115 protein-coding genes and 2 pseudogenes (2 of these 117 only partly in view) are annotated in these 115,343 nt (G+C 45.0%); 29 read left to right on the top strand and 88 right to left on the bottom strand.

Annotation, left to right across the window (positions count from 1 at the left end; all coding sequences use genetic code 11):
• Together ACQCVE_RS03005 and ACQCVE_RS03000 are read left to right on the top strand one after the other, a co-directional pair.
• Positions 1 to 189, top strand: the 3' portion of a protein-coding gene (locus ACQCVE_RS03005; protein WP_426861563.1) for a sensor histidine kinase. 870 nt of this gene lie to the left of the window's left edge; 189 of the gene's 1,059 nt are visible here — the last part of the coding sequence; the start codon falls outside the window, past its left edge; the stop codon is at positions 187 to 189.
• Positions 186 to 818: a response regulator gene (locus tag ACQCVE_RS03000; protein WP_426861561.1), complete on the top strand. Its 633-nt coding sequence runs from the start codon at positions 186 to 188 to the stop codon at positions 816 to 818. The genes ACQCVE_RS03005 and ACQCVE_RS03000 overlap by 4 nt, the downstream gene beginning before the upstream one ends.
• A gap of 22 nt (positions 819 to 840) precedes the next feature.
• On the opposite strand, the gene ACQCVE_RS02995 is transcribed toward ACQCVE_RS03000, so the two are convergent.
• Together ACQCVE_RS02995 and plsY are read right to left on the bottom strand one after the other, a co-directional pair.
• A complete protein-coding gene (locus ACQCVE_RS02995) occupies positions 841 to 1,965 on the bottom strand; it encodes a CapA family protein (RefSeq protein WP_426861559.1) in 1,125 nt (374 codons plus the stop codon).
• Between the two features lie 140 nt (positions 1,966 to 2,105).
• The gene (plsY, locus tag ACQCVE_RS02990; RefSeq protein WP_426844306.1) at positions 2,106 to 2,699 is read right to left on the bottom strand and encodes a glycerol-3-phosphate 1-O-acyltransferase PlsY; all 594 of its coding nucleotides are present in this window, start codon (positions 2,697 to 2,699) and stop codon (positions 2,106 to 2,108) included.
• Between the two features lie 151 nt (positions 2,700 to 2,850).
• On the opposite strand from plsY, the gene ACQCVE_RS02985 reads away from it, so the two are divergent.
• From ACQCVE_RS02985 to ACQCVE_RS02970, 4 genes are all read left to right on the top strand, one after another.
• On the top strand, positions 2,851 to 3,261 hold the full coding sequence (locus ACQCVE_RS02985; RefSeq protein WP_426861558.1) for a CoA-binding protein: 411 nt from the start codon (positions 2,851 to 2,853) through the stop codon (positions 3,259 to 3,261).
• Between the two features lie 343 nt (positions 3,262 to 3,604).
• Positions 3,605 to 5,569 carry a DNA topoisomerase IV subunit B gene (gene parE / locus ACQCVE_RS02980; protein WP_426844304.1) on the top strand — a complete coding sequence of 655 codons (1,965 nt, stop codon included), beginning with the start codon at positions 3,605 to 3,607 and terminating at the stop codon, positions 5,567 to 5,569.
• Positions 5,570 to 5,572: 3 nt separating this feature from the next.
• Complete coding sequence (gene parC / locus ACQCVE_RS02975; protein ID WP_426844303.1) at positions 5,573 to 8,008, top strand: DNA topoisomerase IV subunit A; 2,436 nt, start codon at positions 5,573 to 5,575, stop codon at positions 8,006 to 8,008.
• A 198-nt stretch (positions 8,009 to 8,206) separates the two neighbouring features.
• Positions 8,207 to 8,596 carry a DUF1499 domain-containing protein gene (locus ACQCVE_RS02970; protein WP_426844302.1) on the top strand — a complete coding sequence of 130 codons (390 nt, stop codon included), beginning with the start codon at positions 8,207 to 8,209 and terminating at the stop codon, positions 8,594 to 8,596.
• A gap of 286 nt (positions 8,597 to 8,882) precedes the next feature.
• On the opposite strand, the gene ACQCVE_RS02965 is transcribed toward ACQCVE_RS02970, so the two are convergent.
• Positions 8,883 to 9,080 carry a hypothetical protein gene (locus ACQCVE_RS02965; protein ID WP_426844301.1) on the bottom strand — a complete coding sequence of 66 codons (198 nt, stop codon included), beginning with the start codon at positions 9,078 to 9,080 and terminating at the stop codon, positions 8,883 to 8,885.
• A 144-nt stretch (positions 9,081 to 9,224) separates the two neighbouring features.
• Here ACQCVE_RS02965 and ACQCVE_RS02960 point away from each other — a divergent pair, with 144 nt between their 5' ends.
• From ACQCVE_RS02960 to ACQCVE_RS02950, 3 genes are all read left to right on the top strand, one after another.
• Positions 9,225 to 10,643, top strand: coding sequence for an alanine/glycine:cation symporter family protein (locus tag ACQCVE_RS02960; RefSeq protein ID WP_426861556.1), 1,419 nt, complete (start codon positions 9,225 to 9,227; stop codon positions 10,641 to 10,643).
• Between the two features lie 115 nt (positions 10,644 to 10,758).
• The gene (locus ACQCVE_RS02955; protein WP_426861554.1) at positions 10,759 to 11,391 is read left to right on the top strand and encodes an ABC transporter ATP-binding protein; all 633 of its coding nucleotides are present in this window, start codon (positions 10,759 to 10,761) and stop codon (positions 11,389 to 11,391) included.
• On the top strand, positions 11,381 to 12,172 hold the full coding sequence (locus tag ACQCVE_RS02950) for an ABC transporter permease (RefSeq protein WP_426861552.1): 792 nt from the start codon (positions 11,381 to 11,383) through the stop codon (positions 12,170 to 12,172). The genes ACQCVE_RS02955 and ACQCVE_RS02950 overlap by 11 nt, the downstream gene beginning before the upstream one ends.
• Positions 12,173 to 12,939: 767 nt before the next feature.
• Here ACQCVE_RS02950 and ACQCVE_RS02945 read toward each other — a convergent pair.
• From ACQCVE_RS02945 to ACQCVE_RS02935, 3 genes are all read right to left on the bottom strand, one after another.
• Positions 12,940 to 13,320, bottom strand: a complete 381-nt coding sequence (locus ACQCVE_RS02945; RefSeq protein WP_426844289.1) for a VOC family protein — start codon at positions 13,318 to 13,320, stop codon at positions 12,940 to 12,942.
• A gap of 303 nt (positions 13,321 to 13,623) precedes the next feature.
• Complete coding sequence (locus tag ACQCVE_RS02940; RefSeq protein ID WP_426861550.1) at positions 13,624 to 14,001, bottom strand: VOC family protein; 378 nt, start codon at positions 13,999 to 14,001, stop codon at positions 13,624 to 13,626.
• Between the two features lie 27 nt (positions 14,002 to 14,028).
• Positions 14,029 to 14,619, bottom strand: coding sequence for a YqaA family protein (locus ACQCVE_RS02935; RefSeq protein ID WP_426861548.1), 591 nt, complete (start codon positions 14,617 to 14,619; stop codon positions 14,029 to 14,031).
• A 653-nt stretch (positions 14,620 to 15,272) separates the two neighbouring features.
• Here ACQCVE_RS02935 and ACQCVE_RS02930 point away from each other — a divergent pair.
• Positions 15,273 to 15,890, top strand: a complete 618-nt coding sequence (locus ACQCVE_RS02930; protein ID WP_426861547.1) for an acetate uptake transporter — start codon at positions 15,273 to 15,275, stop codon at positions 15,888 to 15,890.
• A 48-nt stretch (positions 15,891 to 15,938) separates the two neighbouring features.
• Here the strand turns inward: ACQCVE_RS02930 and ACQCVE_RS02925 are convergent, their stop codons facing one another.
• The 8 genes from ACQCVE_RS02925 to ACQCVE_RS02890 all read right to left on the bottom strand — a co-directional run bounded on the left by ACQCVE_RS02925 (position 15,939) and on the right by ACQCVE_RS02890 (position 21,076).
• Positions 15,939 to 16,364, bottom strand: a complete 426-nt coding sequence (locus tag ACQCVE_RS02925; protein ID WP_426861770.1) for an OsmC family protein — start codon at positions 16,362 to 16,364, stop codon at positions 15,939 to 15,941.
• A 50-nt stretch (positions 16,365 to 16,414) separates the two neighbouring features.
• Positions 16,415 to 17,197, bottom strand: a complete 783-nt coding sequence (locus ACQCVE_RS02920; protein ID WP_426861546.1) for a sulfite exporter TauE/SafE family protein — start codon at positions 17,195 to 17,197, stop codon at positions 16,415 to 16,417.
• Positions 17,198 to 17,248: 51 nt separating this feature from the next.
• Positions 17,249 to 17,476: a sulfurtransferase TusA family protein gene (locus ACQCVE_RS02915; RefSeq protein WP_426844284.1), complete on the bottom strand. Its 228-nt coding sequence runs from the start codon at positions 17,474 to 17,476 to the stop codon at positions 17,249 to 17,251.
• Positions 17,477 to 17,507: 31 nt separating this feature from the next.
• On the bottom strand, positions 17,508 to 18,635 hold the full coding sequence (locus ACQCVE_RS02910) for an MBL fold metallo-hydrolase (protein ID WP_426861544.1): 1,128 nt from the start codon (positions 18,633 to 18,635) through the stop codon (positions 17,508 to 17,510).
• Positions 18,636 to 18,675: 40 nt separating this feature from the next.
• Positions 18,676 to 19,248 carry a sulfurtransferase TusA family protein gene (locus ACQCVE_RS02905; RefSeq protein WP_426861543.1) on the bottom strand — a complete coding sequence of 191 codons (573 nt, stop codon included), beginning with the start codon at positions 19,246 to 19,248 and terminating at the stop codon, positions 18,676 to 18,678.
• Between the two features lie 20 nt (positions 19,249 to 19,268).
• Positions 19,269 to 19,751: a DsrE/DsrF/DrsH-like family protein gene (locus ACQCVE_RS02900; protein ID WP_426844281.1), complete on the bottom strand. Its 483-nt coding sequence runs from the start codon at positions 19,749 to 19,751 to the stop codon at positions 19,269 to 19,271.
• Between the two features lie 167 nt (positions 19,752 to 19,918).
• Positions 19,919 to 20,179 (bottom strand): metal-sensitive transcriptional regulator, encoded by a 261-nt coding sequence (locus ACQCVE_RS02895; protein WP_426844280.1) that lies wholly within the window; start codon positions 20,177 to 20,179, stop codon positions 19,919 to 19,921.
• Positions 20,180 to 20,296: 117 nt separating this feature from the next.
• Positions 20,297 to 21,076: a helix-turn-helix domain-containing protein gene (locus ACQCVE_RS02890; protein WP_426861541.1), complete on the bottom strand. Its 780-nt coding sequence runs from the start codon at positions 21,074 to 21,076 to the stop codon at positions 20,297 to 20,299.
• Between the two features lie 498 nt (positions 21,077 to 21,574).
• Between ACQCVE_RS02890 and ACQCVE_RS02885 the strand changes: the two genes are divergently transcribed.
• The 4 genes from ACQCVE_RS02885 (at position 21,575) to ACQCVE_RS02870 (ending at position 27,045) form a co-directional block, all read left to right on the top strand.
• Positions 21,575 to 22,717, top strand: coding sequence for a mandelate racemase/muconate lactonizing enzyme family protein (locus ACQCVE_RS02885; RefSeq protein WP_426844278.1), 1,143 nt, complete (start codon positions 21,575 to 21,577; stop codon positions 22,715 to 22,717).
• A gap of 17 nt (positions 22,718 to 22,734) precedes the next feature.
• On the top strand, positions 22,735 to 24,174 hold the full coding sequence (gene aldA, locus ACQCVE_RS02880; protein ID WP_426861540.1) for an aldehyde dehydrogenase: 1,440 nt from the start codon (positions 22,735 to 22,737) through the stop codon (positions 24,172 to 24,174).
• 62 nt (positions 24,175 to 24,236) lie between these two features.
• Positions 24,237 to 25,445: an iron-containing alcohol dehydrogenase gene (locus tag ACQCVE_RS02875; RefSeq protein WP_426861539.1), complete on the top strand. Its 1,209-nt coding sequence runs from the start codon at positions 24,237 to 24,239 to the stop codon at positions 25,443 to 25,445.
• Positions 25,446 to 25,713: 268 nt separating this feature from the next.
• Complete coding sequence (locus tag ACQCVE_RS02870; RefSeq protein ID WP_426861537.1) at positions 25,714 to 27,045, top strand: APC family permease; 1,332 nt, start codon at positions 25,714 to 25,716, stop codon at positions 27,043 to 27,045.
• Between the two features lie 30 nt (positions 27,046 to 27,075).
• Here the strand turns inward: ACQCVE_RS02870 and hutG are convergent, their stop codons facing one another.
• The 31 genes from hutG to ACQCVE_RS02715 form a co-directional block, all read right to left on the bottom strand.
• Positions 27,076 to 28,017, bottom strand: a complete 942-nt coding sequence (gene hutG / locus ACQCVE_RS02865) for a formimidoylglutamase (RefSeq protein WP_426844274.1) — start codon at positions 28,015 to 28,017, stop codon at positions 27,076 to 27,078.
• The gene (gene hutI, locus ACQCVE_RS02860) at positions 27,995 to 29,263 is read right to left on the bottom strand and encodes an imidazolonepropionase (RefSeq protein WP_426861768.1); all 1,269 of its coding nucleotides are present in this window, start codon (positions 29,261 to 29,263) and stop codon (positions 27,995 to 27,997) included. The genes hutG and hutI overlap by 23 nt, the downstream gene beginning before the upstream one ends.
• Positions 29,256 to 30,935, bottom strand: a complete 1,680-nt coding sequence (gene hutU, locus ACQCVE_RS02855) for a urocanate hydratase (RefSeq protein ID WP_426861535.1) — start codon at positions 30,933 to 30,935, stop codon at positions 29,256 to 29,258. Before hutU ends, hutI begins: the two co-directional genes overlap by 8 nt.
• On the bottom strand, positions 30,917 to 32,455 hold the full coding sequence (gene hutH / locus ACQCVE_RS02850; protein ID WP_426861533.1) for a histidine ammonia-lyase: 1,539 nt from the start codon (positions 32,453 to 32,455) through the stop codon (positions 30,917 to 30,919). Before hutH ends, hutU begins: the two co-directional genes overlap by 19 nt.
• A gap of 292 nt (positions 32,456 to 32,747) precedes the next feature.
• On the bottom strand, positions 32,748 to 33,185 hold the full coding sequence (gene hutP / locus ACQCVE_RS02845; RefSeq protein WP_426861531.1) for a hut operon transcriptional regulator HutP: 438 nt from the start codon (positions 33,183 to 33,185) through the stop codon (positions 32,748 to 32,750).
• Between the two features lie 783 nt (positions 33,186 to 33,968).
• The gene (locus ACQCVE_RS02840) at positions 33,969 to 35,204 is read right to left on the bottom strand and encodes an exo-beta-N-acetylmuramidase NamZ family protein (RefSeq protein WP_426861529.1); all 1,236 of its coding nucleotides are present in this window, start codon (positions 35,202 to 35,204) and stop codon (positions 33,969 to 33,971) included.
• 132 nt (positions 35,205 to 35,336) lie between these two features.
• Positions 35,337 to 37,289, bottom strand: a complete 1,953-nt coding sequence (locus ACQCVE_RS02835; RefSeq protein ID WP_426861527.1) for a glycoside hydrolase family 3 N-terminal domain-containing protein — start codon at positions 37,287 to 37,289, stop codon at positions 35,337 to 35,339.
• A 78-nt stretch (positions 37,290 to 37,367) separates the two neighbouring features.
• Positions 37,368 to 38,735 carry a penicillin binding protein PBP4B gene (pbp4b, locus tag ACQCVE_RS02830; RefSeq protein ID WP_426861525.1) on the bottom strand — a complete coding sequence of 456 codons (1,368 nt, stop codon included), beginning with the start codon at positions 38,733 to 38,735 and terminating at the stop codon, positions 37,368 to 37,370.
• A gap of 19 nt (positions 38,736 to 38,754) precedes the next feature.
• A complete protein-coding gene (locus ACQCVE_RS02825) occupies positions 38,755 to 39,777 on the bottom strand; it encodes a MupG family TIM beta-alpha barrel fold protein (protein WP_426861524.1) in 1,023 nt (340 codons plus the stop codon).
• On the bottom strand, positions 39,774 to 41,141 hold the full coding sequence (locus ACQCVE_RS02820; RefSeq protein WP_426861523.1) for a PTS transporter subunit EIIC: 1,368 nt from the start codon (positions 41,139 to 41,141) through the stop codon (positions 39,774 to 39,776). Before ACQCVE_RS02820 ends, ACQCVE_RS02825 begins: the two co-directional genes overlap by 4 nt.
• A gap of 28 nt (positions 41,142 to 41,169) precedes the next feature.
• Positions 41,170 to 42,027: a MurR/RpiR family transcriptional regulator gene (locus ACQCVE_RS02815; RefSeq protein WP_426844232.1), complete on the bottom strand. Its 858-nt coding sequence runs from the start codon at positions 42,025 to 42,027 to the stop codon at positions 41,170 to 41,172.
• Positions 42,024 to 42,947: an N-acetylmuramic acid 6-phosphate etherase gene (gene murQ / locus ACQCVE_RS02810; RefSeq protein WP_426861522.1), complete on the bottom strand. Its 924-nt coding sequence runs from the start codon at positions 42,945 to 42,947 to the stop codon at positions 42,024 to 42,026. The genes ACQCVE_RS02815 and murQ overlap by 4 nt, the downstream gene beginning before the upstream one ends.
• 215 nt (positions 42,948 to 43,162) lie before the next feature.
• Entirely contained in the window at positions 43,163 to 44,068 is a 906-nt protein-coding gene (locus ACQCVE_RS02805; RefSeq protein ID WP_426861520.1) for an NAD(P)/FAD-dependent oxidoreductase, read from the bottom strand.
• A 76-nt stretch (positions 44,069 to 44,144) separates the two neighbouring features.
• Positions 44,145 to 44,549, bottom strand: coding sequence for an RrF2 family transcriptional regulator (locus ACQCVE_RS02800; protein ID WP_426861518.1), 405 nt, complete (start codon positions 44,547 to 44,549; stop codon positions 44,145 to 44,147).
• A gap of 258 nt (positions 44,550 to 44,807) precedes the next feature.
• Positions 44,808 to 45,758: a TRM11 family SAM-dependent methyltransferase gene (locus ACQCVE_RS02795; RefSeq protein WP_426861516.1), complete on the bottom strand. Its 951-nt coding sequence runs from the start codon at positions 45,756 to 45,758 to the stop codon at positions 44,808 to 44,810.
• 102 nt (positions 45,759 to 45,860) lie between these two features.
• Positions 45,861 to 46,121 (bottom strand): DUF1292 domain-containing protein, encoded by a 261-nt coding sequence (locus ACQCVE_RS02790; protein ID WP_426844226.1) that lies wholly within the window; start codon positions 46,119 to 46,121, stop codon positions 45,861 to 45,863.
• A gap of 25 nt (positions 46,122 to 46,146) precedes the next feature.
• Entirely contained in the window at positions 46,147 to 46,521 is a 375-nt protein-coding gene (locus tag ACQCVE_RS02785) for a nucleotide excision repair endonuclease (protein WP_426844225.1), read from the bottom strand.
• Positions 46,522 to 46,626: 105 nt separating this feature from the next.
• Positions 46,627 to 47,289 carry a molybdate ABC transporter permease subunit gene (modB, locus tag ACQCVE_RS02780; RefSeq protein ID WP_426861515.1) on the bottom strand — a complete coding sequence of 221 codons (663 nt, stop codon included), beginning with the start codon at positions 47,287 to 47,289 and terminating at the stop codon, positions 46,627 to 46,629.
• On the bottom strand, positions 47,289 to 48,050 hold the full coding sequence (gene modA, locus ACQCVE_RS02775; RefSeq protein WP_426861514.1) for a molybdate ABC transporter substrate-binding protein: 762 nt from the start codon (positions 48,048 to 48,050) through the stop codon (positions 47,289 to 47,291). The genes modB and modA overlap by 1 nt, the downstream gene beginning before the upstream one ends.
• A gap of 36 nt (positions 48,051 to 48,086) precedes the next feature.
• Positions 48,087 to 48,320, bottom strand: a complete 234-nt coding sequence (gene moaD / locus ACQCVE_RS02770) for a molybdopterin converting factor subunit 1 (protein ID WP_426844222.1) — start codon at positions 48,318 to 48,320, stop codon at positions 48,087 to 48,089.
• Positions 48,317 to 48,790, bottom strand: a complete 474-nt coding sequence (locus ACQCVE_RS02765) for a molybdenum cofactor biosynthesis protein MoaE (RefSeq protein WP_426861512.1) — start codon at positions 48,788 to 48,790, stop codon at positions 48,317 to 48,319. The genes moaD and ACQCVE_RS02765 overlap by 4 nt, the downstream gene beginning before the upstream one ends.
• Positions 48,762 to 49,295 (bottom strand): molybdopterin-guanine dinucleotide biosynthesis protein B, encoded by a 534-nt coding sequence (gene mobB, locus ACQCVE_RS02760; protein WP_426861510.1) that lies wholly within the window; start codon positions 49,293 to 49,295, stop codon positions 48,762 to 48,764. Before mobB ends, ACQCVE_RS02765 begins: the two co-directional genes overlap by 29 nt.
• Entirely contained in the window at positions 49,262 to 50,557 is a 1,296-nt protein-coding gene (glp, locus tag ACQCVE_RS02755) for a gephyrin-like molybdotransferase Glp (protein WP_426844219.1), read from the bottom strand. Before glp ends, mobB begins: the two co-directional genes overlap by 34 nt.
• Positions 50,558 to 50,847: 290 nt before the next feature.
• Entirely contained in the window at positions 50,848 to 51,651 is an 804-nt protein-coding gene (locus tag ACQCVE_RS02750) for a formate/nitrite transporter family protein (protein WP_426844218.1), read from the bottom strand.
• Between the two features lie 231 nt (positions 51,652 to 51,882).
• Positions 51,883 to 52,893 (bottom strand): GTP 3',8-cyclase MoaA, encoded by a 1,011-nt coding sequence (moaA, locus tag ACQCVE_RS02745; protein ID WP_426844217.1) that lies wholly within the window; start codon positions 52,891 to 52,893, stop codon positions 51,883 to 51,885.
• Positions 52,894 to 52,914: 21 nt separating this feature from the next.
• On the bottom strand, positions 52,915 to 53,715 hold the full coding sequence (gene fdhD, locus ACQCVE_RS02740; RefSeq protein ID WP_426861508.1) for a formate dehydrogenase accessory sulfurtransferase FdhD: 801 nt from the start codon (positions 53,713 to 53,715) through the stop codon (positions 52,915 to 52,917).
• Between the two features lie 717 nt (positions 53,716 to 54,432).
• Positions 54,433 to 54,903: a hypothetical protein gene (locus ACQCVE_RS02735; RefSeq protein WP_426861506.1), complete on the bottom strand. Its 471-nt coding sequence runs from the start codon at positions 54,901 to 54,903 to the stop codon at positions 54,433 to 54,435.
• 118 nt (positions 54,904 to 55,021) lie between these two features.
• Complete coding sequence (locus ACQCVE_RS02730) at positions 55,022 to 55,174, bottom strand: hypothetical protein (RefSeq protein ID WP_426861504.1); 153 nt, start codon at positions 55,172 to 55,174, stop codon at positions 55,022 to 55,024.
• Positions 55,175 to 55,193: 19 nt separating this feature from the next.
• The gene (locus tag ACQCVE_RS02725) at positions 55,194 to 57,614 is read right to left on the bottom strand and encodes a heavy metal translocating P-type ATPase (protein WP_426844213.1); all 2,421 of its coding nucleotides are present in this window, start codon (positions 57,612 to 57,614) and stop codon (positions 55,194 to 55,196) included.
• An 80-nt stretch (positions 57,615 to 57,694) separates the two neighbouring features.
• Positions 57,695 to 57,901 (bottom strand): copper chaperone CopZ, encoded by a 207-nt coding sequence (gene copZ, locus ACQCVE_RS02720; protein ID WP_426861502.1) that lies wholly within the window; start codon positions 57,899 to 57,901, stop codon positions 57,695 to 57,697.
• Positions 57,902 to 57,913: 12 nt separating this feature from the next.
• Complete coding sequence (locus ACQCVE_RS02715; RefSeq protein ID WP_426861500.1) at positions 57,914 to 58,255, bottom strand: metal-sensitive transcriptional regulator; 342 nt, start codon at positions 58,253 to 58,255, stop codon at positions 57,914 to 57,916.
• Between the two features lie 153 nt (positions 58,256 to 58,408).
• On the opposite strand from ACQCVE_RS02715, the gene ACQCVE_RS02710 reads away from it, so the two are divergent.
• The 5 genes from ACQCVE_RS02710 (at position 58,409) to moaC (ending at position 61,548) form a co-directional block, all read left to right on the top strand.
• A complete protein-coding gene (locus ACQCVE_RS02710) occupies positions 58,409 to 59,530 on the top strand; it encodes an NAD(P)/FAD-dependent oxidoreductase (protein WP_426861498.1) in 1,122 nt (373 codons plus the stop codon).
• An 11-nt stretch (positions 59,531 to 59,541) separates the two neighbouring features.
• Positions 59,542 to 59,850, top strand: a complete 309-nt coding sequence (locus ACQCVE_RS02705) for a hypothetical protein (protein WP_426861497.1) — start codon at positions 59,542 to 59,544, stop codon at positions 59,848 to 59,850.
• 110 nt (positions 59,851 to 59,960) lie between these two features.
• Positions 59,961 to 60,455, top strand: coding sequence for a MogA/MoaB family molybdenum cofactor biosynthesis protein (locus ACQCVE_RS02700; protein WP_426861495.1), 495 nt, complete (start codon positions 59,961 to 59,963; stop codon positions 60,453 to 60,455).
• Positions 60,452 to 61,030: a molybdenum cofactor guanylyltransferase gene (locus ACQCVE_RS02695; protein ID WP_426844206.1), complete on the top strand. Its 579-nt coding sequence runs from the start codon at positions 60,452 to 60,454 to the stop codon at positions 61,028 to 61,030. Before ACQCVE_RS02700 ends, ACQCVE_RS02695 begins: the two co-directional genes overlap by 4 nt.
• 11 nt (positions 61,031 to 61,041) lie before the next feature.
• On the top strand, positions 61,042 to 61,548 hold the full coding sequence (moaC, locus tag ACQCVE_RS02690; RefSeq protein ID WP_426861493.1) for a cyclic pyranopterin monophosphate synthase MoaC: 507 nt from the start codon (positions 61,042 to 61,044) through the stop codon (positions 61,546 to 61,548).
• A gap of 38 nt (positions 61,549 to 61,586) precedes the next feature.
• On the opposite strand, the gene ACQCVE_RS02685 is transcribed toward moaC, so the two are convergent.
• Positions 61,587 to 62,324 carry a TIGR02206 family membrane protein gene (locus ACQCVE_RS02685; RefSeq protein WP_426861491.1) on the bottom strand — a complete coding sequence of 246 codons (738 nt, stop codon included), beginning with the start codon at positions 62,322 to 62,324 and terminating at the stop codon, positions 61,587 to 61,589.
• Between the two features lie 171 nt (positions 62,325 to 62,495).
• Here ACQCVE_RS02685 and ACQCVE_RS02680 point away from each other — a divergent pair, with 171 nt between their 5' ends.
• The gene (locus tag ACQCVE_RS02680) at positions 62,496 to 63,497 is read left to right on the top strand and encodes an LLM class flavin-dependent oxidoreductase (protein WP_426861489.1); all 1,002 of its coding nucleotides are present in this window, start codon (positions 62,496 to 62,498) and stop codon (positions 63,495 to 63,497) included.
• Between the two features lie 414 nt (positions 63,498 to 63,911).
• Here the strand turns inward: ACQCVE_RS02680 and ACQCVE_RS02675 are convergent, their stop codons facing one another.
• From ACQCVE_RS02675 to ACQCVE_RS02665, 3 genes are all read right to left on the bottom strand, one after another.
• The gene (locus ACQCVE_RS02675) at positions 63,912 to 64,199 is read right to left on the bottom strand and encodes a DUF3219 family protein (protein ID WP_426861487.1); all 288 of its coding nucleotides are present in this window, start codon (positions 64,197 to 64,199) and stop codon (positions 63,912 to 63,914) included.
• 95 nt (positions 64,200 to 64,294) lie between these two features.
• Positions 64,295 to 64,597, bottom strand: a complete 303-nt coding sequence (locus tag ACQCVE_RS02670) for an iron-sulfur cluster assembly accessory protein (RefSeq protein WP_426844201.1) — start codon at positions 64,595 to 64,597, stop codon at positions 64,295 to 64,297.
• Positions 64,598 to 64,610: 13 nt separating this feature from the next.
• Positions 64,611 to 65,639 carry an LLM class flavin-dependent oxidoreductase gene (locus tag ACQCVE_RS02665; RefSeq protein WP_426861485.1) on the bottom strand — a complete coding sequence of 343 codons (1,029 nt, stop codon included), beginning with the start codon at positions 65,637 to 65,639 and terminating at the stop codon, positions 64,611 to 64,613.
• Between the two features lie 181 nt (positions 65,640 to 65,820).
• Between ACQCVE_RS02665 and ACQCVE_RS02660 the strand changes: the two genes are divergently transcribed.
• On the top strand, positions 65,821 to 66,255 hold the full coding sequence (locus ACQCVE_RS02660; RefSeq protein ID WP_426844199.1) for a DUF2512 family protein: 435 nt from the start codon (positions 65,821 to 65,823) through the stop codon (positions 66,253 to 66,255).
• Between the two features lie 514 nt (positions 66,256 to 66,769).
• Here the strand turns inward: ACQCVE_RS02660 and ACQCVE_RS02655 are convergent.
• From ACQCVE_RS02655 to ACQCVE_RS02640, 4 genes are all read right to left on the bottom strand, one after another.
• Positions 66,770 to 67,840, bottom strand: coding sequence for a PQQ-dependent sugar dehydrogenase (locus ACQCVE_RS02655; RefSeq protein ID WP_426844198.1), 1,071 nt, complete (start codon positions 67,838 to 67,840; stop codon positions 66,770 to 66,772).
• A 66-nt stretch (positions 67,841 to 67,906) separates the two neighbouring features.
• A complete protein-coding gene (locus ACQCVE_RS02650; protein WP_426861483.1) occupies positions 67,907 to 69,430 on the bottom strand; it encodes a TerD family protein in 1,524 nt (507 codons plus the stop codon).
• 320 nt (positions 69,431 to 69,750) lie between these two features.
• Positions 69,751 to 71,361 carry a PQQ-binding-like beta-propeller repeat protein gene (locus ACQCVE_RS02645; RefSeq protein WP_426861481.1) on the bottom strand — a complete coding sequence of 537 codons (1,611 nt, stop codon included), beginning with the start codon at positions 71,359 to 71,361 and terminating at the stop codon, positions 69,751 to 69,753.
• Positions 71,362 to 71,639: 278 nt separating this feature from the next.
• Entirely contained in the window at positions 71,640 to 72,365 is a 726-nt protein-coding gene (locus ACQCVE_RS02640; protein ID WP_426844195.1) for a YqcI/YcgG family protein, read from the bottom strand.
• Between the two features lie 135 nt (positions 72,366 to 72,500).
• Between ACQCVE_RS02640 and ACQCVE_RS02635 the strand changes: the two genes are divergently transcribed.
• The 3 genes and pseudogenes from ACQCVE_RS02635 to tnpA all read left to right on the top strand — a co-directional run.
• Complete coding sequence (locus ACQCVE_RS02635; RefSeq protein ID WP_426861479.1) at positions 72,501 to 73,493, top strand: LLM class flavin-dependent oxidoreductase; 993 nt, start codon at positions 72,501 to 72,503, stop codon at positions 73,491 to 73,493.
• 68 nt (positions 73,494 to 73,561) lie between these two features.
• Positions 73,562 to 74,776 (top strand): cardiolipin synthase, encoded by a 1,215-nt coding sequence (cls, locus tag ACQCVE_RS02630; RefSeq protein ID WP_426844193.1) that lies wholly within the window; start codon positions 73,562 to 73,564, stop codon positions 74,774 to 74,776.
• Between the two features lie 139 nt (positions 74,777 to 74,915).
• Positions 74,916 to 75,201: pseudogene (gene tnpA / locus ACQCVE_RS02625) on the top strand (IS200/IS605 family transposase); the annotation flags it as partial.
• Positions 75,202 to 75,274: 73 nt separating this feature from the next.
• Here tnpA and rpiA read toward each other — a convergent pair.
• From rpiA to ACQCVE_RS02605, 4 genes are all read right to left on the bottom strand, one after another.
• A complete protein-coding gene (rpiA, locus tag ACQCVE_RS02620; RefSeq protein WP_426844192.1) occupies positions 75,275 to 75,964 on the bottom strand; it encodes a ribose-5-phosphate isomerase RpiA in 690 nt (229 codons plus the stop codon).
• A 58-nt stretch (positions 75,965 to 76,022) separates the two neighbouring features.
• Positions 76,023 to 76,679: a peroxiredoxin-like family protein gene (locus ACQCVE_RS02615; RefSeq protein WP_426844191.1), complete on the bottom strand. Its 657-nt coding sequence runs from the start codon at positions 76,677 to 76,679 to the stop codon at positions 76,023 to 76,025.
• A 77-nt stretch (positions 76,680 to 76,756) separates the two neighbouring features.
• A complete protein-coding gene (locus ACQCVE_RS02610) occupies positions 76,757 to 77,371 on the bottom strand; it encodes a TetR/AcrR family transcriptional regulator (protein WP_426861477.1) in 615 nt (204 codons plus the stop codon).
• Between the two features lie 97 nt (positions 77,372 to 77,468).
• Entirely contained in the window at positions 77,469 to 77,759 is a 291-nt protein-coding gene (locus ACQCVE_RS02605; protein WP_426844264.1) for a putative quinol monooxygenase, read from the bottom strand.
• Positions 77,760 to 78,122: 363 nt separating this feature from the next.
• Between ACQCVE_RS02605 and ACQCVE_RS02600 the strand changes: the two genes are divergently transcribed.
• Positions 78,123 to 78,512: a sporulation protein gene (locus ACQCVE_RS02600; protein ID WP_426844189.1), complete on the top strand. Its 390-nt coding sequence runs from the start codon at positions 78,123 to 78,125 to the stop codon at positions 78,510 to 78,512.
• A 43-nt stretch (positions 78,513 to 78,555) separates the two neighbouring features.
• On the opposite strand, the gene ACQCVE_RS02595 is transcribed toward ACQCVE_RS02600, so the two are convergent.
• Positions 78,556 to 79,197 (bottom strand): SGNH/GDSL hydrolase family protein, encoded by a 642-nt coding sequence (locus ACQCVE_RS02595; protein WP_426861475.1) that lies wholly within the window; start codon positions 79,195 to 79,197, stop codon positions 78,556 to 78,558.
• 81 nt (positions 79,198 to 79,278) lie between these two features.
• Here ACQCVE_RS02595 and ACQCVE_RS02590 point away from each other — a divergent pair, with 81 nt between their 5' ends.
• The gene (locus ACQCVE_RS02590) at positions 79,279 to 80,031 is read left to right on the top strand and encodes a (S)-benzoin forming benzil reductase (RefSeq protein WP_426861473.1); all 753 of its coding nucleotides are present in this window, start codon (positions 79,279 to 79,281) and stop codon (positions 80,029 to 80,031) included.
• A 76-nt stretch (positions 80,032 to 80,107) separates the two neighbouring features.
• On the opposite strand, the gene ACQCVE_RS02585 is transcribed toward ACQCVE_RS02590, so the two are convergent.
• The 5 genes and pseudogenes from ACQCVE_RS02585 to ACQCVE_RS02565 form a co-directional block, all read right to left on the bottom strand.
• Complete coding sequence (locus ACQCVE_RS02585) at positions 80,108 to 81,016, bottom strand: VanW family protein (RefSeq protein WP_426861471.1); 909 nt, start codon at positions 81,014 to 81,016, stop codon at positions 80,108 to 80,110.
• Between the two features lie 384 nt (positions 81,017 to 81,400).
• The gene (locus ACQCVE_RS02580; protein ID WP_426861469.1) at positions 81,401 to 81,766 is read right to left on the bottom strand and encodes a thiol-disulfide oxidoreductase DCC family protein; all 366 of its coding nucleotides are present in this window, start codon (positions 81,764 to 81,766) and stop codon (positions 81,401 to 81,403) included.
• Between the two features lie 47 nt (positions 81,767 to 81,813).
• Positions 81,814 to 82,738: pseudogene (locus tag ACQCVE_RS02575) on the bottom strand (ketopantoate reductase family protein).
• A 74-nt stretch (positions 82,739 to 82,812) separates the two neighbouring features.
• Positions 82,813 to 83,709 (bottom strand): DMT family transporter, encoded by an 897-nt coding sequence (locus ACQCVE_RS02570; RefSeq protein ID WP_426861467.1) that lies wholly within the window; start codon positions 83,707 to 83,709, stop codon positions 82,813 to 82,815.
• A gap of 82 nt (positions 83,710 to 83,791) precedes the next feature.
• Positions 83,792 to 85,102: an MFS transporter gene (locus ACQCVE_RS02565; RefSeq protein WP_426861465.1), complete on the bottom strand. Its 1,311-nt coding sequence runs from the start codon at positions 85,100 to 85,102 to the stop codon at positions 83,792 to 83,794.
• A gap of 236 nt (positions 85,103 to 85,338) precedes the next feature.
• On the opposite strand from ACQCVE_RS02565, the gene ACQCVE_RS02560 reads away from it, so the two are divergent.
• The gene (locus tag ACQCVE_RS02560) at positions 85,339 to 85,896 is read left to right on the top strand and encodes a DUF2179 domain-containing protein (RefSeq protein ID WP_426844263.1); all 558 of its coding nucleotides are present in this window, start codon (positions 85,339 to 85,341) and stop codon (positions 85,894 to 85,896) included.
• Positions 85,897 to 85,914: 18 nt separating this feature from the next.
• On the opposite strand, the gene ACQCVE_RS02555 is transcribed toward ACQCVE_RS02560, so the two are convergent.
• The 12 genes from ACQCVE_RS02555 to ACQCVE_RS02500 all read right to left on the bottom strand — a co-directional run bounded on the left by ACQCVE_RS02555 (position 85,915) and on the right by ACQCVE_RS02500 (position 97,675).
• Entirely contained in the window at positions 85,915 to 86,280 is a 366-nt protein-coding gene (locus tag ACQCVE_RS02555) for a Replication termination protein (RefSeq protein WP_426844181.1), read from the bottom strand.
• A gap of 623 nt (positions 86,281 to 86,903) precedes the next feature.
• Positions 86,904 to 87,941: a nicotinate-nucleotide--dimethylbenzimidazole phosphoribosyltransferase gene (gene cobT, locus ACQCVE_RS02550; protein ID WP_426861463.1), complete on the bottom strand. Its 1,038-nt coding sequence runs from the start codon at positions 87,939 to 87,941 to the stop codon at positions 86,904 to 86,906.
• A 12-nt stretch (positions 87,942 to 87,953) separates the two neighbouring features.
• Positions 87,954 to 88,802, bottom strand: a complete 849-nt coding sequence (locus tag ACQCVE_RS02545; RefSeq protein ID WP_426844179.1) for a Cof-type HAD-IIB family hydrolase — start codon at positions 88,800 to 88,802, stop codon at positions 87,954 to 87,956.
• A 146-nt stretch (positions 88,803 to 88,948) separates the two neighbouring features.
• Positions 88,949 to 90,211 carry a glutamate-5-semialdehyde dehydrogenase gene (locus ACQCVE_RS02540; RefSeq protein ID WP_426861461.1) on the bottom strand — a complete coding sequence of 421 codons (1,263 nt, stop codon included), beginning with the start codon at positions 90,209 to 90,211 and terminating at the stop codon, positions 88,949 to 88,951.
• A 16-nt stretch (positions 90,212 to 90,227) separates the two neighbouring features.
• Positions 90,228 to 91,349, bottom strand: a complete 1,122-nt coding sequence (gene proB, locus ACQCVE_RS02535) for a glutamate 5-kinase (RefSeq protein WP_426861459.1) — start codon at positions 91,347 to 91,349, stop codon at positions 90,228 to 90,230.
• 27 nt (positions 91,350 to 91,376) lie between these two features.
• Entirely contained in the window at positions 91,377 to 92,219 is an 843-nt protein-coding gene (proC, locus tag ACQCVE_RS02530) for a pyrroline-5-carboxylate reductase (protein ID WP_426844176.1), read from the bottom strand.
• 466 nt (positions 92,220 to 92,685) lie between these two features.
• On the bottom strand, positions 92,686 to 92,883 hold the full coding sequence (locus ACQCVE_RS02525) for a cold-inducible protein YdjO-related protein (RefSeq protein ID WP_426844175.1): 198 nt from the start codon (positions 92,881 to 92,883) through the stop codon (positions 92,686 to 92,688).
• A gap of 417 nt (positions 92,884 to 93,300) precedes the next feature.
• Entirely contained in the window at positions 93,301 to 94,113 is an 813-nt protein-coding gene (gene proC, locus ACQCVE_RS02520; RefSeq protein ID WP_426844174.1) for a pyrroline-5-carboxylate reductase, read from the bottom strand.
• Between the two features lie 316 nt (positions 94,114 to 94,429).
• Positions 94,430 to 95,425: a LacI family DNA-binding transcriptional regulator gene (locus tag ACQCVE_RS02515; protein ID WP_426844173.1), complete on the bottom strand. Its 996-nt coding sequence runs from the start codon at positions 95,423 to 95,425 to the stop codon at positions 94,430 to 94,432.
• A 139-nt stretch (positions 95,426 to 95,564) separates the two neighbouring features.
• Complete coding sequence (locus tag ACQCVE_RS02510) at positions 95,565 to 96,335, bottom strand: hypothetical protein (protein ID WP_426844172.1); 771 nt, start codon at positions 96,333 to 96,335, stop codon at positions 95,565 to 95,567.
• Positions 96,336 to 96,388: 53 nt separating this feature from the next.
• Positions 96,389 to 96,592 (bottom strand): DUF6501 family protein, encoded by a 204-nt coding sequence (locus ACQCVE_RS02505; protein WP_426844171.1) that lies wholly within the window; start codon positions 96,590 to 96,592, stop codon positions 96,389 to 96,391.
• 276 nt (positions 96,593 to 96,868) lie between these two features.
• Positions 96,869 to 97,675 carry a protein phosphatase 2C domain-containing protein gene (locus ACQCVE_RS02500; RefSeq protein ID WP_426844170.1) on the bottom strand — a complete coding sequence of 269 codons (807 nt, stop codon included), beginning with the start codon at positions 97,673 to 97,675 and terminating at the stop codon, positions 96,869 to 96,871.
• 133 nt (positions 97,676 to 97,808) lie between these two features.
• On the opposite strand from ACQCVE_RS02500, the gene ACQCVE_RS02495 reads away from it, so the two are divergent.
• A complete protein-coding gene (locus tag ACQCVE_RS02495; protein ID WP_426861457.1) occupies positions 97,809 to 98,726 on the top strand; it encodes a superoxide dismutase in 918 nt (305 codons plus the stop codon).
• A 14-nt stretch (positions 98,727 to 98,740) separates the two neighbouring features.
• On the opposite strand, the gene ACQCVE_RS02490 is transcribed toward ACQCVE_RS02495, so the two are convergent.
• The 9 genes from ACQCVE_RS02490 to cdaS all read right to left on the bottom strand — a co-directional run bounded on the left by ACQCVE_RS02490 (position 98,741) and on the right by cdaS (position 111,511).
• Positions 98,741 to 99,145: a hypothetical protein gene (locus ACQCVE_RS02490; RefSeq protein WP_426861455.1), complete on the bottom strand. Its 405-nt coding sequence runs from the start codon at positions 99,143 to 99,145 to the stop codon at positions 98,741 to 98,743.
• Positions 99,146 to 99,374: 229 nt separating this feature from the next.
• The gene (odhB, locus tag ACQCVE_RS02485) at positions 99,375 to 100,655 is read right to left on the bottom strand and encodes a 2-oxoglutarate dehydrogenase complex dihydrolipoyllysine-residue succinyltransferase (RefSeq protein WP_426844167.1); all 1,281 of its coding nucleotides are present in this window, start codon (positions 100,653 to 100,655) and stop codon (positions 99,375 to 99,377) included.
• A 13-nt stretch (positions 100,656 to 100,668) separates the two neighbouring features.
• On the bottom strand, positions 100,669 to 103,515 hold the full coding sequence (sucA, locus tag ACQCVE_RS02480; protein WP_426861453.1) for a 2-oxoglutarate dehydrogenase E1 component: 2,847 nt from the start codon (positions 103,513 to 103,515) through the stop codon (positions 100,669 to 100,671).
• 269 nt (positions 103,516 to 103,784) lie between these two features.
• A complete protein-coding gene (locus ACQCVE_RS02475; RefSeq protein ID WP_426861451.1) occupies positions 103,785 to 105,707 on the bottom strand; it encodes a vWA domain-containing protein in 1,923 nt (640 codons plus the stop codon).
• A gap of 6 nt (positions 105,708 to 105,713) precedes the next feature.
• A complete protein-coding gene (locus ACQCVE_RS02470; protein ID WP_426844262.1) occupies positions 105,714 to 106,547 on the bottom strand; it encodes an ATP-binding protein in 834 nt (277 codons plus the stop codon).
• Between the two features lie 261 nt (positions 106,548 to 106,808).
• Positions 106,809 to 107,828, bottom strand: a complete 1,020-nt coding sequence (locus ACQCVE_RS02465; RefSeq protein WP_426844164.1) for a LysM peptidoglycan-binding domain-containing protein — start codon at positions 107,826 to 107,828, stop codon at positions 106,809 to 106,811.
• A 337-nt stretch (positions 107,829 to 108,165) separates the two neighbouring features.
• Entirely contained in the window at positions 108,166 to 109,383 is a 1,218-nt protein-coding gene (locus ACQCVE_RS02460) for an MFS transporter (RefSeq protein ID WP_426844163.1), read from the bottom strand.
• A gap of 104 nt (positions 109,384 to 109,487) precedes the next feature.
• Positions 109,488 to 110,804, bottom strand: coding sequence for an NCS2 family permease (locus ACQCVE_RS02455; protein ID WP_426844162.1), 1,317 nt, complete (start codon positions 110,802 to 110,804; stop codon positions 109,488 to 109,490).
• Positions 110,805 to 110,887: 83 nt separating this feature from the next.
• Positions 110,888 to 111,511 (bottom strand): sporulation-specific diadenylate cyclase CdaS, encoded by a 624-nt coding sequence (gene cdaS / locus ACQCVE_RS02450; RefSeq protein WP_426844161.1) that lies wholly within the window; start codon positions 111,509 to 111,511, stop codon positions 110,888 to 110,890.
• Between the two features lie 296 nt (positions 111,512 to 111,807).
• Between cdaS and ACQCVE_RS02445 the strand changes: the two genes are divergently transcribed.
• Positions 111,808 to 113,172: an MATE family efflux transporter gene (locus ACQCVE_RS02445; RefSeq protein ID WP_426844261.1), complete on the top strand. Its 1,365-nt coding sequence runs from the start codon at positions 111,808 to 111,810 to the stop codon at positions 113,170 to 113,172.
• A 129-nt stretch (positions 113,173 to 113,301) separates the two neighbouring features.
• Here the strand turns inward: ACQCVE_RS02445 and bshB2 are convergent, their stop codons facing one another.
• The 4 genes from bshB2 to rarD all read right to left on the bottom strand — a co-directional run.
• Positions 113,302 to 113,973 carry a bacillithiol biosynthesis deacetylase BshB2 gene (gene bshB2, locus ACQCVE_RS02440; protein ID WP_426844160.1) on the bottom strand — a complete coding sequence of 224 codons (672 nt, stop codon included), beginning with the start codon at positions 113,971 to 113,973 and terminating at the stop codon, positions 113,302 to 113,304.
• A 17-nt stretch (positions 113,974 to 113,990) separates the two neighbouring features.
• The gene (locus ACQCVE_RS02435; RefSeq protein WP_426844159.1) at positions 113,991 to 114,341 is read right to left on the bottom strand and encodes a YojF family protein; all 351 of its coding nucleotides are present in this window, start codon (positions 114,339 to 114,341) and stop codon (positions 113,991 to 113,993) included.
• Positions 114,342 to 114,357: 16 nt separating this feature from the next.
• Positions 114,358 to 114,624 carry a hypothetical protein gene (locus ACQCVE_RS02430; protein ID WP_426861449.1) on the bottom strand — a complete coding sequence of 89 codons (267 nt, stop codon included), beginning with the start codon at positions 114,622 to 114,624 and terminating at the stop codon, positions 114,358 to 114,360.
• 80 nt (positions 114,625 to 114,704) lie between these two features.
• On the bottom strand, positions 114,705 to 115,343 hold the 3' portion of the coding sequence (rarD, locus tag ACQCVE_RS02425; protein ID WP_426861447.1) for an EamA family transporter RarD. The gene runs 303 nt beyond the window's last position; 639 of the gene's 942 nt are visible here — the last part of the coding sequence; the start codon falls outside the window, past its right edge; it ends in the stop codon at positions 114,705 to 114,707.

Here is a 115,343-nt window from a genome sequence, read left to right as displayed (position 1 = left end):
GATGGAGTCGGATTTAAGATCGATCAGACGAAAGCCGGCTCATACGGGCTGCAGAACATTAGAGAAAGGGCTGCAGAGCTTGGAGGACTTGTAAAGATCCTCAGTCTGCCTAACAGGGGGACCCGGCTTGAGGTAAGAATCCCTCTGCCTGAAATGCCTGAAGCAGAAACAGGAGGGGAAATGGAATGATACGGGTATTATTTGCAGATGATCACGAAATGGTAAGAATCGGTGTGTCATCCTATTTAAATGCACAGCCGGATATTGAAATCATCGGCGAAGCAGAGGATGGAGGCGAGGCCTGCAGCATGGCCTTGGAGTTAAAGCCTGACATCATCCTGATGGATCTTGTGATGAAGGAAATGGACGGAATTGAAGCAACACGGATGATTATTGAAAAATGGCCGGAAGCGAAAATCATTATTGTGACCAGCTTCCTTGATGACGAGAAAGTGTACCCGGCTCTTCAGGCCGGAGCATCAAGCTATATGCTGAAAACTTCAAAAGCAAGCGAAATTGCAAGAGCCATCCGGGAGACTCACAGGGGCCAGTCAGTCCTGGAACCGGAAGTGACCGGAAAAATGATGCAGAGAATGAGACAGCCTAAAGGTGTCAGACTTCACGATGAGCTGACAGCCAGAGAAATGGAAATATTGCTGTTAATGGCTCAGGGCAAATCCAATCAGGAAATGGCTGATGAGCTCTTCATTGCAATCAAGACGGTTAAAGTTCATGTCAGCAATATTTTAAGTAAGCTGGAAGTCCATGACAGAACTCAGGCTGTTATTTATGCCTTTAAAAACGAGCTGGTCCAATAAAAAATGAGCCTGGTTAAAGGGCTCATTTTTTATCTTCTGCCGGTGACAGAACATGCTCGCGGATTGATTGGTTCAGCTTCGGATCCACATCTTTCAGAATACGGACGCGGTAATCCTTTTTGTTGCGGTTTGTTACGAGAGTCGGAATAAAGTCCGGCTCTACGATGCTGACCTCTGCGGACCCGCCATCCGAATTTTTTGTAAAAGGGATCTGCACAATCCCTCCTATGTCTTTATAGTCCCTTTCCTGTCCGGAAAGAAAGTTTCCTAAAGAATAAATGACGAGGGTTTTTTCTCCTTTGCTGTTCGTGATCCACTCTATTGGCTGAAGGACATGCGGGTGATGGCCGATAATAACATCGGCTCCATCCTCTGCTAATTGAGCTGCAAGAAGTTTCTGCTCCTCATTAGGGTATCGCTGATATTCCGCTCCCCAATGCATGCTGACAATGACACAGTCAGATAAAGCCTTCATTTCCCGAATATCTTTTTGTATCTTCTCCTGTTCAATATAGTTAACTAAAAAGGGCTTTCCTTCAGGAATCTGAATGCCATTGGTCCCGTACGTGTAGGCGAGAAAGCCGAATCTGATTCCATTTTTGTTCAGAACCCGGTGGGTTTCTGAATCCTTTTCGTTCTTGTAGGCCCCCACGTAGGGCAAATTGTTTTCTTCATAGTAACCAATGGCGCTGTAAATGGCTTTTTCACCTCTGTCGAGTGTATGATTGTTGGCCATGCTCACAATATCAATTCCAGCTTCAATCAGTGCATCGCCTGCTTCCTGAGGTGTATTAAAAGAGGGATAGGAGGAGAGCCCGATTGACGAACCTCCTAAAATCGACTCCTGATTAATGAACGCCAGGTCTGCGCTTTCAAAATACGGGCGGACTTCCTCAAGCATCGGCCGGAAATCATATTGGTCTTTTCCGGTTTCGGCATCCTTATATACAGGTCCATGAATTAGAAAGTCTCCCGCTGCGGATAAGGTTACGGAGGATTGAAAGGGCTTATGAATGGGGGAATATCCGCTTAGCGGCATATCTTGGATGGAGTAATCAGGGTCCTGCTGATCAGGTCTAAGCACGATGGGGCTGACAGCAGCCAGAATAAGTAAAAGAATGATGCCGGTTATGATTGATTTTTTCATGATACCGATCCTTATCTAATGTCATATTTTGCATGTATGTATGCTTCTCTATCATATCGGAAAGCAGCGGAAATTAAAAGACAGAAAAAAGCTGCCTCCATAGTTGGCTAAGGCAGCATCTTTGACTTCTCATAACGGTGTTAAACGGCTTTTTTGCCAAAACGGACCTTAGGTTCTGTCCCGTTTTTAATCCTGCTGATATTGGCTCTGTGGCGGTAAATAACAAATCCGGTAAGCACACAGGTTACTGCTATAAGCCATACATCCCCCAGAATGACGGAAAATACTACCGCATACAATCCAGAGAGCATGGAAGAAAGAGATACATATTTGGTTACAAGCAGCAAAATAAAGAAAAACGCCAGCATGGTGATAAAAAGGACAGGTGCGTAAAACAGCAGGACACCGCCTGAGGTTGCTACAGCTTTTCCGCCTTTAAACCTGGCAAAGACTGGATACATATGTCCGATGACGGCAAAAATTCCGGCGAGGAGCGGGTGGAAATCACTTCCGAACCAGAGAGGGACGGAGGCGGCGGCGGTTCCTTTTAAAATATCAGAAATCGTGACAATCAATCCGGCCTTCACGCCAAGGGTCCTGAAGGTATTGGTTCCTCCCAGATTCCCGCTTCCATGTTCCCGTATATCAATTCCGTAGCCTGCTTTGCCGACAATGAGGCCGGAGGGAATGGAACCAAGCAAATATGCAATAATAATAATGGCAGCTATAATCATGAACGTCCGTACTCCTTTAAATGCAGCTAAGATTATGTATAGTTTATCATGATACGTCCTGTACCACTAGCTGACATGAAAAATCTTTTAGACTCTGAATTTGCTTTCATCCTCTGTTCGTCTATACAATAAAGAAAAGGGGTGAGGTTAAATGATTAAGAATCCTTCAAGAGATGAAATCGGACGTATACTAAAAGAGAACAAGAGAATCGCTGTAGTAGGATTATCAGCCGATCCTGACCGCACTTCCTATATGGTCAGCAAGGCTATGCAGGAAGCAGGGTATGAGATTATCCCTGTTAATCCAATGATTGAAGAGGCGCTGGGAGTGAAGGCAGTGCCAGATCTGATGAGCATACAAGGACCTGTGGATATCGTGAATGTTTTCAGAAGATCCGAGTTCCTGCCGGAAATTGCGGAAGACTTCCTTAAGACGGATGCCAAGATTTTTTGGTCGCAGCTGGGCGTTGTCCATGAAGACACATTCGAGATGCTAAAAGAAAAAGGCTGCACGGTCATAATGGACCGATGCATAAAAGTAGAGCATGCCATAACGAAGTAGAGAGGAGAGGGCTCTCTCCATTATGATGAGCGGGCCCTCTGCCATTTCTCCTCTTGAGTCCCCACCTGAAACCCTCAAATGAAAGGATTTAAGCCGCTTTTTATAGAAAATTCGAGCCTCCTTACAAATTTAGGTTTGCGAAATACAGCGGAAAAGATAAAATAGTGCTTGGACACATTCCTTTTCATGAAAAATTTTCTAGTTTGAAAAGGAGTGAAAGGAGCGTTTGTTCGCCTTCATTCAGGGTGCGCCTTGTATTTTGGTGAATTCATGCGGTACAATACAGAAACACACGTTCTCATTCGGGATATTGGAAGCGGATGGCTGAAAGGAGTACAAGTCTTTGGTAAAGCAGCAATTTGATTACAACGATGATGCCATACAAGTGCTGGAGGGACTGGAGGCAGTCAGAAAAAGACCGGGGATGTATATCGGCAGCACAGACAGCAGGGGACTGCATCATTTGGTCTATGAAATCGTAGATAACTCAGTGGATGAGGCATTGGCAGGTTTCGGTGATGAAATCATAGTGACCATTCACAAAGATAATAGCATTTCTGTTAAAGATAAGGGGCGTGGAATGCCTACAGGGATGCATAAAATGGGCAAACCAACGCCTGAGATAATATTGACGGTTCTTCACGCCGGAGGAAAATTCGGCCAGGGGGGATATAAGACGAGCGGAGGCCTTCATGGAGTTGGGGCGTCTGTTGTGAATGCCCTCTCAGAATGGCTCGTCGTATCCATCTGCCGGGATGGGACGATTTATGAGCAGCGCTTTGAAAATGGGGGAAAACCTGTCACGACACTTGAACGGAAGGGCAAAACGAACAGAACCGGAACGACCATTCATTTTAAGCCGGACCCGGTTATTTTCAGCGCCACCGTTTACAACTTTGAAACACTTAGTGAGAGGCTGAGGGAATCTGCATTCCTGCTCAAGGGCTTTAAAATCAGGCTAAAAGATGAGAGGGATCAGCTTGAAGAAACCTACTACTATGAAACCGGAATCGAGGCGTTTGTAGAATATCTGAATGAAGAGAAAGATTCCCTGAATCCGGTTGTTTCTTTTGAAGGCATACAGAATGGCATTCACGCCGAATTTGCTTTTCAGTTTAATGACGGCTATTCGGAAAACATTCTTTCTTTTGTAAACAATGTCCGTACAAAAGACGGCGGCACCCACGAGGCTGGAGCAAAAACAGCCATGACCAGAGCTTTCAATGAGTACGCGAGAAAAGCCGGACTTCTTAAGGAAAAGGATAAGAACCTTGAAGGCTCGGACATACGCGAAGGCCTATCTGCAATCGTTTCCGTACGCATCCCTGAGGAACTCCTTCAATTTGAAGGACAGACAAAAGGAAAGCTTGGAACGAGTGAAGCAAGATCTGCGGTAGATGCCATCATTTCTGAGAATCTTTCCTATTTCCTTGAAGAAAATCCGGACATCAGCACCTTGCTTGTGAGAAAGTCCATTAAGGCGTATCAGGCCAGGGAAGCAGCCCGGAAAGCACGTGAAGAGGCAAGGAGCGGCAAAAAAAGAAAGCGTTCGGAAACCTCTCTCAGCGGAAAACTGACCCCTGCCCAATCCCGGAACCCGCAGCGTAATGAGCTGTATTTGGTGGAGGGGGATTCTGCCGGCGGTTCTGCCAAACAGGGCCGGGACCGAAAATTCCAGGCTGTGCTTCCCTTGAGGGGAAAGGTCATTAATACGGAAAAGGCGAAGCTTCAGGATATTTTTAAAAATGAAGAAATCAATACCATCATCCACGCCATCGGGGGCGGAGTCGGGGCGGAGTTCCTCGTTGAAGATATCAACTATGATAAAGTCGTCATCATGACAGATGCCGATACGGATGGTGCCCATATCCAGGTGCTGATCCTTACCTTCTTTTACCGGTACATGAAGCCGCTAATAGAGGCGGGCAAGGTTTTTATCGCTCTTCCTCCACTCTATAAAGTGAGCAAAGGAACCGGCAAAAAAGAAGTGGCGGAATATGCCTGGTCAGATGAAGAGCTCAAAACGGTTCAGAAGCGGGTCGGAAGAGGGACCATTATTCAGCGCTATAAGGGACTTGGTGAAATGAATGCAGATCAGCTCTGGGAGACGACCATGAATCCGGAAACGCGCACGCTGATCCGGGTGAGGATTGATGATGCAGCGAGGGCTGAGCGCAGGGTTACCACCCTTATGGGAGATAAAGTAGAACCGCGGAGAAAATGGATTGAGCGGAATGTCGCATTTGGCCTTGACGATGAAAGCAACATTCTGGAAAACGAAAACTTGTCGGTCGCAGAGGAGGATTAATCTATGGCGCTTACAGAAAAATTTCATGATTTGCCATTAGAAGAAGTATTAGGCGACCGTTTCGGACGTTACAGCAAATACATTATACAGGACCGAGCGCTTCCTGATGTCAGGGACGGTTTGAAGCCGGTTCAAAGACGAATCCTTTATGCCATGTATGCAGAGGGAAACACCCAGGATAAAGGATTCAGAAAATCAGCCAAAACGGTCGGAAATGTCATCGGGAATTATCATCCTCACGGAGATTCGTCTGTGTATGAAGCGATGGTAAGGATGAGCCAGGACTGGAAGGTGCGGAATCTGCTGGTGGAAATGCACGGCAACAACGGCAGCGTAGACGGAGACCCCCCTGCTGCCATGCGGTATACAGAAGCCCGCCTTTCCGCAATCGCTTCAGAACTGCTTCGGGATATTGACAAAGAAACCGTAGAATTTATTCCAAACTTTGATGACACAAGTGCAGAACCGGTTGTACTGCCCGCCAAATACCCGAACCTGCTCGTTAATGGTTCCACCGGCATCTCAGCGGGGTATGCAACGGATATCCCGCCTCATCATCTTGGAGAGGTCATTGACGCTGTAATTAAACGCATCGATGATCCTGAATGTACTGTAGAGGATCTGATGGAGGTCATTAAAGGACCTGATTTTCCGACAGGCGGAATCATCCAAGGGTTAGAGGGCATTAAAAAAGCGTATGAAACAGGAAGAGGAAAAATCATTATCCGCGGAAAAGCCGGTATTGAAACCGTAAAAGGCGGAAGACAGCAAATTGTGATTACAGAAATCCCATTTGAAGTCAACAAAGCAAACCTTGTGAAAAAGATGGATGAGTTCAGGATTGAACGCAAGGTTGAAGGAATATCAGAGGTGCGGGATGAAACAGACCGTACCGGACTCCGCATCGTCATTGAATTGAAAAAAGACGCTAATGCGGAAGGCGTTCTGCATTACCTTTACAAAAACAGCGATCTTCAAATTCCATATAATTTTAACATGGTCGCAATCGCTGGCCGCAGACCTACCCTGATGACGCTCACTGGAATTTTGGATGCTTATATTACGCATCAGCGGGAAGTTATTACAAACCGTTCCATATATGAGCTTCGCAAGGCAAAAGAGCGCCAGCACATCGTTGAAGGCCTTATCAAGGCACTTTCGATCCTGGATGAGGTGATCGCCGTTATCCGCAGCTCATCGGATAAACGAAATGCGAAGGAAAACCTTATTTCATCCTTTGATTTTACAGAACCCCAGGCTGAAGCCATTGTTACGTTGCAGCTTTACCGGCTCACCAATACGGATATCACAGCGCTCAGGCAAGAGGCTGAAGAGCTGGATAAAAAAATAATGGAACTCGAAGCTATTTTGAATGACGAAAAGACGCTGTTTAGAGTCATTAAAACAGATTTGAAGAAATTAAAGAAAACCTACTTAGATGACCGGCGTTCTTTGATAGAGGCCGAGATTGAGGAAATAAAAATCAACCTTGAAGTAATGGTCGCTTCAGAAGATGTAATCGTCACCGTCACAAAGGATGGGTATATTAAGAGGACGAGCCAGCGGTCGTTTTCCGCTTCGAGCGGGCAGGAATTCGGCATGAAGGAAAAAGACCGCCTGATCACACAGCTTGAGATGAACACAAAGGATGTTTTGCTTCTGTTTACGAATAAAGGAAGCTACTTGTACTGTCCTGTTCACACACTTCCTGATATACGATGGAAGGATCTTGGACAGCATATTGCCAACATCATCCCAATTGAACGAGATGAAACCATTATTAAAGCCATTCCCGTGAAAGAGTTTACGGAGCACCATTATTTGCTGTTCATTACGAAAAACGGGATGGTGAAGCGGACTGAGCTTACCGCTTATAAAGCACAGCGGTATTCCAAGCCGCTTGTAGCCCTGAACCTGAAAAATGATGACGAATTAGTGGATCTGCATCTGACAGACGGCCAAGCCGACCTTTTTCTTACGACCCATCTCGGATACGGATTATGGTTCGGTGAAGAGGAAGCCGGGCTTGTTGGAGCGAGAGCAGCAGGAGTTAAGGGAATCGGCCTGAAACCTGGTGATCATGTCATCAGCGGCCAGGTATTTGCTAAAAACACTGCCCCGTCTCTGCTCATTGTTACCCATCGGGGAGCCGTTAAACGAATGGATTTAACTGCTGAGTTCGACCGCTCCTCCAGAGCAAAGCGGGGCCTGATCATGCTCAGGGAACTAAAGAAAAACCCTCACCGCCTGACTGCGGCGTTCGTAACAGCTAAGGATGTAATGGTGTGTATCAAGACAGCAAAAGGCCAGATCGAAATGGTCCGATCCAGTTCCTATCGAAATAATGACCGCTACAGCAATGGCTCCTTTGCAGTAGATGAGCAGGAAGCTGGCAGTGTATCAGAAGTCTGGACAAATGACTGGATTTCTGAGAATTGAGTAAAAAGCCTGGATTTTTCAGGCTTTTCTTTCTTTGTTAATGTTTTTACAAAAAGCTGGTGCCTAGAAAAGCAGACAGTTTGGATGAGGGGTAAGGAGCACTTTAGCCCGAAAACCGGATCGTTTTTTTAAAGTAAGCGTTTCCCTTCTTTCCGTATAGGGAATAAATGGGGAAAGGCTTTTGAGAGGAGGGAAACTGTGAATCGGATCCATGCCTGTGATAAAAACAAAAGAAATTGTGTTTCTACGTTTAACAAAGAAAAACCTCAGCACATTAAGCCAGTGAGCTATTCTGAAGAAGAGCAGACCGCCATGCACCTTATGAAGGAACTGCTGCAATCGATGAAAAGGGTTACTGTTAAGGAAGAAGATTCGGTCTTTATCCGCTGCGTTTTTGTTTCAAAATGGTTTAAGTTCAAAGACGATGTTGAAATCTGGTTTGATTCTGAAAATAAGAAGATTCATATAAAATCTTCTTCCCGGACCGGGTATTCGGATTTTGGAGTAAACAAACGAAGAGCGGAGCACATTCTGCAAAGCTATGTAAAAAAAGAAGAACAGCACAATTCGCGCGCTGTCCCTCAGTAGTTTCTATTTATCTGAGAAATAATCCACAAACGCATGGAAGATTTCGGTTCCATGATAATACATCAGGGTCACAGCTGAAAGTGAAAAACCGGAAATCATGATTGCTCTTAACCAGGACATACGGTACGCCCCCTTTGCATAAACTAAAGCCTAAATTTGAAGGGTTCGTGTTCGAATGCTCGAAAATAAGAGGAATGGTAAAAAACAGCCAAAAGGAAGACCTTCAGCAAACCTCTTCGTCTAAACTCAATCACACCTGCGCTTATAATGATTAGGATGAGGAATTTTACCGGGAGGTGTGCCAGGGTATGTACGGGTGCAGCTTCCAGTCATCCAGTCCGTTTGATGGATGCCATTCAGTTCCATGAACAGCCGGCTCTTCAATCATTTCGGACGAAGCAGGATCACAGTAATGGCCGTGATTGTTTGCAGTAAGAACCACGTAGAGGGAAAGCCAAAGAATTGCCGTTACATACCTGAACATATCCGACACCTCCTGTATCCTTAGTTTAGCAAGGGTACCAGGAGGTGAAAAGAAAATAATTTATACAAAAAGCATTCTTTTGGTATAATATATAAGTCTCATGATAGGTTTCCTTACATGGGGATTACATTTTGGAGGGTTACTATGGAGTTTATTAATACGTTATTTTATGGATATTATGATCTGCTTTGGGGAAATCTCCTAATCTACATGCTTATCGGGTTAGGTTTGTTTTTTACCATTCGTTCAAGGTTTATTCAGGTTCGTTTTTTTGGAGAAATGATCCGTTTGCTCGGAGATAAAAATATGCTTTCCGGTGAAGGGGGAAAAGGGGTTTCTTCTCTTCAGGCATTTTTTATCAGTGCCGCTTCCCGAGTCGGAACAGGTAATATTGCAGGTGTAGCCATCGCCATTGCAGCGGGAGGTCCCGGTGCGGTTTTTTGGATGTGGGTGATTGCCCTGATCGGAATGGCGACCGCTTTTGTAGAAAGTACACTTGCTCAAGTTTATAAAGTAAAGGACGGCGATCAATTCCGCGGCGGCCCGGCCTATTATATGGAAAAAGCACTCGGACAGCGCTGGATGGGAATCCTATTTGCCATTCTAATCACGCTATGCTTCGGTTTGATCTTCAATGCGGTTCAGGCTAACACCATCGCGCTCGCTTTTGAAGAAGCTTTTGCTTTTAACAAGTTCTTAATGGCCGGTATTTTGGTAATCCTTACCGCCCTCGTTATATTCGGCGGACTAAAGCGGATTGTCGCAGCAACACAGCTGATTGTACCTGTCATGGCCGGATTGTATATTTTAGTAGCCTTGTTTGTTGTCATTATGAACATTACGCAAATTCCTGCCATTTTCAGTTCAATTGTAGCCTCTGCGTTCGGTCTTCAGGCAGCTGCCGGAGGAGCTGTCGGGGCTGCTTTAATGAACGGGATCAAGCGGGGACTGTTTTCCAATGAGGCGGGAATGGGGAGTGCACCGAACGCGGCTGCTACGGCTCATGTTTCCCATCCTGCAAAACAGGGTTTTATCCAGTCACTCGGGGTGTTTTTTGATACGATCCTAGTATGCAGCGCAACAGCATTCTTGATTTTGCTGTATGATTTGACACCAAATGCTGAATTAGAAGGCATCCAGCTCACTCAGGCAGCTCTTAGTGAACACATTGGGAGCTGGGCTCAGGTTTTCCTTGCTGTATGTATCTTCCTATTTGCTTACAGCTCTATTATCGGGAATTATTATTATGGGGAAACGAACATTGAATTCCTTAACCGCGGCAAAGTATGGCTTTATGTGTACCGCTTTGCTGTTCTGATCATGGTTGTATTCGGCTCTGTCTCCGGTTTTCAGCTCGTATGGGATCTGGCGGATGTTTTCATGGGAACGATGGCGATCGTCAACCTCGTGGCCATTGCTCTGCTTTCAGGAATCGCCATGAAAGTATTGGCTGATTATAACAAGCAAAGGAAAGAAGGACTGGACCCTGTTTTTACAAAGCAATCGGTACCGGGCTTGAAAAATATTGAATCGTGGGATGAAACCGCATCTCCAAAAAAATAATGCAAAAAATGCGCTGTTTCTTTTATGAGACAGCGCATTTCTGTTTATAAAAGCCGGAATCGTGGAAAAATGCTTTAGAATAAATTGGTTTTACCTTTAGAAAGCAGGTTTTCGCATGTTTAAAATTACGAATCTCACATTTAAAGATATACTGCGTATTGAACAAATGGCAATTGAAAAAGGAAAGGTCACCAGCATTATTGGTGAGAGCGGAGCAGGTAAATCCACGCTGCTGAAAATGCTGAATCTCCTTCTTTCCCCTGATAGTGGCTCCATTACTTATGAAGGTCAGGAACTGACAGCGCGCAGCCCCATCACCCACAGAAGGGAAGTGGTTATGCTCGGCCAGCAGCCTGTCATTTTTGAGGGATCCATTAAAGACAACCTTGAAATTGGCAGAAAGTTTTCCGGAAAAGACCCGTCAGATGAGGATACACTGAAAGAGGCACTGGCCTTCGTGAAGCTTGATAAGGAGCTGGATCAGTCTGCAGAGGAATTGTCTGGCGGTGAAAAGCAAAGACTTGCTCTGGCAAGAGTTTATTTAATGGAGCCTGAATGCTTTTTGCTGGATGAACCGACATCCTCACTCGATGACGGGACTGAAGATGAAATCATTAACCGGTTTATAGAGATGGTTAAAGGCAAAACGGTCATTATGGTCACACATTCTAATGATATAGCTGAACGATACAGCGATCAGGTCATAACGTTAAGAAAACAAAAGAAGGGTACACACGATGAAGGATAACATGATCAACATTGACTTATGGAGGCTGATTGCTGCCTATTCATTTATTGTCCTGCTCCTTTTCATTGTAAAGCGAAGGGGGATTAGGCGGGAGTGGAAGATACTCTTTGCCACTGCAAGAATGACCGTTCAGCTCGTTTTAGTCGGTTATCTGTTAACATACATATTTGAACGGCCAAACCCTTTTATCTCCATTCTCATAGTCTTAATCATGGAGACGTTTGCGGTGATAAACATCTTTCGGCAGGTGGGAGAGAAGCTATCCAGCAAGCTGAAACTCTCGATTGCTGTCTCCATGCTGGCTGGATCGATCGCCAGTCTGCTTTTCTTCAACTTTATCGTCGTTCATTTTGAACCATGGTATGAACCGCGGTATTTTATTCCGATTGCCGGAATGATTATTGGCAATTCGATGACAGGATTGACGCTTGGCGTGAAAAACATGACCGAGGGAATGAAGAAACAGAAACACGTTGTAGAAGGGGCACTGATGCTTGGAGCAAAGCCTGAAGAAGCCTCCAGGACTATTGTAAATTCCGCCTTCGATTCTGCAATATTGCCTACATTAAACAATATGCTCGGGATGGGAATTGTCTTTCTTCCAGGCATGATGACAGGTCAGATTCTCGCAGGCGCAAGCCCCTTAGTAGCCATTGAGTATCAGATTGTCGTTTTGCTGAGCATTACGGGGAGTACAGCTTTATGTGTGCTGTTATTTATTCGTCTCGGTACGAAGCTTTTTTTCAATAAATGGGCACAGCTTGTTATTGATCAGGAATAGCTTATAACCCCCGGACTATGGTTCGGGGTTGTTATAAATAAGGAATAGCAAGGTTAATATCCATATCAAGAACCCTAAATTGAAACATAATTGAAACATAGCAGTATGAAAACGCGGAAAAAATCAAACGAGCTGTTGAAGGAAAGAAGAGAATGAAAAAACATCTCAAAGTTACTATAAATAAGAAGCATTACGATTAGTAACAAGGTAAGGTACTGCAGGTGCATAGTAAATTGTATATTGACTTATGAACATGAAAAACAAGAGAATAAATAACTGATGCACAGTGTTAAGACTCCAAGCCCGATTCGCGAACGTTCGGAAAGCTTGAGAATCCTGCTAAAAAAAGCTTAGAAACAATTTATAAGAAATATAAACAAATGAATAAAAGCAGAACCATTTATTCTGTCTCATTATCATAAGTATACTCAGATTGTGAGACTAATTTCATTTCATTTTAATTACTAACTAGAATATATATTATGTTAACTAATAAAAAGAGTAAACGGTCATTCCTATTCTGCACCCATGGTTTAGAGTCCCTCCGTGCCTGCCGGAAAAAACTCAATATTCTTTTCACATAGCCAATCCAATGCCTTTATTCATGAATACTTTGTATGTTCTAATAAAAGCTATCCTTGCTGGTGCTTAAAACAAGGATAGCCGCTATTTACTTCTATTTTCGCTAATTGCGAATGAGAGCCTGACTGTGAGCAGATCATCTATCTCAATTCCATCTGTCATGCTGCAATTTCAATGCACCTTGGTCAGTTCCCTTCCATCACCGCGAAATAATTATCTTCAAAATCTGCAAAGTTGAATACTTTAATCCCGCCCATGTCCATTATTTCGCCAGTTTTGATTCCTTTACTAATAAGTGTACGGTGAAGTTCTTCCAGATTATCAGTAAAAAACATTAGGGACGGTGTGCCTAAATTAAGCTCGGGGGACATTTCAGCAACCCACTTTTTGTTTTGAAGAATGATGCTTGTTTGAGCATTGGGTTCTGCTGCAAGCTGGATCCATCGCATTCCATTGTCATGGCTTTCTTCAGCCTTGACATGAAACCCGACCGCTTCTGTCCAAAATTCAACTGCCTTATCCTGGTCTTCAACATACAGCATTACTTCAGCAAGTTTCGTGATCATGATTTTTCAGCTCCTTTATTAAAATTCTAAACACTTAAGAATTCTCTATAAAACGCTGAGCTCCTCTTTCTTTTTAACGATTCGCTCTATTAAACTGTGCTGTTGATTGCAGCTGGCAGGCGGTCGCTTTCCGATCCAATCAAAAGGTGGTAACATCACCACCATAAAACTTTTTGCAACAGCTTTACGTGCCTTGCTTCACCGCTGCCATGTATGTTTACGCTAGCTTTCAAACTGCGTTAAATACAAAAAAACAGCAGTCCAGAATTGGGCTGCTGTTGTAATGCGATGCAAGATAACCGATCATGCAAATATACTGATAAGATTTCCGTCCGGATCCTCGACTACAGCATAGCGCTGTCCCCAGAACGCATCCCAAGGCTCCTTATGTCCACTGTAGCCTCGTTCCATTAACCGGCTGAACGTTTCATCTACACCTTGCCGGCTGGTACATAAAAAAGCAAGTTCGATCCGATGGCCGGCTGGCTTTTCCCAGCTCACGTATATGTCTCTTATCATCTCCTGAGTGTCGAAGGCGAGCCGGAAGCCATTTTGAGAAACCTCCACATGTGACTCCTGATTTGCCTGCTCTGGTATTGCCAGTCCAAGAACCCGGTAAAAATCCAGTGCTTTCTTCATGTCTTTTACTACAATGCCAACCATATCCAATTTTATTTTCATGATGAATTTACTCGCCTTCTTTTCTAATTATCCATCTAAACTTCTTTTTCTGCTTTTGTACCTTTGCCTGGCAGCAATGACAGCGGCAATAATAAATCCGATCGTCAGGATGGAAAAGAACCCGGTACCGGTGGAGGTAATTTCATTTATATAGGGCTTTACTTGGTCTCCAAGGAAAAATATCGCCGCAGCAAGCGGAAGAAACCGGATGATTCTCCCTATAATGGTGCCGATTAAAAACAACTTTAAAGGAACTTGCAAAATGCCGCCAAGAATGGCAAAAACCTTGAATGGGATCGGCGTTATCCCTACTACAACTAAAGCCATGATGCCGTATTTTTTATAGAGCTCTTCTGCCCTTGCGATCATTTTATCAGAAGCCATTCTCTTTAATATCGGAGGACCGATCTTTTTCCCGAGCCAGTAACCGAATAGCGCACCCAGAATGGAACTGAAAATCGTAACTGCTCCAAACCATAGAGCCAGATGCGGGCTGTTCGTTGACATGGGAAGTAAAAGAACATCAGGAGGGATAATGAATATAGAAGCCTCTGTGAACGAGACTGCAATTAACCCGAATATTCCCCAATCCTCGACTAATTGAAGTATTTTGTCCAAAATAATATATCCTTCCCTGTACTGAATTCTTAAAAACCTTTTGCTGAACGGCTCTTGCCATTCAAATCATCAAAATATGATTTAAACCGCCATTTTTCGATTTAATCTAATTATAAAGGGATGTCCATATTTTTGATACCCTGAGTATGGGAAAGATTCCAATTTGCAACCTAATGCCAGTAGGAGAAAGCAAAAAAACGGGATGAGAGTTTCATCCGGGCTGAACGTTTTATTCTGGGCAGTTTTTTTATCCCCTTCAAAAGGTTTACGTCATCATATCCTTCAGGATACATGTCCTTACCAAGAGAGCCGTCTGTCATTCACCTTCAGCATGGAGCCTTATGAAGAAAGCTGTCACTTTATTAGACGTATCCCATTCTTCACAGACATTTCCTGTTTCATTTTCAATCAATAATTTTACACGGTTCCCCCTTGCTGAAATCAATACGGCTAACCGTTTCTTCCAGATTTGGAGCAGCGATTTTATTTTTGTCCTTCCTTCCCCCTTTCATCCGGTATTCATATCTTTCATATATGCCTCAGCTCTTTGTAAAACTTAAAACTGCGTGATTTTGTCTGCCTCTTCCATTGACACCCCGGCTTTCTTCCTGTATTTTGTTCAAGTATGTATTTTAAAAACCAGGAGGTACATCTTGAATAATCAGAACGTACAGCATGTGAAAATTACGACAGCCGATCCTTCGGCAATCGGCCTTTTTGGTCTGGCGATGGTTACATTTGTCGCATCTTCCCAAAAACTTGGCTTAACAGAAGGTCTTGCCTTCATTCTTCCCTGGGCGATCTTCCTTGGCGGCTTCGCGCAATTGTTTGCGAGTATACAGGATGCAAAGCATAATAACACCTTTGGCTCCACAGCATTTGGCGCCTTCGGTCTATTTTGGCTGGGAGTAGGCGCTTCATGGCTGATCCAGCTTGGCGTTTTCGGTGAACAGCTCGCAGCAGACGCAGATTCAAGGCAGCTCGGCATTGCTTTCACTGGGTATTTAATCTTTAGTCTTTTTATGACGATTGGTGCGATGGAGACCCATAAAGTGCTTTTTGCTATTTTCGTCCTTATTGATTTCTTATTTATTGGTCTTTCATTAAGTTCATTCGGCATTATGCACGAAGCGACCCACATGCTGGCTGCTGTTTCAGAAATGCTGATTGCGCTTCTCTCCTTTTACGGATCCGCTGCAGCTGTGCTGAATGGCCACTTTGGACGCGAGTTTCTGCCGGTCGGAAAACCTTTTGGTGTATTTAAAAAGTAACTGAAAAAAATCCTTGTCTGCGCAGACAAGGATTTTTTTTGCTTTTTTTTATATTTCCTGCTGTCCTTCTTTACCGTTAATGGAGTAGCTCACGCTGAGGTCGGCATTGAGGGAATGGGAGACTGAACAATATTTATCCTTTGAAAGCTTAATGGCTTTCGCGACTTTTTCATCCGGGAGCTCCCCTTCCAGCACATAGTGAATATGAAGACGGGTGAACCGCTTCGGATGGTCCTCTGCTCTTTCCCCTTCTATTTCCATTCGGAAATCCTGTGGTTCCAAGCGCATTTTCTTTAAAATCAGAACGATATCAATCCCTGTGCATCCAGCTACAGCATGCAGCAGCAATTCTGTCGGCCGTGGACCGCTGTTGACGCCCCCGGCTTCCTGTCCTGCATCCATTTTGATTTCATGACCGGACGGGGACAATCCGTCAAAAGCCAGATTTCCTGCCCAGGTTACGGTGGACTTCATCATTCGTATAGCCTCCCTTTACGCGTTTACACGTATTATAGCTCTGTCCGTTAAAAATTAAAAATATCAAGCCAAATTTTTACCGCAGTTGCTGAGATGAGAAGCGCAAGGATAATCTGCAAATACTTTGTATTCATTTTCTTTCCGGCCACAGCGCCTAGCGGAGCAGCTATTAAGCTTGCAATCACCATGATGGCAGCAGGGTAATAATCAATCTGTCCTGTTGATATTTTTCCTGCCGTTGCTCCGATTGATGAAATAAAGGTAATCGCCAGGGAAGAAGCAATGGTCATTCGTGTCGGGATCTTTAGGACAACAAGCATAATCGGAACGAGCAGAAACGCTCCTGCCGCCCCGACAATCCCGCTCCCAATTCCTACAATAAAGGATAAAATCATGGCAATCCATTTATTGAACGTCACCTGGTCTAGCGGAATGTCATCGATTCCTTTTTTCGGGATAAACATCATAACCGCTGCCGTCAAAGCAAGCACCCCGTAAATAATGTTGATCCCTTCCTCTGACATTGCCCTGGAACCAAAACCTCCAATGAAGCTCCCGGCTAAAATGCTGACTCCCATATAAAGGATGAGCCCCTTGTTTAAATAATTTCCTTTCCGATAGGCCCATACACCGCCAATTGTTGCAAAGAATACCTGTATGGCACTTATTCCGGATACTTCATGCGCGCTGAATGCAGCGAGACCGAATAGCGGAGGAATATACAGCAGCATAGGATACTTGATGATCGAGCCGCCAATTCCAAGCATGCCGGAAATGTATGAGCCGACAAAACCGATTAAAAATATAACAAGGATAAATCCTATATCCATTTAAGCTGCCTCCTTTTAAAAAAGGGAACCACTACCGGTTCCCTATTATTATTATCCTTTTTTTATCCAGAACTTAAGGACGCCGCCCTCTTCTTCTGTTTGCAGCAATTCATGTCCTCCTGATTTTGACCAAGCGGCAATGTCCGCTTTAGCTCCCTTATCTGTCGCATGCATTTCCAGGATTTCACCTGTCTGCAACTCATTCATAGCTTTCTTTGTTTTTACGATAGGCATCGGGCAAGCAAGTCCTTTAGCGTCTAATACTTTTTGTACATTCATTTTTCCAGTCTCCTTTAATATAAGTTTTAATTTATCTGACAGCGCATCGGTTTGGACCGATTTCCATCTCACGCTGTTTTTCTGAATCCGGGCTGATTTTCCCCATATTTGTTTCACGGATTTCCTGATAAGCATTTGGCTGCGGAGGCAGATTGCCTGTTACTAACTCTCTAAATTCACTTTCGTCGGCAATGTTCATTCCATGGTTCTCTGCAATCAATGTTCCGAGCTTTTTACCCACTGTTCCATTGCTGTTCATTTCGCTCACCATCATAAAATGGGCTGGAAGAACAAACAAGTCCTCTGAAAGCTCTCTATAGCGGATGTAAAGGGATTCACGCAAATCGCCAACCCAATCTTCTGCAAGCCCTGCAAGGTCCGGTCTTCCAATTGAGTCAACAAACAGGATGTCACCGGATAGCAGGTAGCTCTCATCCACTATGAATGAAGTGGAGCCGATTGTGTGTCCAGGTGAATACAGAGCTTGAATATCAATGGACGTTCCCCCGATTTTCAGTTCTGTTCCATCTTCGAGTGGTTCGTAGGAAAACGTTACTTCTTCAGCATCCTTAGGAGGCAGCCAGTAGGAAGCCCCGGTTTGTTCAGCGATTGTTCTTCCGCCGGAAATGTGATCCGCATGCAAATGGGTATCGAATACATGTTTGATCACTGCGCCTTTTTGTTCAGCAAATTCAGTAAACACATCTGTCATCCTAGTAGCATCGATAACGGCTGCCTCACCGCCGGAGATGACCATATAGGAAAGGCACCCTTTTCCAATTCGGACAAACTGGTATAGCTCTCCTCCGTCTTTTAAATCTCCTGCTTTAACGGGCTCAAGATGCTCGCTCCAGCCTTTCATGCCTCCTGCAAGGTAATATACGTCCCTGCCTGCTTCGGAAAGCATTTCCGCCACCATTATGGACGAACCTTCCTTAGCACAGACGACCAGTATTTGGCGGTCTTCAGGAATGTCCGGAAGAATTTCCTCTACACCATCAAGGAGATCGAAGTATGGTACGTTTTTATGCTGAAATTCCAAGCCTTCTATTTTCCAATCTTCAACATCGCTTTGATTGCGTACATCCAGAATAAAAAGTGGTTCTTTATTAATGATTTTTTGAGTCACTTCTTTAGCTGTCATTGGTTGGTAAGACATCATTTTATACCCCCTATAGTATAAAGTTAATTAAAAAAATTTATTTGACGCTTGTTGTTTCACCAGTCCAGCTGCTCATGCCCGGAACTACATTGGTTACTTTCTCAAATCCTTCCGATTGCAGCTGCTGAGCGGCCAAATCGCTTCTGCTCCCAGTCCGGCAGACAACATGGATACCAGCGGATTTGTCCAGTTCTCCAAGGCGGTTCTTTAACTCGCCAAGCGGGATGGATACAGCTCCAGGTATATGGCTGAATGCGTATTCTGCTTCCTCTCGTACATCAAGGACAACAGTATTTGAATCCTCTTTAAGGATTTTTTCTAACTCCTCATTGGTTAAAACATGAGGAAACGACTTTTCTGCAGCTTCCTCACTTGAAGACTTTCTCAGATAATGTTTGAGGACTTCTCCCTCTTCAATCGTACCGATGTATTGATGCCCTGTACTCTCAGCCCATGCCTTTAAGTCAGCCTTTGATCCTTTATCCGTTGCCTGAACCTCGATTACCTGACCTGGCTCAAGCCCGTTAATCGCCTTTTTTGTTTTAACAATCGGCATTGGGCAAGCTAATCCTTTAGCGTCTAATGTTACATCAGATTTAATTTGGTTCATTTTCATTCCTCCTCGTTGGTTTAGATGAACAAGTTTACATTGCCGTTCTCTGCATCAGCTAAATACGCTGCAACACCACCATATTCAATCTTATCGAGCAGCTCTTTTTGCTGCAGTCCGAGAAGATCCATGGTCATCGTGCATGCAACTAGCTTAATATCTTGCTCCTGTGCCATATCGATTAGCTGCGGCAAGCTCATCACATTGTGCTTTTTCATGACGTTCTTGATCATTTTAGGCCCCATACCTGCAAAATTCATTTTAGAAAGTCCCATTCTATCCGCACCGCGCGGCATCATTTTCCCAAACATCTTTTCAATGAATCCTTTCTTCACAGTCAGCGGTTCATCTTTTCGAAGCGCGTTCAATCCCCAGAATGTATGAAAGATTGTTACCTCGTGATCGTATGCTGCAGCTCCGTTCGCGATGATGTATGCAGCGATTGCTTTATCGTAATCACCGCTGAATAAAATAATGTTGGTTGTTTTCTTCTGTTCTGACATGTATATTCCTCCAATTAATTACCCTGAGGGGTATAATTATTGACAAAAAATTTTGTTTCTCAGATTTTACCCTTAGGGGTATATAAAGTAACAAAAAAACTCAGGTAAATTACCCCTGTGGGTATAACAATACTAAATGGTTCCGATACTGTCAACCCAAAAGTTTTTTACCTGCTTTTTACAAGAAGCTCTACAGCCTGTTTTACTAAATGATCGGTTCCCTCGCCATTTGCAATGTTTTCTCTGACACACTCTTCAAGGTTTTGACTGACAATGACCCCCATTGTCCTGTCGATTGCGTTGCGTGCAGCAGAAAGCTGAGTCACAATTTCCCTGCAGTCCTTCCCCTGTTCCATCATTCCGATTACACCTTTAACTTGTCCTTCAATCCGCTTTAGACGGTTCACAATATTTTTATCGTACTCCATCCTGTTCACCTCATTTCATGTAACAATCATGCAGGCATGCCTGCAGAATCAGTATGATTATCATATACCCGCTCAGGTACTAAATTCAAGTATTTACTTTCAAACCTTTTGTCCCATTTAAATCCAGTGAGTTTTCCTGTATGCAGCCGGGGACATTTTCATTCTTTTCTTAAAAACCCTGCTCAAGTAGAAACCGTTGTTAAATCCGCATTCCTTAGCAATGGCATCTAACGTTTTATCCGTTTCAAGCAGCATTTCCCTAGCCTGTCTGATCCGTATTGATGTTACATAGTCGTTCGGAGTCATACCGGTGCTCCGTGAGAACCTCCTTGTAAATTGGACAGGACTGAGCCCGATTTCCTGAGCAACCTGATTTAACGCGATCTGCTCAAATGCATGCTCGCGTATATAGAGAAGGGCCTTATAGATCAGCCTGTCCTGAAATGGAACACTGGTCGGTTCCATCATTCCTTTTTCAGCTTCTATACTGTACAGAAAAAACAAGTCCAGCAGATAATGCTCTTTGATTCTGCGCGCATGGTCATCCTGCTCGAAGGCGTAACGCTTTAAATAGTTAAAATTGGATTGGAGCCTTTCTTTATCCTTGATTGTAAACTTCCCGGACAGCCATTCTCCATGCTCCTCCTCCCATTCAAACTGAAAAAAATGAAAATCCAATGAAGTTAAAGCCTCTCTTTTTAATGGAAGTCCAGGCGGACAAAGGAGGAAATCTCCTGGCTCCCCGGTACCGGATTCCTCAAGGACACGATATCCAAGTTTTCCTTTTTCAATAATAAAGATGCTCCAGTGCGGATAGGTATCCTGTTCGAGCAGAAACTGGTCCAGGGATTGCCAGTAGGTGTGCTGATGGATCTTAAGCTTTCCGATTGAACGCATGGTGGAATACCTGCCCCCTATATGAAAAAAAGTATATAAAAAAGAGAATATCATCCATGTTTTAATTTTCCTTATGTTCCTACAATAAGAGGTAAACTTTTATTTTTCAAGCTTAATTTGAAAATAGAGCACGCTGCATAAACGATTCGATAATGATGATCCGGAAATCTGCTTTTTGAAATTATGTGCATTATATGTTTTATTGAGCAGAAAGCGGGGAAAGAAAAAATGGTTTGTTCGTTCAGATTGGTTTAAACGCTTTTCTTCTATGCGCATGCTGCCCACTATACTATATCCCGGCACAAGGCTCTTTTATCACATATTTCCATTCGTCCGGGCAAAAGATATACAGATTGATTACAGATGAACTTAAGGTGTCCACCCATTATGGAGCTTAGAATACAGCCGGGATTCATAAAAGAGGCATAAGCGCTGAACAGCCATTATTGGACAGAGCTTGTTTTAGGCAAATAAAAAATAGTCATTGGAGGAATCATCGTGAAAATTACAGGAATTGAAATCAAACACTATTTACTCCCTCTCGACCCCCCTTTTAAGGCAGCGTGGGATCCGGCACCAAGAAAGCAGTTCGCTTCCACCCTTGTTTATGTACATACGGATGAAGGCATCACCGGGGTAGGCTCCGGCGACTTAATGACCGGATTTGAAGGCCATGAGCATTTGTTTATCGGCCAGGATCCGTTTGATGTGGAACGGCATGCCAAAGTGCTGGATAACATCGATTTTCACTACGGCCGCCCTTGGCCTCTCGACCTCGCTCTATGGGATATTATCGGAAAAGCATCCGGCCAGCCTGTATACAAGCTTCTTGGCGGCAAACAGGATAAAGTGCTTGCCTATGCCTCGACTGGCGAGCTTGTGACGAAGGAAGAACGTGCACAGCGTGCTCTGAAACTGGCTGATCAGGGGTTTAAAGCGATGAAAATCCGTTTTCACCACAGCAACATAAAAGATGATATAGCGGTTGTGGAAGAAGTAAGAAAAGCAATCGGCGATAAAATGGAAATTATGGTGGATGCCAACCAGGGCTGGAAAATGCCTTGGGATACAGATCGGACATGGGATTTGAAAACGGCTGCCAATGTAGCGAAGGAACTTGAGAAATATAACGTATTCTGGCTGGAGGAACCTCTTCCCCACGATGATGCCGAAAATATGGCACGGCTCCGTCAAATGACAAGCGTCCGGATCGCAGGAGGCGAAATGAACCGCCGTTTCCACGAGTTCAGAGATTTATCTGATAAGGGATCTCTCGACGTTTATCAGCCTGACGTTGCTTTATGCGGAGGAATCACGTACGGAAGGAAGATCGCGGACTATGTACAGGCTAAAGGCAGCATTTACAGCCCGCATACATGGACAAATGGAATTGGCGTCATCGCAAACCTCCATATTGTGCTCGGCATAAGCAACAGTCCCTTTATCGAATTTCCATATGATCCGCCAGCCTGGTCCATTGAGCGCCGCGATTATATACAGACTCCGGATACAATGCTCAAAGTCGACAGCGAAGGCTACTTGCGCGCTTCCGGCAAGCCGGGTCTCGGATTTGATCTAGATGAAGAAGCTCTTAAACAGTACGAAATTAACTATACGTACGTTGGCGAAAAAGAAGAGTAAAGGAGGAGGAGAAGAAAATGAACAGCTATCAGGCATTTATTAACGGAACATTTACAGACAGCTCTAACGGACAGACAATGGAAGCCCGAACGCCTTCTACAGATGAAGTATTTGCAGAGTTTCCGGCTTGCACCGAAGAGGATGTAGCCAAAGCCATCCAGGCAGCAAATGACGCTTACAGAGAGTGGAAAAAGCTCCCTTCCATCGAGAGAAGCGGGTATGTTCGAAAGCTTGCGGACCTATTAAAAGAAGAAAGCGCCCAGCAAAAGATCGGGGAAGCCATTTCAAAAGAAATGGGGAAACCGCTCTCGGCAGCCAAAGGAGAGGTCGGAGGTGCTGCTGAGCTTGCAGAGTACCATTCACAATGGGCCCGCCGCATCGAAGGCTCTGTCGTAGACGCAGATTCGAGCAATGAACGTATTTTAATTTACAAGGAATCTCTTGGTGTTGTCGTATGCATCGTGCCATGGAACTTTCCAATCTATGTGCTGATGAGAAAGCTTGCCCCTGCTCTGATTGCAGGAAATACAGTCATTGCTAAACCAAGCTATAAATCTGCTGTTTCCGCTTTGGAATTTGCGAAAATAGTGGAAAAGGCTGGTTTTCCGCCGGGTGTCATCAACGTTGTGACAGGTGAGGATGAAGTGGTTGGTGACTCCTTAACAGGGTCTCATCAAATTAATATGATCACCTTTACCGGCAGCACGAAGGTTGGGAAAAAAATTGCGGAGCGGGCATCTCAAAACATGGTTCGGACCTCCCTTGAGCTTGGCGGAAAAGCCCCCGCTATTGTGATGGAGGACGCTGATCTGGATGCAGCTGCAAAAGGAATCGCCGGAGGACGGCTGGCAAACAGCGGCCAGGTATGCAGCAACACCGAAAGAGTTTATGTTCATGAAAGTGTGAAAGATGCCCTGATCGAAAAGCTTAAATCCGAATTTGAATCATGCAGCATCGGGGATGGATATGAAAATCCGGATGTTCAAATGGGCTGTATGGTCCACCGCAACGAAGCAAAGCGCGTTCATCAGTTGGTTGAAGAGGCTAAAGCACAGGGAGCGGAAGTCATTACAGGCGGGCATTTTCTTGAAGGGTTCAGTGAAGCGTTCTACCCCCCTACCCTGCTGGACAATTGCATCCAGAACATGACGATTGTAAAAGAGGAAGTCTTTGGACCTGTTCTTCCGATTGTAACTTTTAGCACGATTGAAGAAGCCATCGGCTATGCGAATGATTCCATTTACGGGCTGACTTCAAATGTTTATACAAACAACTTCCAATATGTCATGAAGCTCACAACGGAAATTGAAGCGGGCGAAGTTTATGTCAATCGCCAGCAAGGAGAAGCCTTTCAAGGGTACCATGCCGGCTGGAAGCAATCCGGCATTGGAGGAGACGACGGGAAATACGGGTTTGAAGAATTTTTGCAGAAAAAAACGGTTTACCTTGACTTTTAATTTTCACATCTTCAGTAAAAGAGAAACAAACTTTTCCGTTACAAGAAGGAGAGTGATGAACGATGAATGAATTTCAATATTTTTTAAAAACACGTGTCCAGTACGGTGAAAACAAGTCACTGGAGCTTGCAGGACCCATTCAAGAGTTTTCCGGTAAAAACAAAGCCGTTATTATTACAGATCATGCACTCGTAAGCTTGGGATTCATTCAGCCAATTATTGATTCCCTCGCTGCAAGCGGCATAGAATGCAAAGTCTACAGCGAAGTAAAGAGCAATCCAACCTTTCAGAATATAGATGAGGCAGCTGCACTGATTCGGGAATTTGACAGTGATGCCGTCATTGCAGTCGGCGGCGGTTCCCCGCTCGATACCGCGAAAACAGCGGCCCTTGTTGCTGGAGGAGATCATGGCGCCGAGCATTACGCATTAATGGCGAACCCTTTTCCCCCTAAAAAGGTGCTGATGATTGCCGTTCCGACAACAGCTGGTACAGGAGCTGAGGTAACAAGCACAACTGTATACTCAGATGCTCATCACCGGAAGCTATGGGCTTGGGATCAGAACATGCAGCCGGATCTGGCTGTTCTTGACCCCGTGCTGACAATCAACCTGCCGGATTTTTTAACGGCTGCTACGGGGATTGATGCACTTGTTCATGCGCTCGAGGCTATTACCGGACAGTCCTCAAATCCGATCATTGAAGCTTCCGGCCTGCATGCTATCCGCCTCGTTTCGGAGAATCTTCCGCTTGTTATGAGGGAAAAAGAAAACCTGGATGCCCGAGGAAATCTCCTAATTGCTTCGATGCTCGCGGGAATCGCCATTGAATATGGCGGTACGGGGATCGCTCACAATATAGGCCACGCTTTGAGCACCACGGGAGGTCTACACCATGGAAGAGCTGTTGCGATCGCCCTTTATCATTCTTATGAGTGGAACCTGGATCGTTCCCAAATCGCTGTTTTCGCTAAAGCTGCACGTGCGTTTGGTGTTACGGATTCCTATGATTCAGACAGAGAACTCGCTCATGCCGGTGCAGTTCGCTGCAGGAAACTGATTGAGAGCTTGCCTATTGACCTTGAAGTAACTGCAGACGGGCTTACAGCTGAAGACCTTCCTCATCTGCTGGCAGCATGTCTGGCAGAGGAAAATCAGCCTATGAGACGAAACAACTGCCGCTATGCGGCAGATGAAGATCTCGAAAGATTTGCTAAGCAAATCATTGCATTTCAGCAAGGTGGAAAAACACAGCCGCTATCCCCTGCTTGACGAGCGGGATTGGGCCGTTTATCAGGAAAATCAGCAATAGATAAGTGAGTGGCTAAAACAGGGGCAGAAAAGCCTCTGTTTTAGTTTTTCAGAAACGTAACTTTCCATTGTATAACTGCAGTTTCCATGATAAAATTTTTTTCGTCTTCATTTTTTAAAATGGCTGCTGGATCAGCAGATACTATGTGGATTTGGTAAATTTTTTTTGGATATTTTTGTGATATTCTTCACAAAATAATTTATTGGAGATTGGATAGGGGGGTTTTTCGTGCAGAACCAATTGAAGAAAGAGATTGGGTTTTTTGCCGCTTTAACAACAGTAGTCGGAACAGTCATTGGAGCTGGAGTATTTTTTAAACCGACAGCTGTATATGATTCTACAGGTTCAGCGAGTCTCGGATTGCTCGCATGGCTGATTGGCGGGATTCTGACCATAATAGCCGGGTTAACCGCTGCCGAGCTTTCCGCTGCGATTCCGCAAACGGGCGGGATGATGGCTTACTTAAAAAGAACATACGGGAATCTGACTGCCTTTTTGCTCGGCTGGGCTCAGACAGTCATTTATTTCCCTGCCAACATTGCCGCCTTGGCCATCATTTTTGGAACACAAACCGCAAGTCTATTCGGCTACAGTGCAGATGATAACAAAATGCTGATCGTCGTGATTGCGGCAGCCACTGCAATTTTTTTAACACTGTTAAATTTCCTTGGGGCGAAAGCAGCTGGCGGGATCCAAACCATAGCCACAATCTGCAAACTCATTCCACTTGCCCTGATTATTCTTTTCGGCCTGCTTCACGACAGCAATGTCCCTTTTCAGCTGTTTCCTGTTGAGGCAGGACCGGAACGGACCTTCCTGACAGCACTGGGGTCAGGTTTGCTTGCTACGATGTTTGCTTATGACGGCTGGATACTGGTGGGAAATATCGCCGGCGAAATGAAAAACCCGAAAAAGGATTTGCCTAAAGCCATTATCCTTGGCCTTTCAGCTGTCATGGCCGTTTACTTACTAATCAATGTCGCTTTTTTAACCGTTATGACAGCAGGATCCCTTGCAGGCACGAACACTCCGGCCTCCGATGCAGCTGAGCTTATATTTGGTTCAATGGGAGGAAAGCTTGTAAGCATTGGAATTTTAATTTCTGTCTTTGGAAGCATCAACGGGTATGTGATGACAGGCATGAGAGTACCTTATGCAATGGCCATGGAGAATAAGCTTCCATACAGCCGCTGGTTTGCAAAATTGTCTCCCCGAAGCCGTGTTCCGTACAATTCAGGCCTCTTTATTTTAGCCATTGCGATCATTATGATGTTTATTGGCGGATTTAATACTTTAACAGATATGCTCGTTTTTGTTATTTGGATTTTCTACACGATGACGTTTGCAGCAGTCATGATTTTGCGGAAGAGAGAACCTGAACTGGTGCGTCCATATAAGGTTCCACTCTATCCGATTCTCCCGATTATCGCGATTGCAGGCGGTTTGTTTATCGTCATCAACACCCTCTTTACCCAGCCCGTCCTCGCGATGTGGGGTCTGGGTATGACAGCATTGGGTCTGCCAGTTTACTTCGGCATGAGAAAAAAACACATTCATTGATCAAAAGCGGATTCGTTCGGGAATCCGCTTTTATCGATAAATAAACCTCATAGCAGCATGCGCAGCGAGTCTGCTCGTCATGTCCCTGAAGTCTTTTGAAGGGTCAATTTCAACAATATCCAGCGCTATGACCTTTTCGCATGCAGACACTGCTGAAACAGCAGCCATCAGCTCCCTGTCTGTCAATCCCCCCGGTCCGATTGCCGGACAGCCTGGAGCAAAAGCCTGGTCTACTGCGTCCATATCCAGGGATACATAAATAAAGTCCGTTTCTTCCGCCAGCCGGTTCAGTTCACTCAAAAGAATCGGGACAATACCGGCTGTCTCTATGTTGGCCATTGTATATACAGCCGTGTTTTTTCCTTTCAAATAATTCGAGTATACCTCTGCATTGGAAAAATCCCGGATTCCAATCTGTACGAGATGGTGTCCGTGAATGATTCCCTCTTCCAGAAGGCTTCTAAATGGCGTTCCATTTGTTTTTCCTCCGTCCTCAAAGTTGCGCACATCATGATGGGCATCAAATTGAATGACTCCGGCCGTCCCAAAGCATTCTTTAAAAGCCCGGATTGAAGGATAAGAAACACCGTGATCGCCCCCCAAAATAAGAAACCGATCGCACGATCCCGTTAGAATCATTTCCTTTACACTGATATGCATCCTGTCCAGAGACTCTGTGACATCGGTTGGATGAACCCGGACATCGCCGAAATCAAGGATGGTCTGATTCCGGTAATCCTTGTTTCGTTCACTTGAAAAAGTAGTATATGCGTTAAGGCAGGTGCGGATTGTCTGAGGAGCTTCAGCGGCCTCGGAATAGGAAATCGATGATTTTGAATAGGGAAGTCCGATAAGTGCTGTGGAACCCTTTCTCCCTTTTTCGTAGGGGATGACGGTCTCAGCCGCTTTTACCGTATACCGGTCTTTAAACTCTGCCCTGCAGCCCGGCTTAAGGAAGCTGAATGGTTCCATACTTTCCCCTCTCCCATCTTTTAATCCCCGCACTGTAAACACTCTCAGCATGGTTGACACCAAAATGATAGGGCACGTAATGATAATTTGGAGCATCCCAGACGACAAAGTCTGCCCGGCACCCATTTTCAAGTGTTCCCGCCTCATCCCCCATCCCGATGGCATGAGCCGCATTTACCGTCACTGCATTCCAGATCTCTTCTGCTGTCATTTTAAGCTTCAGGGCAGCTAAAGACATGATGAGCTGAAGATTTTCAGTAACCGAGCTTCCCGGATTAAAATCCGTTGCTAAAGCTACGGCGGCACCTGAATCGATCATCACTCGGGCCTTTGCATACATGTCTTTTCCTAAATAAAAGGTCGTGCCCGGAAGAAGAACAGCGACTGTATCACTCTCAGAAAGCCTTTTTATTCCTTCTTCAGTCGCCGCTACGAGGTGATCTGCGCTTACAGCTCCGAGAGAAACCGCAAGCTCGGCGCCTCCAAGCGGGTCAATTTCGTCTGCATGAATCTTTATTCCGAACCCTTTCTCTTGAGCTTTTTTTAAAAAATGCCGAGATTGAGCGATTGAAAATACCCCTGTTTCGCAAAAAATATCTGCAAACTGTGCTAAGTTTTGCTGCTTAATTTCTTCAAGCAGCAAAATCATTCCCTCTAAGAATTCCAGCTCCATGCCCTTATGTGAAGGAGGAATGGCATGGGGACCGAGAAAAGTCGCAGCCATGCGGACCGGGTATTGGTCCTGAAGCCTCTTAACCGCTGTCAGCTGTTTAAGCTCAGTTTCCCGGTCCAGTCCATACCCGCTTTTAACTTCCAAAGACGTCACACCATGTGAGATCATCCGTTCCAGGTGAAAGGAAGCTTTCTGGACCAATTCTCTCAGGGAAGTTTGACGGGTTGCCTCAACCGTTGACAGGATGCCTCCTCCGCCCGCTAATATTTCCAAATATGGGATTCCGGCTTGTTTCAGTGCCATTTCGTTTTCTCTGCTTCCTCCGAATACAAGATGGGTATGCGGGTCGACAAGTCCCGGAGTAACCAGCCTGCCCTTTGCATTCCGCTTTATTTTTGCGAGATGCCCTTCTGCTTCTTCCGTAGAACCGGTCCAGGATACACAGCCGCCCATGACGGCCATTGCAGCGTTTTTTAAAACCCTCAGGTTGTTCATTTCCTTTCCTTTAAGCGGTTTTTCCGATGCTGCCGGCAAAATCAGCTGTCCAATGTTATAGAGCAGGAAATCATGCACCATCCCCATTCCATCCTTTCTTTTGCATGGGAATCCGGATTCCGTGTATAGCTGCTGACGTAACGGCTTTTTCATAGCCTGCATCGGCATGCCGGACAATTCCCATTCCGGGATCGGAGGCAAGCACCCTCCCAAGGCGTTCCTTTGCCAGTTCGCTTCCATCCGCTACCACTGCCATGCCTGCGTGAAGAGAGTATCCCATTCCTACCCCTCCCCCATGGTGGAGAGAAATCCATGAACCTCCGGCCGCGGTATTAATCAAAGCATTTAATACAGCCCAGTCCCCTATAACGTCACTTCCATCCTTCATGGCCTCCGTTTCTCTGTTTGGGGAGGCGACGGAACCGCAATCCAAATGATCCCTCCCAATGACAACAGGAGCCTTTAATTCCCCCCGCCTGACCAAATCATTGATCGAGAGCCCCATCCTGGCTCTCTCCCCATAGCCGAGCCAGCAGATTCTAGACGGAAGTCCCTGAAATGATACTTTCTCCTGAGCCATAGTGATCCAGCGCAGGAGCGGCTGATTAGACGGGAACAACTCCTTTACTAAAGCGTCCGTACGGTAAATGTCCTCCGGGTCTCCCGACAGAGCAACCCAGCGAAAAGGACCTTTTCCTTCACAGAACAATGGCCGGATGTAGGCAGGCACAAATCCGGGGATGCTGAATGCATCTTCTACTCCTTGATCTTTAGCTGCCTGACGGATGTTGTTTCCATAGTCAAAGACGACTGCACCCCGCCGTTTATATTCGAGCATCGCCTCAACATGGGTCGCCATAGATTGAGAAGCTTTCTTTACATATTTTTTCTCGTCACTCCCCCTGAGAGCATTTGCTTCCTGTAAGGTCATGCCAGACGGGATGTAGCCGTTTAGGGGGTCATGAGCAGAGGTCTGATCTGTCACTAAATCGATCTTTATATCCCGTGCCAGCAGCTCTCTATAAAGATCTGCTGCATTGCCCTGAATAGCAATGGAAACCGCCGTACCCTCCCGTTTAGCTTCAATGGCCCATTCAATCGCTTCATTCAGACTAGTTGCCCATTTATCACAGTATTTCGTATCCAGCCTCTTTTGGATGCGGTCCGGATCCATTTCCACCGCGAGACAAACTCCCCCGTTCATCGTAACAGCAAGAGGCTGGGCTCCGCCCATTCCTCCCAGTCCGGCGGTCAGGGTTACCTTTCCTTTCAGTGTGCCTCCAAAATGCTGGCGGGCCGCTTCAGCGAACGTTTCATAAGTTCCTTGCAAAATGCCCTGAGTTCCAATATAGATCCAGCTGCCCGCTGTCATTTGCCCGTACATCATAAGCCCTTTTCGGTCGAGCTCATGGAACTGCTCCCAATTGGCCCATTTTGGGACGAGAACAGAGTTGGAAAGCAATACCCTTGGAGCATGTGGATGGGTTTTAAAAACAGCGACAGGTTTCCCCGATTGCACGAGCATCGTTTCATCCGCTTCCAATGTACGCAGTGTCCGTACGATCGCATCAAACGCTTTCCAGTTTCTAGCCGCTTTTCCAATTCCCCCGTACACGATGAGCTCCTCCGGTTTCTCTGCTACTTCCGGATCGAGATTGTTGCAAAGCATCCTTAAAACCGCTTCCTGCTCCCATCCCTTGCACTCCAGTTCACGTCCTCGTTTAGCCCGGATTATGCGTCCCTTTTCCATTTCGCCATCTCCCCTCCCCGTTTACTGGCTGTCCACAGCTCTAGCTTTTTTTTAAGCCACTCCGTCATGTTTTCAATATCACCAGAAAAGATCCTGTCAACTGTAATGGGTGGAACAATTTTCCTTGCTTGTTCGTAAAAATCACGGGTCGCCGGCGCCATTTTTTCAATTCCCCGGTATTGAACAGCCTGAAGGGCGCAAATGCATTCTATGGCCAGTACCTTCCTCGTATTCTGAATAATGTCATAGCAGTGTCTTGCCGCAATGGTTCCCATGCTGACGTGATCCTCCTGGTTCGCAGAAGAAGGAATGGAATCCACGGTTGCCGGATGGGCCAATGTCTTATTCTCTGATACAAGCGAGGCTGCGCAATACTGCATGATCATTGCCCCCGATTGAAGCCCTGGCTGCGGACTCAAAAACGGTGGCAGGTCGCTTAGCTGCGGATTGACAAGCCGTTCAATTCTCCGTTCTGATATACTGGCAAACTCCGCCATTGCAATTTTCATCAAGTCCATCGAAATTGCGATGGGCTGGCCATGAAAATTCCCTCCCGATACAACCGTCTTGCCTGCGTCAAAAAGAAGCGGATTATCGGTTGCTGCGTTCATCTCAATTTCCAGTTTTTCTTTAACGTAATCCAGTGCCTGCCATGATGCGCCATGGACCTGTGGGATACACCTCAGGGAATACGCATCCTGAACGCGTTTTTCCCCCTGTTTAGTCACGAGCCTGCTGCCGGTTAAAATGGTGCGCATTCGCTCGGCAACAGCTGTTTGCTGCGGGTAGCCTCTCGCTTCGTGGATCGCAGGATGAAACGCATCCATGATTCCCTCAAGTCCCTCCATTGTCAACGAAGCGATGAGCTCACTCTGAAAACCGAGTTTACGTGCCTCCAGATAGGCAATGACCCCTGCAGCCGTCATTGCCTGTGTGCCGTTGATCAAGGCAAGCCCCTCTTTTGCCTCAAGAGTTAGAGGCTCCAGTCCAGCCTTTTTCAATCCTTCCTTTGAACAGGTGATTTTCCCGGAATCAAATACAAGCCCTTCCCCGATTAGGACGAGGGCAAGATGGGAAAGAGGCGCAAGATCCCCTGAAGCACCAAGTGACCCCTGCTGGGGAATGACTGGGTGTATGCCTTTATTTAAGAGGGCGGCGAGAAGCTCGGCCACCTCTGTACGGATACCTGAAAACCCTTTTAATAAAGCATTTAACCGTAAAAGCACCATCGCCCTCGAAACAGATTCAGGAAAGGGATCACCCGTTCCGCAAGCATGTGAACGAATAAGGTTCAGCTGGAGCCGGGTCACATCCTCCTCTTTAATGCGCACGTCACTGAACTTGCCAAACCCCGTATTGATTCCATAAACCGTCCTTTTCTCGCGGACTATGCTCAGCACAGCCTCTCTGCTTTTCTCTACTTTACGCAAAGCATCCCGGCTCAGAACAACATGTTCACCCATCAGGCAAATTTTTTCTGCTTCATCTAGAGTCAGAGACTCTCCAGTAAGGACTGCCATGTTTATCCCACCTTTGTATTTTGGATAAAGGCTTTGTTCATGTATGATGTTGATTTATTAACCCTTGTTGATTGGAGTGGAAGGCATGAAACTCCGTGCTAAGAGCAGCGGGAAAGGTAAGACCCCGCAGGCGCAAAGCGGCAAGGGGGCTCACCGCCCTTGGATCAGCGAATGCCTGCTACCTGCAATCTGCAGACGAGTTTCACTGAGCTAAAATAAAAAGGAGCCGACAATGGCATACGAAAATACCATCATCGCCTCCTTCTTGCTACTAACAAACTAGGCAATGGCTTTATATATGATTGATTCCGAGCCCTGACGTTTCATGCTCCAGGCCTTTAACCGGAGCTCCGATCGTACCGTAAAAAGCAACAGCGAGCCACTCGCCTTCCGCTTGTTCTTCATAAGGCCATCCCCGCACAACGGAAAACCGAAGACCAACCGTCCTGCTCATCTCACCAATGGCCGTCTGTCCGCGGGTAACTCCCTCGATTGCTTCAAGAACCGCGTGGTATAGGGCATGGTTCTCCCTGTAGCAGCCTTCATTAATCATTCCGTTCCGCTTAGCAGCCGTTTCAACTGCCGCAATGACCTTTTGCAAATTCATTGAGCCAATTCTTCCTTGGCAATACACAGTATCCGGAAAGGAAAGATTCATCTGGACTAACTCCTCTTCTGTAAGTGCCGCCAAAAGGAGAGCCTGTTTTCCGATTAATGTTTTTATGGTCATATGCGGTCCTCATTTTTTGAAATTTCAGCTAATTACTTATATCTAACTTCATTCTATGGGTGGACCAAGGACGGTGTCAATCGGTTATGGGAAATTTTAGTTTGCTATCATAGCGCCGTATTAGCCGGGAAAAGGAGGATCTCTGTATATAATTGGAAAAAGAAACCTGTTAAGGCCGGTTTTGCTGGTCAATCGGCATCTTCGTGCGGCTGGCAAGAGGCGTGGTTGCACCAGACAGCTTACTTTTGCTATTATTTGCTTCGAACCAGGAAAACCAGCGTAATTTACGCTGGTTAAGAGACATTGTAAGCTATACCTGAAGACGAAAGAGTAGGATATCGGTCTAATTTTCAGGATATCGACCTATTCCGGTGATATATCGACCGGTTCTTTTCATATATCGACCGAAATTTTATTAAATCGGCCATTAATTACTTATATCGACTTTCCGACAAAAATCGCACTATTTCCTGACTGATTCTCATACTCAAAGCAGTCCTCGTTAATGCCTGAACATGTACACCTGCCGCTGGATAATTCAAATCCCGTTTATGTGTATGGGTGAAGTCTGATTCATGATAATAAAGCATTGAATGAAGCAAAGCTTTGCGCTTACTGCATCCGAAAAAAACCCGTGCAGAACCCTCTCCAAGGAGCACAAAAGCTCAGAGCATGGCTCTAAGCTTTTTTGCTTTTTCATACAAGAGCTTTTAAGCTCCTTTTGTTTCATATTTAAGCGGGGTTCGTTTTTTAAAAATTAAGCTCTGGGAGCATCGTGTAAATTTAATACATCAAGTATTGCTCCCGTATTTCCATAAACTGTTTCCGTTCTTTTTCGTATCTTTTCTCGATCTCTTCTACAGAAGCACCATTTATGAGCATTTCCTTCACCCAGCTGTTTCCGAGCAGCAGGTTAAAATGATTGGATGCTAAAAACTGAAAGTCATTCGGATACATGTCTTTGACGGTTTTCACGATGGAAAGACCCGTTTTAACTGCTTTAAACTTCTTCCGGTCTGTTACATAAACCTGAACCCCATGGGAGAGTTTTCCGCTGTGCTTGGAAAAGGTCGGGGTAAAGGAGGCTGCTCTGAATGATACGCCCGGCAGCTTCAAGCGGTTCAGTTTCTCAGCCAAATCCGAGCTGTTGATAAAGGGCGCTCCAATTAGTTCAAAGGGCTTGGTTGTTCCTCGTCCTTCAGAGAGATTCGTTCCCTCAATCATTCCAGTCGCCGGATAAACAAAGGCAGTTTCAATCGTCGGCATATTCGGTGAAGGCATAACGAATGGAAGGCTCGTTTCGTCAAAGTCCATATTCCGCTTCCAGCCCTTCATCTTAATTACTTTTAAATCCGCATCAATGCCAAATTCATTGTTAAACAGTGTGGCAAGCTCGACGACGGTCATCCCGTGTCTGAGCGGGATCGGGTATCTGCCGACAAAAGATGAAAATTCTGGTTCCAGAACCGGTCCATCTGTTTGAATGCCGCCGAGCGGATTGGGCCGGTCCAGTACAATGATCGGGATCCCCTTCTCTTTTGCCGCTTCCATCGCATAGGCCATTGTGTAAATATACGTGTAGTAGCGAGTCCCCACATCCTGGATGTCAAACAGCAGAACATCGACATTTTTCAGCATTTCCGGAGTCGGTTTTTTTGTCTGGCCATATAAACTGTATACAGGAACCCCTGTTTTTTCGTCGATATAGTATTCTACATACTGACCTGCCTGCGCATCTCCTCTTACCCCATGCTCCGGACCAAATAAAGCCGTAAGTTCTGTATCTTTGCTTCCAGCAGCAATGTCAACGATGCTCTTCAAATTCCGGTCAACGCCCGTAGGATTTGTAATCAGGCCGATCCGCTTGCCTTTAATGAGTTTTTGATGCTGCTTAAAAAGCATCTCAGCTCCAGTCACCACTTTTTTCGCTTTTTCCTTTTTAAACCAGGATGCATCAGCGGACGTTGCCATTCCAATGGCAAGCACTCCTGCCATTAGTGCCATCATCCATTTTTTCATAAGCTTTTCCTCTCCCATCTGCTTAAAAAGTTCTCTATTAGATTAAGTCTGTTAACATGCTTCTTGATTGGAAAATAGCACCTGCGGAGGGTTCCGGTATTCCGCAGGATGCTTATTCCCTGTTTCTTTTTCCTATTTAAGAGGTTTTCCGTTAAAGTTTAATCCGTAGCCATAGTCGTATAAAAGCTCTCCAGGATCAGTGACGGATGGGATCTCAACAGGCAGTTTTCCTTTAGGCTGCGATAACCCGAAAATGGTCTCGATCCCCGCTGGAATATTTGGCTGGCGGAACCGTCCATTAGAATAGCCTTTAAAACCATAGACAGCAATGACGGCCTTAGCTTCTTCAAAATTAGCCGTGTCATAAGGGTTCCTGAGGCTCATCAGTACAAATTTTTTATCCTGTTTCTGAGAATAATTCATGGCTGCACGCGGGAACACAGTGGCCCATTTGCTGGAGTCTGTTATAGTATCATCGATCACTCCGTCATTGACGGCCGGGTCATTTTTGACAACATATGAACCGGTGATGACATAATCAGCCTGATCAATTTCTTTGGCAATGGCCTTGTCGAATACCTTTCCGGAAAAACTAAGACTCTCAATCTTCACACGATTGATTCGCTGCTTGGAATAAAGCTCTGTGATCGTTCTTCTCATCGCCTCTGCCTGATCCTCAAATGGGGCAAGAATTAATACTTTTTCATTTTTCTTTGGCTTAAAGGGGAGGGTCCGGTTTTCGTTTTTAAGAAGAGTCACGGCATCCAGCGCCATTTTCTTCTCCATGTGGTAATGCTTCATGCTGCCTACTGTCTTTTTGGCCTTGCTGATTTTATCATCAATGGACGACTGGGAATCCGCTGCGCCCGGATCATAAATGCCCCGCTTCATTTTTAATTCCAGAATTTTTTCAACAGAATCATCGATTTCGCTCATCGGGATCTCTCCGGATTTCACCGCTTCCATTACGCCGTTATACACTTCTGCCAGATTTTTTTCAGTTTCCAGAGAAGTGACAGGTGCGGGCATAAGTGCGATATCAACCCCGGCATTAATCGCCATAATAACTGCCTCTGTCTGCCCAAAGTTTTCGGCAATGGCTTTCATATTGAGGGCATCGGTGACAACGACTCCTTCAAAGCCCATCTCGTCTTTCAGGAGGTCCGTTAGAACCTTACGGGAAAGTGTAGCAGGCACCATAATTTGCTGGCCGTCCTTTTTGCTCGTATACGTCGTGTCATCGATCGCCGGAAATTGAACGTGCGCCGTCATAATCATATCGACATCCTGTTCGATGGCTTTTTGAAAAGGGTACAACTCAACTTTCTTTAATCGTTCTTTATTATGGGTAACCATCGGAAGTCCGTAATGGGAGTCAACAGCCGTATCCCCGTGCCCGGGGAAATGCTTAGCAGTGGTTGCGATGTTTTGATCCTGTAGTCCCTTAATGGTCTGTACTCCGAGTGAGGCCACAAGTTCCGGGTTGCTGCTGAATGAACGGACCCCAATCACAGGATTAGCCGGGTTATTGTTTACATCCAAGGAGGGAGCGAAGTTGACATTGATTCCTAGAGAATCAAGTTCTTTTCCTGTAATCGAACCTGCGTTATAGGCGTTTTTTTTGCTGCGCCCCGCCCCGAGCGCCATATTTCCTGGCAGGTTCGTCCCGGATTGGAGACGCGTTACAATCCCGCCCTCCTGATCAATTGTGACAAAGAGCGGGATGTTTTCACTGGCTTTCTGAAGACCGTCAGCGAGGCGGACCGTCTGCTCTGTATCTACAACATTTTCGGCAAAAAGGATAACCCCGCCAAGATGGTATTTTTTAATGATGCCTCCGACTTCCTGGTTCATTTCTGTGAAGCCCGTCGCCTTTTCCTCTCCTTGCTTTTTCCAGTTCCTGAAATCAGGCATCAGCATCTGGCCTACCTTTTCTTCAAGTGTCATACTGTCAGCTGCACGCTCGGCCGCTTCTGCCAGCCTGCTCCCGGATTCTTCAGCCTGCACGGCCGGTTTTAAGCCTGTAAACGCCGAAAGGACGAGAGCCGAAACCAAACCATATGTTAATAGATGTGTTTTTTTCATATAATCCTCCTATAAGGGGTTAGTATTTACACAAAAAACGCTAAGTAAGCGCTTTCTGTAATTTCCATTTGAATCTGCTTAATATCTCAGCATGGCTTCATAGACAGCTGTTACGACACTGCCATATTTACCTGTTTGAAATTGATCCCCTTCAAATGTGTTCGAATCAGCAGCAGCATTGACTAATGGAGAATGTTTTTTATTTGTCAGCAGCACGATGCCAAGATCATATTTAGGATCGAGAATTGTTACGGTCCCTGTCCATCCAGTATGCCCGAATGCTCTCTTGCTTGCATGAGGCCCAAACATCCACTCCATGCTCTCATTCCCATTCAGCCTCCAGCCTAGCCCATAGGTAGGATTCAGAGAGGAAGGCTTTACAAATTCCTTAGCTGTCCGTTTGCTGAAAAGCTCGGTTTTTCCGTAGGTTCCCCCATTCAGCATCGTTTGCAGAAGGACAGCCATATCCTGAGTATTTGAGAATAAGCCGGCATGGCCAGAAACCCCGCCCATAGAATAATAAGCCTTCTCATCATGCACTTCTCCCTGCAGGGTATAAGTGCGAATATTCGGAAAATCAATTACACCATCTCGGGTATTGCCCATCAATTCCGTGGCAGCAGCATCCTTCGGTTTGAATCCCTTTTGAAGGGGATTAAAAACAGTGTGTTCCAGTCCAAGCGGTCTGTATAATTGTTTTTCCGCATACTCATCAAGCGGTTTTCCTGTTACCCGTTCAACGATGGTCCCGAGGAGCATGTAATCCACATCACTGTAGATGTTTTTTGTACCCGGCTCATAGGCAAGCGGGGTTTTTGAAATGTTCGCTATGGTAAGTTCGCGGTTTTGCGAATAAAGCTCCTTTGAAACTCTCGGGTTGTGATACTGGGGATCCGGCGGGAACCCGGCGGTATGATGAAGAACATCCACTATTTTAAGAGTATCTTTTCCTTTAATCCTATCAGTCTCCTGATCCCGGAATTCCGGAATGTAGGTCCTGACCTTATCTTCAAGCTTTATTTTCCCCTCCGTAACAAGCTTTTGGAGGGCAAAATTGGCAGCATACATTTTGGTGTTCGAGGCTAAGTCAAACAACGTATCTTTTTTTACCTTTTCAGGATTTTTGAGGATGGCCAGTCCATTGTACTTTTTTTTGTACCCGTATGTTTTGTTCTTGACTATTTTGCCGTCCTTGATGACTATAAGGGCTGCACCTGGAAATCCTTTTTGTATCTCGTCTTCAATCAGCTTGTCCACCCGTTTAAGTCCAAAGGAAGAAAATCCAGCGTCCTCCGGTTTTTTTACTTCCTTCAGTACGGTGCCCCCTTTTTTATGCTCGCCCTGCAATTGCTCAGCTTGAACAGAAGCGCTAACAGGTTCTGCCTGTAAGGCTGCAGGTGCCATCAGCGCCAAGGTAATCAGTGAAGCCAGACTTTTTCCTTTCATTTTCGGCTCATCCCCTTATCTATTCATCTCGTATCCTCTCAATCAAAAGCGAATGATCAGACTGTATTAAATCAAGGACCCGCATATCATCCATTTCAATGGTTCCTACTACATTTACTCTTTTATCCTCAGGCAAATCTCTTTTCACAATCTGTATTTCTCCCCGGTATCTACCGTAAAGGTCATTGTCCATAGTAATCGAACCCTTCCTCCGCTCCTTTGAGGCGAGGGGCAGCACAGGGTTTTTAGACCGGGTATCAAGCAAACGGATGACATCCCTGGAAAGATCCGGCCTTACACGATAAAAGCCTTCTGCAGAATGATCGCATCTGGCTTTAAGTTTAATCGTCTTTTCCTTCGAATAGGTTACTAAATCAGCCAACAGCTCCCCGGTAAAGTCTGGGTCACCTATAAAAATGTTGTCTGTCCCCAGTGTCTCGAGCTCAACTGCAGAGTGAAGCGGATTGCCATTCCGGTGCTTTTCAAGCGTAGGCAGGCCTTCTCTCAAAGGGCCGCGCTTCCTGCCCGTTCCCGGAATAAAAGCAGCGGTTTGGATTCCATAAAGGGCAAAAACACGGTTTTGATTTGCAAAAAAAACGTCATCCAGACCCGTTTCCCTGCGCGGATAAAAATTATGCCAGGCAATGATCTTTTCTGGCTCGATCCCGGCAGACAATAATTCTTTTAGATCCTTTTCAAATACTGTGCTTGCGTTAACCGCGATGGAAAACATCCGGCTGAGTCCTGCCATCTCCTCAAGCGAGAACCCATCATCGAGGCGCAAGCCTGTTATGCCAAGTGAAGGTAAATCATTCATACTGTTAAGGTTCAGCCTGGAAGGAGTTTCTGCGGACACATCAGCATATACCTGGATCCCCTCTTGTCTTGCAGCTTCAAGAAGGCTCTTAGCTTCTGCTGCAAGATCCCCCTTATCTTCCGGGATATGAAGGGAGGTAAAGGCTTTCTTTACCCCCATTTTCCCTGCCTCCCGAATCTTTTCAGCAGCGAGTGGATCATTCAAGTAGAAGGAAATGCAGATCATGTAAATTCACTGGCCATTTCATCCTTAAAGCCAAATAGATACGTGAAGAGAAATCCAGCTCCATAAGAAATGAGCAGTCCGAGCAAATACAGCACAATTTCATTGGCGTGGACGAGGAAGAGGAGCGGAATTCCAGATACGCCAATCGATGTTGTCGCAATGCTGAAATATGCCTGAAAAGCTCCTCCGACTCCGGCTCCCAGGCAAGCAGTCAGGAACGGACGGCCCAGGGGCAAAGTTACGCCGAAAATAAGCGGTTCTCCAATCCCGAGCATTCCTGCAGGAAGCCCTCCTCCAACAGCTCTTTTTAACCTTTTTTTCTTTGTTTTCGCAAAAATGGCAAAAGCGGCTCCAACCTGACCTGCTCCCCCCATCGCCAGAATTGGCAGCAGCGGATCGTCACCGATCGAATTGATCAGCTCCAGGTGAACCGGGGTTAAGCCTTGGTGGAGCCCTGTTACTACAAGAGGAAGGAAGGTGGCTCCCAATACAAATCCAGCACCGGGTCCTCCAACATCCAATACAGCCAGCAAACCGCCGGTAATCCCTTCTGAAATCCAGCCTCCTACCGGCATAAAGAGAACATACGTACATAAACCGGTAACGAGAAGCGCAATGGTCGGAGTCAGAATAATATCTAATGATTTAGGGATAAACGTCCGGACCCGCTTTGCAACCACCGCCATAAAGATGGCAGCAAATAAAACGCCAACAAGTCCCCCGCGGCCGGGAAGCAGATTTTCGCCAAACAGTGAAATATCCGCTATCGCAGGGTTGATTATCAGGATTCCCGCAAGAGCTCCAAGTGCCGGAGATCCTCCAAACTCCTTCGCTGCGTTAAATCCGACCAAAATTCCAAGGTAGGCAAATAATCCTCCGCCGATTGCTGTTAAAATGAGTGCGGTTTGCGAGTCGGCGGCGAGCCACTCTGCCTGAATAACGGCCTTTGTAATCCCTGTTATAAGCCCGGATGCCACCAGCGCAGGAATCAGCGGGATAAAGATGTTTGCAATTCTTCTTAAAAATTGCTTAAAGGGTGTGGCGTTCTTTTTGTTCACTTCAGCTTTATTTGAAGCGGCTGCCTGCTTTAAATCAAAATCTTCTGTTTCTCCCGTGAGCCTCCCAAACTCATCTGCCACTTGATTCACTGTCCCTGGCCCTACAATGATCTGGAACGTGTCTTCCTCTACGACCCCGAATACCCCCTCAATCCGTTTAAGGCCATCCCTGTCGACGAGCGACTCATCCTTCACCTTTACTCTAAGTCTTGTCATGCAATTCGCGTATGAAGCGACATTCCCCTTGCCGCCGAGTTTTTCGGCGATTTCTGCCGCAAGTTTGTAAGATTCATCTCTTTTTCCCATCAAAAACCCTCCCCCAATGAAGTCGATTCTATTTTTCTTTCTTGGTAATCGAGTGGATTGCTTCTCTCGTATTGTCAATGTACTGAACGGTCTCACTGTATTGCAGCGCTGCCATCCCAAGAAACAGAACGTCAATCATATACAGCTGCGACAGACGCGAGGAAGTGGCTGCGCTTCTAAAAGGCGCTTCACTCGAGCTTGATGTATAAAGGCATACATCACACAGTGCGGTCATTGCGGATTGGCCGAAGTGGGTCAGGCCAATTGTTTTCACCCCCTTTTCTTTCGCAAGCTTCAGGATTTTAATAATTTCCGGCGTTTCCCCGGAATAGGATACAGCAAACAGCACATCCCTTTCTTCCGCATTGGCAATTAGCGTAGCCACTAAATGCAGATCGCTGAAGGAGGTGGCATTTTTGCTGATCCTCAGCAATTTTTGCTGGGCATCGGCTGCTACAATCCCTGAAGCCCCTACTCCGAAAAAGTGGACCGTTTTTGCCTCATTCAATAGCTGGACTGCTATCTCGAGCTGAGTGAAATCAATAATTTCAGAGGTGTCTGTAATTGCCTGAACACTGTTGCTTGCTGTTTTCATCGCTGTGGAATACAAGGATTCCCCCGGGGCAATGTCGCGGTAGCCATGTTCAGCCGGTTTAAGCAAATCCCCGGCAATCCGAAGCTTTAAGTCCTGAAACCCCTTTAAACCAAGTGATTTGCACAGCCGCACGACCGCTGCCCCGCTCGTGCCGGATGAAACGCTTATTTGGCTGACGGTTGAATTTACGGCCTCATGCGGATGATCCAGTATGTACTGCGCTATTTTCCTTTCCGATCCTGGAAGCCTCCCGATGGTTTGCTGTATAATGGCCAGCCCCCCTTTTGTCACAGCGGCAAGTTCTTTCCGGATTGTGAAGCAATCGCACTTCTCGCATTTCCATTGTGTTCGTCCAGGAGCTTTTGAGCAGCGGCAGCATCCGTGCCGGTTTGAATCATGACAATCGCTTTTTTGACCTGCAGCCCGGACTGCTCAAGAATTTCTTCCGCTTTTTCATTTGTTACGCCTGTTATCGTTTCAATAATGGAAATCGCTCTTTCCTTGAGCTTATGGTTGCTGACATGGACATCAATCATCAGGTTTTCATACACTTTTCCGGCTTTCACCATTGCTGCTGTAGAAATCATGTTCAAAATCATTTTGTGAGCTGTAGCGGCCTTGAGTCTTGTAGAGCCGGTCAATACTTCCGGTCCGGTAATGACCTCAATCCGGTGCTGGGCAAAAGTGCTAATGTAAGCGCCTTCATTACTGGATAGCGCTACGGTTGCTGCTCCTATTTCCCCCGCATACTCAAGCCCGCCTGCTACATAAGGAGTTCTCCCGCTCGCTGCGATTCCGATAACTGTATCTTTGCTGGAAAGGCCGATGGCCATCAAGTCTTTTTTCCCTTGTGCGGCAGAATCTTCAGCCCCTTCTGCGGCTTTTAAAAATGCTCCTTCTCCACCCGCCATAACGGCCACAACCTGATCAGGAGCTGTTCCAAAGGTCGGAGGACATTCAACCGCATCCAATATCCCCAGCCTGCCGCTCGTCCCTGCTCCCATATAAATCAGCCTGCCGCCTCTTAATAACGAGGCGGCAGCACAATCTGCCGCTTTGCTGGCTAGAGGCAGCACTTTTTCGACTGCCAAAGCCACCTGCTGATCTTCCGCATTCATCATTGATAAAATATCTAAAGTATCAGCCTGGTCCATATTCATTGACTTTTTGTTTCGCTGCTCTGTCGTAAGCTTCCTCAGCTGCTTTTCCATTAACGTCTGCTACCTCCCGGCTCTCCTGCCAAATATTCTGAAAACTGATTGCTTACTATGATTATACGTTAATTTGAATATTTATTTCAATAATATTTTTAAAAAATTGAAATTATGTTTTAGTGTTAGGAATTATTATATACCTTTTTAAAGCAAAAGCCTTTGGGCTGTGGCACCTTCACACGTTTGAGGAGGGAGACTTCTTTCGGGGCCATTTAAAATTTATCTAATGTTAGATCCATGTTTATACTTGAAGCCGCCTTATTGCCGTCGCCTGCAGCTATGATCAAAGAAGAGGGTCCTGCCTTTTCAGTTTCACCTGCAATATATATCCCATTTGCTGTTGTTCGTCCAGCACCGTCGGTGATAATTCCTCCGTTTTCATCAACTTGGCAGTTTAATTGTTCAGCAAATTTATTTGGGCGATAAAAACTTGGGACTGCGAAGCCGCCACTTCTTAGAATGTTCGCACCTGATTCTAATTCAATACTTTCTAAGTTTCCATCATCTCCATGTAAGTTTTTAATAACTTCTGTATAGACCTTAATCTTTTTATTTTCAAAATCATTTCGCACTTTATTTGATAGTTGATGACCATTAGTAAAAACGATTAAATCATTTGACCAATTAAAAACCAATTTAGTCATATGAATAATGTGATCATCCTTTACTGCAATTATTGCTAACGGCTTATCTCTAAGCTCCCAGCCATCACAATATGGACAGCTGAACAAACTTTTACCGTAATATTGCCTAATCTGTGATAAGGGGAATTCTTCTTGTATACCGGTAGCTAACAGGATTTTTTCTGTTAAATAACTATTATTGTTCGATGTATTGACTAAAAACAAGTTTTTTTGAACATCTTTATTTACCTCAATAACTGTCTCATTTGAGATGGACACAGAAGGATAAGATTCTAATTCTTTCATTGCTATATTTTTAAATTCTTGTGGTTTAATTCCATCTCTTGTTAAAAACCCATGTGACTCTTGTGTTACACGATTTCGATTTGTTCCATTATCAAATATGGCAACCCCTCTGCGCGCTCTCCCTAAAGTTAGGGCTGCACTTAATCCAGCTGGTCCTGCACCAATTACAATACAATCATGTATATTCATCAATTATTTTCCTCCCTGTCTATAATGTATATTATAGAGTCTTAATATCTACAATTTGAATAAAAGAAATCCTGATTTATATAGATTTCTCATTCATTTTGTTAGCCAGTTCAGCTATTCGCGTTTGATTCAATTCATTTAAAAGCTTTTCCTCGGCTGATTCGATTGCTTTCTGAATTAAGCAATCAGGATTGTGGCTGAGACAATACTCAAAAATAGGCGTCAAACCTTCAACAGCTTTTATTACATCGAGTAATGAAAGTTCTTCCCAGCCCGGTTTTAATTTATAGCCGCCATTTGCACCTGAGACAGATTCAATCATACCCGACTTTACTAATTTTGTTAGGATCTTAGATAAATAGGTCGTTGAAACCTCTTGGCGTTCGGCTAATTTTGCCACACCAATATGCTCATCGGGGGGATTAACAGCTAAAAATAACATGGTGTGGAGAGCATAGTTAGTTGCTTTTGTTAACTTCATATTATCCATCCTATTGTAGACTTAATATATCTATAATATCCAGTAGAGTTTTTCATGTCAAATCCTGCGTGTAATCAACAGGCCGGAGCTTTTCCGGAGTAAAGAAAAAAGTCCATTTTTATATTGAAAAATTAAACAGTTATTGCCCTTGGGCCGCCGGGCAATCGAAATGCATCTCCCCCTTACCGTTGGTGCGGTCGCACTTTCACACGTGTGAAGAGGGAGACTGCTATTGGAAATACGTTACATTCCACACGATTATATACAGACCACGATCTCCCGCTTAAACCTGCTTTTTACAGCAAATCCCCTGTCAATAACTTTAAATCCTGCATTAGTGAGCTCCCGGTCAATCGGATCAATGGTTACGAAGACACAGCGATCAGCAATCCGTCTTGCACTTTGGATAATTGATTCCTGTTCTTCATGTGTGATATGGGTATATAGATTGTAGGGCAGGTCAATCACTGCTGTATCATAACGGGCCGTTACCTCTTCGATTGGCCCGACTGCAACCTCCCCGATTAATCCGAAATAGGCAATGTTTTCTCTTGCTCCAGTTACGGCCAGCGGATTGATGTCACGTCCACTAATCTGAACCCCCATAGATAGTGCCTCCACAAGGATGTTGCCAATTCCGCAGCAAGGGTCGATTACAGACACTCCTTTCGGATCGGGTACGGCTATGTTGACGACTGCCCTTGCAAGCCTTGTGCTGAGAGCCGTGGAATATTGACGGGGTTTTTTTATATGCTGCAGCCAAACCGCTTCGCTACGGTCATAACTCCCGAAATACCACTTGCCGTTCAGTGCAGCAATTCCATACATTCTGTCTGGGTGATGAACGTCCGCCTCTCCTTCAATATACTGGCCGAGCTCGCGTTCGATCAAGCGTCTTTCCTTGTAATCAATCGCGCCCCCTTCCGGCAATTCGCTGCTTTTCAGGCAAATGATTTTAAATGTCTCATTTCCGAGCTTCAATTGCCCAAGCTGAGCCGAAATCTCTGTAAGGGTTTCTGCTTCAAAGAAGACTCCTACCTTTTCTCTTATAAATGGGCTCCTTCCGGCAGGAATATCCTTTCCACTTAAAAAAAGCCCTTCCGGAACTTCCTCTCCGAACAGGGACCTTAATTCCAGCATGCAAAGGGAATGCTCCTCTTTACTGTATGTATAGGCGTAAACAAAAGACTCTGATGATCTCATTTCCATCCATCCCTTATACGATAAGCTTTTCTATGTTTTATTTTCGTTACAAGCGTAGCAATGGACATTATAAAAGAAAAGAGGGGAGCCCCCTCTTTTAGATATAGACTATTCAATTTGGCTTTCAAACGCTGATGTCACTTCTTCGAACTCTTCATCGCTCTCTATCTCAGCGAGCTCTCCATCCTCTTCCACTCTTAAGAAGAAAAGTTCAATTTCTTCTGCAGTCTCTTGCTGAATGTCTTCCGAAAATCCTACAGCCGCATATTGACGGCCTTGAATATCTGCTGTACCAAGAACTTCAAGCTCCTGCTCCTTGCCGTCCTCGTCCTCAATGATAAACACGTCTCCAACCTCTACACGATCCATGCGGATTCCTCCTTAACAAGCGGATTTATTTAAAGAAAACCTTATCAATATTATATTTTGCCTTACGCATGTTGATGGCATACGTCTCATATATCTCGCGTTCCATAGGATCCTCTACGACACATACCTCTATGGTGCTGATCTCATCTCTATTGTCCTTTACAGGAGAAACGGTATCTTCGAAATGCTTCTTAATTCTCTGTCTGAGTTTTCTTGCCTTCCCGACGAACAGCAATTCATCGTGAAGGTTATAAAACATAAAAATTCCGCCCTTGTCTCTTGGAATTTTCATGTACTCTGTGAAACCATATTTGTCGCTGATGTCAATTGTACCCTGGGTTCTCTGCTGCTCATTCCTTCTAATAACCAAATCTGGTGAAGGCATGGTGATTTTAATCATGAAAGCTCACATCCTGCTTCTGCTTAATTGTATGTTTCTGAACCTGTGTATTATCTCATAAGATGCCCCTGATTGCCAATTCTGCCATAATCAACTGGAATATGGCTATTTTCTCGAGCTGTGGAAGGATACAGCAGCAAGCATAATAAATGAAAGGGCAACAATGGTGAGGACCCACATCCAGGCAAGCTCCATATCCCCGGATTCAATGGCCATATAAATGGCTGTAGGAACCGTTTGTGTCTTACCCGGGATATTGCCTGCAAACATCAGGGTGGCTCCGAATTCGCCAAGCGCTCTTGCAAAGCTTAAAATGAGCCCGGTTAAAATGGAGCTTAATGCAAGCGGGAGAGAAATGTGCCATATTACCTTTCCGGCTCCAGCTCCGTCAACCTTTGCTGCGTCCTCAATGTCACAATCGATTGCCTGCAAGCCTGTTTTAACTGCCTGATACATGAGCGGAAAAGCCACTACGGAAGATGCGATCACACCTGCCCACCAGGTGAACATGACGGGGGAACCGAAAATAGTAAGGATTAATTGTCCTGCCGGGCTCCGGGTTCCGAAAACAACAATTAGCAAAAAACCTGTCACAGAGGGGGGGAAAACCAATGGCAGCAAAAGGAACGTTTCCAGGAGCACTTTCCCTTTAAACGATCTTTTGGCCATGAAAACAGCGGCGCTTATCCCTGCCAGCGCTACAATCATGGTCGACACAACGGCGATTTGAGCGGAAAGGAGGACTGGGCTCCAAAATGAGGCAGCCATTATTCCCCATTCACTCTGGAGAATCCGTATTTTTCGAAAACCTCCGCAGCTTTCTCTCCTCTTAAAAATTCATAAAAGGCTTTCGCTTCCTGAGGATGGGAGGTTTGCTTCAGGATTCCGAGGGGGTAAACAATCGGCGAATAAGAGCCGGCCGGCGGCGCTGCAATAAACTTTACGTCTCCAGAAGAAGCAGCATCTGTCCGGTAGACAATTCCCGCCTGGGCGTTTCCTGTGCTGACATAGGTTAAAACTTGTCTTACATCCTTTCCGTATACAATCCCGCTGCTGACCTTCTCCCATAGCTTGAGGTTTTTTAGCGCTTCTTTTGCGTATTTTCCGGCAGGGACCGACTCAGGAGTCCCGATGGAAAATGGGCCTTTCATGTTCGGCAAGTCCTGGAATGACTGAATATCCTGATCGTCTTTAGCTGTTATAAGAACCATTTCATTTCCTGCAAGATTGCCAGAATGCGATTCATCTACAAGCCCTTCCTTTTTCAGCTCTTCAAAATGATCCTCAGCAGCGGAGAAAAACAAATCGGCTGGAGCACCCTGTAAAATCTGCCGGCGAAGGGTACCTGAGCCGCCAAAGTTAAAGGATACACGGATATTGGGATTAGCCTGCTGGAAATCATCGTTTATATCTTGCAGTACTTCCTTCAGACTGGCTGCAGCAGATACAGTAATTTCTGTTTTACTAGGTTCTGCTCCTGAGCAGCCGCCTATCATCAATAGGGTAAAAAGGGCGATTATGTATTTCATTCAAATTCATCCTTAAACATAATAATCACAAATCCGTTATCCCCCGCTGACAGGCGGAATGAAAGCGACGGTATCTCCCGCTTTTACTAATGCTTCATCCGGGACAAAACTTTCATCGATCGCGGCCATAGAATGTTTGAAGGCAGAACCTGGGTACAGCAATTCCAGCTGTTCTTTAAGCTGCCGTACTGAGCTTCCTGCTGCTTCCAATTCAATTTTATCCGTTCCAGCGGATTCACGATTGGCTGCAAATAGCAAAATGGTAATCATGTTCTCATGCCTCCCTCTGGCGGTTTCCCTTCAGGATATGCCTTTTTTTCAAGCTGATCACCGATCCACTTTGTCCCGTCCTCCCAAAACTCTTTCTTCCAAATAGGAACGATCTGCTTAATCCGCTCGATGGCATACTCGTTTGCTTCATAAGCTGTTTTCCTGTGCGGGGATGAGACTGCAATGACGACCGCAATATCAGATATCTCAAGCCGGCCTGTCCGGTGGGTTATGGCGGTCACAGCGTCGGGCCACTGATGGCTGATTTCTTCTCCAATTTGAGCGAGCATTTTTTCAGCCATCGGCTTATATGCCTCGTACTCTAAATGAAGAGTCTTTTTGCCATCTGTAAGCTCCCGGACGGTCCCGATAAAGACTGTGATCGCGCCCGCTTCTCTTCTTTCCACCTTTTGAATGACCCCCTCAGCGGAGATCTGCTCCTCAGTCAGGCAAAATATCTTCTCTGTCAATCTGTTTCACCGCCTTCTTTATCATAAAATCAATAGAGTGTGCCACTTGCTGTTTCGTAAAGAATTCAATACCCGGCAAAGGGGGAACCGTCAAATCTGTGATGACGCAAATAATGCCGGTTAACTGGTCAAGCAAAGAAAGATCCTCTTCCTTTTCGATGAGCACCGCTTTTGGGTACCGGGCGTGCTTATACCCTTCAATAAAGAGGACATCCAGGTTGAAATGCGAATAAATTTGTATAAGATCATCCAGAGCAGACCCTTCCAGCCTAGCAGAAAGCTGGAGCACTCCGGCACCTTCAGCTGCTGAAACTGCTGCTCCAGCTTCAAAATGTCTGGAGCTGTCTTTTCCATGCAGATCCGGAGCACCTCCGTGTCCATGATGCTTAAGTGATCCGACATTCAGGCCCAAACCGGACGCACGGGCTATTAAGTTTTCCATTAGTCTTGTTTTCCCGCTGTTCTGGTAGCCTACGACCTGTAGGATGGCACAATGTTTTCCCATGGCCACTCACTTCCCAAACCGCCGCTCAGCAAAAGTGCATCAACGGACATTCCTTTTTCATACCCTCTTGTTCCTCCAGGAAGAACAATAAAAGCATCAGCATCTGCAAGCGATGAGACCGCACTGGACTTATCGAATCCTGAAGAAGTGACCGACACCTTTCCTCCCTCTGAAAATTCCATTCGCGCCCTGACAAACCTCATAAACGGATTAGGTTTTTTAAAATCCGCTCCTAATACCGCTTTAACCTTTTTTAAATGAGGATATGCACTTCCCTGGCTCACGCGGATTACAGGCCTCACAAACAATTCAAAACCTACATAACAGGCGGACGGATTTCCTGAAAGTCCGAATAGCAGCTTTCCGTTAAGTTCAGCGGCGGACGTCACGCTTCCCGGACGCATCGCAACTTTATTGAAAAGGACAGAGGCGTTCAGCTTTTCGTACACTGCAGGTATGTAGTCATAGTCCCCTACTGAGACCCCTCCAGTGGTGATAAGAAAGTCAACTTTCTCGAGAGCTGACCGAACGGTAGTAAAACACTGGTCCAGATCATCCGGCAGCTTCCCGAGATACAGAGGATCTGCCCCGGCTCTTTTGATTTGAGAGAGGACCATGTAAGCATTGCTGTTCCTGATCTTCCCGGGCTTAATAGGCTCACCTGGTTCTAAAAGCTCGCTGCCTGTGGCAAGCACACCAACTACAGGTTGTTTAGCAACAGGCACGCTCTCATAGCCAAACGTTGCCAGAAGAGCGGAAATCCCGGGGTTGATGATTGTTCCTCTTTCTGAAAGGACTGAACCTTCAAGGGTATCTTCACCTTTAAAGGAGATATTGTCTCCCTTTTTATATGTACGGCTGATCTCAATCAGCTTTCTTCCTTGCACGGATTTCTCTTTCACAAGCTCAAGCATGACCACTGCATTAAATCCTGCCGGCAATGCCGCTCCGGTCATAATACGGACAGCATGGCCTTTTTCAGCAGCTTTTGTATATAACGAGCCCGCTCCGATTTCGCCTGTCACTTCGAAAACAGCTGGATTTTCAGCGGAAGCAGCTATCGTATCCTCTGCTCTGATAGCAAATCCATCATAAGGGGACCTGTCGAATGCAGGAACATCATGATCTGCTATAAGATCCTCCGCCAAAAAACGTCCGTATGCTTCTTCAAGTGGAACCCTTTCAACGTCTCCAGGCTCAAGCAAACCCATGACTTTCCTGACTGCCTCGCTGACGGAAATCGGAGACCGTTTTTCAACCATTATCCTCACTCCTGCCTGCGGTTCTATTTGTATCCATTACCTGTTTTGAAATATAGCCCATACCATGGAAAGGGGAAATAACGTATTGAATAGAGACTGGTTTCGGTGCACAGGGTTCATTTTCCTGGATGCCATATGACCGGGCAGGCAAACGAATTTTTTTGAGCGTCCGGAAACCGGCCCCCCACCCGGGCAATCCATATTTAACTTTATCAAAAACTTAAGATAAATGCTGATAAAATTATACGCGCGAATACCTTGCTGCGGAGAAAAAAAAACCTGCAGTTGGATCAGGAAACCTTCCTTGACTGGACCGCCTTTTTTTCCGTTTTCTTTGCATAAGTGATAAAGTATGCCATTCCAACGAAAATGGCTCCTCCAGCAATGTTGCCAAGCAAAGTTGGAACAAAGTTGGATAAATAATCGAACCACGTAAAGTAGCCTGCAAAAATAGCTGCCGGGATTAAAAACATGTTAGCGACAACATGCTGGAAGCCGATGGCAACAAAAGCCATGATCGGAAACCAGATTCCGAGTATTTTTCCGCCTGCATCTTCCGACCCGGTTGCGAGCCAAATCGCCAGACAGACGAGCCAGTTGCATCCGATTGCTGAAACAAAGGTCTGGAGGAATGTCTCATCAAGTTTAGCACCGGCCATGGACACGGTGGTATCCAGAAACGGCCCCGTTTCTGTAAGTCCGACGACATGCCCGAAAAAATAGGCTACAAACAAAGCACCTGCAAAATTAGTCAGCAGTACATAAAGCCAGTTTATTCCGAGGTCTTTAATCGAAATCTTTTTCGCGTAAACGGCCATGGACACCGCCATGATGTTCCCGGTTAATAACTCCCCGCCGGCAAGCACAATCAGCACGAGCCCTACAGGAAATACGGCCCCGCCCAAAAGAGAGGCAAAGCTGCCCCATTCCTCCGGCAGATTACCCACAACCCTTATATCCAGCAAAAACCCCAGTGAAATGAAGGCCCCTCCAAGAAATCCTAAAATGAGTATCGCAGGGAAAGTCAGTTTTGTTTTGCTTACACCCGCTTCAATCGTTTTCTCCGCAATCTGCTGCGGTTTAAGAAACGCCATTCGTCTCTCCTCCGATCTGTTTTTTAAGTAATGACACCTTCTCCGTTTGCGGGGCCTCATCTGTCTCACCAGAACCTTTCGGCTTCCCCCTCTGGCCTACAGAGGATCAGCCATCTGCACATTGCCTATACACAGCATAACTTCCAGCCTGCCTGTTAGTAGGTTCAGTCAGGAGAATCGACAGATCGTTTTACAGACGAATATGGTAAATAGGGCTGAATGGCACGTGGGTCAGCCCCCGATATGAGACATTTCAACTTTCGAACCGTTTGTCATTCCTTCTCTTCTTTCGTCTGAATATCGGTCGGTTCTCCGGTTCCATAAGGAAGAGATGACTTCAGCGAGCTCACTATCTGTTTTTCCTTCTCTCAGCAGTTCTCTTAAGTCGAATCCGCTGCCTGCAAAAAGACAGGTATACAGCTTTCCTTCAGCTGAAATTCTTGCTCTTGAACACGTGGAACAAAAAGAATCCGTAACAGAGGAGATAATGCCTATTTCGCCTTCATTATCTGTATACCTGTACCTGGAAGCAACTTCGCCTAGGTAATTCGGGGCTATCGGTTCAAGAGGCATACTCTCTGATATTCTGCTGATTATTTCTTGTTTAGAAACAACTTCTTCCATTTTCCAGCCATTCGTATTTCCGACATCCATGTATTCAATAAAGCGGAGGATGTGCCCCTTTTCTTTAAAGTAGCGGGCCATTGGGATAAGATCCTGTTCGTTTTTTCCTTTCTGGACAACCATATTAATTTTAACCGAAAGCCCCGCTTCAGACGCGGCTTCAATCCCTTCTATCACTCTTTTCACAGTGCTTTTATTCCCGTTCATGCTGTTAAACCGGCCTTCATCCAATGAATCGAGACTGATTGTAACCCGGTCCAATCCTGATTTTTTCAGCTCATGGGCCTGTTTCTTTAATAAAGATCCATTTGTAGTGATGGCAATGTCGCGAATCCCTTCAATGTGAGCAAGCCTTTGAATAAGCTGCGGAAGGTCTTTGCGCAGGAGCGGCTCCCCGCCCGTTATTCGGATTTTTTCGACTCCCAGTGCGGCAAATATTTTCGCCAGCCGTTCCACTTCTTCAAAGGATAAAATGGATTGTGCGTTTAAAAATGGGTAATCCGGGCCGAAAATCTCTTCAGGCATACAGTATCTGCACCTGAAATTGCAGCGGTCAGTCACTGAAATTCGCAAATCGCGGAGCGGACGCTGAAGTCGATCAAAAATTTCCGGATTCATCGCTGATCCTCTCCTTCCGTGTTAATCTTCATCCAGGATAATTCGTTCAGGACAAGTGTAAATGTTCATGGATTCATTTCGTATAAACCCGGCCGCCGTAATTCCAAGCTGATCTGCCAGGGTCAGAGCAAGCTCAGTCGGAGCTGATTTGGACAAGACGATTTCACAGCCGATTTTCGCAACCTTTAGAAGAATTTCTGAAGAAATCCGGCCGCTGAATACAATGACTTTATCTCCAATGGAAATCCCGTGCTTTAGGCAATGGCCGTAAATTTTATCAAGAGCATTATGCCTGCCGATATCCATCCTGCTTAAAATCAGTCCGTCCGCATTACAGAGGGCAGCGTTGTGAACCCCTCCTGTCTGCTGAAAGGTAAAGGCTGACTGCTGCATTTCACCCATCAGCCTGAAGCAGTCAGCTGCCGTCATCCTGATCCGGATGCCTTCCATTTTCTTCGCGGTGAGCGCATCGTTGGCAAACACAAAACCCGGTCTGCTCATCCCGCAGCATGATGTAACGTAGCGCTTGCTCTGGAAATTGTGAAAATAGGGGTTCATTTTGCTTAGCTTCACATGCGCATACCCTTCTCTTTCCTGAATCCATATGTCCTGAATATCCTCGTATTTTTTTATAACGCCCTCTGATGCCAAAAAGCCTGTGACCATATCCTCGATGTACTCAGGAGTGCACACCATCGTTACAAATTCCTGCCCATTGACCTTAACGGTTATAGGGAATTCCGTTACAACAAGGTCCTCTGTATGCTCGGCACAGCCGTTTTTCACCCTGATGATTTTTCTATTTTCTTCAGCCGGTTTCATGCAGCGACCCCCAAACATGAATAATCCTGATTGAACCAATGAGAGAAACGGCTATATTCTCCTCCATTAGAAAATATCGGCAGAAATTCCAACCCATTAGTCCTTCCTTACCCTCCATAGGACTACCTGAACACACTTTCTGTATCCTTTTTGCTGGAAAGGCAAGGTTCATCTCATTTTCCGTTCTCATTCAAGAGTATCATACCGGCAGCTAATGGCCCTAAAGTCAATGGCGAAACCAAGCGCAGAATGACATTTGACTTACTCCTATTGCCTCTATTAATCAAACTAAATTGCGAATTGATCGTACAGCTGAAAAAAATTACTTAATGAGGCTCCTGTTGTTTAATCATTTAAATAAAAGCTCTGTTTCTATTTATAATAATGCTCTGTTAAACTTGGCTGCTGATTGCAGCCAGCAGGCATTCGCTTATCCAAGAGCGGTGAGCCTCCCCCTGGCCTCCCCTGTCCCGCTGCTCTTAAGCTTGAAGTGTCACATCTTCCGCTCTAATCAACAGGTATTATCAATACCCACATTAACTAAGCCTAAAATGAAAAAGCTGCCCTAAAAGAAACGAATTTCTTTTGGGGCAGCCATTATTCTATTCCAGTCCTTCAAGTTTTCCGGGCATGACTGCGTAAGATCATGTGCCTATGGCTGTTCAGCCTGCGATTATTTAACTTCTACCACAAAAGGAAATAGGTGCACCTTTCCTTTCATTTTAAACTCAGCCCAGATCTTGTACAGGCCGGGCTTCTCAAATTCGGTTTCGAACTTTGTTTCCTTCTTGGAGACTGGATGAACATGAATGTGTTTTTCAGCCTGTCATCCAGGATTACAACGTGGCCTGAAGCTCCGAGATATGGCTCGGGGGTTCTTTTATTGAAAGAAAAGCTTAATACAACAAGGACGCCGCTGCTTAATTTTTTAGGATTAAGCTCAACCGTAAATTCTCCTGACGATTGTTTGCTATCGGTATCTGACTTTAAAGCAGGGGGGTACTTTTTCGCCTTGTTTCCCGCTTGCAGCACATCCGGCTTTACCTCATAGCGTCCATTTTCAGGCTTAAGGTCATCAAATGCTTTATAGGTTCCTGGTTTAAGAGCTTTCTTGATTTCATAGGTTCTTTTTCCTGTTCTGATTGGGTGAATATGATCGTATTCCGCTAAATCTTCACTTACAATCATTACATGCATCCGTTTTTGATGATGAATAAGCAGATGATCATAAGATTTTCCTTCCTCATTTTTCACCTATACTTGAATATTTCCATTCGCATATTCCGTTTCCGTCAAGATGCGGCTGTTAATGATCAGCGCTCGCCTTCATCCCTTCATGTTTGTGAATCTTATTGTCTGCTGCTTCCGGGCTGCTGTTTAGCTGAACGATGATATATACACCTGTTATTGCTCCTGTCACCAGGATAGCGGCTAACACCCATTTCCACAGGATAGACATTCGAAAACTCTCCTCTTTTTTAAAGTTTAACTCTTTGAAGTCTGAGCGCGTTCAGTACAACAGAGACAGAGCTGAATGCCATTGCGGCACCGGCAAGCCAAGGAGCAAGAAAGCCGGCTGCTGCTATCGGAATTCCTAGAACGTTATAGCCCAGCGCCCAGAAAAGATTTTGTTTAATATTCCAAATGGTTCTTTTGCTCATCAGCAGTGCATCGGCAATAAGTGTTAAATCACCTCTGATGAGCGTAATGTCCGCAGCCTCCATAGCAATATCCGTTCCTGTACCGATGGCGATCCCTGTATTGGCTGCCGCAAGGGCAGGAGCGTCATTGATTCCGTCGCCGGCCATGGCCACTTTCCTGCCCTGCTGCTGCAGTTTTTTAACAGCTGCTGCTTTTTGTTCGGGCAATACCTCTGAGATCACCTCTGAGATACCAGCCTCGCGGGCTATGGCTCTTGCTGTTCTCTCATTGTCGCCGGTAATCATTATGACCTGAATGTTCAATTCCTTAAGCCGTTTGATTGCCTGGGCTGATGTATCCCGAATCGTATCGGCAACTGCCATCAGTCCGGAATAAACCCCATCTATACTGACAAGCATAACGGTCTTTCCTTCTGATTCCATCGCCTCCATATCCGGATACGCCTCTGACACATCGATGGCAAATTTCTTCATTAGCTTACGAGTGCCTGCAAGCAGGACCTTCCCTTCCACAGCAGCACGGATTCCATATCCCGGGATTGCTTCAAACTTCTCTACGGCAGCCAGCGGGATCCCTTTCCTTTGAATTCCCTCAGCCACAGCTTTCGCGAGCGGATGCTCCGATTGGTTCTCTGCGGAAGCAATGATGGATAGCACTTGCTGTTTTTCTTCATGGAATATCCGGATATCCGTAAGCTCTGGGGTTCCGTAAGTTACAGTTCCGGTTTTATCCAGCAAGACAGTGTCGATCTTATGGGCATTTTCAATATGCTCCCCGCCTTTGAATAAAATACCGAATTCCGCCGCCCTCCCCGATCCTGCCATGATCGATGTCGGGGTTGCAAGCCCGAGTGCACATGGACAGGCTATGACGAGCACTGCAATAAATTTTTCCAGCGCTGAAGAAAGATCACCGGGATTAAGCCATACTATCCAAACAAAGAAGGTCAGAAGAGCCACCCCAAGGACAGCTGGCACGAAGACACCTGAAATTTGATCTGCAAGACGCTGAATCGGTGCCTTTGAACCTTGGGCATCCTCTACTGCTTTAATAATTTGGGCGAGTGCTGTTTCTTTTCCGACCTTACTTACCCTGAATGTCAGAAAGCCGTTTTTGTTCATAGTTGATCCATAAACCAAATCTCCTGATTTTTTATCGACTGGAATGCTTTCTCCTGTCAGCATCGATTCATCCACTGCTGCAGTCCCTTCAACAATCTCCCCATCCACCGGTATTTTTTCACCCGGACGCACAACAACTATATCTCCGAATGTCACTTCATCAAGCGGCAAAACGGTTTCTTTCCCATTGCGGATAACTGAAGCAGATTTTGCCTGGAGTCCCATCAGCTTTTTTATCGCCTCTGAGGATCTGCCCTTTGCCCTTGCTTCCAGCAATTTCCCAAGCAAAATCAAAGTAATCAGAATGGCGCTCGTTTCAAAGTAAAGTTCCGTCATTTGAGTATTAGCCAGAAGATGCGATTGGGCTGTCAAATATACACTGTAAAAATAGGCGGCCGATGTCCCCAGCGCTACCAGAACATCCATATTGGCTCCTCTATTTCTCAAAGCATGGAATGCCCCAATGTAAAATTGCCTTCCCGCTATGAATTGCACCGGGGTGGCAAATGCCAGCTGAACCCAAGGATTCATGAGCATTTCCGGCAGAAAAATGAAAGAGGTGAAGGAAAAATGGCTCACCATCGCCCATAGCAGCGGAAAAGAGAGGATGGCAGCAAACAAAAACCTTCCCTGCTGATTTTGAAGGAGCTTCTGACGCTCCTCATCCGTTTTTCCACTACCGTTAACGCCGCTAACTGCTGCTTCGTACCCCAGTTTTTCAATCCGTTTGACCAAATCATCAGGCGTTAACTCAGAGGGCTGATATTCTACTGACGCGCTTTCCGTCGTCAGATTGACAGAAGCATGTATAACTCCATCCATTTTATTTAGCCCTTTCTCAATCCGGCTTGAACAAGCCGCACATGTCATACCCGTGATGGAAAGCGCCGTTTTTTCACCACCAGTCTCATACCCGAGATCCTTCACCTTTTTATGAATGTCCGAGATGGAGATGGTGTCCGGATGGTAGATCACCTTTGATTTTTCTAACGCAAGATTGACATTAGCCTGCTCCACTCCGTCCATTTTCCCGAGTCCCTTTTCTATACGTGAAGCGCAGGCTGCACATGTCATACCGCTGATAGGTATGGTAGTTTCCTTAAATGAACGGCTCATTTTCTCATCTCCTATACCTTTAGGGGGTATATTTTCTTAAAAATGAAACGTGCCATGTAACCCGGCACGCTGCCACTTCCCTAGTCTTTTACATCATAGCCCTGATCGTCAATCGTTTCCTTGATTTTCTCTAACGTGACTTTTTCAGGCTGAAAGCGCACTTCCACTTTGCCTTGCTGTAAGGATACTTTTACAGATTCTACACCTGCTAGTTCACCTACACTGCCTTCAACTGCTTTTACACAGTGCTCGCAGCTCATTCCGTCAACTGTAAGCGTTGTATTCAACGTCAATTCCTCCTATCCCTTTTTCATTAATTTGCTGATTGTCAGCAGCACTTCATCGAGGACTTCCGAATCTCCAGCCTGAATCCGCTCTGCTACACAGGTTTTCATATGCCCTTCAAGCAATAGTCTTCCAACACTGTTTAATGCAGCCTGAGTAGCGGCAATCTGCGTAATCACGTCATCACAGTATGTGTCTTGCTCAATCAGTCTTTTGATGCCCCTTATTTGGCCTTCAATGCGGTTAAGACGGGAGGTAAGATTCTTTTTGGTTAATTCTGAATGATGGCTTTTTCTTTCGGAGCTTGCGCAATGCTCAGCTTCCTGTTTTCCAAGTTGTATTTGCTCTTCTTCCATCTTTCCACCCCCTTACGCTTCTTATAATATACCATACCCCTATTAGGTATGCTAACAAACCGCTTCTTTCCCCCTTCCCTTTAGCTTTGGGCAGGAAGGCTGATAATGATATAATACATACAGATTTGAAGGAACTGAAAAAGGATGCGGATCATGGAAACAATTATTGTAATCGGGGCAGGTATCGCAGGGGCTTCAACTGCCTATCATCTTTCTAAATATGGAGCGGACGTCATCCTGGCAGACAGGGAAGAGCCCGGTCAGGCCACAGGTGCTGCAGCGGGAATCGTGTGCCCATGGCTCTCTCAGAGAAGAAATAAAGCTTGGTATCTGCTTGCTAAAAACGGTGCCCGCTATTACCCTGAATTGATTTCACAGCTCGAAGCGGATGGCGAGACGGAAACCGGCTACGCAAAAACAGGGGCCATCAGTCTCCATTCTGAAGAAAAAAAGATTATGAAGATGGAGGAAATGGCAATCAAAAGAAAAGCAGATGCCCCGGAAATCGGAGAAATCTCGCGGCTTTCTCCTTTTGAGACGTCAGCGCTCTTCCCTGGTCTATCTGATCATTTTTACGGCTTACACGTTACTGGGGGAGCGAAAGTCGACGGAGGGAAAATCTGCAGCGCCCTTATCCAGGCAGCGGTAAGAAATGGAGCATCTTATCTGACCGGTGATGCCCGGCTGCTCTTTACGGATCACCAAGTTACAGGGGCTGTAATTGGAGGGGAAACCATTCGGGCAGAAAAAGTAATCGTTTGTGCAGGTGCATGGGCCTCCCAGCTGCTGGCTCCGCTCGGAATCCGCTTTAACGTTACCTTTCAGAAAGCGCAAATTGTCCATCTTGAGCATACAGAGAAAAAAACGGACAACTGGCCTGTTCTTCTGCCGCCGGGCACTCAATATTTAGTTCCTTTTTCAAATGGAAGGATCGCTGCAGGCACTACTCATGAAGATACCCTATCCTTCGAACCTGGTCCAACAGCAGCGGGGATCCACGAGGTACTCGGCAAGGTGATGGAAACGGCTCCCGGTTTGAAAAACAGCCAGTTTGCAGAAGCAAAATACGGCTACCGGCCATTTACAGAAGGATTTTTGCCGGTATTTGGAGCACTGCCTGGCTGGAGGGGCTTGTTTGCCGTTAACGGACTAGGTTCTTCCGGTCTGACAATGGGTCCGTATATCGGGGCTGAGCTCGCTAAGCTTACTCTTGGAATGGACTCTGACCTTGACTTAGGTCCGTATAGCCCTGCTATAACCATTGAATCTTACTAGGAAGTGAATTGATGAACAGCAAAGAAGTAGAAAACCAAATCATCCAAAACTATCAAAAGGATGAGAAAATGATGATTCTCGTTTTTGCCCAATGGTGTATCAATCATGGCTTGGATCCAGAGTCACTCTATCAATCTGCCTATCCGGGCCAGCAAAAGAACCAGGTCCTCCGGGAAGCACTGGAACTTACCGTTTCAAAAGAGGAAGCAGGTCCGATTGCAGATGATACCTTGCTTGGTGTTCTATCATTGTTTGGCAACGAAGACCTTGCATTTGCCGTCACGGAGGAAATAGAGAAAAAGAGAAAACGAATAAAATAACCTTGCAGAAATGAATTTCAGCAATCATTCATTCTTAAAGACTGTATTTGTCCTGCGTTTTTGATAAAGTGTAAGTAAAGCATCCATTTAAAGGAGAGTGCTGATCCAGCGTGCATAAGCATGACCAGACAATTGCGGTTGATGCAGCCGTATTAACAGTCAGTGATTCGAGAACAAAAGAGAATGATGCGAGCGGATCGCTCATTCAAAATCTTTTAACCAAGCATGGCCACAGCACGATAGCATACAGCATTATGAAAGATGAACAGAGCCTCATATCCCGGACGGTTACCGGCTGGTGTGAAAACCGTTCGATCCAGGCCATCATTGTTACAGGCGGAACTGGCTTCAGTCCGAGAGATATAACCTATGAAGCGGTATCCCGGCTCTTTGATAAAGAAATGAACGGCTTTGGAGAGCTGTTCCGCAGTTTAAGCTACGATGAAATCGGCCCTAAAGCCATGTTCAGCAGAGCGGCGGCGGGAAGCCTGGATGGGCGCGCCATCTACCTTCTCCCGGGGTCCGAAAATGCTGTGAAACTAGGGATGGAGAAGCTGATTCTTCCAACCATCCAGCATTTCATTGAGGAGTTAAACCGCTTATGAAAACAGCAGGAGTCGTGCTCGCCGGAGGAAGATCTTCAAGATTCGGCAAGCCTAAGATGTTTGAGATACATAATGGCAAGACGTTTTATGAACACAGTTTGGACGCTCTTAAGAACAACGGACTTTCTCCGCTGATCATTTCGACAAACAAAGATCTTTCAGCCCAGTTCAAACGGGAGGACATACGCCTCATAGTTGAAGAGGAAAAATTATCCTACCAAGGTCCACTGTTTGCCATTCACAATGTCATGAGCAGGGTTGATGACCCGGAATGGTTTTTCATCCTTTCTTGTGACATTCCATTTGTTACAAATGAGTTCGTTAATGAAATGCTCGAGTTTGCAGAGGAATCTGATGCGGATGCTGTGGTCCCTGTTCAAGGAGGACGTATCCAGCCATTAATGGCGCTCTACCACAGAAGGACGATGCAGCATCTCGAGAAGATGCTGGAAGCGGAAGAACATAAGCTTTCCCAGCTTTTAAATGACCTGCATGTCTTAACCATCCCTTTTTCAGAGGATGATCCTGCTTTTATCAACATCAATCATGCGAAAGACTGGAGTAAAGATTACTAGGGGGAATGGGAATGGAGTTTACCCATTGGAACGAATCAGGCCGACCGAGGATGGTGGACATATCCGATAAAGCAGACTCGGACAGAACCGCAGCAGCGCAGTCTATTGTCTCGATCTCAAATAAGCTTTACGCGGCAATTCAGGAAGGCGTAATTAAAAAAGGCGACCCCCTGCAGGTTGCTCAAATCGCAGGGATCATGGGCGCAAAAAAAACGGCGGAACTGATTCCCATGTGCCACCCCATTCAGCTTCAGGGGACCGATTTTGAGTTCCGGTACATCCAGACGGTAGAGGGCTATGATCTCGTCATTACGGCTGCTGTCAAATGCGACGGGAAAACAGGCGTGGAAATGGAAGCCCTGACCGCTGCGTCCATTGCCGCATTAACGTTCTATGACATGTGCAAGGCAGTGGACAAAAGCATGGTCATCAAAGAGACCTGTCTTTTAAAGAAAACAGGCGGCAGGAGCGGCGACTATAAGAAGAATTCCAATCATGAACCCAAGAATGCGGAATGAGCATTCCTGGGTATTTATTTTGCCCCGGAACTTTCCCTTCACATTTGGGCTTTTGATTCTATGAACCGGCTGTCAGAGGACTTTTCCTTAAAGATGAGCCAAAGGAGCACACTCATCCCTGCCGCAATACCTTCCAGTGAAAGGATGTACCATGGATAAGGACCAAGCAGATCCAGCAGACTTCCGCTTGACGGCTTATGATCCAAAAACATATAGTTTCCACCTGTTTGGCTGTTAACAAACAAAACCACAGGCAAAATCAGATTCAAAAATAAAATCGTTTTTACTACTGAAAAAATTGTTGGTCTATACCCTTTTGTCCATGTGTAATAAAGCGGCACGGCCATAATCCAGATGTGAGTATAGAAAAAGTGAAAAAAGCGGAAATGCGGAAAGCCTATATCAAGGACAGGCGTTAATACAGCCTGAGAGGCACCCATCAGACCTATAAATAGCAAAATTTCATAAAACACTCTTTTTCCTGTCAGGAGAAGCAGGAAGGTCATGATAAAACTGATGTTGCAAAGCTCCAGCGGGAGGGCATGCCGGAGCTCCCAATTATCATGAATGAGCAGCCAAACATGATAGAGAAGCTCGAACGCGATTAAGCTGATGGCAAGCATCCTTTCATACCGCTTCATATTCATCTTTTGCAATACCGCTCTACAAGCATACAGCGCCCACACTAAAAGCAGCAGAACTCCCAGTGCCGCTATGTGAGTGTCTCCATACATCGCGAATGGAAAGTCTTCATGGCTCCCGGTAAATACATTCATTAAGTGAATCTCCAATCAATACGGCGTCCCTATTAGTCTATCATGGCACTAAAATGCTTATCACCTCTTTTCTTGATAAATAGTAAAATGAACGACTAATGCAAACATTTTTTCAACAGCCGCCTATTGAGCTAAAATAAAGTCATCTGCAAGAAAGAAAGAAGGAATACGATGAAGCTTAGTATTTTAGATCAATCACCCAGATCAGCTGAAAAAACACCTAAAGATGCACTTGATACTTCGCTCCGGTTAGCTATAGCTGGTGAAAAGCTTGGATATCACCGCTATTGGATCGCGGAACATCATGATTTTCCCGGTTTAACAAGCTCAGCCCCTGAGGTCATCATCAGCTGGATCGGAGCAAGGACGAAAACAATCAGACTTGGGGCGGGAGCCATTCTGCTGCCTCATTATAAACCCTACAAAGTAGCTGAAACGTTTAATCTCCTCTCTACTCTATTCCCTGGCCGGATCGACTTGGGAATCGGCCGTTCTCCTGGAGGATCTGCTGAGGCCTCCATGGCTCTTTCCGGAAATTTTCTTGAAAATGTAAAAAACCTGCCTTCCTCACTGGAAGAGCTCTTACACTTTTTAAGAGATGATTTCCCAGAGGACCATCCATTCAGAGCACTGAACCCCTCACCTGTTCCGGCATCTTCTCCGCGTCCCTTTGTTTTAGGGACAAGCAGAAAAAGTGCGAAACTTGCTGCAGAGAATGGAACAGGCTATGCGTTTGGTCAATTTATGGGAAGTCATGATCCAGATATAATTAAGGATTACAAAAAATATTTTGCTGCAAGCAATGGCATGGATGCACCTGAGGCCATTTTGGCCGTCCCGGTTATTTGTGCGGAAACAGAGGAGCTCGCTGAGAGAATCGCAATCCCCTCTCTCGTTTGGCAGCTGATGATTGAGAAAGGAGAAGGAGCACAAGGTGTGCCTTCCTTTGATGAGGCAAAAGCCTATCTTAAAACGGATGAAGATTTGGAAAGACTGGATAAATTGAAAGCTTCAATGGCAATCGGCTCACCTAAAACCATCAAAGCAAAGCTCGAGGGATTAATCGCTGAATATGGAGCAGATGAAGTAATGATGGTTACAATCACGCACTTAGAGCACGAAAAAATCCGATCCTATGAGCTCATTGCACATGAATGTTTTTCAAACGGTTAAATATGAAAGAGGCCTTGGAGTGGAGGTCTTTTTTTTGGTAGTCCGAGCTGGGTGAACGGCAGAGGCGGTGGCGAATTGTGTCGAAAAGTCTTTATATTTAGAGTACGGACAATATATTGTGAGTACGGACAATAAAACGGAAGTACGGACAATATATTTAGAATACGGACATTAAAACGGAAGTACGGACAATAAATTAGAATAACAGTCTAAAAATGACCAAAATCAGCTTCTATCTGAAACATACAGGCACTTGTGAAGCCTAGAATATCGCATCTATCAGGCTATCGGAGGTCATCCTTGAACGAATGGTGTTACATTCCTGACGAAATCCATAATAATTTTGCGGATGGAAGCCCTCATTTAAAAATATCGGAACAGTTCAAGATGATAGCTTAAATTAAAAGGCCGGAATCATTCTCCGGCCTTTTTCTCAATCAATTGAATGTGGTAATCTGCTATTGCATTTTCCTCATACAAATTCACAGCCGAGGTGGAATATTGCTGGATTACGGCTTGGAAAGACAATCCTTCCTCAGGAACTTGTATGTGAAAATCGTTCTTATACAGGAGCGTTGTGACTTCATGGTATTCTTGTCCGCTTCTGACTTTAAAGTTAAAGGTAATCTGATGCAATCCGCCAGCACGGTCATGTACAAAGCCGGTTCCTTCGAAACGCCTCTCATTTATTAAAATTTCCATGAATGATGCTCCCCTTCCCGAGTACTTTTCTAACGCTTTTTCGTAAAGCCCATAAAGAAAGCGCCCCCCGCTTACCGGAGCGGCGCATCATGAGATTAATGATGGTTATGCCAGCCCTTGCGTTTGTTAATAATTTCAAATCTTTCTTGCGGTACGAAAAAGAATTGAATCCAGACGCCGTCCAAAAACTCTTCTCTGCTGTCCATTAAGATGTCTATCCCCTTGTCAGTATGGACAATTTCATCGTGCTCTGCAGGTGTATCAAGCCTCACATCATAATGGGCATGATCTCCGTGCATTTCGGTTATGAATACGCGGATCATTTTTCCTTGTCCTTCTTCACTTTCAAGCATTTGCTTTAGCTTTTTTGCCGCATTGCGGTTTATTTTACATTCCATCATCATTTCTCCTTCAGTTGTTCTTTGCCACTTGGGATGTTAATTCATAGGATTTTAATCTTGCCTGATGGTCAAAGATGTTTGCGGTGATCATAATTTCGTCCGCCTGTGTTTCATCGATAAATTTCTGCATCTTATCTTTTACCTGCTCAGGGCTTCCGATAGCTGATGCTCTTAATGTTTGCTGAATAGAAGCTTTTTCATATTCATTCCATAGAGCGTCCATATCATCTACTGGCGGATTCAGCTGGCCTGGACGCCCTCTTACCAGATTAAGGAACTGCTGCTTCATGGATGTGGATAAATAGCGGGCCTGTTCCTCTGTTTCAGCTGCCACAGCATTCATCCCTACCATTGCATAAGGCTTGTCCAGCAAGTCAGAAGGCCGGAAATGCTTCCGGTAAATATTGAGAGCTGAAGTGGTGTGATCCGGTGAAAAATGGCTTGCAAAGGCAAATGGCAGACCCAGCTGTCCGGCAAGCTGGGCACTGAAGCCGCTTGATCCGAGGAGCCAAACCGGGATGTCGAGCCCTTCACCCGGTACTGCCTTGACGTGGCTATATTCTGAAGGCTTAAAGTAAGCCCTCAGTTCTTCTACCTGCTCGGGGAAATCTTCACCTGTGCTCAATTCTCTCCTTAGCGCTTGAGCTGTGAGCTGATCTGTTCCAGGCGCTCGTCCGAGACCAAGATCAATCCTTCCCGGAAAAAGAGATTCCAATGTTCCGAATTGCTCTGCGATAACAAGGGGTGCATGGTTTGGCAGCATGATTCCGCCGGAACCTACCCTGATTGTGGAAGTGCCATTGGCAATATGGCCAATGACCACGGAGGTAGCTGAGCTGGCGATTCCCCTCATATTATGATGCTCTGCAAGCCAATAACGGTTGTATCCCCATTTTTCAGCATGCCGGGCAAGGTCCAAAGAATTGGCAAGCGCCTCGCCTGCATGGCTGCCTGATACGATCGGGGCCAAGTCTAATACAGAAAGTTTTATTTCATGAAGCTGTTTATTGTCTGGGTCGGCATAATTCCGTTCAAACACATCTATTCCTCCATTGCATGTAGAATTTATCAAAACAAATCATTAAATGATCAAATCATAAGGACAACTTTACTATATGTCCCGCTAAATTTCGAATCATCTGCACCACCAGGCTAAACCTTCCTGAATAGGTATGAATGGATCTTTTTCTGACAACACTGAAGAAAAAGGAGTGAATAGCGTGAATCAGCTTGCTGTTATAAGTGTTAAATTTATTATCGCTGCGGCCGCCTTCGCCATTGGCCTTGATTTATTCTTTGAAGCCGGAGTGCCGGATATTCTTTCCTTTAGTCTATTTGCCGCGTTGGCTACTTATTTGCTGGGAGACCGGGTCATTTTTCCTGCCCTTGGAAGCCGGGCCGCTGTTATTACGGAATTTTTTACTGTTTATCTAGGTGTATGGATTTTCGGGTCGGTGCTATATGAAAACTATTTGCAAATCGCATGGGGGAGCATTATTTCGGCTGTGATTTTTACTGCGGGTGAGATACTTGTTCATTTATTTTTGCTTGACCGGGCAGCCTTCGCTCCCAGTTCTCCTGTCCGTGCCAGCCGGCCTGCTTTTGGGTCAGAATTCTCAAAAGAACTTGATCCCAGAGATAAAAATAATAAATAAACGTTCGTCAATTTTTCCTTTCAACTTTCAAAAAATGACCGGATTTGCCTATCAAAAACATACAAATCCCCCCTTCCATCTTCATATAAAAGCGGCAATTGAGGATCTTTTCGAATATTTTCCAGAAAGTAATCAGAATTCGCGGAGCGCTCAAATGTTTTATCCCGCGAAAAAGACGGTATTAGATAGGTAACAATCTCAAATTAAGGGGGGAGCATCGTGGTAATTAGAGCAGGAAGCTGGAAAATGCTCTCGGCAAAAGAAAAGCTGTTCATCTTAAAAGCCGTTAGCCATTTATATAAATCTAAAGCGTAATATCCTCTTGAATCTTCCTATAATCGGCAACCCATTCTTCTGTCCAGTGCATCTATTATTCCGGATAAGCAGAGCGCCTCACTCCATGCAGGCTGAACCAATGAATGTATAGACGCTCCTTCCAGTCCCTGATCCCGCAATTATCAATCCCATTAAATTAGCGGCCCGGCTTGTGCGGACCGCTTTTATTCATTGCCGTTCAAGAGGACAGTTCCTTAAGACTAATCTTATAAAGCTTATCATCATCCGCCTTTGGGTTTCCCCTGCCATCCGTATTATTCGTAATAAAGTAGAGATGATCTCCCTCCAGTAAAACGTCCCGTATTCTTCCATAGCCGCTAAGGACTTTTTCCACTTTTTCTGAACCTGTTTGAAACTTATAGATCCCCTGTCCTCCCAGCCCTCCATAATAGAGGGTTTCTCCACTTATTGCAGAGCCTGATGGTGCCCAGGAATAATTACCGGAATGGGCAATGGGTGTTTTCATGTTCTCTTTTTTTTCATCACCGGTTATTGCGGGCCATCCATAATTTCCACCTGGTTCAATCCTGTTGATTTCATCATATCCACTTGGTCCATGCTCTGTACTGTACATCACTTCATCCGCTGTCCAGGAGATCCCTTGCGGATTACGGTGTCCGTAAGAAAACACATATGAATGTTCAAATGGATTATCTTCAGGAATGGTTCCATCCAGATTCATCCTCAGGATTTTTCCTCCGAATTGCTCCGGATCCTGGGCGATTTGATCTTCTGAAGCATCTCCAGCTGTGGCATAAAGCTTTTGGTCGGGTCCGATTTCAATTCTCCCGCCTTGATGTACAGGACCGCCCGGTATTTTATCCAAAAGCGTTTTCCTTTCCTTCCATGTGTCTTTATCCAGCTGAAGCTCGATCAGACGGTTATAGGCCTTTCCATCGTTATCGTAAGTATAGTAGGCGAAAGCCTTCCTGTTTTCTAAGAAATCAGGGTGTAAGGCAAGCCCCAGCAGCCCGGCTTCTGCCGCATCAGCAAATGGCTTCTCCAGCTCGGTTTTCATCCTCGTTTTCTTCTCTCCTTCTACCTTAACAATTGAACCTGTCCTCTCGGAAAGATAGAGTACACCGCTGCTGAAGTTAAGGGACCATGGAATGTCGAGCTGATCGGCGATTATTTCTGCTCTCTTATTTTCTCCAGCTGCAGTTTCCCTGGCATCCTCTTGGGCTTCATCCTGGACAGAGCATCCAGCTGCGGCTGTGAAGGCAAGAAACAATAGCATGAATTTTTTCACGATTGCACCTCCTGTTTTTAAAGGGATTAACCATAAAAACGGCCTGAGTGCACAGGCCGTTCCGAATTATGATAAAAATTCAGCAGGATTCAGTCCCAGCTCTTGGCAGATGTCTGCCACTGCCTGCTTTTCTGAAGGATCGAAATTTCCGTCTGCAAATCCAATGGCCACACAATAGCGGACGACAAGTCTCCCAATCTCAGGCTTTGAGCGGACATTCCCAAGCGCTCTCATTGCCTCTGCCCTTCCAGACATCCAGTCTCTTTCTAAGGACATGACAAACTGATTGAACTTTTGATTCACTTTTGCTGTATCAAAGACACGAAGCTCCTGGCTGCTGCTGAAAAATTCATTTACTTTTTGTCTTTCTGTGTCGGATATGTGTCCATCAGCAAGACTGACGAGAGCACAGCCTGCAACGATTGCATCCATTACATCCTGGCTTTTAAAGCGCTGCAGCAGTTCCTGGGCATTCCGTCTTTGTTCATTGGCCCAAGCGGCAAAATCCTTTTGATCAGGAGACCATTTATGAGAACATTGATTGCAGTTGAATTGAACTTTATTTCCGCCTATAAATCCACCAAGCAAGCCTACCGGCCCAAGTACCAGTCCTCCTAAAGCTGCTTTCCCGATGCCAAACCCTTTCTTGCCTGCCCGGACATTTTGAGAATGGCATCTGGGACAGGAAGCTGTGCCGCTGCCCGCATTCGTCTGAACGACGCCGCTTCTATAGGATGGCTGAGCATTTTGATTGCTGCCGGGGTAAGGCTGGACTGTTCCATGATTTTGCTGATATGGATTAGAGCTGATTCCCTGACCTCCCTGGTATGCACCTTGAGAAAAGCCCTGCTGATTTTGCTGATAGCTCTGCTGACTGTTCTGGAAGCCCTGCTGATTTTGCTGATAATTCTGCTGGCCTGGCTGTATGTATCCCGACTGCGATTGCGCCGGCTGCTGCGGTGTAAAGGAAGGGGGAGTCTGGTGGCTGAACGAAGGTGCAGCTGCAGGTTCGTCGTCTACGGTTACACCAAAGTTCCGGCAGAGTGCAGCCAGGCCGCCTCCGAACCCGCTGCCAATCGCATTAAATTTCCACTCAGCCTGGTGGCGGTAAAGCTCTGCAGCAACAATCGCCGTTTCTACAGAAAATTCATGCCCAAGCTCGTAACGGATGTACTCCATCCCATTGTCCTCATTGTAGATCCGGACATAAGCATTGGAAATCTGCCCAAAATTCTGTCTTTTTTCCACCGCATCATGGATGGTGATGGTAAAAGCTATTTTTTGAAATTTCGGGGGTACCCTGCTTAGATCTATTTTAATGAGTTCATCATCCTGAAAACCAGCTCCGGTCCGGTTGTCTCCGCAGTACAGCACAGAGCCCGCTGCACCATTGGGGTTATTATAAAAAATAAAATCGCTGTCCGAGGGAACTTTACCATTCTCCCCCAACAGGAATACCGATGCATCCAGGTCATAGGATGCTCCGCCCATCGAATTCACATCCCAGCCTAATCCCACTGCTATTTTGGATAGTCCCGGATTTGTTTTCGTTAAATCTACCTTTTGCCCTTTACGCAATGTGACACCCACAGATTCATCTCCCTCTCTGTCAAATAAGGAATTTAGTCTCTATTATTCTACCATCAATTCTGAACTTCCCCAAATTATTACATATTAAAGGACCAGCAAAAAATTTGCCGGTCCATAACATTTCGTAACTACAGGAAATGCGGTCTGCATTTATGCTTGAGCATTATGATGATAGCAGAATGTACTTATGCATGGCACTGATAAAACTGATCATTTTACTCTTAAGCTGGACTGGCTAACATTGAGACTTGCGTCAATTGATATCATAAATCCATATCACTGGAACCAATACTTATTTTTCATTTAGGTAATCTTTATTTCTACTTCATTCTTATACTAAATAACTGACCACCTCTGGTTGCAATTACAATACTCTGGTCAATTACAATGGGAGAAGCCTCTATATTAGTGCCTAGATTTATTTTATCAGCAATGTTGCCATTATGATTGAGAAGATATAAATTTCCGGCAGAGTCCCCTTGAACTAAGTAGGCTTTGTCGTTTTCGGTATAAACAGCCACTGTGGAAGACCAGCTGTAATCATCCATTTCCCAGCGCCATTTTTCTTCCCCTGTTTTAGTATCAAAACTAATTAAAAGTCCCCCATTAAATGATTTGTATCTGGATATATTGTAAATAACCTGCCCTTCCAGCGCCCCTTCCCCTACTACTGGGGTTCCAAGCACGCCGCCATTTACTGGCCTTTCACCCAGTAAGGAGAAGCCAGGTAATTTCTTTTCCCACTCTATCTTCCCGTTTAAACCATTAATTTTCTGGATTCTGGCATACCCCGCTGCCCCTTGCTTGTCAATTTGTGAACCCGTATAAAGAAACGGTGTGTTTTCCTCATTGCTTACAACGAGCGTGGCATCCGTATCATCATAGGGGGCATTGGCCCATACCGGTTCATTCTTAATTAGATCGATAGCTTGTATACCTCCGCCATTATCTGCAAAATAGGCAAGGTTTTTGTAAACAGCTATTGAGTTTTCTACTCCCTGATAGTCGTTCCCCTCCTGTTTATACCGATACTTAGAAATTGCAGGATTAATCGATATTTTGCCTTCAGAGGGTATATATTCGGTATTTAATTTTATAGAATAAACAATCCCGTTTTCCCCTGCAATAATCATTGCATCCTCTTCTTTATGGATGAGTGGAGAGCCATCGAAGGCCCCCCATTTTCTATAGGCGTAGGGATCTTCACCCGGTATGAAGGACAGAAGCGACCCATCTATCAAACTGTAAATCCTATAGCCTATTTCTCCAGTATGAGGAACCCCCTGCCCCACATACAGCAGTGGATACCCCCGAGGATCCAGAGCCACACTTCCTTTGATGGGATTTTTTATATGAATGGGTTTTCTGGTCGCTTTGCCGGTTTCCAAGTCAAGAAAATATACCCTTCCATCAAGGGATGCAAAAACGACTTCTCTAAAATTTTTTTTACTTTTATATTCAGGATATAAATTCATTATTTCTTTTTCTTTTGCCTTCCAGGCTATAACACTAGGCTGTCCAACCCAGCCTCCCCCTCCTCCCCACTTAGGAGAAGAAGAAGTTTGAAAAGCCCAATTATTCATCAGGCTCTCCTCTTTTATAATCGTGGAGCCGGTGTAAGCATTGTTTCGGAAGGGACCTGCTCTAAACGTGAGAATTCCATTAATATCCTGGTATTTCCTTGGGAACGGGGCCGTAAAACTCTCATTTGATTTGCTTAATTCATATGTAATAGCAGATGCGCTTGGTTGCTTTATCGCATCAATTTTCATCCATTCCTCTTTGGATTGAGTTGTTATTTGTTCCTTTGCTGCAGCAGAAACTTCTTTGCCAGCATGCTCTTTCATACTTCTGTCAGTATGCTGCTGCATGCATCCTGCAAGAATAAAAACTGTAACTATGGAAAATAGTATCCTGATTATATAATTCAATAATTCCCCTCCTGGCATGGCCTTCATGTGTTTTTTTATTCGCCACCCCTTCTTTCTAATATCCTGCAGATCCTATTTTCGAAAAGTTTATAGGTTTATTCAGCTTATAGCCAAACCTTTTTTAGAACGTGGCTTAAAGCAGACAAATTCCCCTGCCATGACGGTGTACAGGTTCCTTCGATTAGCATTCAGAGTTTATCTGTCCATTCTTCGCTTATTATACCATATTATTACATTAATAAAGGACCAGCAAAAAATTTGCCGGCCCTTACCTTCTTCTATTTATGCGAAAACGGACATTTTCCTTTGATGGGTTCCACATCATCCCCGATAAAATATTGTTTCCATTCGTTATGGTTCACGTCACCATAGTGGCTGATATCCGGATGAGTAGGGAGCTGATCCCATTTTTCCACCCGCTCCCGTACTTTTTCACGGGACATGATGCCGCCTTTTTCTGTCCCCTCCAGCCCTTCAAAAATCATTCTTGGCTGAAATCCAAGAACCAGGCTGTTTCCAAGGTCTCTTGTTTTCCTTTGCTTATATGCGGGGGCATTTCCGAAAATGAAAAATGGTTCCCCTGCAAAATGAAAGTCCCACAGGTGATGCTCCGGATCCTTAGGTGCATCCTTCGGCCACGGTTTTGGATCGTGCTCGTGAAGATACTGCAGAATATCCCAAAAGCGTTTGCGGTACAATTCAAGCTCCCCTTCTTCTTCTTCAGGCTCCATAAAGACAAAAAGCCCATGCCGTGTATAGGGAGGATCTTTAAATAATTCCAAAAACTGACCGACCGCTTTTGGAAGATTGGACCAATCCTCTCTCGTTATGTATGCATAACGCAGCTCCCCCTTCTTTTCAGCCTTCATGCCAAAATAGCAGGGAAACGTTGCATCTGTCACAACACCATGAAAATTCTGATATTCTTTCAAAAGCCAATCTGGTACAAGATCCGGATTTGTCATATCCTCTTTAGTGAGTAGAGAAGAAAAAGCGGTTTGCATAGTGAACCTCCTTTAAATGAACTGTTTTTTCTTTTCCCTGTTTGACGGTTTGAAAAACTAAAGAGCGTGCTCCTTGCTTTAAGCCTTGCCGCTGTGGCATTCTAACAGAAAAAGCCTGCAGGAAGGATTTTTTAGATGAAATTAAGTATATTGGATCAGGTTCCTGTCTCTAAAAACACCTCTGTTACGGAAGCGCTCAGCGGTACGCTCAAGCTGGCCCGGCATGCAGAAGAAATGGGCTACAGCAGATATTGGTTTGCAGAACATCACGGCACTAGGGGAATGGGCAGCACTTCCCCTGAAATTCTAATGTCCTATATTGCTTCCAATACAAAATCAATCAGAGTCGGTTCAGGGGGTGTCCTTCTTCCCCAATACAGCCCCTATAAAGTAGCTGAGAATTTCCGTCAGCTCGAGGCACTTTTTCCTGGAAGAATAGACCTGGGAGTAGGGCGTTCGCCGGGGGGCACAAGAAAAATCCGCAATGCCCTTCTGGACGGATCCGCCAAAAGCATCGAAGAATTTCCAAGGCAGCTGAATGACTTGATTTATTATATAACCGATTCGATTCCTTCAGACCATCCTTACCACGGAATTAAGGCGGCACCTTTCACCAAAACCGTCCCGCCCATTTGGGTGCTGGGACTTGGAGAGAACAGCGCTGAATTGACTGGAGGTCTTGGCCTGAATTATGTTTTTGGGCATTTTATTAATCCGTCACGCGGCAAAGAGGCTTTTACGGCCTATAGAAAATCCTTTGAACCCTCCCTTTTTTCGCCAGCCCCGGGATCGCTATCCGCTGTATTCGTAATTTGCGGAAAGAACGATGAAGAGGCAGAAGAAAGGGCGCTCAGCCAGGACTTATGGCTGTTAAGAGTGGAAAAGGGCCTGGATAGCAGAGTGCCAAGTATTGAAGAAGCGAAAGCGGCCTCCTATTCTGAATCAGACCGGACCGTCGTATTACGCAACCGTAAAAGAATGATCATCGGCGGTCCGGAAAAAGTAAAAAATGAATTGGCCGAGTTATCAGAGCGCTACGAAACAGAAGAATTTATGGTTTTGACCAATCTGCATTCGTTCGAGCACAAAGTACAGTCTTTTGAAAGGCTCGCTGAACTCTATTTATAACTTTGCCGAGTTGCGGCATACTACCCGTTAAAAGGATTTGCACAGCTGCTGCGGGGAGTTTGAAAAGGATGCTAAAAAAATTGCTGCTGACGGGGGCTCTCACGGCCATCACGCTATTTGGAATCGGATACCATGCTCTCCGGGACATTCGCTCTCAAGCTGAGGTTTACAGCGGGCAGCATCCACTTGCTGCCTCAAAGGTGTCCTATGGGGATGCTGATTTGCTTACAGACGGAAATCAGCTGCTCCATTCGCTATTTAACGACATCCATCAAGCTGAACACTATATATACATTCATTTCTTTATAATCCGCAACGATGGGATCAGCAGAAAATTTTTAAATTTATTAGAAGATAAAGCGGAAGAAGGGATTGAGGTAAAGCTGTCTGTTGATGCCATTGGAGGAAACGAAATCACAGACAGCCTGATTTCGAAACTTGAAAAAAGCGGGGTTCAGTTCACGAAAAGCCGGCCAATCTCTGCCGAACATTTCTTCTACCGTCTAAACCATAGAAATCACCGCAAGCTTGCGGTGATGGATGGAACCGTTTCCTATATTGGCGGGTTTAACGTAGGAGAAGAATACATTGGAAAGGATCCCTCATTCGGCTACTGGAGGGATTATCATGTCCGGCTTACAGGACCCGGTTCACATTCCATCGCAGAACAATTTTTAAAAGACTGGGAGGAGGACACGGGTATAAGACTTTCGGTACCTGTCTCGCGGGCAAAAGCTGAACCTGGGTCTGAGAGGTATCAGCTCCTTTATTCCACTGGACCAGATCTTGAAAAGAAAATGATTGAACTGATTGGCAAGGCTAAGATAAGCATCATGATCGCAACTCCTTATTTCATCCCAACCGACGCACTGATGGACGCACTGCTTTCTTCTATCCGACGGGGAGTGAAGGTTGAGCTGTTAATCCCGGATAAACCCGATTATTGGTACACGAAACCGCCGAGTTATCCCCGCACCAGAAAACTCCTTAAAGAAGGAGCAGACGTTTACCTGTACCAGAAAGGATTTTTCCATGGAAAAGTCTTCGTGATAGACGACACGGTTGCCGATATCGGAACGGCAAACTGGGATAAAAGAAGTCTCTTTTTAAATGATGAAGCGAACTGTCTTTTTTACTCCCAGCCGTTTATTTCCAAAATAAAAAAGGAGCTGCAGAAAGATATTTCCTCCAGCCGCAGCCTTACGGAAGATATGTACGAAGAGCTTCCCTACTGGGAAAAAGCATTGGAGCATACTCCTTCTTGGATTTATGAGCTGTTTTAATCCAATGCATGCTTGAGATTAACGTACTTCCGAAAGAAGTCTCCCTCTTCATACAGGTGAAGGTGCAACAGCATGAGCGGTAAGGGTTTCGGTTAGGCGACGGGCTAAAGACTTTTGCTTTATGCATACTGGTATTTCAGTGAAATTAGATAGTAATAACCATTCAGTGTTCTGGATGTATGATCATCTTGTTTTGGCCGTGAAATATAGAAGGAATGTTATGGATGATGCCCATTTCAGACTATGCCAAAGATAAATTTATCCCATTGGCCGAACATCACACTATAACATTGTTCGAGTGAAACCATGAGATGGACCATGCTCACATCTTGTTCAAAGCTCAGCCTGATTCGGAATTGTCAAAGTTCATCAATGCTTATAAAAGTGCTAGTTCAAGCCGCTATGCGGACAAGAACTTCATCTGGCTTAATGACCGGGTCCGGGATCTCTTTATATGGTAAAAAGCCGGGTCCACCGAATGATCAAAAGCTAAAGCTTTCATTTTCTCTCTCCCTGCTTGCTGTTTTCTCTTATTACGATACTGCCGTTCAGTCCGGTAATCACCACATGCGGATGTTGAAGAAACAGCCCGTGGTCTACGATTCCGGAAAGCTGCTTCAGTTCAGCTGCAAGTCTGTGAGGATCCTCAATGCGTTTCAGATGGAGATCATAAATCACATTTCCGCTATCCGTCAAAAACGGTTTGCCTGCTGTGTTTTTTCTCAAAATGGGATGTAATCCTTGTTTTTCAAGCTTTTTCTCAATGTGGGCTGAACCAAATGCCACTGCCTCAACTGGCAGGGGAAATTTACCGAGATGCTGAACGAGTTTTTCATGGCTTGCAACCCATACAATTTTTCTTGAAGCGTTTGCGACTAGTTTTTCTCTCAGCAGTGCTCCGCCTCCCCCTTTTATCCCATTAAACTGGGGGTCAATTTCATCCGCTCCATCAATTGTCACATCAATTCGCTGAACATCATTCAAATCTATTAAAGGGATGTTCAGGCTTTTCGCATGAAGGGCTGTTTTCTCTGAGGTCGCTACACCCTTCACACTCATGCCCTGCTTTACGAGCTCTCCGAGTTTCTCTATTGTAAAAAAGACCGTGCTGCCTGTACCCAGCCCTACGGTCATGCCGTCTTTTATGTATGAGGCTGCATATTCTCCTGCCTGTTTTTTTTCATTCATTTTTCTCCCTCCTATGTAGAAGAAACGGCCGGGGAATTTGTCCGGCCGCCATTTTTTATTAACGAGTGATTTGTTTGAGCTGTTTTAGAATTTCCTGCGGCTCAACACGGTCCTTGTAATCGGCTTTCGTATATTCGTAGACAATGTTTCCACTTTGATCGGCAATATAGGTAGCTGATACAGGCAAAGTCCACGATTCATCCCCGTTGTGTCCTGGAACATCCAGCCCTTTTTCTTTATAAATATCAATCAGGTACTGAGGCATCTCATAAACAAGGTTAAAGTCACGTGCTGTTTTATTCCCTTGATCACTAAGTACATGAAAGGCGAGATCGTTTTTTTCCTTCGTGCTTAATGAAGCATCTGGATTTTCAGGACTGATGGCAATTAATTCAGCACCAGCATCGTGAATTTCATGGAGAATATCCTGGTAAGCCTTCAGCTCCATATTGCAATATGGGCACCAGCCGCCTCTATAAAACGTAATGACTGCAGGCCCTTTTTTTAAAACATTGGCGATACTGACTTCATTTCCCTGTGCATCCGGCAGGATAAAGTCCGGCACCTGATCTCCAACCTTCAAGCCTTTGCCTTCTTCGGATTCTTCAAGCTCACGAATTGCTTTTTCCATATCTTCCTGGGTTTTGGCCGATGCATTTTTTTTGAATTTTTCTAAGTACTGTTGGAATTGACCGCCTAAGGATTGCTGAGTCATCAATAAAACCTCCTGTTATGATATGAATTGTACGAACCCATCGTAACAAGTTTTGTCCTTAAACGCTTCCGATATGCTTACTCGAATGGGAAAAGGGCTGTTTCATGACCGAAGAGCCGCTTAATTACTCCCTCCAAATCGGTTGACCCAAGAAAAAAATCGGAATGATACAGCCTTGTTCTTAGACGGAAGCCATCCAGAATCAGCATGAATAGCTCCGCAGCCTTGTAAGGATCCGTATTCCGCGGGATCGTTCCGTTCTGCTGACCGGATCTGATCCATAAAACGGCAAATTGGAACAGGCTTTCATAAAACTCATCCATCGCATCCTTAGCTGTTTGATGTTCGGACCTTGACACGAGATAAACAAAAATTTTCCCGATTATTTGATCAGGGTCCTCTATGGCTTTAAGCTGCCGGGCTAAAACATCGGCCGGGTTTAGCAGTGTTTTTTCGCCTGCTGACAGCTGATAAAATAGCTGTTCATTCTTTTCAAGCGTTAAATTCTGCAACAGTTTGGCCATTAAATCGTCTTTCCCGGTTACGTAGTGATAAATCGCTCCTTTTGAAAGTCCTGTTGCTTTCATCAGTTCAGCGAACGTCGTCTTTTCACAGCCTTTTTCTGCAATCAGCTGTCTAGCAGATTCCAAAATCATATGTTCGGATCGCAGTCTTTTTTTTACCTGTTTCACGACATCCCTCCCGCCCTAATTATAAAAACCGACCGGCGGTCTGTAAATAGCGACAAAAAAATACCCGACTCTTTGACAGAATCGGATAGAGATTACATCATTCGTCTTCGTTCACAAATCTTTTTAATGTCAGCGGTTTTGCCAATACTTTTTTAGCTGCTGCAAAGAACGTTTGAAAATGTTCAGATTGATTGTGGAAATCGATTGATTGCTGATCTTTCCATTGCTCAAGCATAACGAAATGATTAGGATTGTTTACTTCTTCATATAACCTGTAGCTGATGTTTCCTTCCTCGTTAGACGATTGCTCCACAACATGCATAACCTTATCAAGAAATTCTTCCCGGTATTCAGGCTTCACATTCATATAAGCTTCTAGACTGATCATCATCCATTCTCCTTCCGAAACAGGTCCTTTACAAAATATTTTCGCGTAAAAAACATAGCATTTTTTTCCCTTTAAATCAAAAACTATGTTAATCCTTACAGAAGTCCGCCGCTGGAGGCGCATTGCCGCATGATGTGTTTACCCGATGTTTCCGGCAGCAGCGCAAAGCCTTTCCTGCCTGTCTGGCCAAAGTCATATCAATAAGAAGGCCTCTTTACAAACTGTTAGCGTATGTCACAAAATATTCATTTTCACAAAATGATCTTTCCTGTTATTCTTAAGCCGAAACCTTCTTAAAAAACTGAAACCTTCAAATGTTTTTCTGCGTATATAAGGTAATCGAAATAAGTTGGAGAGGTTGACATGATGCTACTTAGAAAATGGATGTCCCGTTTAGGAATCGGAGCTGCAAGAATTGATCTCGTTTTAGACCAGGAACAGTACAAAGTAGGACAAGTAATCAATGGAAGATACGATATTTATGGGGGAACAATCGAGCAAAAGCTAAAGAGAATTGAGTCCGATCTTGTTCAAACCCACAGGGGTCAGGATTCTCTCATCTTGAATCGATGCATCTATACTGCTTCTACAGTCCTGGCTGAGGAGAATCGGGCTATTTCATTTACGTGCCGGCTGCCGGAAGAGCTCCCGCTTTCAGATTCGGATACCTCTTATAAATTTGTAACGAAGCTTGTGTTCGATAACGGCACAGACAGTATGGACCATGACGAAATATATGTAGTTGCGCGATAAATGAAACGGGAAGCCCATCTTCAGGGCATCCCGTTTTTTTATTTTACTGAGAAGCTCTTCCTGCCGCTTCCAGCCACGTTTTCGCAAGCAGCATATTACCTGAAGAAGTCATGTGCACCCCATCTGTAGTTAACTGATACTCGCTGAACTGTTCAATAAATTCCCGGAATACTTGATGGACGGGTATCAATAGTGCGTCATATTGTTCCGCAAGCTCCCGGATGATGTGTACGTAAGGAATAAGCCTTGAATTTCCTTCAGAATGCAAATCTTCTTCTATGACAGTTGGTTCCATCAGGATAATCCGGGCATTGGTTCCTGCTGTTGTTTCGGCTAAAAGCGTTTTGTAGATTTCTCTGAATTCATTCGGCGTGACTTGCTTCTCCTCAGGCTGGTCCAGCTGTCTCCACACATCATTGATTCCTATCGAAATTGACAGATAGTCCGGTTTCTCTTCCATCACATCCTTCATCCAGCGGTCTGCAAGATCCGTTATCCGGTCACCATTTACACCCCGGTTAAGGATACGGACTTCTGCCCCTTTTCCCTCTGAAATATAAATGTCACGGATGGTCCTGACATACCCGAATCCAAGCTCATCTCGATCCTTTTGCCTGCCGGAAGCTGTTATACTGTCTCCGATGAAAACAATCTTTCCTGCCGGAAGCTGTTTATGGGTAAACACTGGCATCCGCTCCTTCTTCTGCGATATAGTAGAATCAATTGATATTTTGCTATTTTACCATACTTGATAGGAGGAAGCCCCTTGAAAACCTATATCGTGACAGGCACTTCCAGAGGTCTCGGAGCAGCAATGGCAGAGCAGCTGATCCATCCGGAGCATCATATAATTTGCATCTCCAGGAAAAAGAATAAGGAACTTTGCCGTAAAGCAAAAGAAAAGCACACTGCTTTATTTGAAATCGAGGCGGATCTGACCGTGCATGCACAGATTCCGGCTGTAATGGAAACGGTTTTCAATCAGCTGCCTCTCCCTGATTTACATTCTTTTTTTTTAATCAACAATGCCGGAATGGTTCATCCTGTTGATTTTATTGAGAAAGCCAGTGCATCTGATATGGCGCAGAATATCTCGTTAAACTTGCTTGCACCGATGATTCTCACGTCAGAGTTCATTAAAAGATCTGCCGCTCTAAAACTGGAAAAGAGGATCATGAATATTTCTTCAGGAGCTGCAAGGAAGCCATATGAAGCTTGGAGCAGCTATTGTGCCTCTAAGGCGGGACTGGACCATTTCACCCGCTGCACCGCTGAAGAACAGAAACAAAGGGAAGATGGAGTTAAATGCGTTTCAATCGCGCCAGGAGTCATTGATACCGGGATGCAGAACCATATCCGAGGACTGGAAGAGGGCCGATTCCCTGAACAAAGCCGGTTCATTCGTTTAAAGGAAGAAGGGAAGCTCTATTCAGCATCCTTAGCAGCAGAAAAACTCCTTGAAGTTTTGCATTCTGAAACGTTCGGGCAGGAAGTATTAATGGACATCAGAAATGTATAAAAAAGGGCTGCCTGAAATCTAATTTTTCCGTTCGAAAAAATGCCCGCCTGCATGCTGCAGGCGGGCATTTTTATTTTTAACTTTTTGCGGGCTCATTGGCACTCAATACCTGTATCGTAATAGAGCCTTTAACGTCATCTACAGCAGAGCGGATCAGCACAGGGAAATCATTGGTATTTTCAAACTTAAAATCAGGACCGCCCCAGGATACCGTTGCATCCTTGTCTTTCGGCACATACCCCACCTGCTTTGAATGATGATGCAGTTCTATGATCCCCAGTCCAGCTTCATCTACTGCATTATACAAAGTGGAGGAAGTTTGGCATATCCCTCCGCCTATCCCTTCGACCAATTCTTTATTAACAATTTCCATAGCTTTTTGATAGCCTCTGGCTTCTGTTCTTTCTCCAAGAATCAAATTGTAGTAAAAGCGGTCTCCGGGTCCAAGCAGGACATTGTTTATAGCGTTCGAGGATAGTTTGATATTATGGACTCTCCCTTTTACGGACGGATCAAAAACAGTCTTGAACTCTCCAATAACATGATTTGTGATCCCTGAAATATCCTCCGGCTTTACATTTGGAGCGCTCTCAACGATTGGCAATGCAATGGTCCGGTCAAACGCCCGAATATTTTCAAGCATCTCTGCTGTTTGATCCTCGTCCAGAATCACCCGCTTCTGACCTTCTGAATACTGCCCATCCTCCGTGATTTTTGCGGGAACCATAGGCTGATCAAGATCCGCTGCCAAGGCGTCCGCCACTTCAGCTCCGTTAATTTCACCTGATCCTGTCTCGTGTTTATACAGGACCTCATTCGTCCTCTTATCAATGAATTCAACTTCCCTGCTAAAGCTTTTCATTTCAAGGCTCGTCTGTTTATTAATCAAGTCTTCAGGCTTTATGTCCTTTGCTGTTTCACCCGCTGAGGCTGTACATCCGCCGGCGATTATCAGTCCTAATACCATGGCAGTTCTTTTAAGCAATTGCTCTCTCTCCCAATCCACAATTTATTTCTTTCTCCCTATATAACGAAATTCCGGCAGCATTTGTTTCATTTTTTTAACAAAATCTGCAAAAATTTATGAATAGCCACAAAAGATTCACAAATTTTCACTCTCCATCCTGCGCGAAGCCTGTTTAGCGGCCACAGTGGAGGAGTTTTGTTCCCCAAACCCCAAACCTGCCTATAAGAAAATTTTGGAACGGGCACCAGTAAATTCTATCACGAATAATAAAGACAGCATGTGTATATCGAACTATTTTTCAAGAATACCTTTTAAACCTTTGCACATTCATACCTGTATGTTCCAGCATTCTATAAAAAAGCAGAGAATTCCAATGGGATCCTCTGCTTTTTCATGATTTGATTATTCGAACCGCGGTTCTTCATATCTCCCAAACCATTTAATTCTGCTTGAGGAGACCTTAGAATAGATGATTTCTGCCACGGGCATAACAAAGGGAATGAACATCATGTAGCCAAATACCTTTGTAAGAGGCAGAGAAAGGAAGATTTTCCTGATCGTTTTCGCTCCAGAATACAGTTCTCCCTCGTCTGTTATCATATGAATTTTTTCCAAGAGGGGCCTGTTTCTTAAAAACGCATAAGGGGTTTCTTCGATTGTCTGAACCGAGGACCAGCGGATCTTTTCCTTCCAATCCAATAAAGACAGCGTTTTTTTCAAGTAAAAGCATAATGGGCATTGTGCGTCATAAAAAACTACGTGCTTCAAGCGATCTCTCCTCTCTTATATTCTTTTATACCACCAATAGAGCCCTGTTAAAACGGCTCTTGTCTGGAAGAGCGATACAGCTCCAGATTCCCATAGACGATTTTAAGGCAGGGTACCGGTATCTTTTGATTCTCAGACAACCTCAGCAAGTATCCGTGCAAATGCTCTCCCTCTGTAGGACTGGCATTTTCCATATCCCGCTGCAATGAAGACTTCATCGTGCGGTCCAATCCATCTATGGCAGTCATATGCCGATCTGCAATATCCGCAGACAATGGATAGCCGGAAGCAATCATTACAGCCTCCATCTCCTTCAAAAAAATTCCAGAGAAATTCCCTTGATTCCCTGAGCTCTCTGATTGGACCAATCGGCTGCCTGAACAAAGCAGTAACACCTGACATGACTGAAATAAACAAGTACTTTTCCCACATGTCCCGTTCAATGGAATCACTCGCAGCGGCTTCTAAGCTGCTTCCTCTGAAGGCCTTTTCAATTGATTGAATTCTTTCACTGAAATGACCATTCCATTCACCAAAAATAATCCTGTGCGCCTGGCTTGTCTGATGAATCACGCCATCACCGGTTATGTGGGATTCTATAAAGCATAAACCTCCTGCTAGCTGATGTTCCTGAAAATGCTGTTTTAACTTATGTATGTGAATCATCCCATTCAGCAGCGGAATGATTACTGTCTGATCATGGACAAATGGCTTAATGTCTAATACTGCCTGCTCAAAATGATAGGCTTTTACAGCGATCAGAATCACATCAAATGTTCCTGTGTCCCCTTTAGTGATCGTTAGCGGCTGACAGTGGTAATCTCCATGGATGCTCTTAATTACAAGACCTGACTCGCTTAGCTGCTGCCTGCGTTTTTCCCTGACTAAAAAGGTAACATCCTGTCCGTTTTCTGAGAGCCTTCCACCAAAATATCCCCCTACTGCACCAGCTCCGGTAACTAAAAATCTCATTTTTCATCCCCCTTTGTAAAAAAAGTATACAGGAGACAGATAATGACAGGGAATCAATCAGCTTGTGCACAGGTTCACAGCCCGCTGTCTGAACTTTTTTTTAGATTCATCATATAAACTCCGGACAGGATAAGGATGCCTCCTGCCACAGCGGGAAAAGTAATGGGCTCTTTTAACATATAGGCTCCTGCGGCAAGCGTAAACAGCGGTTCAGTATACAGAAAAGATGCCGTACTGGAAGAACTCAGCCTGGAGAGCGCTTTTCCCCAGAACCAGTATGCTGCGGCTGTAACAAAGATACTCAGAAAAAGCAGATGCCCCCATTGAGCAGCAGGCAGGAATAAAAGCTGGCTCCACCCGGTGCTTCTGATCATATACGGGACCATAGCCATTGAGCCTAAGAGGCTTGTATAAAAAGCAACCACAACTGCGGGATAAGGAAGATGGAGCTTTTTCAGCAGCATGGAATAAACAGACCAGTTTAGAGTGCTTGCAATCATCAGTGCAATTCCTGTAACAGAGGATGAGGTAAAACCTTCACTTGACGCGACGAGTACGATCCCTGTTAAGGCTGCCGTCATCCCTGAACCGTTTTCTCTGCTCAATGGCTTTTTATAAAAAGCAGCTGTCAAAAGAACCGTAAAAACCGGAGAGCATGCAACAAGCCAGCCCGCCGAGACAGCGTCGATGTGCTGAAGTGCGGAAACCTGCAGCCATTGATGAATAAAAACTCCAGTGCTGGCAAGCAAGACAAAAGCCGCCGCATCCCTTAAGCGGATTGCAATAGAAATCCGGAATAAAAAACAGATGCCTCCCAGTAGAACGGCAGCCAGTCCGAATCTTGATGCCACAATGGTGTAAGGCTCCAAGTTCTGAAGCAGTGCTTTACTGGAAACGAATGAAATGCCCCACAAAGCTACAGCGGCAAGCGCCAAAAGCTGAAATGGCAGTCGGCGGTTATTTTGCGGCATGTGAACCTCCCGATCATAAAAGACTTGTCCACATTTTATGCCGATGATTGCAAAAACATCACTAATGCTACGCACTTTCCGGCTAGTTCTGTTCTCCTTCATTAAATTTCAGGGTCTCTATGTCTCCAAGAACATACGTGTAAAAAAATAAACCAACAGCGAGCACCACCGCTGCAATGATAAAGGATAAAGTAAACGAACCTGTGACATCCACAATCCAGCCCGTTAAAGCAGCGGCTATTATTCCGCCGAACAGATTATTGGAGAAGTTCACGATGGAACTGGTTTGTGCCTGCGCACCCGGAGGAGAAATTTTTGAAGCAATTGTCCAGCCAATCGGTGCAGTAGCCGAAATCCCTGCAAGACCTGCTGATATGTATACCATGGATAGGATCGGATTAGCGGTAAACACGGCTCCCAAAAATGAAAATCCGGTAAGCATCCCGATTGTGATGACTCCTTTGTAAACCCTGTCAGGTTTATAGCCTTTTCTGATCAAAGCATCCACCAGCCACCCGCCGACTGCTACACCGGTTATTGAAGCAATCAGCCATGGAATAGCAGTTAAAAGAGAAGAAGAAAGCAAATCCATTTGAAATTCGTTTTTAAAAAATGTCGGGAGCCAGAGGAGAAGAAGGTTAAAAGTATACCCATATCCTGTGAATCCAATGGTGACACCCCAAACCTTTCTGCTTGTAAAAAGCTTTTTCCATATATATTTAGCCCTGTATACCGGAATGTCTGAAGAATTGGCTCCATACTTTTGAATATAATTGATTTCTTCGTCCGATATTTTTTTGTGACGTCCCGGCTCATCATAATACCTCCAAAAAATCACGGTAAAAAGCACATTAATCAGGCCGATTACAAGAAAGGCCGTACGCCAGTCAAAAAAAGTGATAAGCAGCGCTACGAGAGGTCCGCCAATCACATTTGAAAATTTGGCTGCAGAATCAAATAGAGAATTAGCTAACCCTCTTTCATGATAAGGGAACCAGTTGGCAGTCGCTTTAGAAGCAGCCGGAAAGGCGGAAGCGCTCATAATCCCTGTTAAAAACCGCAAACTATACAATAAAAGCTTCCCGGATATAAAGGCAATGAGAATGGTCAAAACACTCCAGACCGTCATCCCGATTCTTGTTACCCATGATACACCCCACTTGTCAAGCATGGATCCAATCGGAAGCTGCATCAAGGTGTAGGCATAATTATAAATCGAAAAAACGAGTCCGATTTCGGTTGCAGATAAATTAAATCCAGCTTGAAGTTCAGGAGCCGCCACTGCAATTGCAACCCTGTCAAAATAATTTAAAATAATGATGCTGCAAAGCAGCGCGGATATAGACCAGCGTGTGTTTTTACCGCTCGGTCTCTGTATAGCCTGATCTGACATTTTACGCCCTCCCCTGGGCTTAGAGTAGCTTCTCTTAAGCTTCCCATCTTGCTTAGAGGCTAGCCGGTGATTTTACTGTTCGAAATAGGTTTTTAATTGTCTTTTTAGGGAAGGTACCAATATATCTTCACATAGCTGAAAAATTTCTTTTCATGAAAGGGTAAACGTACTATAATTTCCTTATTGTTTAGCTTTGTTAAACGAAATGCTTCTCTATGAAATGGGGTTTTACTTTGCTGTTACAGCCAATGCTTATTTTTGTTCTGCAAATTATGTACGTTCCGATTCTTACACTTCGGACGATTTTTTTAGTTAAAAACCAAACCCGCGCCGCAGCAGGAGTCGGACTGCTTGAAGCTGCTATTTATATAGTAGCTCTTGGCATCGTCTTCCAGGATTTGTCCAACATTTATAATATTATTGCCTATGTTCTCGGTTTTAGTGTCGGGCTTTATCTGGGAGGACTGCTTGAAAGAAGACTGGCAATCGGATATGTGACCCACCACGTCAATCTGTCTGAGCGGTCTGATGAGCTGGTAATTGCCCTTAGAAATGCAGGCTTTGGAGTAACGGTATTTACCGGACAGGGCTTAAACTCTATGCGCTACCGCCTTGACATTGTGGCAAAACGTTCCCGTGAGCAGGAGCTTATGGATATCGTCCAGGAAATTGAGCCTAAGGCGTTTATGACCTCCTATGAACTGCGATCGTTTAAAGGCGGGTATATGGTTAATTCCATGAAAAAAAGAGCCAAAAAAATTCAGGAACAAAAGCAAAAAGACGATTCCCTGTGAATCGTCTTTTTAAATCAGTTAAAAATTATCTTTTATCGCTTTGTCAATCAGCCCCTGACACCGCTCCAGTTCCACTTTCAGCTGCTTTTTGTAAAGCATGGCTGCCTCGTAATCCTTAAATTCATAAAAAACAACCTCCTGAAGCTTCATTCCCTCTTTCTTCTTCTTGACTTGTCTAAGGACTCCATCATCAATCAATTCATGAAGCGCTTTATATACCTCTGAATGATTCGGCTTGTAGCCAAACCGTCTGAATTCATCCCTCATCGTATCAAGCAATTTAAGCCCGTAGAGCCTTTTCTGATCGGTTAACGTAATCATATACAATTTCAAGAATGCCCTCTGCTTAAGCAGAAACCCGCTGCTGTTCCTGGATTCACGCATCAAATCAGCTCCTTTATCCATACGATACTACACCATTCGCTAATAGAACATCATTTCCTTTTAACAGTCTGAAAAATGATTCTTTTTTCATTTTGTTACGTTTTTTTATACTATATGTTTATTTAGAACATAGTTTGCTTAGAAAGGTATGAATGTATTTGCTTTTGGATTTTAATAAGCAGGTGAATGCTGCACGTCTTATTTGCTGTTTATCTAGGGACTTTTACTGATTAATGGCGTTTTCATTATTGCCTTGTATAGATTTGTTTAGTGAGGCTAATATCTCAATCTGCCAATACAGCAGCCGTTCTAATTCTCCAAGTGTACCCCTGACCTTATCCTGCTTGCATTTCACCATAAATATATATTGTTTATTTAGAACATACTTTTATTAGATTAAATTTGTTCTCATACTATTATTTATTGAAAAGGGTTTTAATTAATTTCTATCACGTTATTCTGCTCTAAATTTTGCCGGTGGTTCAGGGGCTGTTTAGCAAGTACGTTCCATACTATCTCTGTTTTAAATCTGGTTAACTGACTTAATTTAAACAGAATGTTTTTGACACAGAAAACCCCCGGTTTCCAGCCGGGGGTTTTCTGTTCCGCTATTTCGCTCAGTACTATTCCGCTTTAATTCCAGCCTGTTCAAATGTAGCCATTTCACGGATCATGCATGCAGCAGACTGCAAGAGCGGATAAGCAAGCGCCGCTCCGCTTCCTTCTCCCAGTCTCAGCCCCATCTGAAGAAGCGGCTCGAGGCCGAGCCAGTTTAGCGCCGCTCTGTGTCCCGGTTCCTCGGAAAGATGACCTGCGATGAGATACTCCTTTACATTAGGGTTGATCAGCACTGCAAGACATGCTGAGGTTGTACAAATTAAACCGTCCAGCAGAACAGGAATGCGATGTTCTGCTGCTGAAAGAATAGCACCGCACATTCCGGCAATCTCAAAACCGCCAAGAGCTGAAAGGAGATCCATCGCATCTTTTGAGTCAGGCTGGTGCAAGGCGAGGCTTTGTTCGATTAAGCTGATTTTTCGCTGCTTCTCTGCCTCATTGATGCCGGTGCCATAGCCTGTAATGGACTGAATGCTCTGACCGGATAGAGCTGCCAGAAGCGCGGTGGAGGATGTAGTATTGCCGATGCCCATCTCGCCCGGGATGAGGCATTTGACGCCGGACTGAAACATTTCCTCCGCTTGTCTTCTGCCGGAAGCAACGGCTGCAGACGCTTCGCTTTTTGACATGGCTCTCCCTTTCAAAAAGTTCGAGGTTCCTTCCCGGATTTTGCATGCTTCAATTCCCGGGATGGATTCGGTCCCTTTAATCCCGATGTCAATAACCTTAAGCTGGGCTTCTATCAGACGGGCAAAAACATTAATGGCAGCTCCTCCGCTGCTGAAGTTTTTAGCCATCTGAGCCGTGACTTCAGAAGGAAAAGCAGAAACGCCTTCCTCAGCAATTCCGTGATCTGCCGCAAAAACGATCACGCCAGGCGGTGTTATTTCTGGAAAAGGCTGCCCAGTAATTTCTGCCAGGCGGACGGCCAGAGTTTCCAGCTTTCCAAGGCTTCCCTGCGGCTTAGTTAATTGATTGATATGGTGTTTAGCCTGCTCTCCGCTTGTTCTGTCGCAAGGTTTTATTACACATTCTTTATGCATAATCGGGATTCCTCAATTAATGATCGATTCAAGGGCGTGAGCCACGCCATCGTCATCATTCTTAAGGGTTTCCTCATCGCACAGCTCTTTTACAGCCGGATCTGCATTCCCCATGGCAATAGAGAGACCAGCGGCTTCCATCATGGGAACATCGTTGAAATTATCCCCAATTGCAACTGTGTCTTCCATTTTTATGCCCAGCTGTTCAGCCATTATTTGAAGCCCGCGACCTTTATGCCCCTCGGGGTTCATGATTTCCAGGTTGTTTGGTCCTGATGAAGTGGGAGCAATGCCTTCAAGCTGGGAAAGCAAAGGCAGCAGCTCCTGCTTAATGGCCGGGTCAGGAGTTAAGATAAAGAATTTTTGAATGGATAATCCTTCTTTATTCAATAAATCATCGATCTGATTAAAAAGTTTAATCGCTCCGTCTGCTTTAGGCTGTTCTGTGATTCTTCTGTATTCGCTCTCAGAAATGGAGCCCTTGCCATCCCAGGCCTCAAGAGCCGCCTTCGTCCGCTCTGACCAGCTGTTTAACACGAAAATTCCTTCGTTTGTATAGATCTTGTATGGTACGTTTCTTCTGTCCAGTAACTCAGCTGCTTTCCTGGCTGCTTTTTCTTCAATCGAAACCCTTGATAGAAGTACTCCATTTGAATAGACGACTGTCCCGTTGCTTCCTGCCAAATCACAATTCAAATCGAATTCTTTTAATACAGCCTGAATATCCTCCGGTGCTCTGCCGGAACAAATCATGATATGATGCTTTTCCTGCGCTTTTAAAATGGCATTCCGGTTTGCACCTGAGATCTTTAGTTTAGACGAAAGCAATGTTCCGTCCAGATCGATTGCAATCAGTTTCATATGTATGTCTCCTTTGCTTCTATAGATCATTCACCTTCTTTATCTTACACGTATTCCCCTCTTTCGTCATGGTTTCCCCTAAAATAGAGGATCGATTATATGCGTTTTAAAAAAAGCCGGCTCCGTTTAGAGCCGGCTCTGACAGGTCATCTGATTTGGCCATTCCCTTTCAGCTTTAACTTGGTGGTCGTTAAAGCCGGCAGGCCCATCGGACCCCTTGCATGAAGTTTTTGGGTGGAAATCCCAATCTCCGCTCCAAATCCCAATGCGCTGCCATCCGTAAATCTTGTGGATGCATTATGGTAGACGGCAGCTGCATCTACTTCATTCAGGAATTGATCTGCAGTTTCTGAATGCTCTGTAATAATCGCTTCAGAATGCTTCGTTCCATATTTGTCTATGTGACGGACTGCTTCTTCTAGATTTGCTGCGGTTTTTACTGCAATATCCAGACTAAGATACTCTTCAGCCCAATCGCTTTCTGACGCAGGAAATGCTCCATCGATATACTTGAGGGCCGCATCATCCCCATAAGCCTGGATATGATGCTGCTTCAAGGCGGCATTCAGCTTGTCATGGTGCTCTGCCATCCAGTTTTCATGAATGATTAATGTTTCTGCCGCATTACAAACAGCAGGACGGTCTGTCTTTGCATTCACGGCAATGGATAATGCCTTATCCGGATCTGCAAATTCGTCTATATAAATGTGACAGTTCCCTACTCCTGTTTCTAAAACCGGCACAGTAGCATTTTCCACTACTGCATTGATCAGTGCACCGCCTCCGCGGGGAATCAGCACATCAATGTGTTCTTTCATTGTAAACAGCTCCTGTGCTGCTTTACGGTCTGTACTTGAGATAAATTGTATAGCATCCTCTGGTATGGAGGTTTTTGCTAGCCCCCCGTGAAGGACTTTCACAATCGCCTGATTGGAATGGAGGGCAGAAGAGCCTCCTTTTAATACAATGGCGTTTCCGGATTTTAGTGCGAGTCCGGCTGCATCCGCGGTCACATTGGGCCTCGCTTCATAAATCATACCGATTACACCCAGCGGCACAGCCACCTTCTCCGCCTGAAGGCCGTTTTCAAGCTCCCAGCTTTCAAGTATCGTTCCGGATGGGTCTTCGAGGCCGACAAGGTTTCGCAAACCATCTGCAAAGTCCTTAATCCTGTCTTCTGTCAGTGTAAGCCTGTCCATATAGGCTTTGTCGTACCCTTTTTCTTTTCCCTTTTCAAGGTCCTTTTTGTTTTCCTCCAAAATGAAAGAGATATGATCATCTAATTCATCCGCGAGGATAATAAGAGCATCGTTTTTATCTTTAGTCGGCAGCATTTTCAATGTTTTGGCTGCTTCCTTTGCGTTAATAGCCTGCTGTTCAACTGTTTGACTCTCCATTAATAAAGTCATCCAATTCCTCCTTCGTTTATACGCTTGCCGGTATCGGAAGATCCAGACGGCAAACCAATCCTTCGCTGTCAACAACGGCCAATTCATCTTCATCTATTTGGAAATCCGTATTTTGCAATCTCGAAAGCTGGTCAGACGAATAATTGATAATACCAAGACCTATTTCTTCCCCGTCCAAATCCTTTAACCTGACGACAGCTCCGTTTTTAAACTTTCCGGAAACATTCAGCACATGCTGCGCATGTAGTTCACCGCTGTTTTCTACAATAGCTGATTTTGCTTTTTCATTAACCGTTACGATGCCCTCCGGACCTGAATTAAAGGCAATCCATTGCTTCCGGTGATCGAGACTGCCGTTATCCGCACTTGGATTAAAATATGTGCCCTTGGCGGTTCCATCTACCGCATCTTTAATGAGGCCTCTTACACCTGATTTTCCCAGGAAAGCCGGAATGCCCGATGCCATGGTCATCTTGAAGGCATCGATCTTGGATTTCATTCCTCCAGTGCCTACATCGCTGCCAGGTTCGCCGGCAGAGTCTTCAATTTCCTGAGTGATTTCCTGCACATTCGAAAGCAGCCTGGCTTCAGGATTGCCGCGGGGATCACTGTCATAAAGTCCATCAATATCAGAAAGAATAATCAGCTGCTCTGCATCAACCAGGCCTGCCACTTTGGCAGAAAGGGTATCATTGTCCCCGAATTTAAGGCGGTCAATGGTTACGGTATCGTTTTCGTTAACAATAGGTACGATTCCGCGGTCAAGGAGAATTTTGAGTGTATTCCGGGCATTCATATACCGTTTTTCATCTGAAAAATCACTTCTTGTAATCAAAATCTGAGAAGCTACATATCCGTGTGAAAGGAAGTATTCAGAGTATGCTTCCATAAGAAGCCCCTGCCCGATTGAAGCAGCTGCCTGTTTTTCTGTCAAAGCAGTGGGACGCTCAATGCAGCCAAGCTTTCTGTAGCCTGCCGCCACTGCACCAGAGGATACAAGAAGCACTTCATGGCCCTCTTCCTTCAGCTCGACGACTTCCTCAACAATTCTTTTCAGCTTTCGTCTGCTGATTTCTCCATGCAAGCTGGTTAAAGAACTGCTTCCGATTTTTATGACAATCCGTTTTTTGTTAGTCATCTGCAATCACTCCTATATTTACTGCCATTATGATTTCACCAAATTCGCTTCCTGGATTTGTTCGCTCATTTCTTTGCTTCGTTCTGCTGCAGACAGTACTGCTTGCGCGATTGCATTTCCGCCTCCATTAAACCGCAGCGCTTCGAGACCGGCTGCTGTTGTACCATTCGGAGAAGTTACATTTTCCCTTAACTGGGCAGGTGATTCTTCCTGGCTCATCATCATTTTGGCTGCCCCAAGAATGGTCTGCGCTCCTGCTTTTCTGGCAATGCCGGGATCCATTCCGTTTTCCTCGGCTGTTAGTTCAATACTCTCCATTAAATAGTAAAAGTAGGCTGGGCCGCTTCCTGCTATTCCAGTAAATATATCCATTTGTTCTTCCTTAATGAGAAAAACGGATCCTATTGAAGCCATCAGTTCTTCAGCCATCCACACGTTTTCCATTGAAGTTGAAGGGCTTGGTGACAGCGCTGTAGCTGATTCCTTAATCATGCTCGATGTATTGGGCATCGCCCGGATGATCTGCTGTCCGCCATGAAGATTCATTTCCATAAACTTCGTTGAAATACCGGCCATTACTGAAACAACCGCTTGATTCCTAGTGATATTTCCTTTAAGCGCATTCAGAGCCTTCTCGGCATCTTTAGGTTTCATCGCTAAGATGAACGCATCCATTTCTTCATATGGAAGGTCCTTTAAGCTGACCGCATTAATTTGGTATTTCCGGTTAAGTTCAGCAAGTCTTAAAGAATTGCTCCGGTTTGCTGCAAAAATGTTCTCTTTTCTTACTGTTCCTGAGCTTGCCATCCCGGATATCATCGCTTCCGCCATAGAGCCTGCTCCAATAAATGCTACTTTCCATTCCTTCAATGTAAGGACCCCCTTTAAAATTAGCTGACATTAACAATCCATGTGGGTGCGGATAGCCAATCTTTTCATATGCAGCTTAGTTTAAAAGCTGTTATTCCGCATTTTTTCTGTTCGCATTGTTGTTCGTGTTTTCTTTAACGTTATTTATCGTAACATGACCGAAAATGGTGTCAAGCTGGGAAAAAACCGTAAAAAAGCGGGTTATGCGCGCAACGAAAGAGAGTAAGCGCTCTCATTTTAAAGTTTAATTCTAAATGTTCAGATATTTATCATAGGGTAAGCAGGAACAGGAGCACCCCTCATTCTACAATTGAAAGGAACAATGTAAATGTTAAGGAATAATTTTTTATTCTTTTATTTTCCTCTCCCCGCCTCAGATGAACAGAGGAATAACAAATAGAGCTTGCCAGTTTATCATTTTTCTCCAAAAAAAATAAGCAGCCTATTCAGGCCGCTTATTGATGTCTTAAAAGGATGAGCATGGATTATCGACTACTTGAAGCTCTTTAGTCTGGGTAGCCATTGGGCTTTTGCAAATCGGGCATTGAGGCTCATCACTGCTTTTAAAATTATCCCGAACCCAGCAATTGCAATGGTCAGCTGTACAAGTCCAGATTTTCGTATCTTTTGTAATAATTTCCTCAACCGGTTTTTTATTATACAAGATCAAAACCCTCCTTTTATACCTCTAACTAAAAAGCTACCCAAATAAGGCAGCTTTTATTACTCGCAATTTCCGCAATACGTGAGATTATGAAGCGGCTTCTTTAGACTGGAGAATAAATCTCCAAAAACCAAAACAACGAAAGCCCTGCCTCTCTTTCATCCTTACGGCTCCTAGGCCGTGCCAGTATGAATCAGTTGTTTGGATAAACCAAATAATTCGTTTTGAAAAAGGTTTCTTGTTAAGCAGATAAACTGAAGATATGCTCCTGGAGGGTAAGAATGCGGTGAAAAGTATGTTTCTTCGTTTATTTCCCATATATAACTTAACGTACTCTCAAGTCTAGTTTCGAGTCGATCAAAAATAATTATATAACTTTTAAATGAACATGTCAATAGGAAAGGAGAAGGAATCGGGTTAATCCGCCTGCTTTTCTGTCCCGGATTTTTTGTTTACAGTAGTAACAGCATCTTTAATCATGGATACGAATCCCCGTTCCTGCAAGAGCTCCAGTCCTTCCGCTGTAGAGCCTCCCGGAGTTGTGACCTGTTCTCTCAGCGATGCCGGATTTCCGGTATTCTTAAGCATCGCAGAGGATCCTGATACCATGCTGCTTACAAGCAGCTCCGCCTTCGATTCGGAAATGCCGTATTCCACCGCCTTCTCAATCAATACCTCAGCAAATAGATAGATAAAAGCAGGTGCGCTTCCTGTAATAGCTGTAAGCATTCCGATTTCTTCTTCCGTACATTCTTCAGAATCCCCAATTGCATCCAGCAGGAGCTCCAGACTGTGTCTTTGCAGGACTGAGAGCGGTGTCCCCCCTGTGCAGTATAAAGAGATGCTCTGTCCAACCTGAGCTGCTGTATTCGGCATGATCCAGGCAGCGGCGGTCCCGGACAGAGCCTTCTCCAGCTTAGAGGGACCGATTCCCGCTGCAATCGTGACAGTTAGCTGATCGCTTATTAAATTCTTTAATTTGGGCAGCACGTCTTTATGCTCTTCCGGCGGAACAGCGAGGACAATCACATCTGCTTCCTGCACTTTTTCCTGCCAATTCAGGGCCGTCTCTGCCTCATATTGTCTTTTTAAACGATCCAGCCTTAAAATATTGGATTGATTCGATACGATTATTTTGCTGATCTCACCGGACTTTTTTGCTGTCAATCCCGCAATCATAGCTTCTGCCATTCTTCCTGCACCTATAAATAAGATAACTGGCTTTTTCATGCCGCTCCCACTTTCCGGTTCACTTATTGTTTAAAAATTATAGCATAAACATTTTAATTCGTCTGCACCATCGGGCAATTGATACAGTTTTTAATTATTAGTGAAACAGATTTGCGCTGTATGATTAGTTGTTTCATATTTCTTTAAACAGTCTGATGGCCCTGATCTATAAGTTCTTTATATCGAACCTTTTTCCACAGCCTGCCGGGAGTTGTTCACAGCCTGACCATTGATAAATATATTTATTAATAAAAACTGCTCTTTTTTGTCCGTCAGTCAAGGCTCACAATTCCATAAAAAAAGCCCTGCGAAGGGCTTAGTCTGATACAGGAATTTCTTTAACGCTTTCTCTGCTGACTATATAATATCCTGACACCATTTTTGGAGGTACTTTTTTTCCTTCCAGAAGACAGACGATGGACCAGGCTGCATTCATCCCTACATCAAAGTAGTGAAAGCTGACGGTAGTCAATCCGGGATGGACCATTTCAGAGATTCGGTATCCGCCAAATCCCGCGACAGAAATATCATCCGGCACAGAATATCCTTTTTCCTGAATAGCTTTCATAGCCCCGAGTGCCATATTGTCAGTTGCGCAAACTATGATATCCGGATGGTGCTTGCTTAAAGCTGTTTCTGCTGCCTTTTTTGCTTTTTCCATAGAAAAGTCAGCTTCTACTACTTGGACCGTACAGGAGCTGCGCTGCTTTAGTGCATCGAGGAAGCCGCGTTTCCGGGCTACACCAACCGCTTTATCTTTTTCACTAACCCCGATATACATTACATTTCGGTGACCTTTCCCATCAATAAATTTGCCTAAATCATATCCTGCATGGTAATCATCATGAATAATAAAGTGGTACCTGTCATTTTCCTGTCCGATAATTAATACCGGCATATCCGCGCTTTTTAATGCTTCGTCATGCTGATCAGTTAATTCTGCTGCCATAAGAATAATTCCGGCAACTTTTTGCCTTGTAAAAGCATAAATGTTTTCGATTTCCCTATCAAGCCGCTGATCGGTATTCGCCACGAGCATTTGAAAGCCCAGTTCTTTTAACCTCTCGTCAATCCCCATCAGCATTTTTGTCATCGTAAAAGAATCAAGTCTTGGTATAATGACTCCAATAAAATTGGTTCGTTTCTGCTTTAGACTTTGCGCGAAGGAGTTCGGTTCAAATTTTGTTTCAGCTACTGCTTTTTGTATTTTTTCAGAGGTTACAGCACTAACATAGCCGCCGTTTAAATACCTGGATACTGTACTTTTAGAAACTCCAGCCATTGCCGCAATATCGGATATCGTAGTTTTCATGTACATCCCTCCTGCATCGAAAGACCGCCCTCGTTTATAATCCATTATTGTATTACAGCTGCAAGGAAAAAAACAAGCGCGTTGTGCCCTTGTTTATTTGTTTACATAATTATATTATAATCACTTATTTTCATCCGGGTTATGACTTTACAAGACTGTACCCGAGCTTATTCCAAATGTATTGGATCCCTTGCTTAAAAGAGGAGAATGCTTGAAGCGATAAGCCGTATCCTCTGCTGATCATCTGCCGGGCCATCTGCGGCCGCAGCCCTACACATATGGTTTCCACACCCATCAGGGCCAGCGCTTTAACAAGCTGTTCAAGTTTTTCTACAACCGCCTCTTCTGGAACCGAATACATTTCGGAAAAATCAAGCAGGATAAAGCGGGCTTGATTTTTACCGGCAAACGATAAAATCTTAGTGGTCATGTGCTCCATTCGCGGCTCAGATAAAAAGCCTGTAATCGCCACTAAAAAAGTATGATCCAGCATGGTTCCTATAATGGGCGTATACAGTTCTTCCATCATCTTACGGCCGGAAAGCAGCTCATTTTCATAATGAGTTACATCCTTCCAGGTAAGAATGTACCCACGCGCTTCAGGAAGCCGGTCTACAACGATATGGGCTGAATAGGTCCGGAAAAGCTGGATGGAAGCGGAGAAAGGAAGCGGGCCGTTCTCGATTTTATGTATGTGTTCTTCCCTGTGAAACGTTTTTAGATTCATGCCAGTAAAAGATGCAGCGTCAGGCAGGTTCATATGGGGGGCCACTGTGTTCAGCAGTTTCTCTGCACTATCATTAAACCAAACAATGTTCAGCTCGCCATCTGTGAGAATGAGAGACTCCCCAACACAATTCAGCAGGCCGACCGGGTTAACGCCTTGCAGCAATTCCTTCGGTTTTTCCAACAGCTCAAGACCTCGCTTTCGTATGTTATAGCCTCCTTTTGCCTGTATAATTTTTATGCATCTTGAAAGTAATGTTTATAAAAACCGCTGATTTTCCCTGAGTTGTCGGCTACAAAATAAAACTCGTCCGTTTCATTTTTCACCTCATACGCTGCACCTTTCGTCAGCTTGCGGTTCACAATATATTTCTCTGCATCTGTGTGTACACAAGTGACCGTTTTAATGGTTTCTTTATCCTGCCAATTTAAATGATTCATTGGTTTAGTACCCCTTTACTGGAATTTATTTTTAAAATTTGCGCTGGTTCTCCTCATTTAGACGGGCTTCTTATGCTTTTCAATCTTGGCATACTTTTGCAGCGCCACAAGGGAACTACCCATATTTTATTCTTATTTTACCGTAAACAGTTGAGGAACAAAAGCCTTAGGGCTGTCGCCCAACCGAAATTCATCTCCGCCTTACCGTTGGTGCTGTCGCACCTTCACACGCTTGAAGAGGGAGACTTCTTCAATTTTTTCGCAAATTGACGAGCATCATCGCTCAATGATGATTCCCGTCATGTCGTCATGTCTGTGACCCAGCGTATGTTCTTTGTATCTGAGGGCTTCAGCATAGTTTTCCAGCCCATACATAAATGCCTCTTTGCATACTTCCTCCAGGCTCCATTCAGGGTGAAAAAGTCCATCACTCATTAGAAAAATACGGGTAACGGAAGTCAGATCTATTTCCCCGGTCTGAATGTATTCCCTGAATTCCTTGTCTCCGTTTGCTACAGAATATCCTTCAGGGCGGTTAGCCAATGACCTGTGACTTTTCATGCGTTCCACAGGATTTTCATCATAAAAGCTTTCCGGGGGCACGGCTGCCCCCAGATTTCTGGCCTTTTCACGATAAAGCCGTGCCCGGTCCGAAATCCCCTTCACAGAGTCCTCTGTCAGGATCCGAACATTGCCGTCACGGTTTTCTGCTGCAATCATACAGTCCCCGCATTGGACAAATTCCAGCCGATTCCCTGTTATCCGGATCACAGCTGCACAGGATGCCCACCTTAGATGCCGGTCATCCACGGATATTCCGGCTTCATTCATAACCCTCATTAATGAGTCATTCGCACTAATGAGCCACTCTGCTAAATTCTCCCCATCCTCTGCAGATTCCAAAGTGCCTGCCAGATGATGCGATGCGAGATAAGCTCCATTATGGCCACCTTTAAACAGATCAGGAGTCAGTGGTGTCACTCCATCAAAAACACCAAATGTCTTTTGATTCGGAGATACATAAAAGGCATCTTCAATTTCATTTTTTTCCGGACTTTTATGGCTGAGCAAGGAAATCTTCAATGGCAAACGCCCCTTTCTAACGATTTAGCTCCTTCCTGAGTTTAGCGTACATTGGAAAATCAGAATCGTCGGCCTATCCACTGAATAAATATAAGGGGATCATACAGCTGTTCCTAATGGAGGGATCTATGTTTTGGAAGCAGTTAATCCTTACATCATTGCGATTCAGACCTGGTGCAGGCAAATCGGCTCTTCCTGGGCGGGTATAAGAGCATTCGCTTTGCAGGGAGTCCATCTTGATGAAATACTGGATTGGGAAATGCGCTTTAGTCAGCTCCGGCTTCAAAGCGAAGCACGGATGCCTGAAGTATCCGTTTCCAGGCTGTACGAAGAAGCCAATGAACTTTTTTTCCTGCTGGAAAGATTTACTCAGGAAGCAGAAGAAATCACGCAATTTGGGAATCCGCTTCAATCCCGGTCCCAGGGAGTCCCTGCAGGCGGACACCAGCTTCCTCCTCTCCCTTATGCCTATAATGCCCTTGAGCCCTATATACCGGAAGAGATTATGAGACTTCACCATCTTAAGCATCATCAAAGCTACGTTGATGGACTGAATAAAGCTGAACTGGAAATGAAGCGTGCAAGAGAGACGAATGATTTTTCCTTGATTAAACATTGGGAACGGGAAGCTGCTTTCCATGGCGCAGGGCATTATCTTCATACTCTATTCTGGACGATCATGTCTCCTGCCGGCTGCGGCGAACCAAAAGGACCCCTGCTGGATGCCATTACCAGTTATTTTGGAAGCTTTGATGCTTTTAAACGACACTTCTCAAGTGCGGCAGTGAATGTGGAAGGATCAGGATGGGCTCTGCTTGTCTGGTCCCCCAGAGCGGGAAGACTGGAAATTCTAAACGCTGAAAAGCATCAAAATTTAAGCCAATGGGAGGCCATCCCGATTCTCGTCCTCGATATGTGGGAGCATGCCTATTATTTAAAGTATAAAAATGACCGCAGCACCTATGTATCAAATTGGTGGAACACTGTGAATTGGCAGGAAGCATCGAAGCGGTATATGGAAGCAAGAAAACTAAGATGGACTCCTTATTGACCTTACCCACCGGCTTATGGGTTCCTGGATTCAGCAGCTCTATGGGAAATGAGATTAATAACGGCATCCATCCACTCATTTAATGTTTTGAAAAAAATCGGCAGATCCAGTTCCTCAGTGGAGCCGTCGACCATCGTCTCTGCAATGGCATTTCGAAAGGACTGAAGAGCCATATTCAAGAAAACCGGCGGCCAGTTTTCTTTTAAAAGCCTCACCAGCTGCTCATCCAGCTGTTCAGTCCTTTTGCTCTGAAAATCAGTAAAATAGTGAAAAACTGCTTGAAAAAGCTGATCCAGCTCACCAGTCCGTGCTAAAAATGGCAGGAACTCAGCCTCTCCTCTTCGATTCAGGTCAGCCTTCCATTTATCAAATATCCCGTCTTTCTGTCTCAATGCCTCACTAATCATAAGCTGAATCATATACTGTCCCTCCGCTTCGTGCATTTCTTGTTCAGCCCTATTCGTCTGTTTGCGGCCTAATTACTCTTAATATAGCATCAAAAAAAGCATCAGCCAATGGATTCAGCCATTTCGTATAAAAGCTAAAATACAAGATTCTATGAATACGAACCCCGGGTATTTTTCTTACGGAAAGCGAACACCTGCAAAAAGACCCATTCCGGACGGAATGGGTCTTTCTCCGGTGCTATCAGCCTTCAAGAAGCAAAGACTCTGGATCTTCAAGAAGCTCTTTCACCGCGGCAAGGAAGCTTACCGCTTCTTTGCCGTCAACAATTCTGTGATCATATGAAAGGGCAATGTACATCATCGGGCGGTTTTCCATTCTTTCCTGATCAAGGGCAATCGGACGCCATTGAATCTTATGCATTCCCAGTATGCCTACCTGCGGAGCATTAAGGATTGGCGTGGAAAGAAGAGAGCCGAAAACCCCTCCGTTTGTAATGGTGAACGTTCCGCCTTGCAGCTCGTTTAACGCAAGCTTGTTATCTTTTGCTTTCTTGGCAAGATTGGAGATCTCTCCTTCAATTCCTGCAAAGGACAAGCGGTCCGCATCCCTGACCACCGGGACTACAAGTCCATCCGGAGCAGCAACGGCGATCCCGATGTCATAAAATTTCTTAAGGACCAGCTCAGTCCCTTGAATCTCAGCATTTAACAGCGGGAATTGCTTAAGGGCAGCTACAACTGCTTTTGTGAAAAAGGACATAAAGCCAAGGCGCACGTCGTGCTGCTCGAAGAACTTATCCTTCCGTCGTTTTCTAACATCCATAACGGCTGTCATATCGACTTCGTTAAATGTAGTAAGCATGGCAGCTGTTTGCTGAACTTCAACGAGCCGGTTAGCAATCGTCTGTCTTCGTCTGGACATTTTGACGCGTTCCACAGGCTTTGCAGGATTATCTGCCTGCTGCTGAGGTGCTTTTTCTGTCTGCTTAGCAGGAGCAGATGGCTGCTGGACGTTCTGATGGTTCTCAATATCATGCTTGCGTACCCGTCCAAGCGGATCAGAAGTGCTGACTGAACTTAAATCAATGCCTTTTTCTCTGGCAAGCTTTCTCGCTGCCGGGGAGGCAATGGTCCGGTTTCTGGAGTCCTGCTGAACCGGTGTTTCATTTTCTCTGGAAGGAATATGATCCGTTTTTGGTTCTTCTTTTTTGGACTCTTCTTTCACAGGCTTGGCTTCAGCCGTTTCCTGCTTTTGCTCTTCTTTGTTTTCCCCGCCGCCCGCTTCATTTTTTTCATCGATTGTTCCGATGATTTCACCTACTGTAACGGTATCCCCGGCTTCCTTGAGCACTTCCTTTAAAACCCCGGATTCCTCGGCTGTTAATTCAACATTTACTTTGTCTGTCTCAAGCTCCAGCAAATACTCTCCCTGTTCTACAAAATCCCCCGGCTGCTTCAGCCATTGAGCAATTGTTCCTTCCGAGATTGATTCTGCCAGTTCCGGTACTTTGATTTCAGCCATGATTATTTCCCCCTTAGTTTCGTGTAATCGCCTGCATGATAATGCGTTCCTGATCTTTTTTATGGACGGTCGGATCTCCTTCAGCCGTACTGGATCTCCTGTCTCTTCCAATATATGATACTTCTGCTCCGGCTGGTGCTGATTTGCGCAGCCTCGGCTCGATATAAGTCCAAGCCCCCATATTCTCCGGCTCTTCCTGAACCCAGATAACTTCCTGCAGGTTTTCATATCTCGAAAAAATCGAGTCGATTTCATTTTGAGGGTAAGGGTACAATTCCTCCACCCGCAGGATATGAAGCCAATCTGAGTTCTCTTCTGATTGACGGATTTTATCTGAAAGATCGATTGCGAGTTTACCGCTGCAGAGAACAACCCTGCTTACCATGCTTCGGTCTCCGCCCATACCAGATTGCTCCAGTACCTTTTTGAAGGATCCGCTGCTTAGCTCCTGTACATCAGAAACCGTGTTTGGATTTCGCAGAAGACTCTTAGGAGTCATGATAACGAGCGGCCGCACTTCTTCCATCTGAAGAATCTTCGCCTGCCTTCTTAAAATATGGAAGTACTGGGCTGCACTTGTAAGGTTCGCAACTGTCCAGTTGTTTTCCGCTGCAAGCTGAAGGTAACGCTCTAATCTTCCGCTGGAATGTTCAGGCCCCTGACCCTCATAGCCATGAGGCAGAAGCATCACCAGTCCGGATTTTTGGCCCCATTTTGCCCGTCCGGCTGAGATAAACTGATCAAAAAATACTTGAGCTGCATTGGCAAAATCACCGTATTGAGCTTCCCATAACACGAGCGTTTCTGGAGAAAACACATTATAGCCATACTCAAACCCGATTACTGAGCCTTCAGAGAGCGGGCTGTTATGAACAGCAAAGGAAGCCTTTGCCTGCTCAAGCCTGTGAAGCGGAGAGTAGATCGCCCCATTTTCGCTGTCATGCAGAATTAGATTCCGCTGAGCAAACGTTCCCCGTTCAGAATCCTGTCCGCTCAGACGGATCGGAGTCCCATCAAGAAGAATGGATCCAAAAGCAAGAGCTTCAGCAAGCCCCCACTCGACCTTGTGGTCCTCTTCCAATACACTTGAGCGGCGTTCAAGAATTCTTTGCAGTTTTCCAAACACATTAAAGTTTTCCGGCCATTCAACCAACGCGCGGTTTATAGCGTGGATATTGCTGATATCGACGGCTGTGTCTATGGAAGGGATTCCATGGGAAATCGTTTCCGGAAGCTGGATTTCATGCACCTGGGCAACTTTCTTATCCGGTACCTTTTTGTAGGCTGTTTCAAATCTGTTTTGCACTTCATTTTCAAGAGCTTCTATCTCTTCAGCTGTCAAAACCTCTTCTTCTTTTAGTGCTTTGGAATAAAGCGTTTTGACTGTATCATGTGCTTTGATTTTTGTGTACAGCTGAGGCTGTGTTGTCATCGGCTCATCCATTTCATTGTGTCCGAAACGGCGGTAGCCGATCAGATCGATAAGGAAGTCCTTTTTAAACAGCCTTCTGTATTCAGATGCAAGATACGCTGCAGCCAGGCAGGCTTCCGGGTCATCCGCATTTACATGGAGGATGGGAATTTCATATCCTTTAGCCAGATCGCTCGCATAGCGGGTTGATCTTGAATCTGTACTTTCAGTCGTGAAACCAATCATATTGTTCGCTATGATATGGATGGTTCCGCCAGTCTGATAGCCCTTAAGCTGGCTGAGGTTCAGCGTTTCTGCAACAATTCCCTCTCCAGGAAAAGCAGCATCGCCGTGAATAAGAACAGCCATAGACTTGCTTGTATCCAGTTCAGGGAAGCCGCTCACGTTTCTGTCTTCCTGCGCAGCGCGTGTATAGCCTTCTACAATTGGATCAATATATTCCAGGTGGCTCGGGTTGTTTGCAAGAGTAATGCGGGCCCGCACCATGTTTTCATCTTTAATTTGTCTGTCCGCTCCCAAATGGTATTTAACATCGCCGCTCCAGCCGTAATTGATTCCTGTGGATCCTTCAGAAGGAACTAGATCCTTGTTCGGTGCATGCTGGAATTCGGAAAAGATGATTTCATATGGCTTTCCGAGAACGTGGGCGAGAACATTCAGCCGGCCGCGGTGGGCCATTCCGATGTTAATCGTTTTCGTCCCATACTCTACAGCGCTCTGCACCATTTCATCCAGTATTGGGACAAGCATATCAAGACCTTCAATGGAAAATCTTTTTTGGCCGACAAACGTTTTATGAAGATATTTTTCAAAGCCTTCTACTTCAAAAAGCCTTTTCAGAAGAGCTTTTCTCTTCTCTTTAGTATGCGGTTTAAATAAATCGCCAGTTTCCACCATCCGTTTCAGCCAGTTCTTTTCCTCAAAGCGATGAACATGGTCAAATTCAAATGACAGGGATTTTTTATAGCTTTCTTTTAAGTGCATAATGGCATCATATCCATTTTTTACGCTGGATGGAGCGTCCTCGCACAGGACAGCAGAAGGAATTTCCTTTAAATCCTCTTCAGAAAGCCCGTATGCCTCAATGCTAAGCAAATCCTGACTGTCGCCCATCCCCTCAATCGGGAAAATGGATGCATTTAAATGTCCGTACGTACGAATATCTTCAGCCAATTTGACAGCTGAAGCTACTTTAACAATTTTTTCAGGACCGAAATCCGCTCTCGTCTGATTGGATTCAGGTGCAGCAGCAGCGGATGTGGAGCCATTATCCGGCGGATGCCCCAATTGATGAAACAGCTCCTGTAGCTCAGGCTCAACTGATTCGGGATTTTCCGTAAATTGATCATACAGGTCCATGACATAGCCAAGGTTAGGACCATGGAAATCTTCCCATGTAACATTGACCTTTGACTTTGTTTGCGGCATTTCACATTACCCCCAACTAATAATTACCAAATGTAAGTAATAGGATATTATTCTGGAATAAATTTCAGCTGACTGCGTCTAATGAAAAACTGTTTAAAACGCTTCCATAGATATTTTAACACTACCATTTCGTGTTTCCAACAATAATCTATCGAAAATTGTAAATAATATTGAAAAACAAAAAATTGTATCGAAATAGGCGGAAAAAACAGGAGAACCCGGAGCCTCTTTCCGGATTTCTCCGACTTTTTCTGCAGTCTGCACTTCTTTTATCCCCCCTGGATGCTTTTCTTTAAAAGCTTTCTTAGAAGAGGAAAAAGCACATCAGGCAAATCACTTACTTTATGAACGATGATGCTGAACTTTCCGTATATGTCCTGGATGGTATTGCGCTGGCTTTCTTCAATTTCCCCATTAGCAAGAAAAATATTGATCACTTCTATTCCTCTTTTACGCGCTTCAATTACCGCTTCATGCGTATCCACAATCCCTTTTTGCTCATAGTTCATAGCTGCCGGCTCCCCATCAGAAAAGACAATAAGGAACTTTTGTTTTTCAGGTCTGATCACGAGCTCCTGCGTCATATGCCTGATTGCGTACCCGTCCCTGTTGTCTTCTTCAGGATTGAGCTGCATAATCTCCGGACCGGTGCTTTGGTTGAGCGATGTCTTGAATGGGACAACCCTGTGAAAGTAATTGGGCATTCGCACTTCAGTGGCTTCGTTTGTATCTTCCCAGAATCCCGTAATCTGATGGACGACCCCTACCGATTTCAGCGCCTCGTGAAACAGCGTAATGCCAAGCTTTGTGTCATCCATCTTATCGTACATGGACGCCGAGCAGTCAACGAGAAGTGTAAAGACGGCATCGATTTGAATAGAGGGCTCCTCTTTTTTGTAAAAAAGTCTTGGATTGTCATCTGTAACCCACCGCAAAAGGTTTTTCCCGAGCCGGCCCGTATGGAGATTAGTCCGGGGATTGGTTTTCTTATGCTCGAGCGTCTTCCTGATCATCTGTTTAAGCTTTTTCTGATAATGGGACACTGCCGCTTTATTTTCGCTGTAGCTTATCTTATCCTGATCATTTGGTTTGACAGGTTCCAGATTTTCAGCAAAAGCAAACTTATTTTCTTTGCCGAATGTGAATTCATCCCCGGTCCTGTCTCCGTCCTGGCGGTTCTCCAAAACTTCAGACTGATCGTACTTATTTTGTTTTGATACTTTAGATGAGCCCTGTACAGTCCCCATCGCCTGATCACCGTCTTCTCCTTCACGGAGCCCGTTCCCCATTAAATCTGTTTTGGACCCATGCTCCAGGTCATACTGCAGAAAACTGTCTGTTGCTTTGCTTGTCTCCCTGTGCCAGGTCGGCATTTCCTGATCATGTACATCACGCTCTTCTTTACGGTCCAGTTCCAGCGTGTCATCATTATCCAGCTCATTCATTCGTTTTAAGTCTTTAAATGAAAGACCGCTGTTCTCCGCGTATCCTTGTTCCGGAAGAAAGAAATACGTATTCAGCATATCCTTTTCAAGGAATTCTTCAGCTGCTTCACTGATTCGGTATGCGATCCCTGCTGTTTCTGCAGTGCTTCGGCTTTCATAGGCCTGCTCAAGCTCTCTTTGAAAAAAAGGCAGCATTCTTTCAAAATCTTCATTAAGGGCAGGGATTGTCTCAAGCGGGGATTGAGCAGTGAGCTTTAAATATAAAGCATTAAACAAAGCATCTGCAGCAATGTTTCTCTCAAGATGAATCGTTAGCTGGGAACGGAAATGCCTTCTATACATTTCTGTTCTCCTGGCAAAGTATTTTTTGGTGCCGGGCCGCTCTTTTTTAATGATTTCTTCCATTCTGACCGATTCCAGAATGATGAAAAGCTGTTTGGCAAACTCTTTTACAGACAGTTGCTGCACCTTTAAGATAAAATTTTGCGTTTCTTCCATGCCGGTGTGAAACACACTTCCGGCAGCATGCAGATAAACGTCGCTTTTCAGACCGCTGATTTGGTCGGCTGCCGGCCGGTGATCCCAAAAATGGGTGAGGTAGATTTTGTTTTCGGCCGGATTTAAATAGGAGTAGGGCGCATATTCCATTTCCAGGTCCGGATTTTTGGAGAGAGTTTTGGCGAGATCAGCCAGCTCCATGTATAGAAATGAATCGATTTGACTGTCGTTAAATTTAATAAATCTCATCGCCCGTCACTCAAACAGCGTTTCCGCAATATTTCGTATAGCAGCCTTTTCCCGGTCATCCTCCACCTTCTCCGTAATCCCCCGCTCAATCGCTCTTAAAGGAGGGATAAATGCAGCCAGATCACACGTATCCAGCAGAGCTCTGATGGAAGCCGCTTCTTCAGAGACTTGTCCATTTCGAACCTGGACAATCAAATCAGCAGAAAACTGAATAAACGACTGGATTAACCTTTCATCCTTTAAGCCGGATTGGCTTTTGATAATCTGCTCAAGCTCCGCTCCCTGAATGTACGGGACATCAATAATCATAAACCTGTTTTTCAATGCTTCATTTAATGGAACCGTCCCGACATACCCTTCATTTATGGCCGCTATGACACCGAACGCTTCTGTCCCTCTTACCACATCACCCGTAAAGGGATTTGTAATCATTTTGCGGTAATCGAGCACCCCGTTTAAAATCGGCAGTGTTTCAGGCTTTGCCATATTAATCTCGTCTATGTATAAAAAGTGTCCTTTCTCCATGGCCTTTATGACCGGACCCGGAACAAATTCAATCGATGTATTATTTCCTGAAGAATGAATGGTTTTATAGCCAAGCAGAGCTTCCGCATCAAGGTCCACCGAACAGTTGATGCTGTGCATCGAGCGGCCGAATATGGAGGAAATGGTCTCGGCGAGCTTCGTTTTCCCTGCACCTGTAGGGCCTTTGAGCAGCACATTTTTGCCCAGAGCCAAAGCAATTACCGCGTCCTCCACAATGGAGAGATCTCCGGTTATAAAGCCCCCCTTGCCTATTAAAGTTAAATCTCTTTCCGAAGCATTAGATGTTCTTTCCATAATAGCCCGAATTTCAGCAGGCAGGTTTATCGTTAATTCTTGCATTTCAGTCAGCCTCTTTTCAACAAATCTTTTTCTTTCATCAGTATACAGAAAAAAAAACTTCCCGACAAAAAATCCTTTCCGTATGGTGAAGGGCGGATGCCAGTGCAGCAATATAATGCCCTTTATCTAAACGATTAGACTCTTTCCCCTCGTGATGGCAAATCCGCTCCCTGAATTTCCAGAAAAAAAAGAAGAGCATATAGCTCTCCTTAACTGTTAGAAGTATCGTTTTGCTCCCAGGTAGTGAGATTTCCAATAGGAATTGGACAGATTGGAAATCGTCACTCCCTGTGAACTGCTGGCATGGATAAAGTCCCCGTTTCCAAGGTAGATCCCCATATGGGAAGGTCCTGGCTTATAGGTCTCGAAATAAACAAAATCTCCTCTTTGCGGCTGGGATACCGGCTTCATTATGCTGGAGTAGCCAGCTGCACTAAGCCTGGAAACAGAAGTCACTTTATTCATTGTATAGTAGATAAAACCGCTGCAATCGAAACCCGAAGGTGTATTCCCGGCCCATTTATACGGAACACCCATATGGCGTTTCGCTTCTGCAATCATGCCTTCAATCTTGCTGCTTTCACTATAATCGTTCCCATTATTTCCTGTGTCCGGCTTTGTTTCAGGTTTTACGGAGCCTGAAAGCTTCAGCACCTGATTTACATAGATTACATTACTTGTTAGATTGTTCGCTGTCTTTATTTCTGCAATCGTAAGGTCAAATTTATTGGCCACTTTCCATAGTGAATCGCCGGGCTGGACTTTGTATGTGCCCTGTCCGTTTGAGCCGCCGCTGTTCTGTGCAGGAGGGTTTGGCTGAGGGGAAGCGGACGTGCTTCCGGATTTCAGCTTTAACACTTGCCCGATGTAAATGGTATCGCCTTTCAAGCTGTTAATGGATTTTAGTTCACTAACAGACATTCCGTTTTTTCTGGCAATCACCCAAAGGGAATCGCCGCTTTCTACTTTATATGTACTGGTTTGAGATTGAGAATCAGCTGATTGCGGCTTCTCACTTGGGGCGCCCGGGATATGAAGAACCTGTCCAATGTAAATGGTGTTGTGCGTCAATTTGTTTACATCCTTTAGCTTCGCTACGGATGTGCCGTATTTGTTCGCAATCTCCCAAAGCGAATCGCCGCTTTTTACTTTGACACTCTCTGCAGAAGCTGCGGTTGCAAAAAATGAAGCTCCCGCTACTGCTGTAACAGTCAAACCGAGAATTTTATGGTTCATTCTGTATGCCTCCTCTAATTTCTACATTTATTTTACTAGACAACCGTCTCTTAAACTACTGTTTTGTGGAAAAATAGCGAAAAGAGTCTATTATTTACCATCTGATCCCAGCTTCCTTTCAAATCAGCGGTTAAAGGCCTGTTAAAAATTGATTTTTGTTTTCATTTAGCAGGAGTTCAGTTTAATGAGGATATTGAAAGAGGGGATAAAAGGGGATTTGAGGATCCCGGCGATAAGCGGTACATGTAGAGCAATAAAAAGAGAGCACCCTTTATTTAGGATACTCTCTTCTAAGAGTATAGCATGTCATAGAATGGGAAGTTCAAGCATGCCTTGATCAGCTGCTTGCTTTTTCAGGCTCCGGTACAGAAACAGCTCCTCCCCTGTCTTTCGGGTTTTTAAGCTGTCTCCCCCCATACCCAATCACAAGGGCAAGGGATCCCGCTCCAAACACCAGAACCATATATTGCAGGCCGATCGTATCCAGGAGGAGGCCCGTTCCAAGGAGAACGACTTGAAACATGATGCGGTCTAGCATATTGCGGAATGAAAAAAAGCGGCCATGATATTCCTTTGCGATCCTTGTCTGAAAGATTGTGGAGGCTACCGGAAAGAAGCATCCCACACTCAGGCCGAACAATCCGAATGATATAAGCGACATGGTAAAATGGTCGCTGAAGAACAATGACAAATGCGCAATAGATGTAATAAAAGAGAACATAATCATCAGAAAAACATGATTAAAGCGGTCAGTAAGCTTTTTGACCAGAAAAGCGCCCAGCATAAAGCTTAACCCTTCTACTGTGTATAGCAGGCTTTTAATCTCTGTGCTTTGCTGAAGCTCGCTTATATTAATGACCATAAGGTTAAAACCGCCTATAAACAGCATCGGTATCACTGTGAGAATCAGGGCTGTTAAAGCGACCGGAGCTCCTTTTAAAATAGGCATAACTTCCAGAAACCCGCCGCTATTTCCTTTGCTTGCCTGCCCTCCATCATCCTTGATCTGCAGAAAGAAGGTTGAAAAAAGCAGAAGGATATATGCAGCGGTAGACAATGCATACAGCGCGGTCAAACTCATATAAACGAGGAAGATTCCCGCAAGCGCCGTTCCGGCTATCCTCGCAAGAGTCGCAACATTCATATGGATCCCGTTCATTTGGATCAGATGTTCATCCTTAACTATAAGAGGGATGATTGCCTGAAGTGCCGGAAAATAGAATGCAGCTGAAATCTGAATGCCGATTAAAAATAACAGCATAAGCCAGACCGAACCATAGGAGATGGCTGCAAACATAAAAACTACACTGAGGATCCGGCCGATTCCGGATACGATAAGCACGTTCTTTTTCGAATGGCTGTCGATTACTCTTCCTGCCGCCGGTCCCACTGCAACTCCCGCAAGTAAGCCCGCAATCAGGAGCAGCGATTTCATGAAATCCGATGGGATATAAGCCTGCATGAATTCCAGGTTCCCAATAATGCCCATCCACAATCCAAGACCCGCAATAAACTCCCCCGATAGCAGAATCCAAACATTTTTATTTTTCCACATATGCATTCTCCAATTTTGTAAGATGCCTTAACTATAGCACCGGGGAAGATATTTCGCCACCCGAAATTTCCTGCAAAAAAAGACAGGGGCTGCGCCCTGCCTTATTAGCCTATCAGGAAGAAATTGACAATAAAAGCCGCTGAAATCACATACATGAGCCAATGAAGCTCATCAGCACGGCCTGTAAACAATTTGATTAATGTGTAGGAAAGAAAGCCAAAGGCTACTCCCTCTGCAATCGAATAAGTGAGCGGCATCATGATCAGAGCGAGAAAGGCTGGAATGAGTTCCGTTAAATCATCAAAATCAACTTCCTTTAGCTCAGTAAGCATAAATGCCCCAATAATAATCAGAGCAGGTGCTGTAGCAACAGCCGGGATGAATTGAATAAAGGGGGCGAACAGAAGCGTCAAAAGGAAGAGGATCGAAGCAAATATAGCTTTTAATCCTGTCCTTGCCCCTGCTGCAATTCCTGTAGCGTTTTCCACATATGTATTCATCGCCGTGCTTCCAAGAGCACTGCTGACCATCGTTCCGAAAGCACCTGTTGTTAAAGCGCGATTCATATTGGGAACATTTCCGTTCTCATCTGTAAGGTCCGCCTTCTTCGTCAGGCCGATCAGAGTGGCAAGGGTATCAAAAAGCTCTACAATTGTAAATGAGAAAATAATTGATAAGATTCCGTAGCCGACGGCTGCTTTTAAATCCATTGCCAGAAATGTCGGTTCAATGGAAGGGATTTGGAAGGAGAGAAAGTCCGATATCCCCTTAGGTGACGGAGAATTCCCCAGTAAGATGGAAGCCGCCGAAATGACCAGAATAGATAGAATGATTCCGCCTCTTACATTTAGAGCAGATAAAACCGCTGTGAGAACGATTCCTGCAAGGGCGAGGATGGTGCCGATGTTCGACATATCTCCTAAAGCCACAAAAGTTGCTTCATCCGGTACTACGATTCCGCCGTTTTTCAAGCCGATAAAGGCTATAAACAAACCAATACCTGCTGTAATCGAAGCTTTTAATGTTTTGGGAATGGCCTTTACTACCTTTTCGCTGATTCCAAATACGGACAAAAGGAAAAAAACCAAACCGGAAATAAAAACCGCACCGAGTGCCGTTTCCCAAGACAGTCCTTGTTTTAATACAACGGTGTATGTAAAAAAAGCATTGAGTCCCATTCCGGGGCCTATTACAATTGGGAGATTTGCCCAAAATCCCATGATCAAGCTTGTTATGACAATTCCGAATATGGTGGCGGCAAGGGCAGCCTCTTTTGGTATACCTGCTTCAGATAAAATAACGGGATTAACTAGGATAATATAGCTGACGGTTACAAATGTAGTAAGGGCAGCAAGAAACTCCTGCCTGATTGAGGTTTTGCGCTCTGTTAATTTAAAGTATTGATCGATGATCCTGCTCACCTTCAAACCTCCTTTTTTCAAACATATCCGACATTATATCTTACAATTCGCAGGGAAGAAAGAACTTTATTCAACGGTAAAATTTAAAGATTATTTGTACTAATCGGATAAATGGTGCCGTCCTTCGCAAACGACATTTTTCCTGTTTCTTCAGATACGATCAGGACAACGGCATCCGTTTTTTCAGTAAGTCCCATGGCGGCTCTATGCCGGGTGCCCAATTTGCTCCCGTCTGAGGAAGCATCCGACAGCGGCAGGACATTGGAGGCAGAAAGAATTTTATCTCCTTTTACAAGCATCGCCCCATCGTGCAGCGGATTGCCGGGATAAAAAATACTCTCTGCAAGGGAAGCAGATAGATCCGCTCCGACCTGGATTCCATTTTTAATGAAGGGGGCGACCTCCTGCTCTCTTTCAACAATAATCAGACCGCCATGCTGCTTCTGGGAGAGATTCTGCATAGCAGAAGCAAGAGCGTGAAAACTTTCCGTATAGGCGGACAAGTACGCCTGCAAGTAAAAGGTAGAAGCTGCTGATTGTATGACTTTAAACCTCCCATTTATTTCGTCCAGTTCACAAAGGAGGCACATCTCACTTTCACCGAGTTCGTTTAATATCCTGGTTGAGCTGTTGATGATGTCCTGGAGATTTCGCTGGATGCTGCCCTTTATTTGGTGCAGTACAAATTGGTCCTCTGGTATGCTCATTTTAATTCGCTCCTTTTGTTTAGGTTTTGCAGATCCGGTGTGATCAAAACGGGAATTGATTGGAAAATGGTGGTACATACTATAGATAGACGTTTCGTAAAGGAGGTGCAGCTTCATTGACCGCTGCCAAAATCTTTCAATATTTGTTTTCCATCTCCGGCACCGTTATCCTCGGATGCTTCTATTACCGCATGTTTAGAAAAAATCCTGACAAAGTCCAGAAGCAAAAGCCGTAATACTCTCTTCAATTCGTGATATAATTCAAGATTATGTCATGAATAGAAGAGGTTGGAATGATGCATCAGACAAACACTTATAAGGAAAAAATCAAACTGTTCACCGTGATACTTTTTCCCATCCTGGTTACCCAGCTTGGGCTTTACTCCATGTCCTTCCTCGATACGGCCATGTCCGGCCAGGTGAGCCCTGAGGATCTTGCAGGGGTAGCGGTCGGTTCAAGCATATGGGTCCCGGTTTATACCGGATTAAGCGGAATCTTTATGGCCGTTACTCCGATGGTGGCGCAGCTTGCAGGAGCTAAAAAAACAGACGGTGTTCCATTTATCGTCATTCAAGGGCTGTATTTATCCGTTGCCATGACGATCGTTGTCCTGCTCACAGGGTTTCTGGCCCTAGAACCGGTACTTTCGCTTCTGCCCCTTGAGAACGAGGTGGAGACGATTGCAAAGGATTATCTGATTGCCCTTTCCTTCGGCATATTGCCGCTGTTCATTTATGGAGTTTTAAGAAGTTTTATTGATTCATTGGGTATGACAAGAATTACGATGCTAATTACGCTTCTTACCCTGCCTGTCAATTTTATTTTGAATTATTTATTGATCTTCGGAAAATTCGGTTTTCCTGCTCTCGGCGGAGCAGGGGCAGGAGCAGCAACGAGCTTAACCTACTGGGCTGCTGCAGGCATAACGTTGATCCTGCTGAAAAAGCATGCTCCTCTTGCTTCCTTTTCTCTTTTTGAACAATTTTATAAAGTCTCTCTGCAAAAGTGGAAAGAAATATTATCGATCGGGATTCCGATCGGAATGGCGATCTTTTTTGAAACAAGCATTTTTGCTGCGGTCACATTGTTTATGAGCGAATACAGCACGGTGACCATTGCCTCTCACCAGGCAGCGCTGAACTTTGCGTCATTTCTATACATGATTCCACTGGCCATTTCAATGGCATTAACGATCGTTGTCGGCTTTGAATCAGGGGCTAAAAGGTGGCAGGACGCCAAGCAATACAGCTATTTAGGCATTCTGACGGGCGTCATCCTGTCTTTGATCACAGCAGCGGTTATCCTCATGTTCCGAGGTCAAATCGCTTCTATTTATACAGAGGATGCCGAGGTTCTGAATCTGACGAAAACTTTTTTAATCTATGCGGTCTTTTTCCAGATTTCCGATGCAGTGGCTGCTCCGATTCAAGGTGCACTGCGGGGCTACAAGGATGTTCGTTTTACCTTTTATGCAGCTCTCGTGTCGTACTGGGCAATCGGCCTGCCGGTCGGATTCTGCCTCGCTCAATACACAGGTCTTGAGGCGTTCGGATACTGGATTGGTTTAATTGCCGGGCTCGCAGCCGGTGCTGGTGGATTATCGCTGCGGCTTGTAAAAATCCAAAAAACGGTTGGGCTCCCTGTTCAACAGAAGCAGTAAATTTTCCAGCGTTATGTCTGCATCCATGATCACGCTTACCGAATTGTAAAAAACCCGGGCAGCCCCCTTGAGCTTCCCGGGTTTATTCTTTATCTTCAAATCTTTATAAGCCACTGCCTGTTTGAGTGCCTATGCTTCAGCATCCCATTTATAATGATAGTAGCTTTCGGATTCGAAAAAATTCATCAGCTGAGGCCCGCCTTTTTTAAAGCTCTCCTCCAGCTGCTTCATTAACCCTTCTGTCTGGGAACGATGTGCTTTTAGGGCCTGTAACTTAATTTCTGCAGCTTCCCTGATATCAAGAACGACATCCGGCTGTCCGAGGACCTCTTCTCTGTTTTTTGTAATAGCGATGCAATAAGTAACAGGTCTTTGATCAGCAGGTATCCTTCTAAGGGCATGAATGACCGCTCTGCCTGTCGCATCATGATCGGGATGGACCCCATGATCCGGGTAAAAGGTTACGACAAGTGTAGGCTTTACCTCGTCTATAATGCTCTCAATCCGATCGGCAAATTCTTCAATATCTTCGAATTCGAGGGTCTTGTCCCGGAGACCGAGCATTCTAAGGTCTGTTACATCCATTGCTTTACACGCATCCTCGAGCTCTCTCTTCCTGATCAGCGGAAGCACTTCCCGGTTAGCAAACAGAGGACTGCCCATATTCCTTCCCATTTCTCCAAGCGTCCCGCATGCGTATGTAACCGGAATCCCTGCTTTTCTTTTTAAGGCAATCAGGCCAGCAACTCCATAGGATTCGTCATCCGGATGCGGCAATACAACTAATACATGTTCATTCATTATTAATTCTCCTTTTCTCATGATGGAAATGGTTTTGTACTGATCTGCAGGGCGATGGCCAGTTTTCCATCAGGATGATGTCCGGCAATCAGCAAGCGGCCTTGTTCATCCTCCGTAAAATCCGTTAAGCCCTCTGCGTAGGTCCATCCTTCTTCCATCTTTAAGCCGACACGGTAGGGGCCGAAGCCGGTAATTTTTGCAAGGGAGTACTTCAATTTAGCATTTCTGATAAAGGCTACGACTGTCATGCTGTTCTCATTTTGATGCGCGTTGTAAGCACCTGTTGTTGTTTCAAGATGAATATATACATCCTGATTCGTGTGCCTGTCCAGAAATTCCTGTATTTCAGTAGGTACAATTGGTTTCATGCTGAGGCTCCTTTATTCAATGATTCAATAAGCGGTTCATAACCGTATTATATCTAATGATCAGCTCGTTCTTTTCCTCTTTCTGCAGAAGGGAATCCTGTACCCGGCTGACAGAAAGCGCGTACTTATCAGTGATGCTTTTCCGGACCCTGGGATGTGTTCCTTCATCCAGAAGATCCCTCATCAAAGCGTCCTCCAATGCTTCTTCAGGCGGCAGGCGTGAATCAAGCCTCCGGTTATGCCATATCCTGCGGTAGCATTCGAGAAGATGCTGTCCGTCCATTGACCACCACTCCCGGATTTAAAATTGGGGATTTTAGCTTTTAGATTTGGATGAAGCGCTGTCTCAGTAAGGCAAACCCTTTATATACGAGCTGACTTATTTTTTTTTCTCCGACCGGATGGTAATCCGGCTGCTTTAGTGCCCGAAAAGGTAAATATAAGCAGTGCAGACCAAATAAAGGTGAATGTAATCATATCAACCGCTGTAAATGCTTCTCCGAATAGCACAAGACCTGCAATAAGGGTAAGGGTCGGTGCAATATATTGCAAAATCCCCGTCAAATATAAAGGAATTCGCTTCGCTCCTCCTGCAAAAAGAAGGAGCGGGACAGCGGTTACTGCTCCGGCCCCCGCCAGGAGCAAATCAAGACCGGCATCTCCAGATAGAAAAGCAGCATCTCCCTCTAGATGAAGCATTCCGAGATAGGCCGCTGCTGCGGGCAGAACTGCCAGTGTTTCAAAAGTAAGTCCTGCTGCCGGATCGAGCCTTGTCAGTTTTTTCGTTAGTCCATATAGTCCAAAGCTCAGGGCCAGAATGACGGATACCCACGGAAAGCTTCCAAAATGAACGCTTGAGATCAGGACACCGATTAAAGCAAGCCCAAAAGAAAGCTTCTGCCAGCCATTTAAATTCTCTTTAAGAAACAGGACACCGAGCATGACACTGATTAGCGGGTTAATGTAATACCCAAGACTTGCTTCCACAATATGGTGGTTGTT

The sequence above is a fragment of the Metabacillus sp. 113a genome (genome assembly GCF_050107635.1).
Taxonomy (GTDB): domain Bacteria; phylum Bacillota; class Bacilli; order Bacillales; family Bacillaceae; genus Metabacillus_B.
This window is presented reverse-complemented; position numbering and strand designations above follow the sequence as displayed.

Coding starts and splice junctions, on each gene's coding strand:
- plsY (WP_426844306.1), bottom strand. CDS start 2,699: ATGATTATAGCTGCCATTATTATTATTGCATATTTGCTTGGTTCCATT.
- hutG (WP_426844274.1), bottom strand. CDS start 28,017: ATGGAACCATTCAGCTTCCTTAAGCCGGGCTGCAGGGCAGAGTTTAAA.
- ACQCVE_RS02470 (WP_426844262.1), bottom strand. CDS start 106,547: ATGGAAAGAACATCTAATGCTTCGGAAAGAGATTTAACTTTAATAGGC.
- proC (WP_426844174.1), bottom strand. CDS start 94,113: ATGAAAAAGCCAGTTATCTTATTTATAGGTGCAGGAAGAATGGCAGAA.
- ACQCVE_RS02490 (WP_426861455.1), bottom strand. CDS start 99,145: ATGATTCAGCTTATGATTAGTGAGGCATTGAGACAGAAAGACGGGATA.
- ACQCVE_RS02705 (WP_426861497.1), top strand. CDS start 59,542: ATGAACAGCAAAGAAGTAGAAAACCAAATCATCCAAAACTATCAAAAG.
- ACQCVE_RS02730 (WP_426861504.1), bottom strand. CDS start 55,174: ATGTCTATCCTGTGGAAATGGGTGTTAGCCGCTATCCTGGTGACAGGA.
- ACQCVE_RS02875 (WP_426861539.1), top strand. CDS start 24,237: ATGAATGAATTTCAATATTTTTTAAAAACACGTGTCCAGTACGGTGAA.
- ACQCVE_RS02725 (WP_426844213.1), bottom strand. CDS start 57,614: ATGAGCCGTTCATTTAAGGAAACTACCATACCTATCAGCGGTATGACA.
- ACQCVE_RS02545 (WP_426844179.1), bottom strand. CDS start 88,802: ATGAAACTGATTGCAATCGATCTGGACGGAACATTGCTTTCGTCTAAA.
- cls (WP_426844193.1), top strand. CDS start 73,562: ATGCTAAAAAAATTGCTGCTGACGGGGGCTCTCACGGCCATCACGCTA.
- ACQCVE_RS02910 (WP_426861544.1), bottom strand. CDS start 18,635: ATGTCTTACCAACCAATGACAGCTAAAGAAGTGACTCAAAAAATCATT.
- mobB (WP_426861510.1), bottom strand. CDS start 49,295: ATGGGAAAACATTGTGCCATCCTACAGGTCGTAGGCTACCAGAACAGC.
- ACQCVE_RS02825 (WP_426861524.1), bottom strand. CDS start 39,777: ATGATCTGCATTTCCTTCTACTTGAATGATCCACTCGCTGCTGAAAAG.
- proB (WP_426861459.1), bottom strand. CDS start 91,349: ATGACTAACAAAAAACGGATTGTCATAAAAATCGGAAGCAGTTCTTTA.
- ACQCVE_RS02835 (WP_426861527.1), bottom strand. CDS start 37,289: ATGAAAAAAACACATCTATTAACATATGGTTTGGTTTCGGCTCTCGTC.
- ACQCVE_RS02920 (WP_426861546.1), bottom strand. CDS start 17,197: ATGGATATAGGATTTATCCTTGTTATATTTTTAATCGGTTTTGTCGGC.
- ACQCVE_RS03000 (WP_426861561.1), top strand. CDS start 186: ATGATACGGGTATTATTTGCAGATGATCACGAAATGGTAAGAATCGGT.
- ACQCVE_RS02965 (WP_426844301.1), bottom strand. CDS start 9,080: ATGTTCAGGTATGTAACGGCAATTCTTTGGCTTTCCCTCTACGTGGTT.
- ACQCVE_RS02800 (WP_426861518.1), bottom strand. CDS start 44,549: ATGAAGTTAACAAAAGCAACTAACTATGCTCTCCACACCATGTTATTT.
- ACQCVE_RS02505 (WP_426844171.1), bottom strand. CDS start 96,592: ATGAATCATTTAAATTGGCAGGATAAAGAAACCATTAAAACGGTCACT.
- ACQCVE_RS02670 (WP_426844201.1), bottom strand. CDS start 64,597: ATGGAATGTAAAATAAACCGCAATGCGGCAAAAAAGCTAAAGCAAATG.
- moaC (WP_426861493.1), top strand. CDS start 61,042: ATGGAGTTTACCCATTGGAACGAATCAGGCCGACCGAGGATGGTGGAC.
- ACQCVE_RS02680 (WP_426861489.1), top strand. CDS start 62,496: ATGAAGCTTAGTATTTTAGATCAATCACCCAGATCAGCTGAAAAAACA.
- hutP (WP_426861531.1), bottom strand. CDS start 33,185: ATGACCATAAAAACATTAATCGGAAAACAGGCTCTCCTTTTGGCGGCA.
- odhB (WP_426844167.1), bottom strand. CDS start 100,655: ATGGCTGAAATCAAAGTACCGGAACTGGCAGAATCAATCTCGGAAGGA.
- murQ (WP_426861522.1), bottom strand. CDS start 42,947: ATGGAAAAGCAGCTGAGGAAGCTTACGACAGAGCAGCGAAACAAAAAG.
- ACQCVE_RS02600 (WP_426844189.1), top strand. CDS start 78,123: ATGATGCTACTTAGAAAATGGATGTCCCGTTTAGGAATCGGAGCTGCA.
- ACQCVE_RS02785 (WP_426844225.1), bottom strand. CDS start 46,521: ATGATTAAAATCACCATGCCTTCACCAGATTTGGTTATTAGAAGGAAT.
- cdaS (WP_426844161.1), bottom strand. CDS start 111,511: ATGAGCATACCAGAGGACCAATTTGTACTGCACCAAATAAAGGGCAGC.
- ACQCVE_RS02445 (WP_426844261.1), top strand. CDS start 111,808: ATGCATCAGACAAACACTTATAAGGAAAAAATCAAACTGTTCACCGTG.
- ACQCVE_RS02515 (WP_426844173.1), bottom strand. CDS start 95,425: ATGAAAACTACGATATCCGATATTGCGGCAATGGCTGGAGTTTCTAAA.
- ACQCVE_RS02710 (WP_426861498.1), top strand. CDS start 58,409: ATGGAAACAATTATTGTAATCGGGGCAGGTATCGCAGGGGCTTCAACT.
- ACQCVE_RS02840 (WP_426861529.1), bottom strand. CDS start 35,204: ATGAAAAAATGGATGATGGCACTAATGGCAGGAGTGCTTGCCATTGGA.
- ACQCVE_RS02685 (WP_426861491.1), bottom strand. CDS start 62,324: ATGAATGTATTTACCGGGAGCCATGAAGACTTTCCATTCGCGATGTAT.
- ACQCVE_RS02895 (WP_426844280.1), bottom strand. CDS start 20,179: ATGGAGTACGATAAAAATATTGTGAACCGTCTAAAGCGGATTGAAGGA.
- ACQCVE_RS02735 (WP_426861506.1), bottom strand. CDS start 54,903: ATGATTGTAAGTGAAGATTTAGCGGAATACGATCATATTCACCCAATC.
- hutH (WP_426861533.1), bottom strand. CDS start 32,455: ATGGCAGTCCTTACTGGAGAGTCTCTGACTCTAGATGAAGCAGAAAAA.
- ACQCVE_RS02555 (WP_426844181.1), bottom strand. CDS start 86,280: ATGCGTGAATCCAGGAACAGCAGCGGGTTTCTGCTTAAGCAGAGGGCA.
- ACQCVE_RS02565 (WP_426861465.1), bottom strand. CDS start 85,102: ATGTCAGATCAGGCTATACAGAGACCGAGCGGTAAAAACACACGCTGG.
- ACQCVE_RS02540 (WP_426861461.1), bottom strand. CDS start 90,211: ATGACTTTATTAATGGAGAGTCAAACAGTTGAACAGCAGGCTATTAAC.
- ACQCVE_RS02905 (WP_426861543.1), bottom strand. CDS start 19,248: ATGAACCAAATTAAATCTGATGTAACATTAGACGCTAAAGGATTAGCT.
- ACQCVE_RS02675 (WP_426861487.1), bottom strand. CDS start 64,199: ATGGAAATTTTAATAAATGAGAGGCGTTTCGAAGGAACCGGCTTTGTA.
- ACQCVE_RS02715 (WP_426861500.1), bottom strand. CDS start 58,255: ATGGAAGAAGAGCAAATACAACTTGGAAAACAGGAAGCTGAGCATTGC.
- ACQCVE_RS02695 (WP_426844206.1), top strand. CDS start 60,452: ATGAAAACAGCAGGAGTCGTGCTCGCCGGAGGAAGATCTTCAAGATTC.
- ACQCVE_RS02795 (WP_426861516.1), bottom strand. CDS start 45,758: ATGGAAATGAGATCATCAGAGTCTTTTGTTTACGCCTATACATACAGT.
- moaA (WP_426844217.1), bottom strand. CDS start 52,893: ATGAATCCGGAAATTTTTGATCGACTTCAGCGTCCGCTCCGCGATTTG.
- ACQCVE_RS02475 (WP_426861451.1), bottom strand. CDS start 105,707: ATGAGATTTATTAAATTTAACGACAGTCAAATCGATTCATTTCTATAC.
- ACQCVE_RS02750 (WP_426844218.1), bottom strand. CDS start 51,651: ATGGCGTTTCTTAAACCGCAGCAGATTGCGGAGAAAACGATTGAAGCG.
- ACQCVE_RS02925 (WP_426861770.1), bottom strand. CDS start 16,364: ATGAAGTCCACCGTAACCTGGGCAGGAAATCTGGCTTTTGACGGATTG.
- ACQCVE_RS02435 (WP_426844159.1), bottom strand. CDS start 114,341: ATGAAACCAATTGTACCTACTGAAATACAGGAATTTCTGGACAGGCAC.
- ACQCVE_RS02805 (WP_426861520.1), bottom strand. CDS start 44,068: ATGAATATACATGATTGTATTGTAATTGGTGCAGGACCAGCTGGATTA.
- ACQCVE_RS02960 (WP_426861556.1), top strand. CDS start 9,225: ATGGAGTTTATTAATACGTTATTTTATGGATATTATGATCTGCTTTGG.
- ACQCVE_RS02820 (WP_426861523.1), bottom strand. CDS start 41,141: ATGGGAAAAAGAGATGAATCTTACAAACTTGCGGCAGAAATCGCCGAA.
- ACQCVE_RS02605 (WP_426844264.1), bottom strand. CDS start 77,759: ATGATCAGTCTAGAAGCTTATATGAATGTGAAGCCTGAATACCGGGAA.
- hutU (WP_426861535.1), bottom strand. CDS start 30,935: ATGGAAAAGGGACGCATAATCCGGGCTAAACGAGGACGTGAACTGGAG.
- fdhD (WP_426861508.1), bottom strand. CDS start 53,715: ATGAAACCGGCTGAAGAAAATAGAAAAATCATCAGGGTGAAAAACGGC.
- ACQCVE_RS02945 (WP_426844289.1), bottom strand. CDS start 13,320: ATGATCACGAAACTTGCTGAAGTAATGCTGTATGTTGAAGACCAGGAT.
- aldA (WP_426861540.1), top strand. CDS start 22,735: ATGAACAGCTATCAGGCATTTATTAACGGAACATTTACAGACAGCTCT.
- ACQCVE_RS02940 (WP_426861550.1), bottom strand. CDS start 14,001: ATGAAAATAAAATTGGATATGGTTGGCATTGTAGTAAAAGACATGAAG.
- ACQCVE_RS02640 (WP_426844195.1), bottom strand. CDS start 72,365: ATGCAAACCGCTTTTTCTTCTCTACTCACTAAAGAGGATATGACAAAT.
- ACQCVE_RS02955 (WP_426861554.1), top strand. CDS start 10,759: ATGTTTAAAATTACGAATCTCACATTTAAAGATATACTGCGTATTGAA.
- ACQCVE_RS02995 (WP_426861559.1), bottom strand. CDS start 1,965: ATGAAAAAATCAATCATAACCGGCATCATTCTTTTACTTATTCTGGCT.
- pbp4b (WP_426861525.1), bottom strand. CDS start 38,735: ATGAAAGGAAAAAGTCTGGCTTCACTGATTACCTTGGCGCTGATGGCA.
- bshB2 (WP_426844160.1), bottom strand. CDS start 113,973: ATGAATGAACATGTATTAGTTGTATTGCCGCATCCGGATGACGAATCC.
- ACQCVE_RS02465 (WP_426844164.1), bottom strand. CDS start 107,828: ATGAACCATAAAATTCTCGGTTTGACTGTTACAGCAGTAGCGGGAGCT.
- ACQCVE_RS02430 (WP_426861449.1), bottom strand. CDS start 114,624: ATGGACGGACAGCATCTTCTCGAATGCTACCGCAGGATATGGCATAAC.
- modB (WP_426861515.1), bottom strand. CDS start 47,289: ATGGCTGCCTCATTTTGGAGCCCAGTCCTCCTTTCCGCTCAAATCGCC.
- ACQCVE_RS02615 (WP_426844191.1), bottom strand. CDS start 76,679: ATGACTCAGCAATCCTTAGGCGGTCAATTCCAACAGTACTTAGAAAAA.
- sucA (WP_426861453.1), bottom strand. CDS start 103,515: ATGCCGCAAACAAAGTCAAAGGTCAATGTTACATGGGAAGATTTCCAT.
- rpiA (WP_426844192.1), bottom strand. CDS start 75,964: ATGAATGAAAAAAAACAGGCAGGAGAATATGCAGCCTCATACATAAAA.
- ACQCVE_RS02915 (WP_426844284.1), bottom strand. CDS start 17,476: ATGAATGTACAAAAAGTATTAGACGCTAAAGGACTTGCTTGCCCGATG.
- glp (WP_426844219.1), bottom strand. CDS start 50,557: ATGGTTGAAAAACGGTCTCCGATTTCCGTCAGCGAGGCAGTCAGGAAA.
- ACQCVE_RS02790 (WP_426844226.1), bottom strand. CDS start 46,121: ATGGATCGTGTAGAGGTTGGAGACGTGTTTATCATTGAGGACGAGGAC.
- ACQCVE_RS02460 (WP_426844163.1), bottom strand. CDS start 109,383: ATGTGGAAAAATAAAAATGTTTGGATTCTGCTATCGGGGGAGTTTATT.
- ACQCVE_RS02890 (WP_426861541.1), bottom strand. CDS start 21,076: ATGCGTTCAATCGGAAAGCTTAAGATCCATCAGCACACCTACTGGCAA.
- ACQCVE_RS02570 (WP_426861467.1), bottom strand. CDS start 83,709: ATGCCGCAAAATAACCGCCGACTGCCATTTCAGCTTTTGGCGCTTGCC.
- moaD (WP_426844222.1), bottom strand. CDS start 48,320: ATGATTACCATTTTGCTATTTGCAGCCAATCGTGAATCCGCTGGAACG.
- ACQCVE_RS02635 (WP_426861479.1), top strand. CDS start 72,501: ATGAAATTAAGTATATTGGATCAGGTTCCTGTCTCTAAAAACACCTCT.
- ACQCVE_RS02900 (WP_426844281.1), bottom strand. CDS start 19,751: ATGTCAGAACAGAAGAAAACAACCAACATTATTTTATTCAGCGGTGAT.
- ACQCVE_RS02950 (WP_426861552.1), top strand. CDS start 11,381: ATGAAGGATAACATGATCAACATTGACTTATGGAGGCTGATTGCTGCC.
- parC (WP_426844303.1), top strand. CDS start 5,573: ATGGCGCTTACAGAAAAATTTCATGATTTGCCATTAGAAGAAGTATTA.
- cobT (WP_426861463.1), bottom strand. CDS start 87,941: ATGCATAAAGAATGTGTAATAAAACCTTGCGACAGAACAAGCGGAGAG.
- modA (WP_426861514.1), bottom strand. CDS start 48,050: ATGAAATACATAATCGCCCTTTTTACCCTATTGATGATAGGCGGCTGC.
- ACQCVE_RS02985 (WP_426861558.1), top strand. CDS start 2,851: ATGATTAAGAATCCTTCAAGAGATGAAATCGGACGTATACTAAAAGAG.